Raw genomic sequence first — 114,689 nt, forward strand, 5'->3', positions numbered from 1 at the left:
AATTTATTACCTAAGCCAATAACTTGATTTTTATTCTGATAATTCCACACAAGTTGAACGCCAACACCATTCGCTTTAGTCGAGTTTGGCTCAAGATTCTTTAAAACCTGAGTGTTATTGCCTTCTTGTTGGTAATCAAAGGTTAAACTAATAAGGTTCTTTTCTTCATAACCTGTTTGGTTTTCACCACCATTACAGAGAATATTTAGTTCAAAAGATTGCTCTCCTTGAGTAGAACCAATTCCTTTAAAGCCTGATTTCATCACAGTTGGAAGTTGTACCGCTTTATTAATATCACCTCTCCATTCACAAGAAGAAGAAGCAATCGTAATAGCGTTACCGTAAACAGTACTGGTTAAGAAAGGGCGATCATTCCTGTTTCCAGCATAATAAGTACTATAAACACCAGGCACTAATGTTCCTGAGCCTGTATTTTCTGCTGTCTTCACAATTTCAACAACGAAATAGCCCTCGGCAAGGCTAATACGAGTACTTGGTACAGATCGGGTATAAGGATAATATCCTGAGAAATTCGTTGCGTTAAAAGCTTCTCGATAAAGACGAATTCCAATACCTGGGATATTGGTTGAATAGATATTATCGCCCAGTGGACTAATTGCATAATTTTGTAGTAACCGTGCGACCATCATATCGCTACTATTACAAGTATATGTTGTTCTAGAATCAGGACGAATTTCAAAAAGAGATTTAACTAAGACTTTACCAACGGGGTCACTTGGTCGAACTACAACTCGACCAACTTGCATGGAGACGTCAATTGTTCTGAAACCCGCGCTAGTTGAACAAGCAGCTTGAGCTGCTGTATTGATACCAAAACCTACAGCAACCAAGGCACTGCTTAATAGTAATTTTTTCATTTGCATACGGCCTCAGACATGATCATGCTTTGCTGATCTTTAGAAATTTGTGCGCTAACATCATAACTAAAGTGGCACTGTTCATTGGCTTCTTCGCCCCATTTTACATACAAATCACCTTTTGGCTCTTGGGTACGTAAATACACCATGCTGCCTTGGGCAACAATACCAACAGATTCATCTTTAGCATTAAAAACTTGCGAAGCAAACGGTAAGCTTTCACCTGTTGCTGTTTTGGTATTGATGTAGATGGCATAGCCCTTCTTGGTCGAGAAATCAACTTTTGCAATCGCACCCGCAAATGGGGCAATACGCTGGCTGGTTTCTTCCAATTCAACATTGGTTGACATTTCTTGCGGATCAAGTGTGATGTCATTCAAACGGTAAGGCGTGACATAAGGAATCACGGCATAACCAGCCTTATTTACACTGAGTCCAACGGTATTGTTGACTTTGGCACCTGCAGCATCTGGTGCATAGACCAGCACCATGGTTTGCCCTTGTTCCGGACCAAACAGGATGCCTTTTTCATGGGCAACGATACTGCCACTCACACTGAGCATCGCCTGTTGATAAGCATCAGCGATGCTATATGAGCCACCTACGGTCGCAAAGTTAGTGCGATAACGGCTATTCACGTTAAAGCTCGGGTTTTGTCTATCTTGATGAGATACAGAAGCACCATAGTTAAAACGATCACCGACCATTCCGCTCATACCCACAGTACGGCTGTTTTCAGACGCGGTCGCATTGACGTTGACAGAGCTCTTTCTGAAATTGATCGGGAAAGAAAGGGTCATCAAATATTCAGTATCACGGGTTTGATTTCTTGAACCATATTCAATCTCACGATTGGTCGCAGAAAGACCATAGGTCAAACCATGATAATTATTGCTGTAACCGATTTGATATTGGCGACTGGTCTCATTACGGTTCCAGTAATCATTCCAGGAACCGACCATATAAACATTACCCCAGCCCTCAGGCAGGCCTTGGTTCAGGGTAATCTGGAATTCACTACGTTGTTTACCTACCGCAAAGGTATTCACACCTTTATCTTCAAGGTCACGAATGAGCAGGGCATCACGTAATTTATAATAGTTTTCCGTCGAATAACGATAGGCTGCCAAGGTTAAGTTGGTATTGGTCGGTGAAATCAGTTTGCTATAACTGAGACGGAAACTTTGCCCAGATTGTGAACCTTGCTTGTCAAAGTCAGTATTGGACTGGGTCACGTCAAAAGAGACCGCACCAATAGGTGTTGCTACCGCGGCACCTAATAGTAAGGCACTGTAATCTTCAGCCAGTTGAAAGCCGGTATAGCCGGTCAAGTAGTTGTTAATACCACGTTGGTATTTACCTTGCGTCACCCACGGCGTTAAATCAATATCACGATCACGGAATTCACCGGCAGTGACGGAGTAGCGGCTGAGTCCGGGGCGTAGCATTTGCACAACAGACGCATAAGGAACCGCCAGCTTTTGTATTTCACCATTCGATTCAATAATCGAAACTTCAAGTTCACCACCAAAACCTGTCGGGTAGAGATCATTGATTTCAAAGCTACCTGGTGCAACCGTAGTCTGGTAAATCAACTGACCCTGTTGACGAACTTCTACTTTCGCGTTGGTTTTGGCATTACCACGAATACGGGGCGCATAGCCGAGCATACTATTCGGCAGCATGCGGTCATCGCTCGAAAAATCTAGTCCGCGATAACCGAATGAGTCAAATAACTCACCATTGGTAAAGCTATCACCTAAGGTTAAAACCCCACGATATCGAGGAAAGGCACGTTGTAAATAAGTGCTGGTAGATTCGTAGTTAGATTTCTTCTTATTCGTTGAGTCTAATTCACTTTGAGCGCCATCTTGCCATTGCCACTGACCGTTATGGCGAAGTTGCCATCCTGCAATGTTTGCACCCGCTGTAATTGCCATAAAGGCATTGGTAGTCTCTTTATTATCATTTAAACGGTTAAAGGTTTTGTAAGCACTACCGCTATACGATAAAAATCCGGCATTAACACCACGATCCCAGATACTTGGGTCTACATAGCCCTGGGCATTTTTTTGTAATGCAATTTGTGGAATCGAAATGTCGATACGCAGGCGTGAGGTATCGAAATCGTAATAGGCATTTTCAATCCATTCTTCGATTTTATAGCATGCATTTGGCACATTCGATTCAGTACGGTTGACCAGAACTTCTTGCTTTACACCATATTCAAGTAAAGAACCTGAAGTAAAACAGGTAAAAGCATTCTGGTTCTGTTCAGATGAACGAAACATCATTCTTCTTTTACCGAACCAGTTGCCATTGATGTAGACATCAACGTTATATTCACCCGGTAAAACAGGGTTGCCGTATTTAAAGCGGGAAATATCGACTTTTTGCGCATCACCGATTAAAAAAACAGAGTCGAATTCCGCTTCCATGGGTGCTGCTTGTTCTGTTGTCTGTTCTACTGCATAAACAGCCATAGGCAGCGTTACGGTGATTACCCCTGAAGTCAGGTAATAACAGATACGACGCTTCAAGAATTTAGCTGTTGCATTTTTCTTTGACATAATCGGTTCGCCTATTCAATGATAGGTACAAAATCATTTATACATTGGGAATAAATTTGTTTGTTATTGAAGCTTGATCTGGTGTTCGATACGACCGCCGTAATCATTAATGCTGACATAGCTCATCTTTTCAGTATTTCCCGTTTTTAACTGGACTTTGTCTTCTGAAAAAGGTGAGAGCATTAAACCTTTGGGTAATAGATCCACCGGCTTTCCTGCATTTTGCTGGTAGATCGCCGTCATGGTGACGTGAAACGGCGTTGGATTTTTTACAATCAGTGTTTGTCCGCTTTTAGTCCATTGCAATTTTTCACCTGCAAGATTGGCATCAGTTTTAATACTTGCCGGGCGATAGAAAAATTTAATGCGTGAACGAATCGCAAGCTGTAAAAAATTATCAGGAACAGCATCTTTGCTATTCGCTGTTGGTCGTGGTGGAATATCCAGAACATTTAGCCAAAAAACAGTTTCTTGTTTTTGATTTAACTGAGCTGCATTAGGTAATGCGGTAATACGAAGGGATTGACTCTTCGTTGGATCGACACGCGAAATCGGTGGGGTAATCATAAATGGAACTTTTGACTGGTCTGGTGTACTTTTAGCATCACCTTCATCAATCCATGCCTGAACAAGCGATGGTTTAGAACCATTGTTACTCACTTGCAAAGTTACTTCACGTGCATCAGATGGATAAATCACACGAGTGCCGTGCAAAATAATTTCTGCATGGGTGTGAGTTGCGATGACTGCCGATGATAGTGTTAAACCAAGCAAAAAATTGTAACCGTTCAGTGCCATTTAAATTTACTCTATGATTGCGTGAAATTTACAATTGCGAATTCCTAGAAGCCTAGAAACCCGCAAAGTCTATCAATAGATTATTGATAAATAATTGTATATTGAACTGAAGTGTTTACTTCACCAGCAGATGAAGCGCCAGTTGCATAATATTCAGCATAGTAGTTAAGGTCAGCAGTACCACCCTCTACCACGTCAACCCATTGTGAGTTCGTTTGAGCACCATTGCTGCCTGCAGCAAGCACTGGGATTACTTGGTTGTTGTTACCAAGTAATTGAACATCAACATTTTTAGCACCAGCAGCATTTTGGTTTAATAAACGACCAGTGTTGAAATCAACAGTCGCGCCTGGTTCGAAGTAAGTTGCAACTTTACCTTCTGAACAGTTACCTAAGTTGATTTGGAATGGAGTACGACCAGCTACATCACCTGCGTTAGCAAGAGTTTGTTTAGATACAGTTGGAAGCGTTACGGTAAAGTCTTTACCCGCTGGAGTTACGATGTCACAAGTTTTGTCTGTGACTAGACCATTAATTGTAATCGTTCCATCAGCAGCTTGAGCGTTAGCAATACCTACAACTGAAAGAGCAGCGATCAAAGCAAGTTTTTTCATAATAATTTCTCGAATACATCAGCTAAAAGTTTGAATTAAAATTACTTTTCAGTTGAATTTTTGCGCTGAACAAGTAATGCGCAAAATATATCGCAATTAATTTAAAAAGTGCAAATTACGTCACATTTTTGGTATTTTTTTAATCTAAAATTCCGATTTAAAATAAGTTTGTGATATATATTATATTTTTGTATTTTATAGAGTAAAAATTCAATTTTTTTAATCATTTTTTTTAATATTTCTAAAGATTGATTGATTTTTCCTTTAGAAAAAAAGAATAGATTGTTTACTTTTTGTGCGGAATCATGGGGCTGACTGAAAATGCTTTGCCGAGAAAAAATGTAAAACAAATGCTTTTTTGTAGTTTTTGATTAACAAATTTGAAGAAAAATGACAATCCATTAACAAAATATGCGTACTGCTTTTAAGAATTTTTTAAGGTTCAATCTTTAGTTTTTTAGTCATGATTAGATGAAAAAAACGTCAAGAGGAGCTTTCAATGAACATGCTTTATACCCATAAACCGAATTACTATTTCTTTGCACATAAATTGGTTTTATTTCTGGAAAGTCATCTGAAAAGCCATCCGTTGGAAAAACAAACCAGTTTTAATCTGCAAACCATCTATGATCTGTTTGGTCACGACCGTGCCTCAAGTACGACCAATCTGGAAGGGATTTTAAATATTGCCGATGAATATGTGCTTGAAACAGATGAAGGGCAGCAGTCATTGATCCGTTCGTATCACGTCCACTTAGATAATCACGTGTTGACTCTGGAGTTTAACCCGAAAGCAGTTGATAGTTTGAAATCAGGTCAGACGATTGTGAATCCAAAGGCTGCTTAAACCCAAGCTTAAAACGACCAAGCCTTATTGAAACATTTAGCGAGCATTGATATCGCTAAATGTCTTTGACTTAGCTGATTTAAAGCTGTCTATTCGCTATGATAGCGTCATGTATTCAATGATTAGATTGGCTTAATGAATAAGGATTTTAAATCAGAAACCTATACTGTCGATGACAATATGGCAGACACAATGACATGGCTGATGCAGCATCAGGAGGTTTTCGATTCATTACATTTTGATGTGCATACTCAGGAACTGTCAGTTTCACATGCAGCAGGCGTGGATATTATTCGAGTCGGCATGTATCTAACTGCCAAGTATGGCATTCTGGTGACATCTATCTGATTTTTCATCTAAAAAAAGCCTTGTCATTTGACAAGGCTTTTTCATTTATGCACTCATGGCATCGACCGAAAGTTCTGCAATGGTTGGTTTTGGCTTTTCTGCGGTTAAACCCAGTTTTGCAAACAGGATCTGATCTTTGCCTTCGCCAGCATTTGGTGTGGTTAATAATTTGTCGCCAGAGAAGAGCGAGTTTGCACCCGCCATAAATGCAAGTGCCTGATCAGAATCACTGAGTGATTCACGACCTGCTGAAAGGCGGATATAACTGTGTGGCATGATGATACGTGCAACCGCAATGGTACGGATCCATTCGGTAACATCTAGTTTTTCGACATCAGCAAGTGGTGTGCCTTCGATAGGAACCAGCATGTTGATTGGCACTGATTCAGGATGGACAGGCATGGTTGCCAGTTCATGTAATAGACCAATACGGTCATTACGGCTTTCGCCCAACCCAACAATACCACCACTACAAACTTTCATGCCTGCTTGACGAACGTGATCCAAAGTATCCAGACGATCATCAAAAGTACGCGTGCTAATAATATGAGAATAGTATTCGCGGGAAGTATCCAGGTTATGGTTGTAATAATCCAGACCTGCATCTTTTAAACGCTCGGCTTGTGACTGGTTCAACATACCTAAGGTCATGCAGGTTTCAAGGCCTAATGCTTTTACTTCACGTACCATTTCAAGCACATAAGGCATGTCACGTTCATGCGGATTACGCCATGCAGCGCCCATACAGAAACGTGAAGAGCCTGATTCTTTGGCAGACTGTGCTTCACGAATGACTTTATCAACCGCAATACGTTTTTCAGCTTCTAATTTTGAATCGTAATGCGCCGATTGCGAACAGTATTTGCAATCTTCAGGACATTTACCCGTTTTAATGGAAAGAAGGGTGCTGACCTGAATCGAGTTGGCCTGGAAATGTTGACGATGTACACTTTGCGCTTCAAAAACTAAGTCTAGAAAAGGTTGATCATATAGAGCTTGGATTTCATCACGAGTCCAGTCATTACGTAAGGTCATTGTTATATCCATGATGATTGATGACAAACATTGAGACTAATCATACAGAAATCGTGCCAAAGCCAAAGGGCAAAAAACATCATTTTTCTATTTGGGGCATATCTGCCTGTTGCAATTGCTGTTGAATTGCCCAGTCAATATGCACATTGACAATCTCGTCGTGCCACGTTTTTGCATCTTGCAAGGCCGTGACAATTTCAGCTGAGTATGGAGCATTTCCAAGGCCGATTGCAATATTACGTTTAAAGGATTGATAGCCGGTACGGCGGATCGGGCTGCCTTCGGTATTGGCAAGAAAAGTGGCTTCATCCCAGCGCCAGATCTCCAGCAGGCTGATATTATCCAGACCATGCCTTGGATCAAAATCCGGAATGGAGGCAGTTTTGGCAAAGCTGTTCCATGGGCAAATCAGTTGACAGTCATCACAACCGAAAATACGGTTACCAATACCAGAGCGTAATTCTTCAGGAATGATGCCTTTATATTCAATGGTTAAATAAGCGATACATTTTCGTGCATCCAGCATGTAGGGCTCAACAATGGCTTGGGTCGGACAAATGTCGATACAGGCGGTACATGAGCCACAATGTGCAGTTGCAGGTTGGTCGAAAGGCAGTTCCAGTGACGTAAACAGTTCGCCTAAAACAAAGAAAGAGCCTGATTTTTTATGAATGAGTAGGGTATGTTTCCCGGTCCAGCCCATGCCTGCACTTTCAGCCAGCGATTTTTCAAAGATCGGAGCAGAGTCAGCAAAGGGGCGCGATTCAAAATCCCCGACTTTTTCCCGGATACGCGTGGCTAAAGTCTTTAGCCGTCCACGCATGACTTTGTGATAATCACGGCCCCGTGCATAACGCGCGATAATGGCTGAATTTGGTTCAAAAGGTACATAACGGGGCTTCGGTGAAGCCACAAGATAGTTCATGCGCACACAAATAATGCTTTTTGTACCAGGCACAAGTAAGGTTGGATCTGCACGTTTTTCCAGATTTTCTTCTAAATAGTGCATGTCTGCATGGTATCCGCGTTCTAAATATTCTTTAAAACGCGGCATTTGATCTTGAGCATCTGGTTTGGCAATGACACAATCAGAAAAACCCAAATCCAAAGCTTGTTGTTTAATCCAAGCCTTCAGTGCTTGTGGATCGAGCTGCTGTAGTTCAATCTTTTGAGATTGTGTCGGAGATGAAGAGGTTGAAGCCATAAACCAAGAATGAGGGAGAGAACATGCAAGCTGTAGTTTACCATAGCCAGAGTATCCAAGCATGGGAACAGCGTTGGTTTGCTCAGCAAAATTCATCCTTGGGGCTAATGCAGCAAGCCGCCTGGGCAATCTCACAGCAGTTAATTCCGCAATTTAAGTCAAAGAAAATTCAAAAGATCGCAGTCTGGTGCGGACAAGGCAATAATGCTGGAGACGGCTACTATATGGCTGCCTATCTGAAGCAGCAGGGAATAAAAGTGACCGTGTTTGCGACAAAACTCGGACAATCAGCGGATTTAAAACAAGCCGCAGATTATGCGCAGTCTTATCAAGTCGATATTCAAACCATCGATTATGTATTGTCAGAAACAGAAGTCCATCAAGAAATTCCAGGTTTTGATTGTCATATTGATGCCTTATTTGGCATTGGCTTGAATCGGGAACTCGACCAATATTGGCAAAAGATTATCCAGCTCTTTAATGCCCAGACAGGGTTAAAAATCTCGATTGATATTCCGAGTGGTTTGCAGGCCAACACAGGTCAGGCTTTACCTGTTGCGATACAGGCAGATCAAACTTTTACAATTTTGGGGTACAAGGCTGGCCTATTCACAGGTCAAGGCAAGCAATATGTCGGAGAATTACAACTTGTTAACCTGATTCCACCAGATACGCAATTAAAAGCGCTGGCTTATCTGTCTCCCGAAACAGTGATCTTGCCCAAGCGGCAAGCCTTTGGACATAAAGGCAGTTATGGCCATGTATTGGTGGTAGGCGGTCATGCCGATATGGGCGGTGCAGTTATCATGTCGGCTGAAGCCGCTTTTCATGCTGGAGCTGGCAAAGTCAGTGTGGTCTGTCATGCCAAACACCATCAGGCTATTCTGGCACGTTCACCTAATATTATGGTTAGAGACATCAATAGCTTAGATCAAGAACAGATTGAGCAATTACTTGAACATGTCGATGCGGTAGGTTTGGGTATGGGTTTAGGAAGAGATCAATGGGCTGAACAAATTTATCAGCAATGGTTTGTGCGACTGAATCAAAATTCTCATTTAGACGTGGTACTTGATGCCGACGCGCTCTGGTTTTTGGCAAAAGATCCACAACAGTTAAATAATCATGTGTATGCCACCCCGCACCCCGGTGAGGCGGCGACCTTGTTAGGTTGTAGCGCCAAGGAAATTGAACAGGACCGCATTGGTGCCATTCAGCAGTTGCAGCAAAAGTACGCTGGTCAATGGGTACTTAAAGGCGCGGGCAGTCTCATTTTAGAGAAAGAATTAGTCATTTGTACCCAAGGCAATGCGGGCATGGGTACAGGTGGAATGGGCGATGTACTGGCAGGCATGATTGCCAGTTTAAAAGCGCAGTTCCATCAGCAGATTGCTTTGTATGAAATTGTGAGCTTACATGCACAGGCAGGTGATCTGTTGGCTGAAAAGGGTATGCGCGGATTACAGGCACATGAAATGGGAAAAATGATTTATCAGGTGGTCAATCAAAATGACTAACGGCGTCTGCTGCTGACACGGCTGCGGCCACGAGCCATGCCACCTAATGCATTGAGCACAGCCATTTTACTCATACTGCCCGAAGCATGGGCATGGCAAATGGCGGCAGCTAGGGCATCGGCAGCATCAGACTGTGGTTTGATGCTCAGGTTCAATAAACGCATCACCATCATCTGGACCTGTTCTTTATCTGCTGCGCCGTAACCGACCACAGACTGTTTAATTTGTCGTGCGGTATATTCAGCCACCTGTAAATCCAGATTAACTAGAGCGGCAATTGCAGCACCACGTGCCTGACCGAGTTTCAATGCCGAATCAGGATTCTGCGCCATAAAGACTTGCTCTACCGCAGCTTCAGTTGGGCCATGAAATTTAACAATCCGTTCAACCCCGGCAAAGATACGTTTTAAACGTTCTGGCATTTCTTGGGTTTCGGTACGAATGGTGCCTGCATCGACAAAACGTAGTTTATTGCCATCTTTTTCGATAATTCCGTAACCTGTTAAGCGTGAGCCGGGATCAATACCAATAATTAATGACATGTTGAACTATAACAATAAAAGATTGTTGATATTGTTACATAGCAGGCTTTTCGATGCATATTATTTTTGTAGGATTTTGAATTATAACAAAATAGCAGATTTATTAAGCAAATTCGGTTTGTTCGGTTAATTATCCTGCAATTCGGTCTCATCTCAACAGTTCGATCGATATGGCTTAATCTGAGGTGATTTTGATCAATTTGTATTTAATTTGAGCGTTAGAGCGTAAATTATGTGATTTTTCTAAAAAAAATTTGCATTGTGGGGGAGATGGGCGTATAAAGCATCTCATTGATCGAAGATGTTGATCAATATGTTGTTGCGGGATGGAGCAGTCTGGTAGCTCGTCGGGCTCATAACCCGAAGGTCGTTGGTTCAAATCCAGCTCCCGCTACCACTTTTAAAGTTAATCGAATATTAGCTCTGTGATTATTGAGTTGTTGTTATCTGAAAGATTAGACAGCAATTAAGTTAGCTGAAATAACCCTAAAGAAAGCTAAAAATTATTAGATTCTAGAATTGTAGTTTGCCTCTCTCCATATATCTAGCGTTATAGTAAATCCAAATCGATCACTTGAGCTCAGGAATGAGTGATTTTGTGTTGAAAATTATTAATGAATGGCGTGTAGCCAAAGCCAGCAATGGCAATGAAATTTGTGTGCAAATTATCCCGATGAAACGTCAGCAAAATACGTTGGATGGTTTCAAATGGGTGGAAGTTGGAAAGAAAATCCAGCTAGAGTCAGGTCGGGAAATCGATTTTAATCTAGATGGCAAAAGCTTCTATACCGATGTTAATCAGCTTTATCGATTAACATAGATGATTTACGCACTTGAAGTATCTATTGGTTAAAGATAGATTGAGTTAAATCAATATTAATAATTTGATTTAACTCATAAATGAACAAAGTTTAAAGGTTTAAAAGTATGTCTGATACAGTTACTGGTACTGTTAAGTGGTTTAACGAAACTAAAGGTTTTGGTTTCATTCAAGCTGATTCTGGCCAAGATGTTTTTGCTCACTTCAGCGAAATCCAAAGCAATGGTTTCAAAGTATTAAACGAAGGCCAACGCGTTTCGTTTGTACTTGGTCAAGGTAAAAAAGGACCACAAGCAACAACAATTAAAGTTATCTAATAAGATTGCTTGAAAATGAAGCTCACTTTAGGTGGGCTTTTTTTACATCTGAACAAATTGTCGTTTGAGGCTTTACCCATAGCTGTGCTGAAGTGAATTGTAGGGCTAAAAGTTGAATTTTGCATAAGAAACCAGGCTTAAATTTAAATCTTGATGCAAAAAAATATCTTGAGCAGAAAAAACAAAAATATTTTTTATTTGGCTAAACCTCAGTTTTTAGATGCTAGATCGCTTAGCCTCTACAGGTAATTTTTTGATTTAGCAGTGAATGTTACTTGCAAATGATTTGGTTTATTAAAGTCCAACCTCATCTATTTAGGGGATAAAACTATCTATACTTCTCTCAATCTACTATCTCGTATGGCTTAAAGTTTGGTATGCTTGCAGTATCTGTCAAATAAAGATAGATTAAGTTAAATCATGATTAAAAATTTTGATTTAACTTATAAATGAACAAATTTTAAAAGGTTTAAAAGTATGTCTGATACAGTTACCGGTACTGTTAAGTGGTTTAACGAAACTAAAGGTTTTGGTTTCATTCAAGCTGATTCTGGTGAAGATGTTTTTGCACACTTCAGCGAAATCCAAAGCAAAGGTTTTAAAGTATTACAAGAAGGCCAACGCGTTTCTTTCGTACTTGGTCAAGGTAAGAAAGGACCACAAGCAACCCTTATCACTGTTATCTAATTTTTAGACCAGTAAAAAAAAGCTCACACACGTTGTGGGCTTTTTTTGTGAAAAAAAATAGTGTGGAGGAATGGTCTCAGCGTTTGATGATAGGCTGCTTGCTTCTATTTGCACGCTAAAATTCGATGAAATAATATGTTAAAAATTTATATCATTATTTTAAGGTATAATTTTTAAAGCAAAACAGGCTTATAATTATTTGAAATGTATTATAAAAGTTATAGGAATGGCGGTAGGGGAATCGCTGTGCCGATCAATAAGTCAGGCTATCTGGGTGCGATCAATAAATATTCATTGTGCCTAAAAAGTAAACTGGTGTATAGTAAATTACAACGAGAAGAATAACGCTGCTGATTCAGTAAATCTTGCATTTCATCATTTGAATAAACCTTTCGTTTTATCAGATCTAATCTCAGAGTTTATGATTCCAAGTTACGCGCTAGCAAGCACCCCAAAATTTATTAAATAGGTTAAATATATGTCGAATACTGTGACGGGTACAGTGAAATGGTTCAATGAAACCAAAGGTTTTGGCTTTATTCATGCTGATTCTGGACAGGATGTTTTTGCTCATTTCAGCGAAATCCAAAGTAGCGGTTTTAAAGTTTTACATGAAGGTCAACGTGTGACATTTACCATTACCGATGGTAAAAAAGGCCCGCAAGCAACAGGGATTACGGTTGTTCCTTAATACACTAAAAAAACCATACAAAAAAAGCTCACTTTCGTGGGCTTTTTTTGTAACCCTGTTTGTGCATTGCTCTAAATTAAATATTTAATTATTTTGAGTTAAGTGCCTATTTTTGTCATAAAACAACTTTTTTGTACAAAATTTGTGCTAGTCAGGACTACGACTTTTTGCTAATTTTATTGTGTTAATTTATTAGGCAAATTAACAAGTGCAGTACATTTAATGAGCGTTAGGGTTATGGAAAACTTGGAGTCATATGCTCAAGGGTTTGAGCAGGAAGTTCATGTACATTGTAAAAGATCTTTAGGCACGTTGTTGTTTAGCTTTATGGTTTTAATTGCAACCAGCCTATAGAAATGAAAAGCACCTTCGGGTGCTTTTTTAATGTTTTAAAATATGTCGCCATAGCGCTTTTCTAGAGAATAAACTATCAAAAATATTGAAAGATTCTGGTTTTATTAATCACTGTTTTGGCGGTAACCTTGTCTTATTGTGAAGTAAGAAAATTTATTTTTTGGGTGAATTTCAAATGTTTAACGGTATTAATAAACCAATCCATTTAGATGATGTGGTCTTTAAGGAAAGTAAAGCATCTCAAAATTCGAATGAGTGGAGCTGGGTCAATCCTAAGCATGGGGAATTTGAACATCCAGCCAATTATTATGAGAGTTCTTTAGACGACTGGCCTACCTTTGATGCACTCAATTCGGACCAAGTATGTGATGTTGTAGTGATTGGTGGGGGCTTACTGGGCGCTTCGGCAGCATTGCATTTGTCGGAACAGGGCGTGGATACGATTCTGGTGGAGAAAAACCGCATCGGTTCATCTGCATCTGGCCGAAATGGTGGGCAACTCACACCTGGTTTGGCCCGTTGGGAAGCTGAAGAAATGATCAAGCGTTTTAGCTATGAAGACGCGAAAAAGCTTTGGCATTTTACCTCTACCGAGGCAATGTCATTAATCGACCAGATCAGTGAAAAATATGATGTTGAGCTGGCACGTAAGCGTGGACATATTACCGCTGCGGTACATGAAGGGCATCTTATTGCTTTGACGCAAGGCGCAGACGCGAGAAAGTACTTAGGTGAAAACAACACCACGGTGATGGGCGAATATGAACTGAAACAATTGATCAAATCTGACCTGTATAAAGGTGGACTGGTCGATGATTTGGGTGGTCATATCCAGCCGCTGGCTTTAAACCGTGCTTTGATACATGGCTTTTGTAAAAATGGCGGTCAAGTGTTCGAACAGACCGAAGTATTGTCTATTTCTGAGCAGGCTGACGGGGTCTATGTCAAGACGAGCGGCGGTACCATCAAAGCGCGTAAAAGCGTTGTGATTGCCGTGCATCACAATGCTTTTAAATTACTACCTGAGAAAAAACAGACAGCGATTCCATTTCATACTTATATTGCGGTGACCGCACCTTTGGAGGTGCCGTTGACCGAGTTATTACCGCAGGATCATCCAGTCTATGATACGCAATTGCAGATTGACTATTATCGTGGTGTTTCGAAAAACCGTTTATTGTTTGGTGGGCAAGGAACCGGCACCAGCTGGAGCGTAGGGCGTATCAATCAGTATTTGCTGGGCCGAACTCATAAAGTATTTCCGCAGCTCAACCAGGTAGAGATGGACTTCTGCTGGAGTGGCGTCAGTGATCTGACCGTAAACGGGGCGACGGATAACCGTAAATTTGGAGAAAAATATCCAATTTATGCAGTGCACGGCTGGAGTGGTCATGGTGTGGCTCAAACCGTAAGGATCGGTAAGGCCATTGCGGATGATTTTTCTGGTTTAAATACCGATTATGCAATGCTCACCAAAATCCAGCATAGCGATATTTTATTTGGACGTTTGCTGGCACCGCTGGCGATTCCAATGTCAAAAGGTTGGTATGGTATGACAGGCATGTTGAATCCCGGGAAAATGGTTTCTTTCTAAATATCGATCTATCTTGTCCCTAAAAAGTGCCTCTTATCTAGAGGCACTTTGCATCTTGGTTTTGTAATGTTGAGCTATTGAACATGGCCGTATAAAAATCTATTAATGAATCTGGCTAGATTTTATGCTTTAGTAAAATGCGCTGGGTGTGCTAGGCTTGATAAAAAAAGAGATCAGCTCATGGATATCATACAAGTCAAAGATTTTCCGGCATTCACTGGCTATACTGAAGCGATTCTGGCGATGGATGCGTGGATTAATACGCGACCTTATTTTTATATCATCAAAGAGCACTATTTGGTCGATGAGGCGATTCGGTTGGAATATATTATTATCCAATAATCATAATTAGGATTTGAGAAAAAGGAGATTCTGTTTTGGGTCATGATGCAAGAATAGATTCATTCTGGGAGGACGTGAATATTGCGGATCAAAACAAAGTAACGTATTTGTTAGAAATGTTTGAGCGTGGTGTTCAGCAAAATGAGACTGATACACTTGAATTTGTAGTCGACGTGGCATTTAAAATAGAGAATCTGGAAATCAGAGCTTCGGCACTAAATCATTTATTATTGTTGGATGGACATGACCAGCATCAAATGATAACCAAAGAGCTGCAAGATCTTGCTCATCCATCAAGCGTCGCAATTATTGCCAGAATCCTTGAACAGGATTTTAAGCGTTTTGAATATACTGCTTCTGATGATAGTGTTATTGCAAAATGGTTTAGTCATGCTTTAGCTGATATTGGTACGCTAGATGCAATGGCTGTGTTAAAGCGCTATACACAAAGTCAAAATCAAGACATTGCGCAGGAAATGCAATATCGCTTAAGAAAAATAGCAAATAAACAGAATTTATAGGCAGATGAGTAGGCCGGAAGATTAAAGCCTTTAAAAGGCTTATAAATACTTTTAAAAAAAATTATGAACCGAATATAAGTTTGCATCTTGTTTCAAATCATTGACATAAAAAGTTAAGTTATTTTGTTATCTTTGCTTTTTCACTTTATCAGAATTCAAATTATGAAAAAGATCTTACTTTTAGGTGCAATTGTCGCTTCATTAGCAGCGTGTTCAGCAACTCCAAATAAAGATATGACGCCACCAAAAATTGGTATGCCTAACCCAGCAAGTAAATTCTGCGTAGACCAAGGTGGACAGCTGGAAATCCGCAATGAAGCCAATGGTCAGGTAGGTTATTGCAAATTACCAAATGGCCAGGTGGTTGAAGAGTGGGAACTGTTCCGCGCAAGCCAGCCAAAATGTATCGCTGACGAAGCAACTAAGTTAATCGGTCAGTCGGGCTTAACAGAAGCACAGATTAAACAAAAAACCAAATCTGAAATTGTTCGCAGTGTGGGTCCAAACCAGCCTGTTACCATGGATTACCGTGAAAATCGTGTGACCGTAACGATTGATCCTCAATCGAAGAAAATTACCCAAGCAACTTGTGGCTAATTTTTAAAGACGCTTTGGGCTCTCAATTAGATCAAATTTAATTGGGAGCTTTTTTATACAAGCTTTTTTACAAGACTTGATAAATTTGAAAATGTACCCATCATTAACTTTATTGGGTTTATTTTATTTGTTGTGTCAGGATTGATTCATCAATATTGCACAAGGTTTTAATTTTAGAGATTTGACATGAATCTACTTCTTATCGTGGTATTTGGCACAATTGCCGAGGTTTTAGTCTGGATTGGCGTGGGTGACCTCGTTGGAAGTATGTGGTATGTCTTTTTCTGGTTCATCATCGCATTCTTTATTGGTTTAAACCTGTTGCGTTCAAGTGCTTCAACGATCATGCCGCAATTACAGCAAATGCAGATGACAGGTCAGTTGGGTGGTGATCCTGCTGTCACCAAGAAACTGGCACTGGCGATGGCAGGTTTCTTACTGATGATTCCTGGTTTGATTTCTGATGTGTTGGCAGTATTAGTCTTGATTCCAGCAGTTCAAACCGCATTCCGCAATGCCTTGATGAAAACTATGGCCAAACGTCAGCAAGCCATGATGGATAAAATGATGGGCGGTATGGGTGGCATGAGCGGTGGTGCAGCAGGGCAAAATCCGTTTGCTGATCTGATGCGCCAGATGCAAGATATGCAAAACCAGCAACAAGGTGGTGGTCAGCATCGAGACTCAACCATTATTGATGGTGAAGCACGTGAAGTAAAACCGGATCAGAAGAAAATTGAATTTAAAGATGTGAATTAATTCATTTCATTTTTATAAAAAGCACACTTTATTTGGTGTGCTTTTTTTATGTTTGGTTTTTTGAGTTGGCTAGATCGGGTGATTCTGGTTTGGTAGACGTAGCTGTTTCTTTGGAATGCGGTTGATATTGGCTCGGGGGCAGGGTGGTCACCTCATTTTCTGACTGTTGGTACTTGCGACTACGATTGGCGCGTTCGCGAAATCCACCTTTATTGATCAATTGGGCCATGCGTTACTCCACACTGCGTAAAATCTTATTTTATCAAATTACATGAAAGATCAAAATAAAATGAACAGCTTAATCATTGAGTCAAACTTAAGATTCTAACCAAATTGTCATAAAAATTTGTTAATTTGAATGTGTAGGTCAGAAAACGTGATTGAATTATGGTTTTTTTTCTCATAGGATAAAAGTGTGACATATGAGTATTTGTTGTAAAAAGAAAATAAAAAAATAAAGAGGAGGTATGAATGATGTTATATCAATATCATTGTGCATGTTGTGACAAGGTCGTTGCATCAACAGATAAAGAGTGCCCTTATTGTGGTTCTCAGCATATTCGCAGCCCGTATGGCATGTGGATGTTTTGTGTTGCTGCCTGTCTGGCAGTGGTGGTTGTGATTAAACTTGCACATTTATATAGTCAGCATCATCAAGAAGATCAGCCAGTGCAAAGCAATTCGCTACTGGAGATGTTCAAACAGGACAATACCAATTCGAATAAATAATTTCTGGGGCAATAAAAAAGCTCGCCATGGCGAGCTTTTTTACAGTAAAGGAATTACAGTCCAGCAGCATCCTTAAGGATGTCAACTTTATCGGTTTTTTCCCAGGTAAATGCAGAATCAGAACCTTCACGGCCAAAATGACCATAAGCCGCTGTTTGCTTATACATAGGTTGAATCAGATTCAACATACGGGTAATGCCGTATGGACGTAAGTCAAAATGTTCACGTACAAGTTGAACAATCAGCTCATCCGATACTTTGCCGGTATTAAAAGTATTGATTGAAATCGAAGTCGGTTCAGCTACACCGATTGCATAGCTCACCTGAATTTCACATTTATCTGCCAAACCAGCTGCAACAATATTTTTTGCTACATAACGGCCCGCATAAGCCGCTGAACGGTCAACTTTTGATGGGTCTTTACCAGAGAAAGCACCACCACCATGACGCGCCATACCGCCATACGTATCTACAATAATTTTACGACCTGTTAAGCCACAGTCACCTACAGGACCGCCAATGACGAACATACCTGTCGGGTTGATATGGAACTTCGTGCCGGCATGGAACATTTCAGCAGGAATGATCGGTTTAACAATTTCTTCAATCACAGCTTCTTTTAACTGGATTTGAGAAATTTCAGGATCATGTTGCGTTGATAATACAACTGCATCTAAACGAACCGGTTTGCCATTTTCATAAGCAAAGGTCACCTGGCTTTTCGCATCTGGGCGTAACCACGGTAATGCACCTGAACGGCGTAATTCTGCTTGACGCTCCATTAAACGGTGCGCATAAGAGATTGGGGCAGGCATCAGCACGTCAGTTTCACGGCTTGCATAACCGAACATCAAACCTTGGTCACCTGCGCCTTGATCTTCTGGCTTCTGGCGATCAACACCTTGTGCAATCTCAGGAGACTGTTTACCGATCATGTTGATCACGGCACAAGTTGAACCATCGAAACCTAAATCAGAATGGTGATAACCGATTCCATTGACGGTTTGACGTACAATCGCTTCAAAGTCCACATTTGCTGTCGTTGTGATTTCACCAGCAAGAACAACCGCACCTGTTTTTACTAATGTTTCACAAGCGACACGCGCATACGGGTCTTCTCTTAGGATTGCATCTAAAATTGCATCGCTAATTTGGTCAGCCATTTTATCTGGATGACCTTCGCTTACAGATTCTGAAGTAAAAACAGCATACTCGCGCATGAACGTCCTATCATTGGTATTTTCAAAAAGACAGAGTATGTTACATCGACTTGGCGCATAGGACTAGCACAAGCTGACTAAAAAGCGTGAATTTATTTCATTTTCATGATGTTTTTATTGATATGTGTATCAGGGAAATTGATATTTATAGTTTTTGATATGAATAAATCTGTAATTTACTGTTTAAATTTTTTACAAGGAAGCACAGGCGCCGCCTATCGTATGAACATTTACACATTTAATGTTAAATGATTGCGTGAAAAACAAGAAATATCGTGTATTGGACTTTACCCCTTGGCGTTTTTTTAAGACAATAGTCTCAGTTTTTGAAAGATGATTTCTCATCTTCTCTCATCTTATTTGATTTAATCGGATTCTGACTTATGACAACCCCTTTAAATGAACGTCGTATTGCAAACGCAATTCGTGTCTTGGCAATGGATGCTGTGCAACAAGCAAACTCAGGGCATCCAGGTGCACCAATGGGGATGGCAGATATCGCTGACGTTGTTTGGCGTGAATTTTTAAATCATAACCCGACCAACCCGCAATGGGCGAACCGCGACCGTTTTGTATTGTCGAATGGTCATGGCTCAATGTTGCAATATGCCTTATTGCATTTGACTGGTTATGATTTATCTATTGAAGATTTAAAACAGTTCCGTCAATTACATTCTAAAACACCAGGTCACCCTGAATATGGTTATGCACCTGGTATTGAAACTACAACTGGTCCATTGGGTCAGGGGATTGCCAATGCAGTCGGTTTTGCATTAGCTGAAAAAACGTTGGCTGCACAGTTCAACAAAGATGGCTTAAACGTTGTTGATCACTTCACTTACTGCTTCCTTGGCGATGGCTGCTTGATGGAAGGTATTTCTCACGAAGTATGTTCACTTGCAGGCACATTAGGTCTGGGTAAGCTAATCGCATACTACGATGACAATGGTATCTCGATCGATGGTGAAGTTGAAGGCTGGTTCAGCGATGATACTGAACAACGTTTCAAAGCTTATGGTTGGCAAGTGCTTCGTGTAGATGGTCATGACGCTGATGCAATTCGTCAAGCGACTGTAGAAGCGAAAGCTGAAAGCAATAAACCAACCATCATTATCTGTAAAACAGTGATTGGTTTGGGTTCACCAAATAAACAAGGTAAAGAAGACTGTCACGGTGCACCACTCGGTAAAGATGAAATCGTTTTAACCCGTGAAGCATTAGGCTGGAAAGAAGATTCATTTGTTATTCCTGAAGATGTTTATGCAGCTTGGGATGCAAAAGCAAAAGGTCAAACCTCTGAAGCAGCTTGGAATGAATTGTTTGCTCAATACCAAGCAAAATATCCAACTGAAGCAGCAGAATTATTACGCCGTATCAATGGTGATTTACCTGCTGAATTTGCAGCACAAGCAGATGCTTTCATTGCTGAAACCAATGCCAAAGCTGAAACTATTGCGACACGTAAAGCAAGCCAAAATACTTTACAAGCGTTCGGTCCATTACTTCCTGAATTATTAGGTGGTTCTGCTGACTTGGCAGGTTCTAACCTGACACTTTGGAAAGGTTGCCAAGGCGTACAAGAAAATCCTGCGGGCAACTACGTGTATTACGGCGTTCGTGAATTCGGTATGACTGCAATCGCGAACGGTGTAGCTTTACATGGCGGTTTCGTTCCTTACGTTGCAACATTCTTGATGTTTATGGAATATGCGCGTAATGCAGTACGTATGTCTGCATTGATGAAGCAACGTGTGATTCATGTGTATACGCATGACTCAATTGGTTTGGGTGAAGATGGTCCTACACATCAGCCAATCGAACAAATTGCATCATTACGCGGTACACCAAACTTAAATACTTGGCGTCCATGTGATACGGTTGAAGCAGCTGTTTCTTGGAAATCTGCACTTCAACGTAAAGAAGGCCCATCTGCGTTAATTTTCTCTCGTCAAAACTTGCCGTTCCAAGCGCGTAATGAAGCTCAAATTCAAAACGTGGCAAAAGGTGGTTATGTACTTGCTGAAGAGAAAGGTGAGTTGAAAGCAATCATTATTGCAACAGGTTCTGAAGTTTCATTGGCAATGGAAGCATATGCACAACTTGAAGGTGTGCGTGTCGTGTCTATGCCATGTGCCGAAGAGTTTATGAAGCAAGATGCTGCATATCGTGAAGCGGTATTGCCTTCGCATATCCGTGCACGTGTAGCGGTTGAAGCGGCTCATGTAGACTACTGGTGGAAGTTTGTTGGTTTAGACGGCAAAGTGATCGGTATGACCACTTACGGCGAATCTGCGCCAGCAAAAGACTTGTTCCAGTTCTTCGGTATTACCACTGAAGCGGTTGTTGCTGCGGTTAAAGAATTGACTGCTTAATTGAATTAAGTTGTATAAAAAAGCGTCCTGATTCAGGGCGCTTTTTTACATTTGTGAATTGAGTTTCTTAAAACAATAGTGATAGAAAGTTAAAGAAATTATGAAATACTCTTTGGTTTTATAGGGGAATAAAAATTATTATGAATTACATGCACCCATATTTATTTTCAATAATTTGTAGAATCGCAGCTAACCAGACTTATTATTTTGAGTGTGATGAATGGCGTTTAAAACTTAGAGAAGCTTTATTTGAACAAAGTACAATGGCTGATCTCGATATAGGTTTTGATACAGAAATTCTTTGCACAGAAGATCCAAAACAGAATCTATGCAAATATCAATTGTTTAAATATACAGACAGTTTAATTCAGAGTTTGAACAACGTTGAAAATTTATCTACTTGGCGGGTCTTTGGCGTCAATTGTATTGATACGTATGAAACACATTTTTTGAAGATGGCAAGCTTGGATATAGTTCATAATTTTGAAAAACCAGAGTTTTTTCCGCAGTATAAGATAAAAATTATAGAACTGATTAACATGCTTTTAACCAATAAATATGGTTATGAGTTAAGAAGTATCGATGAAAAATATATTAAATTGGACCAGAAACAGGGGCTTTTCTACTGTCCAGATGACAAAAGTGAAGTGAATTGGTATGACTTAATTTATATGATTATAAGCCCACAAGCAAAACAGATCATTCCTCAGCATATGTTGGAAGAATTTGATTGTCAGGAACTAAATTATCAGTTCAAGATTAATTTTTTGTAAAATATGGTCTTTAACATAAAGACCATATTTATATCTCTTACGCAATATTTAATTCACTCTGAATCGAGATATTTGACGTTAACAATTTATGAATCGGGCAGCTTTCCGCAACTTTTAATAAACGCTTATGCTGATCTTCGGTAAATTCACCTTTTAAGATAATTTTACGTTCAATATTGTTGTGTCCTGATTCAGGTTCGCCGTTCGGATTTAAGGCTAAATCGACCTGAACATGCTCAAGCTTGATGCCTTTGTGATTAGCATACATTTCTAAGGTAATGGTAGTACAGGCACCTAAAGCTGACAGTAAAAGCTGAACTGGGTTGGGTGCAGTATCTTGACCGCCTTTATCGGCTGGCTCATCTGCATACCAACTATGACCAGAAGAATCTATCAATGTAACGCGATAAGGTGTTGAAGTACTGAGTGCTTGAGCTGTATGTGTCATATTCTACCTTGTTGTTTATCTTTAAGAATTTAAATCTATATATGAACTGATCTTGTTACTTCTCAGATCAATTGTCGAGTAGCGAATAGTCTTATGATAGGCGTTTTACATAATAACTGTAACGCTTTTATTGTTGCATGGATGAAACATATCGTTTTATAAAGACTAGTGAATAAAAATACTTGATCTATACACTAATGGCTATATCAAACAAGGATACCAAAAATGCAATTTAAAACATTAAGCCTCGGTTTAGCAGTTGCTTTAGCTAGTTCTGTAACGTTGGCTGCGCCAGTCGACTATAAAATTGACCCAACGCATACTGCGACAGTATTCAGCTGGAATCACTTTGGTTTCTCTACACCAAGTGCAAACTTCACTGATATTCAGGGTACAATTAAAGTTGATAATGCAAAACCTGCAAACTCATCAGTTGAAGTAACGATTCCTTTAAGCAGTGTCAATACGAATGTGCCTGCTTTGGACAAAGAGTTCCAGGAAGAAGCATGGTTTAATGCTGCAAAATATCCAAACATTACTTTCAAAAGTACTAAGGTAGAAACCAAAGACAAGAAACACTTTAAAATTACAGGTGATTTAACGGTTAAAGGTGTAACTAAACCTGTGGTATTAAATGCTGTACTGAATAAACAAGGCGAGCATCCAATGGCAAAAGTACCTGCAATTGGCTTTAATGCAACCACTAGCTTTAACCGTTCTGCATTTGGTATCGGTAACTACGTCCCGAATGTAGGGGATAAGATCACAGTAAATATTACAACTGAAGCAACTGCTGCAAAGTAATATCGAAGTTTAGCAAAAAAGCCTGAATGACCAGCTCATTCAGGCTTTTTTATTTGCTTATTATTCATGTGCTATATTATTAGTATTCTAATATTTGTTTGTTATCAGAATACTAATTTTTTGTAGTATTACGTGACCTTTAACTATGTTTTATCTTTGAACGACGTTTGGATTGGTAAATATAACGAATCGAGTCGACCACTTCACCCACGAAAATACATTCTTCGTCTAAGGGAATAATATTTGGTTTAAATTCCGGATTAAGCGCCTGTAAGTATCTCGAATTATCAGTCTCGATCACCAGTTTCTTGAAGGTGGCATCTTCATGTTTTCTCACCACAATCATGTCACCTGACTGCATATCACTATACTGGACGGTTGGATCAACCAGAATGTAATCGCCCTCATGAAATACAGGATAATTACTTAGACCTTGAACTTTAAGATAAAAACACTGATCACAATCATCGGGTAGCGGTAACCATTCTTCAACCTGAGCCATATCAACAGCTTGCACATTGGTAAAAATACCTGCTTGTACCCATGACAAAACAGGCGCCATCTTGGCCTGAACCGGAGAAATATTAATTGCATGTTCGGGCTGGGATGGATCTAGTTCGGCTTGTCCTTGACCAGTTTGCAGCCAGTAAGCATCAACACCTAAGTATTTGGCGATAGAGGGAAGATGCGAGGATGAATTCACTAATCCTGTTTCCAGTTGGCTTAAAGCGGACTGGGTTATTCCGACAGCGGCAACCACATCTTTTTGAGACTTCTTTGCTCTTTTTCTAGCTTCTTTGAGCCTATCTTTTAGCATTTCAATCGACCTGAATATTATTAAATTCAGAATATTAGCAAACTAATGTGAAGTCAAATTAGTATTCTTATTGATTTTATATTAGTTTACTAATATTATGGTCATATTACTTAAATTTCAATGTGAGAGGTGGCGTATGGGCAAAGCAATAACTCCAAACATGCATATCAAACAAAACTTAAATGCTGAAATTGAAGCCTGGTTGGCAAAAGGCAATGCAATCACCCAGATTCAAACTAAATTTCAGCCACGAAGAGTGGAATACAGTAAAAAACTAAAAGCGATGCGACTGGAAGATGAGCAGAAACAGCTCAAAAAACAAAAGCGTATCGACAATCAGGCTACGGAACAACAGATTACGATGCTCAGCAACTGGCTCAATCAACACAAGGGTAGAGCCAAGGCCTTGGTTGAAGTGCTCGGCTGTGCGCATAGCTATATTTCTCAAATCAAGAGCTTTACCCGGCCATGTAGCAAGAGCCGATTTGAAGAGATCAAACAGGCCATGCACTGTGTGGAGCAAACAGAAAAATATCATTAATTCAAAGATGAAAAGAGAAAGCAAGGTAGCGTCAGGTCGTAAATAAAGTCATGACATGCACAAGCAAGCATGAACATGATGATTCAAGTTGGCAAAGGATCTATTACTTGAGGGACAACATAGATCAAGCCAGAAAAATAAATAATGAGATGAGGTGAAAATATGAATGCGATGGTAACTAAATTTGAAAAATTTGAGTGGTTAACACATGGTTTAACGGTAAGTTCTCCAGGTTTTGATCCTTACGTGCGTGGCACAGGCGAGCGTTTAAGCTATCAGGATCGTTTAGGTGCGATTGCTGCAATGGATACGCAGTTGGCCAAGTCCGTGACCGCATTGATTGTGTTTGAAAATAAGTCAGCTACAGATTATGACTATATCCGTCAGCATTTGGCAGATATTTTTATTAAACAGGCTGAACGAGATAAAAAGCGTGAACCAGAACGGATCGCCATGTATCACTTGGCCTGGTTGGTATCTAGAATAGTGTTGGATTTCGTTTTAAATCCGGAACTGGAAGAAAATTACACAGCGAAAGGACGTTTGGCCTATGCTGGAATCCATCGCCATCAACTTAATGTAGAGAGCTATCGAAAGACTTGGAAAACTTATGAAAATCTGATGGTTAAAGCATTAGAGTCAGCTATTGAAGAAGCAGAAATCGTGATTGAACAATATCGTAAAAACACTTACAAAAATATGCATAACTAAGGATTCCATTATTTCGGAAAGCACGCTATAGTTTTACTATACTGGTCGTATTAAAGATTAAATATGACAAAGCTTGAAGCTCATCAATAGATGGGCTTTTTTGTTGCCTAATGAAAACTCGGTTCCGTCATGGAGACCGAGTTTTTTTATGTCTAAAACCTGGAATTGGTTTGAAATTTATAAAGAATTTGAGGTATTTGAAAATGAAGAGTACAAATAATATTAGCTATTTAAACCAAGATTTAATGCGTTTTTCTCCCGCTGCTATTGTCCCGTCTTGTATGCAGATCACACCAGATGCGGCGGGTGTGGCCCTGATGGAATCCAGCCCGTATCTAGGTGCCTTAACAGTAGTCGAAGATATACAGGAACCCGCTCTTAGTTATGATGATTATCAGCTCATCCAGTCGCGAAATATGCTTGCTGTGTCTGAAGCTAGATTTATACCAGATATTGCGATCATTCGACCTGTCAGCATGCAGGGTCTTATTGCACCGCTACAGGGCAATCGTGATTACAAAATCAGCATCGGTGAACAGGCTGAGACTTTAATCCTTTTTAAACACGGACAAGATCATGTCACGATTAGTATAGAAGGCAAAAGAGTGTCAATGTTCAGTAGTACTGATTTGCCCATCACCCTAAATGATTTTAATAAAATCGAGAATCTGGTGATTCGGGTAACAGTAAACGCTGTACAGTTGTTAAAAATCAATGATAAGACTGTCCATACACAGGCCTATCAATTAGATATGGATTTCGAATATGTGCAACTGGAGGCAACTGAATTGCCTTATGATCTGTCCAATGTCTTTATCCAGTTTGGATGGGCCGAGCAACTGACCAAGGCACCGTTCTTATCGGCCTATTTTCAGGTATGTCAGGGTAGTTTTTCCTTGAGTAACTCAAATGCATCTCAGCATGCCTTTATGCTTGCTGGACTTGCCTATCCACCAGAAAGAAAGCTGATTGCTGATCAGGTGAAACAGGGATTTGTCATTTACAGTTTATTTGTGGATGAGAAGTTCACGGTGATATTAGGGGATTATGGCAGTATGGATAATGTCACTTTTACGCAAGATGAGCCTTGTTTAAATCCAGTTGTCACTTTTGAAATCACAGGCAAGCATTCGATGAATGTCTATATTGATGGAAAACTGATGGGGAGCTGGGTTTCAAGTCATGGATTAGAGTTACCAGAATTTTATCAAGTTATTGCATTGGATGGGCTGACTCAACTGGATTTTGACTTAAGAGCAGCCTATGCAGCAGTTGGAAAAGAGATCTATGCTGTAAATACAAATAATGCAAAAAACTATGACACAGTGCATAAATACAAGCTTTCGCCTAAGCGAATGAGAACAGGTCATTATTTACCTTTTTCTCATTCGCAGTATTTGCCGCTTTATCCATTGTGACTTTTTTAATGAGTCGGCCTCCCACACGGGAGGTTTTTTTATAGATAAAACATGTGCTGTGATAGGAAGTGAATAACAAGAGTGATGGCTGCAATAAGAATAAGTCGGCCGCTTTATAAAATTACCTTATTTAAATAATGCCCTGTATCGCTCAGGGCTTTTCTTTTTGGAGGAGGAAAATGGTAGACCTCGTTTCAGCGGGTGCAGACATTGCAGCCGCAATAAAATCTTATGGTGTGTTTTTTATTATCTTGATGGCACTCACTTTCATGCTTTTGGCCTGGATTGTTGTTGTGATGACACGGTTGCCAAAATCTAGGCGTGAGTGGGTGGTTTCATTAATTTCTACTTCGGTCGGAAGCATTGCGGGTGGCGGTTTTGTGATTCAGCATTTTGATTTGCAAGACTGGAGTAAGAATATGTTTGGCGCATTTGCCCTCGGCGGCTTGTATTTCCTTTGTGGCTTACCTGTGTGGGCACTCATTCGCTGGACTTTTAACTACATCAACGCAAGAGAAGATTCAACGATTCTAGATGTTGCAAGAGAAGTAAAAGACTTTAAAGACAAATTTTAAATAATAACTTCAATTCAATGCCGCCTTCGGGCGGTTTTTTATTATAAAGAGGAAAAGAACATGACAATTACACAAGATGGTTTTGATATTTTGCGCAAAAATTTTGGCAAGTTGGCACAATCTCAGGTCGATGGCATTAACTTTCTTGTCTCGGTGCTGGCTGAAGATACGGCCATTATAACTACACAGGCGGCTTATATCTTGGCAACGGCCTGGCATGAAACAGCAAAAACCATGCAGCCAGTGATCGAGTACGGCTCTGAAAAATATTTAAAGTCTAAGCAATATTATCCCTATATTGGTTATGGCTATGTGCAACTGACATGGTTGTCCAACTATAAACGCATGGGCGATTACTTAAAAATTGATTTAGTCAAAAATCCAAAATTGGCTTTACAGGCTGATATCGCGGCCCGTGTCATGATTGTCGGTATGAAAAAGGGCATGTTCACAGGTAAAAGACTTTCTGATTACATCAATCAGCATAAAAAGAATTATGTGGGCGCACGCTATATTGTCAATGGAACAGATAAAGCTGAACTGATTGCGAGCTATGCCGAAATCTTTGAACAGGCTTTAGAAGCTTCTGAAGAGGTTGTTTGTCATTAAGCGTATATTCAATCTATTCCCTTTGGAATTCTATACTCACAAATATAAGCGCTCAGCGTTAACTGAAGCTGAGCGCATAAGACTATGCAGTCGCATTAATTAAATGCATCTGTATAGACCACGTTACCTGATGGGACATGTTCAGTAAATGGCAAAATTTGGAAATACGCTGCGGGCACACCTTGTAATACAAGTCTTGCATCTGCTTTAAAACCAAATTTACCGTAATAGTCAGGATCGCCGAGTAAAACACAGCCAACAGCATCTAAATCCTTGAGAGCTTCAAGGCCTGCATGCATCAGTTTTGCGCCAACGCCTTGACCTTGATATTCAGGTAAAACTGAAATTGGCCCTAAGCCATACCAGCCTTTAGTGCCATCTGAGATTTTCACAGGGGAAAATGCAATATGTCCAATTAGTTTATTATTACTGATCGCAACCAAAGATAAACTCAATTGGCCTGAATTACGTAAAGTATTCACAATAAATTGCTCTGTATGACTCGAATGCTCTGCATCGGCGAAAGCCGCTTGCGTTAAGTCAAAAATAGCTTGAATATCGTATAGTTTTTCATCACGAATCTGTATGTTCATCTTTATTTACTCTTGTGTTTCCTGATTTAGGATGGACCGAATCTGCTTGAGAGTGGGGTTGGCTTGAGTGTATTTTTCACCGTAACTAAGATTAAATGCATAATCGAAATTAACAGGGTTAATACCTTGATTATGTTGCAGAATGGTCTCTAACTTATCCAGAGCTTTAACCAATCTGGCTTCAGTTGTTTCTGCATCTTCATATTCTTGCCAAAGTGATCGAATCAACATTTGAGGTTGATCATCTAAACATTCGGTTAATTGATAAAGATCCTGTTTCTCCTGCTGATTCTTCGCTGGAAATTGATCTTTCATAATGGCTGGAATATCACCATGAAGAGCTTCACCTAAGTCATGAATCAGGCACATTTTTAGTATTTTCTCGAGATTAATGTCTTCGAATTGATCTGCAAAAATCATCGCCATTAAGCATAAACGCCAACTATGTTCAGCAGTACTTTCTTGGCGACCATTGGAAGTATGTGAAAATCGCAGCACATTTTTTAGTTTTTCCGCTTCTCGTAAAAAAGCTAAGCGGTTTTGAATTACGTCTAGTTCCATTTTCTTTCTCAAAATAAACCATATGTAATTTGGACAAACCCGATCTAAGATTAGATTGATAGATATCATCAAAGTACAACCAAGGATTTATCCAAACCTATGGTTGTGTTAACGATTGTCTAACTGTGGGCGTACTGATCTAAGCCCATGTAAATTAATTTGATAGGGCTGTCCATTAATGGATTTAATCAGTTTTTTCTTTCTTAGCTTGTTAAAAACGGCAAGGTCGCAATCGGACAGCAAGAAACCTTCTCGGCTATAGCACTCTACAGCGATGATTTGACCTGAGTCATTACGAAGTTTTACGATTTTTCCGCCTTTTGCTAAGACGTGCAGTGTCCGTTGTTCGGACTTAGATAAGTTCATGTTGTTATCCAGATAGAAATAATCAGAGGCAAAGTTAGGCTTAACGCCCAAAAAATCGCGCAGATAACCAATTTCAATGTGCTATTGAAATTTAGTTACCAGATTACTGCTATCTCCAACATAAAATCCTCGATATGGATGCGATACGATGTGTATCGCTGAAAATACTAAAGCAAGATAAATTAAAAAGCAATAATTGTGTGAGAAACACTATTTGAAGTGCAGGCAAAGCTTATCTTTTCGGGCGCTTTTCTTTGAGCTGTAAGTAAGCTGGAACCGATTTTTTAGCTTGATGGCGCAACAGTATTTTAATATACAGCACAATCGCGAAGCAGGCTGTCGCAACCGTCAGCATCAGGCCATTCATATAACTCATGACCGAGCTGACATAACCGATCGTGGCTAAACGGCGTTGCATGCGTTCGACCTGAGTACTGGATTCAACACCGGTAATCGCCCAGGTACATAAGTGTTCGCAGTTGTTAATGATGAGATGGTAGTGATTTTCATGCATGCGTGAGCGCATACGCCGTACTACGGTTCTGGCCTTGTAGCGCGGGGAGTGATAGTCCCTGATATAAATAGGCTTTCCTCGCGCAAAACGCTGGATAGAGGTCATTTCAATCGGATGCTTTTTAAAGATATGGGCAAAACCGGAATAATGAATGACTCGGCCACGTCCTGCATAAATGCCGTGGTGACTATAACCAAAGTGTTTTACGATCAGATGGGCGCCAATTGGAAAGCGCGGATGTCTTTGCTGCATGTTGATACAAGGTTATTGTATTTACACGCTTATTTTAGTGAAAAAATGTGAATCAATCGAGCTTATTTATACACTCAATCCGATGATTATGTGTGGAGTTTGTATCCGTCATTCAGCATGATTTGCTGTTGTGAGAAAATAGCCAGATCTCATCTTAAATATATCGCATAATGAAAATCTGGTTACTGTTCGCCTTTACATTTTTAGCTGTTCCATCTGCATATGCGATGCAGCAGCAAGCTATTCAATTTAATCAGAACAGCTACGATGTCATTAAAGTCGACCACCTGGATCAACTGGAATTATTTTTAAAAAATCCTGAAAGCAATCGCTACTATCAAAAGTTTGCAACTTTACAAAAAGCATTGCCGCCTTGTGCCCAACTCAATTTTGCCATGAATGCGGGAATGTATCATGCTGACTTTCAGCCCGTCGGATTATATGTCGAACAGGGCAAAGAGCTGCGCCAGTTAAATCAGACCCAAGGATTTGGTAATTTCTTTATGCAACCGAATGGAGTTGTGGCGTGGAATGATCGCCGTGCCGTTATCAAAACCACGGCCGATTATGCACATTCAGGTTTTCAGGCACAGTTTGCGACCCAGTCAGGGCCGATGCTGGTCTATCAGGGTAGAATTAATGATCAATTTTTACCTGACTCAACTTCATTTAAAATCAGAAATGGGGTGGGCGTAAAAAATAATGAGCTGTATTTTGTGATTTCACAACAACGGGTAAGTTTTTACCAGTTTGCGCAGTTTTTTAAGCAACAGTTGAAAATAGATCATGCGTTATATCTGGATGGATCGATTTCAAGTATGTATTCAATACAAAACAAACGCCATGATAAGCGATTTAATCTGGGACCGATGGTGGCAGAAGTGAATCGGGAAAAGTGTAAATCTTGATGACACCCTCATCTCCTGATTTTAAGGAGATGAGGGGCTTATTTTTATTGAATCGGTGGTTTGATCATCGCAAGTAACTCTTTGCGGCTATAACCCCGAGAAATCAGTACTTTCTTAATGCCTTTAATGACATCCTCATCTGTTGCTTTGACTAAAGCATCGAGTAGCTGTTCATTGGTTTTGCAAGAACAATCGTTTTCCACGCAAGAAGTCTGGTTCTTGTGTTCGTTATATTGTTCGTCTGCATTGAACAATTTTTGCCAAAAACTCATAGAGCCTTCATTAACAACCTAACATAGCTCGAAATATAGCCACTTTAAAATAAAATACAAGTCAGCTTAAGTGATAAAAGCAGCAGTTGAACTTCAATTTTTTCGATGAGTCTGCTCATCTCAAACGAAATTATGACGGTATCATGACTTGACCTTTGAAAAATATCACTTTTTTATTCATATACTTTGAGCAAAAATAAAGGGTTATTGAAACCCTTTATAATTTATTGTTACGTTGAAATAATTTGTTTAAATCTTCTCAAGTAAAACACCCGACTCAACATGATGGGTAAAAGGGAACTGATCGAACATAGCGAACTGCACAATGCGATGGGTTTGAGTCAGTGTGTTGAGATTGTCATGCAGGGTGTCCGGATTACATGAGATATAGAGAATACGCTTGAATCCCTGTAGCAGTTTCAGCGTCTCATCATCAATGCCTGCACGTGGCGGATCGACGAAAACTGTATCGAAGTCATAGCTTTGAATATCAATTTCAGCTTCTTGCAGGCGTCTAAACTCACGTTCGCCCTGATAGGCTTGGGTAAACTCTTCCGCAGATAAACGCGCTACCTGAATATTCTCAATTTGGTTTTGCTCAATATTCCATTGCGCCGCATAAACCGAAGATTTAGCCAGCTCAGTGGCAAGTACACGATTGAATTTTAAAGACAACGGTAGGGTAAAGTTACCATTACCACAATACAATTCTAAAAGATCTTGTTGAGATCCTTGTGCAGCATCACATGCCCATTCCAGCATATGCTGGCACACTTGTGCATTCGGCTGGGTAAAACTGCTTTCAATTTGTTTGTATTTAAAAGTACGACCATGAACATTGAGCTGCTCAACCACATAGTCAACGCCAATAATCACTTTTTGACCGCGGCTACGCCCCATGATCTTGATATTCAGTTTTTCTGCTAACGTTTTTGCTGCCGTTTCCCATTCTGCGTCCAGTTTACGGTGATAAATCAGCGTAACCAGCATTTCTCCGCTTAATGTTGCAAGAAAATCCGCTTCAAAAATACGTTGCGATAAAACAGGGACTGCTTTTAATTCTTCTAACAGACGAGGCATCAAGTCATTGATGCTTTGGTCGGCAATCGGAAACTCATCCACACGAACAACTTCTTTTTGCTTTCCATCTTCAGCACGTTCAAACATGGCATAGAACAGATCATCTTCGGTATGCCAGAGACGGAATTCGGCACGCATACGGAAATGTTGTTCGGGTGATTGAAACACTTCTAAAGCTGGTGGATTGAACGGGGCAAATTGTGCAGTGATTCGTTCAACTTTCTCTTGAAGTTGCTGCTGGTAAGAGATGGTCATAAACAAAAAAACTATAGGTGAAATCTAAACAGGAATGGTATCAAAAAAAGTGCTACAAGGTGCAGGGAAATTATCAAATTTGCTTATTTGTAAGCTGGATGGGGATTCAGCACATTCTGTATAAATAGTGCTTTAATCTGACGATACTGCTCTGGTGAAGTACCTGAACAACTTTGTTTGAGTTGGTTGTATTGCTGAACCAGCTCTGGGTGACGTCGTAGTTGATCCCGAAAAGTAAGAAAATTTTGAAATTCCGAGCCCGTCACAACGATTTGCAAGGCGACATCATGCGCTTGTGATTGCAACATACATAGCTCATGAGTACGTAATGTATCCAGCTTTTCTTTAAAATTAAGTTGTTGCAATTCTTTAATGGCATCTAAAAACTGTTGAGCGGGGACTTCAATATAAATATCGAGATCACCCTTTGAGATTGCATTGGGGATCGCGGATGAACCAATATGTTCAACAATGGCAAAAGGGATAAGCTGCTTGATCTTCGTTTTATAATCTTCAAAAAGCTGGGCACAGTGAGGCTGATATTCAGTAGCGGGGAAAAACTGCATTTTCAGGTTCTCATTTTTATAATTGCAATAAAGATCAACTAAAACATAATAAAAAACCCGAACCATGTAAACATGATTCGGGTCAGTGAGAGACTTAATATTTCTCGAAAAGACGAATATTAGTCTTCAGATAAAGTCATCAAGCTTGCGTTACCGCCAGCTGCTGCAGTATTCACGCTGATGGCACGTTCAATCACAAGACGTTCTAAAGGAATCTGCTCATTGGTTTGCAGCTGGGTAATGCCAACAATCGCACCTGAACGGGCAGCAACTTTAGTTTGCAAATCTTGCAACTGTTCAACAGAACCATGATGAAGCACGGCATCAAAGGCATCTTTTTCAACGCTTGAAATCACAGTGATTGCATCCAAGACATCTTTTGGTAAAGACGCTTTGTGTTTTACCAAGAATGCATTGTCTTTCAATACCGCCGCTGTACTACTAACAGCGAAAATCGCAAGCAATTGTTGAAGCTGGCTAGCATCATCATTGGCAATCGAAAGCACACGATGACGAGGCAGGATAATGTACTGGTTACTTTCGCCAGTCGGACCTTGCAACTCGTAGAATTTACCTACGCCAAACGCTGGAATTGTCGGTACTGCTTGAGCCATGTGTTGTTTTGCCCAAGCCAGCAAGCTTTGGTAAGCCACATTGGATACCGCATCAAACTGAGAGATTTCAGCTTTTACCGCAAATGGGGTCGCCAATACTTTCTCTGAACAATGTTCCATCAAACGGTACATATAAAGTGGACCACCCGCTTTCGGACCAGTACCAGACAAGCCTTCACCACCAAACGGCTGTACACCTACCACTGCACCGACGATGTTACGATTGATGTATAAGTTACCCACTTCAGCACGTTGAATCACCGTATTAATGGTTTCATCGATACGGGTATGTAGACCCATGGTCAAACCGTAACCTTTGGCGTTGATACGATCGATCAACTGCTCAAGTTCACCGTACTTATAAGTGATGATATGCAATACCGGACCAAATACTTCACGCTCAAGGTCATCAAGGTTTGGTAATTCGATTGCTGTTGGCGGAACGAAAGTACCTTGTGCAAGTGCCTGTTGGCTTGCAGCATCGTTGAACATCAATTGATGAACAGGGTAACCCTTAGATTTCATCTTTTGAATGTGCGTATCGATGGTTTGTTTCGCTTCAGTATCGATCACAGGACCAATGTCGGTTTTTAAGATCGCAGGGTTGCCGACGATCAACTGTTGCATTGCACCTTTCAACATTTTGATGACGGTTGCAGCGCTGTCTTCCTGTACACATAAGATACGAAGTGCAGAACAACGTTGACCGGCACTGTCGAATGCAGAACTGACAACATCGAGAACCACTTGTTCAGTCAGTGCAGAAGAGTCTACGATCATCGCATTTTGACCACCGGTTTCCGCGATTAACGGAATAGGTTGACCATTTGGAGATAAACGTTTTGCTACCGTCTTTTGCAAGATTTTTGCAACTTCAGTCGAACCTGTGAACATGATGCCTTGGATGCGGTCATCCTGGCTCAATTGCGCACCGACTGTTTCACCACGGCCTGGAACAAGCTGTACAGCGCCGTGTGGCACGCCAGCTTCCCAAAGCATTTGCACCGCTTGTGCTGCAATGAGTGGTGTTTGTTCTGCCGGTTTGGCAATAACACAGTTACCGCTTACCAATGCCGCTGCAATCTGACCCGAGAAAATTGCAAGAGGGAAGTTCCATGGGCTGATACACAATACGGTACCTAATGGCTTCACCTGTGCATTTGCAGGCAGGTTTTCAATTTGAGTTGCGTAGTAACGTAGGAAATCGACCGCTTCACGAACTTCTGCAATCGCATTGGCATAGGTTTTACCACTTTCGCGGCACAGTAAAACCATCAACTCTTGAATACGGGCTTCCATCAAGTCAGCAGCACGTTTTAAGCAAGCAGCACGCTCAACTTTATCAGTTGCTGCCCAGCTTTGTTCTGCTTGTGCTGCAGCTTCTAAGGCCAGTTGTACATCAGCGCTGGTTGCTTCATTAACATAACCGACAACTTCACTGTTTTGTGCAGGGTTTGTAATTGCAAGCGCATTACTTTCATCATGGACTGCTGATTCAAAACCAAGTAAAGGGGCACTTTTCCAAATCTGGTTACGTAGCTTCTGTGCGGTCGCATCCAGGTCTGCTAATGGTTGATCGTTATTGAGATCAAAGCCATTTGAGTTTGGACGTAATGGATAAAGATCATGCGGAAGTGGAATCGCTGGGTGTTTTAAACCAAGCTGGCCTTCGTCTTTCGCTGAAGTTTGAATATCTTTGATTGGAGATTGAATTAAATCTTCAACTTTTAAAGTTTTATCCGCAATACGGTTGACGAATGAGGTGTTGGCACCATTTTCAAGTAAACGACGGACCAAGTAAGCCAACAAAGTTTCATGGTTACCCACAGGTGCGTAAACACGACATGGCACACCAAGTTTATTGTCTTCTTTAGAACCAACCACTTGTTCGTACAATGGCTCACCCATACCGTGCAAGCATTGGAACTCGTATTGACCTGGATAATATTTGCTTGGATCAGCCAAGTTGTAAATCGTTGCAAGCGATTGCGCATTATGTGTTGCAAACTGCGGATACACTTGATCTGGTGCAGCAAGTAATTTTTTCGCACACGCAATGTAAGACAAGTCAGTGTGAACTTTACGGGTAAACACAGGGTAGTCGGTCATGCCATCGATTTGCGCTTTCTTGATTTCGCTATCCCAATACGCACCTTTCACCAAACGGATCATCAGGCGTTTGTTACTGCGTTTTGCAAGATCAACGATGTAATCAACCACATAGAAACAACGCTTTTGGTAGGCCTGAATCACGAAACCAATACCTTTCCAGTTGGCAAGTTTCGGTTCGAAACATAGGCGTTCAAGCAATTCAAGCGAGATTTCCAAGCGCTCAGATTCTTCAGCATCGATGTTTAAACCGATATCGTATTGTTTTGCCAAGCACGCCAGTTCAAAAACTTTGTTGTAAAGTTCATGATGAACACGGTCAATTTGCGCACGTTGGTAACGCGGGTGCAATGCAGAAAGCTTGATTGAAATACCGGGGCCGTCATAGACACCACGACCGTTCGATGCTTTACCAATGGCATGAATGGCTTGGGTGTAGTCGTTGTAATAACGCTCAGCATCATGTTCAGTTAGGGCAGCTTCACCCAACATGTCGTATGAGTAGCGGAAACCCTTGTGCTCAAATGGTTTCGCATGTTCAAGCGCTTCGCCAATAGTTTCGCCGGTAACGAATTGCTCGCCCATCATACGCATGGCAACGTCAACGGCTTTACGGATGATACCGCGACCACTGCGTGCCAAAAGGCCAGTTAAGACACTTGATAAACTGGTTTGCTTCGGCGTTTCCATCAACTTACCAGTTAACATCAAACCCCAGGCAGCGGCATTGACGAACATCAGGTTACTTTGACCAACGTGTTCTTTCCAGTTGCCTTGGTTGATTTTGTCACGGATCAATAAATCACGCGTTGCAGTATCTGGAATACGAAGCAAAGCTTCTGCCAAACACATCAGTGCTACACCTTCTTGTGAAGAAAGTGAAAATTCTTGAAGTAAACCTTGAACGATACCAGCTTTGCCCGCTGAACTTTTACGCTCACGCAAATTGTGCGCTAAGCTAAATGCGAGCTCATAAATTTTATGGTCTAGTTCAGGGGAAATGTTGGCTGCTTCAGCAAGTACAGCGACTGCTTCAGGCTCTGCACGGCGCCATGCCGTATTGATGCGTTGCTCAAACTCACTTTTTTCTTTAAATTCGGTGATATAACCGTCTGCGTGAGCTGTGTCCATTTGTGCGGGAGTATCCAATGTATTCATGCTAAATTCCAATAACAATCTCTAAAACATATTGAGCAGAGAGGTTTAGATAATTTATGATTACAGAATAAATCCCGAGTAACTCACTATAATTTGCTTATTTTTTAGAGGAAAATTCAGTTGAATGGCCCTATTTATACATTAGATCGAACGGATCTGAAAATTCTGGATATTCTTCAAACAGATGGAAGGATTTCCAATAGTAAATTGGCGGAACTCGTGAACCTGTCACCGACTGCGGTGATGGCGCGCGTGCAGAAATTGACGAAGGATGAGTTTATCTTGGGGTATGAGGCGAAACTGAATCCGAATAAGCTCAATGCCAATTTTCTGGTCTTTGTGGAAGTTCTGCTGGATAAGACCACACCGCATGTACTGGATGATTTTATTGACGCAGTCACGCAGTATCCTGAAATCGTGGAATGTCATATGGTCAGTGGCGGTTTTGATTTTCTGATTAAATTGCGTAGTGAGGGAATGGAGGAGTTCCGTCGCATTGCAGGACAGATTTTATGGCAGTTGCCAGGAGTGAAGGAAACCCGTAGTTATCCTGTGATGCAGGTGGTGAAAGACAGCTCGAAAATAAAAATTAAATCACGGACAAAATTTTAAATAAAAAAAAGGGGCTCGAAAGCCCCTTAAATTTTTCAGCAAAATTATTTCATTTCGCGTGCATAAATTTCATCAGCTTGTTCGAAGCGGCTGGTTACAGCAGCATTTGGCGCTTTACCAAGCAAGCTCACCACCACAATACTGATCAAGGCGAAAACGAAGCCCGGAATAATTTCGTAGATGCCTGTAGCACCGAAGAAGTTCTTCCAAAGAATAACGGTTACAGCACCCACAACCATACCTGCCAATGCGCCGTTCAGGGTCATACGCTTCCAGAACAATGAAAGAATAATCAATGGACCGAATGCTGCGCCAAAACCAGCCCAGGCGTAAGCAACGAGACCAAGTACTTTACTGTCTGGGTTCTGAGCAAGCACCAGTGCAAGCATTGCAACTGCAAGTACCATGGCACGACCAATCCACACCAGTTCTTTTTGTGACGCGTTTTTACGGATAAAGCCTTTGTACAAATCTTCAGTTAAGGCACTCGAACAGACCAGTAACTGACAGCTCAAGGTACTCATGACTGCCGATAAAATTGCAGCAAGAATGACGCCTACAACCCAAGGGTTGAATAAGATCTTGGTCAATTCCATGAACACAGTTTCAGGGTTAGCAGTTACTGCTGCCGCAAATTCAGGATGCATCTGGAAGTATGCAATACCGATAAAGCCTGAACCGACTGCACCCGCTAAGCATAAAACCATCCAGGTCATACCAATACGGCGAGCCGCTGGAATTGATTTCACAGAATCAGCAGCCATGAAGCGAACCAGAATGTGTGGTTGACCAAAATAGCCTAAGCCCCATGCAGCTGCAGAAAGAATCGCAACAACACTTAAATTTGTCGCAAAATCAAAGGCATGTGGGCGAACACTTTCAACAACAGCGGTAAACTCTTCCATGCCGATACCTAAAGACATGTAGGTCACAATTGGCAGGAGTAATAATGCGAAAATCATTAAGCCAGCCTGGAAGGTATCGGTCCAGCTGATTGCTAGGAAGCCACCGATACAAACATAGCCGATGGTTGCAAATGCACCGATCCATAATGCTGTGCTATACGGCAATTGGAATAATGTTTCAAACAAACGTGCACCAGCGACCATGCCAGAAGCACAATAAATTGCGAAAAATACCAGAATAATCAATGCAGAAGTGACGCGTAAGATTTTCTTCTGGTCATCAAAACGACCAGTAAAATAATCAGGTAAGGTGAGGGCATTGTTTTGTACTTCGGTATGGACACGTAAACGCCCAGCGACCAAATACCAGTTCAGCCATGCACCGATAATCAAACCGATCGCAATCCACGATTCAGATAAACCCGTTAAGTAAATAGCGCCAGGTAGGCCCATGAGTAACCAACCGCTCATGTCTGATGCACCCGCAGATAATGCGGTTACAAAACTGCCTAAACTTCGGCCTCCAAGAATATAATCATCAAGATTTTTAGTAGAAAAATAGGCGTATAAACCGATGCCAAGCATGGCCAGGATATACACCACGAATACAACAACTGTGGGATTCGAAAAATTCATAATGGATGCCTGTCCTTACATATCCATAATTTGCAATCACAACTGAATAGCTAAAAAAATGAATGACTATTCTTGGGATTGATAAGGTCACAGATTCAAGCACAAATGATTTTTAAAATACTGTTATGTTTGTGTATTTTATTTGTATATTTTATGTAATTTAAAATAACTCTATGAATATTAATTTTTTTATTGAAAAAAGCGCGGTTTTTTTCAGCAAAAATGATCGGGTTGATGAGTGAAATTTACGCACAATGTTTTCAAAAGTTACAATTTATAAAAAGTACAAATGTAGATTAAATTGAAGCAGTCAAAAACTAGGCAAAAATATTGACACATGATGTTACAAAGGTAGCCCGACAGAGAAATTTGACATTAAAAAAATATAATGTTGAGTGCTTTTCTACATAAAAAGTAGCAGAAATTTTGATTATTTATTTATCGAATTTTCAAGATGACGGCTTGGCGAGAAAAGAAAAAATGATTCAGCCAATTGGCCGTAAAGATGCTTCAAGGATTAAGCTGTGACTTGATCACATGTGTGTCGTCAAATTCAGATTTTAGACGCAAGTATGAGCGCTGCAAGGTACCACCACGTGCATTCATTTTAAAAAAAAGCCCGGTCAAATCAGCCGGGCTTTTTCTCAAGATCTATTCGATTATAAACCTGATTCGTATTCACTATTTGAAAGCAGTTTTTCTACATCTGCGATATTGTCCGGTTTGATCTTGTAAATCCAGCCTTTGCCATAAGGTTCATCATTGACAAAATCAGGATCATCTTCAAGATCGCTATTCACTTCAACCACTGTACCTGAAACAGGTGCATGAATATCTGATGCAGTTTTGACTGATTCGACAATACCGGCCTGTTCAGTTGCCGTGACATGACTGCCCACTGCTGGGGTTTCCACGTAGACCAAATCACCCAACTCATCTTGTGCATGGTCGGTAATACCAGTCACAACGAGGTCACCCTCGATTCTTACCCATTCATGCGTACGTGCATATTTCAATTCTGCTGGATGATTCATGACAACTCCTTAACAATCTGTCGTATCATTTTTATTTGGTTTATACATGCTTTTCAATAAAAACAAAAGCTTTCGCCGTTGAACTTATTATAAGTATGGATCTTTGCGCCAGTTACTTGGGCTACGGCCACTCCAGCGCTTAAAGGCACGACTGAAGTTTGCCACGTCAGAATAGCCAAGCTCATCTGCAATCTGTTCCAGACTATAATCGGTGCGGGAAAGCAGGGAGGTCGCATGACGATAACGTACTTCATCCACTAAAGTGGAAAAAGAGGTGCCTTCTGCTGCTAACTGACGCTTCAAGGTACGGTCGGACATATGCAGGCGTTCAGCCACACTTTCGATACTGAGATAATGCTGTTCTGAATTGGTCAGAATATCCCGCACCCGCATCGCTAAACGCCGACGTTCGCCAAGTGCTGACAATTCTGTTTCACACTGGTTAATAGCAATCTGGCTGGCAATCGGATCGGCATTGACCATTTTCAGGCCCAGATATTTTTTATCAAAGCTTGAGATTAAATGCGGCTGATTAAAACGAATGCTGCTGCTGAGTTTGTCCCGATATTTTTCAAAGCCTGCTGGTTCAGGGAAATCCAGATCCACTTCACCACTTAAATCTTCTATTCCGGTTAGCGCTCTGGCCATGGTCATGATGCCAATGGTCAGACCTAGAATAATTTCGGTGCGCAACGGTTCGACTTCGATATCACACTGCAGTTGTAAAGTAGCTTTAGGGCCGAAGGTCGAAAAATATAGCTGTAGAAAGGGTAGACGTAATTGAATAAAGCGGCTGGCCAGTGCAATGGCATCGGTAATGTCATGCGCCGTCATAATGGCATAACCGATAAAGCCATGAATGGAAATCCGCATTTGTGTACCGAGATGAAAACCCAGTGTACTTTCACCAGTCAGGCGCAAAGAATGCTTCACCAGTTCATTGGCAATCGGTGTTGGAATTCGATAGTTCGGATCAGCCAGCTGTTCACTCGTTAAATGAAATGGAGCAAATAAAGTTTCATCGCTATATCCCCAACGAGAAACTACATCCAATAGCAATAAGCCATAGACGCCTGGTATTCCTTGATCTTGACGAGTTGTGCTTGTTTTCATGGGCTTTCCGTGGCGCTCATCAATTTTGCCAATATCTTTTAAACATTAAAGTCTTAAACATCTTTACATGAAATAAAATAATCAATCATAAAAATTGTTGGACAAAACAGTCACTGAATGTCCAAGTCTTAAGCTGCTTTTCTAAACACCATAATTTTGGTTGTCGATATTAATAGCACATCACCATGCTGGTTCAAAGCTTGGGTTACGTAGCTGACGATACCGCGATCTGGTTTGGTTTTAGACGGAACGATTGCGGTAATTTCAACTTCAACGTGAATTTTATCTCCTGCACGTGTCGGTCTTGGCCAGCGTAAACTCGATTCTGTTCCCAGTAAGCCGCCAGCAACCGGAAAACATTCCGTCCAAAGTCGCATGGTCACGGCTGAAGTGTGCCAGCCGCTTGCTGCTAATCCTTGAAAAATAGGATGTTGCGCAGCAGCCTGCTCATCGGTATGAAAGGGTTGTGGGTCGTATTGATTGGCAAACTGCTTAACTTCTTCTAATGTCATTTCATATTCACGGCTGATGAAACGATCGCCAATATTAAGGTCTTCTAAATACAACATTATTCTGTGTCCTGCGTTACCCGTTGTTCAACCAAAAAACTGCCTGTCTGGCGTTTCCATAGTTGAGCATATAAACCATTCTGAGCAATCAGCTCCTCATGTGTGCCTTGTTCTGCGATTCTGCCCTGATCCAGCACAATGAGACGATCCATTTGAGCAATAGTAGATAAACGGTGGGCAATTGCAATGACCGTTTTGCCAACCATCAAGTCATTTAAACTGCTTTGAATTGCGGCTTCGACTTCGGAATCAAGGGCACTAGTGGCTTCATCCAATATTAAAATCGGTGCATCTTTTAGGAAAACCCGTGAAATGGCAATACGTTGACGTTGTCCGCCCGACAGTTTCACGCCACGTTCACCCACATAAGCATCAAACCCAACACGACCTTTCATATCTGTTAGCTGCGGAATAAACTCTTCCGCTTTGGCTTTTCTGACCGCCTGTTGAATTTCAGCTTCAGTTGCACTCGGGCGACCGTATTTAATATTTTCAGCGACGGTACGATGTAGCAGCGAGGTATCTTGCGTTACCAGGGCAATATTGGCACGTAAACTATCTTGGGTCACATCATGAATATTTTGACCGTCAATCAAAATACGACCCTGGTTGATGTTATAGAAATGCAGCAACAGTTGAATTAGTGTCGATTTCCCCGCACCGGAACGACCGACAATCCCAATTTTCTCACCCGGTTTGATGGTCAGGTTAAAATGATCAATGACATTCTTCTGGTTATAAGCAAAGCTGACATCTTCAAAACGAATCTCGCCGTGCTGTACCTGTAACTCAGTGGCATTTTCCTTGTCCTGAATCTGGATCGGTTTGCCCAGAGTTTTCATCCCGTCCTGAATGGTACCGACATTTTCAAACAGCATGGTAATGTGCCACATGATGAATTCGGCCAGACTGTCCAACTTCAATACCATCGCTGTGGTTGCAGCAATCACCCCGATTGCTGCCTGACCTTGTGTCCAAAGCCAGACCGAGGTTCCAATCACACTAATAAACAGGAATGCGCTGAGTACACGAATACTGATCTGGTATTTCACCCCCAAACGCATTTGCTTATACACCGTCACCATAAATTCCTGCATCGACTCTTTGGCATATTGGCTTTCACGACCCGCATGAGCGAAGAGCTTTACTGTCTGGATATTGGTATAGGCGTCGGTAACTCGACCGGTCATGACGGAACGCGCGTCGGCCTGTTGCTGGGAGATTTTGCCAAGTCGTGGAATAAAGTAGCTGGCAATGCCAATAAATAAGGCTAACCATAAAATCAGCGGCACAATCAACACTGGCGAAATTGCACCCATGACCAGACTAATAGTCACAAAATAGACCAGTACATAAACCAGCATATCCCCGAGAATCATCCAGAATTCGCGTACCGCCAGTGCAGTCTGCATGACTTTGGCAGAAAGACGTCCAGCGAAATCGGTATGGAAGAAGTCCAGGCTTTGTTGCAGTAATAAATTATGAAAACGCCAACGCATACGCATTGGAAAATTACTGAATAATACTTGGTGTTTAATAATCGATTGCAGGCTGACAAAGAAAATATTGGCAAACAGAATACTGATCAGAATGGTTAAGTTCTGTTGATTGGTTTGTAAAAAGGTGCTGGGTTGACTTTTAGTGAGCCAGTCTACCAATTTACCAATATAGGAAAAGAATAAAGCTTCAAAACATGCTGCTGCGGCAGTACATGCAATCAGTAAAAATAGAAAAGGGCGAATGCCTTGAGTCGATTGCCAAACGAAAGCAAAAAAGGTCGTAGGTAATGGTTTGTTTAAGTCTTTGGTGGGGTATGGATCGACTAGCTTTTCAAACCATCGCAGCATTTCGGTTTCCTCTAATATCAAGTACTAATTCAGCTTGTTCTGTAGCATAGCAGAAAATCAGCAATAGAGAGGAGAAAAGCTCAGGTGCAAGGATGGGGGCTTATTGTGATGTATCGGTTGTATAAAAGCAGGTATCTTGATCGAAATGCTAGGCGTATACTGATGAAGTGTACTGACAATTATATAGGATCAAAAATGCTGATTAAATTTGCAGTTCGATTCATGGGTGTATTGTTGAGTGTATTGGCTTTGGTGGCCATGGTTATCCATTTCTTCTTTTCAAGTCATTTAACAACCGATTTATGGATCATTATGGTCCCGGTGATCTTGGGCATTCCGATGCTTACTTCGGTCGTAATTGCCAACGATGAAGAGTTAAGCCTGCACTAGTCATACCAATTTAATACTATAAAAGTCCATCAAAAGGTGGGCTTTTACTGTTTTGTATGCGATAACAGGTGTTCCAATAATAAAGGAGTCTAAAGTGGTTATTTCCCAAATCATGACACGTTTAGATCAAGAATATGATTTATTCCTTCAGTCTCAAAGTTATCAGGCGCACAAGAATAGTGAGATAGCGCTTAAAGCCTTGTTCTTTAGCGAAGCGCTAAAAACGCTCAAATATCCACACAGCGATGTGGTTCCTTTAGGCGGCGGGAGCTATAAATTTATTAATTTTAATCATTTTGAGTTGAATGTAAATTTATTCGATACCCCGCAATTTAACAATAAAACAGGCTTTATTCACTGGCTTTCAGACATCTTGCACAAAAATATTTATGGGCACTGATTATTTTTTTATAGAGTGACCCGGCTTAATATAAAGCGCTCATCTTCATTGCTGATTTTGAGCGCTTTATTTTATCTTGATGAAGAGAGAAGTAGTTTTTATAGTTTTAGATTTATCAATTAAAAATTTAGAATTAAATGCTTTTTATCTCCGAATATTTGCTGAAAATGCTGAAAGAATTTGTACATAATGAACTTGAATATTTCCAATTGTTAATATTTACTAATATATAGGCTTAATATTTTAAAAATACTAATATTTACAGATTATAAAATTACCTTAGAAGCTAAGAAAACAAATGATTCATGAAGTTCTATCAATAATTTTCGCTAGTTAAAACTCTATTTTTATATATTTTGTGATTTTTATCACTACAATTATGTTCATTTTATTTATAAATATATATTTAATTTTTTTTGAGAGTATTTTTAATTTTTCTATATTTATGAGTAACTAAAATTTACTTTTTGATAAAAATATTATCGTGCTATATTTAAAAAGCATATTGCCAGATCGGATAATATGAATTTCAGGATGAAAATAAAATGAAAAAAACAGTAAAAATAATTGTAATAGCAACAAGTCTATTAGCTTTTACCAATATGGGCCATGCGCAGGAATTTAAACGTTATTCTGTTTCTGCAGGGTGGTTACATGTGATGCCTCAGGGTAAAGCGAATCGTTTTAATATTAATACTAATGTTAAAAATGGAACGGTGGCAGATGTCGGTATGATTTCTGGAGATACAATCCTCAAAAATGTAGATACCGCAAAATATGCTGAGTTAGAGAAAACAGACCCTAATAGTTTTGATTTGACTATCTACAATAGTATTATCAAAACAAAATATTTAGATGAAATCATAAAGATGAATCTAGATGGAAGTGAAACACCTGAGGAGAGGGATGCAATTTTAAAAACTATAACGGGAGATGCGCAAATTTCAGGAATTGAAAATTGGCAATCAGATGCTGGTCTTGAAGCCGATGATATTGATACCCTGGGGTTGATGTTTGATTATTATGTGAATGATAATGTTTCATTGAAACTGATTGGCGGTATACCCCCTAAAGTAAAGTTAAAAGGTAAAGGAACGGTATATGCACCTTTTGAAGCAATTGGCCACCCATTACCAAATATCCCAGGTACCCCCGACTATGATCCGAACGCGCCGGATATAAATGTCTATCTAAAAAATGGATTATTGATTACGGATTTAAATAAATATGATAAGGCAGCCACAGCTACGGCATGGACGCCGGCAATTCAGGCAACTTATCATTTTGGAAAAACCGGGGTGAATAAATTTAGACCCTACATTGGTGCAGGTTTACTGTATGCGCATTATAGTAATATTAAAATCAATAATGGTGTTAAGAATGACCTGATTGCTGCTGGACATATGATTCAAAATATTCATGATGGTCAAGCAGGTGCGGCATTGGAAGGACGTCCTTCTAGCGGGAAAATGATTGTTAAAGTTGATGCGGATGATGCAATTGCACCAATTGTTTCACTAGGGTTTAACTACGACCTGAATGAGTCTTGGTTCGCTACTGGTTCATTGTCCTATGCCAAACTGAATAATCAGGCAACCATTAAAGTAATCAACCAAAATGCCAATAGCCAACTTATTCATGCAACCACTAAAATCGATATTGATCCACTTATTACTTATCTAGGTGTGGGTTATCGCTTCTAATTTTATGATTTAAGTTTACATGTCCTTAAGTCTGTTAAGTTTAAGGACATGACTTTTAATAGTCTTTTTTAATACGGTTACCGAATAAAACATGGCTTACTTTTTATAACCGAATCCCTATGTTTTGCAGCACTTTATCTGGTTAGCTTATTTACTAAGCATTTTTGAAGATTTAGCTAAGGAGAATAAGATGGACTCTATCCAGTTTTCAGATTGCGCCAAAGCTTGTCTGGTTTGTTCATTGGCCTGTACTACTTGTGCATCCGCATGTTTACAAGAAGAAAAAGTCGAGATGATGCGGGAGTGCATTACCCGATGCCTGGAATGTTCGGATATCTGTATGTTATGTGCCAAAGCTGAGCAACGAGAATCAATCTTTCTGGCGGATATGTGCCAGATCTGTGCAAAAATATGTGACTGGTGCGCTGAAGAGTGTATCAAACACTCTTCTGAACATTGTCAACAGTGTGCCGAAACCTGCCATCAATGTGGCATAGAATGTAGAAGAATGGCTGCTTAAGCTGTTCTCTGCCTAGCTTGAGATAAGCAGCTTATTTGAGTTGCATATAACAATACCGGACTACAAGGATGGGTATCAATATGGAGACGTTATTGCAAAGCTTATCGATAGATAAGCTTTTTTTATGCATCAAAAATTCAAGTTACATAAACTCCATGTAAGTGCTGGGTTTTTGATCAAAGATTACCGATGCAAACAGCCAAAAATAACAGGATTACTTAACATGAAAACTTAATTATTAAATGAGAGCATTATCAAATGACGAATAACTTTGAAAAAAAATTTAAAAAATCTCCTAGCTTAACTGTTACAACTTCGAGCATTGATCGGTTTAGCCCAAAGTTTTGGCGAGTTGATGGCCCGCAAACCATGTCTTTTGCTATTACCAATTTTGCTAACGGTTTTGAAGCTTTTTTCCGTTCCCGCACCAGCACTGATCTGGTGGGGATTAGTTGGGATTCTTATGATGCAAAAGATCATCAGTTTCTTGCCTATGAGACCAAATATGATTACAGCGGTACGATTTGGGATTTTGATATTGAATTGTCGGCCAGTATGCCAACGTTAAATAACCCCACTTTAACCCCGACATTGACTGTGCAATATCATGAAAATGGAGTAGATAAGGTCGCCTATATCGTGCTGTTTAATTATGCCGATCAGCCTGCTTCACGATCAGCCCATATTCATATTAATTGGGATAGCGTCAAGGCGGGCTTCTCTGCAATAGATCCATTTCCTGTCAGTAACATTCAGCGTATTTCTTTCTCTGGATTTACCCTCAGTTACAATGGACATTCAACCCTGCCATTAGCACAGGCAGAAGAGGGGTATATTCGGATAACCAACTCCGTAACTACCGGCCCGAATGCCAAGCTGGCTTTAAATCGGGTCTCAGTACCTGCGCATGAGTATGGTCTATGTACCAGTTATGATGATCATTATGATCTCAACCCACAGCGACTGGTCGATAATATGGCGGCTTTGGGGTATCACGGTCTGATCAATCACTATTGTGGCATGTCGAAATATCCTGAAATGTCATGGAATGCTGATATCAACAAATGGCAGATTCCTGATCCGTTAGTCAGCAATGCCAATGTCGTTAATCCATGTACTCGAAAATGGCACGAACATTTTGCCCAGGCACTCCATTGTGCCGATATGCAGCCTATCTTTGGGGTGAGCTTTGAAATGTATTCCTTGGGTGCCAATGAATACTGGGCTCAGCGGGACTGGAATAATAATCTGGGTCGAACAGGCTATGAGCCACCAAGTTACTTCTTTAGTCCATGTGATCAAAATGCGCAGGCTTATTTACATAAAGCCTTTATTGAGTTTGCAGATACCCTGGTTGCCGGTGGGTGTGAAGTGAATATGCAGATTGGCGAACCGTGGTGGTGGTATAACCAGGGTACAGATCTGCCATGTGTCTATGATTACCCAACCAAACTGGCTTTTAATGCGGATACCGGTTTATATGCGCCAGATCTGGGTACCATTTATGAAGCGATGAACAAAACTGGGACGCCGTATGATCAGTTTAAAAGCTGGTTAAGAAACAAATTAGGACAAACCTGTCAGGATATTCGGTCGGTGGTTAAGACAAAATACCCACAGGCAAAAGTATCTCCGCTGATTTTCTTCCCGACCATTCGCACCCCAATTGAAACTCTGGTGACGGATATCAATTATCCACGTGAACATTATGCCTATCCAAATTTTGATTACCTGATGACGGAAGCTTATGACTGGATTTTAGAAGCGCGTTTGGGATTGGCACATCAGGCTGTGTCAGAGATTCCGACTCAGGATTTGAACTATCCGGAAGATAAGGTTGCGTATCTGGCTGGGTTTGTACCTGATTCATCTATTGCGCATTTATATGGATTTGACGCAAGTAAACCTTACCAAACACCGATCTGGCAGCGTATCTTTGGTGATATGCAAAATAATCAACCTTTGGGACTGATGAAACAGTTCATCTGGGCCTATCCTCAGGTTATGGCCGATTCAGTCACCATTGATATTGCACAGGCTCCAAACGGTTTCTTTGTAGGGCAGAGTTTATATTCCCCAATTAGTGACGATACGCCGTATCCACCTGAAATTTATTTATAAAATTAATCTCATAACGAAAAAGGCTTTGAGCTGCAAAGCCTTTTTTTGAGATAGATGACTGACTAATATAAATAGAATGGAGCCATCAAAAGCCGAAGACTAAACTTTACGAAATAGACAAGAAACTGAAAACGAAATTGTCACTTATTCAAATGAAAACTGATATACACTCACTTGTATTACTTTCCAGAATTTAAAAGATCCTTATGAAAAACAAGATTCTATTCTTTGGTTTGATTACAATCCTTTTTACAGGTTGTAATAAGCAGCCTGAAGTAAAGAGTGAAAAGGCTCAGGAAAGCTTCGAGAGCGTAGACAATAAAATTTCCGAGTACATGGATATTCTGGATAATCCTGACACACCTAAACAACAGCAGACCCAAGTGCTTTGTGAGGACTATCCGAAGTTATATGAATCGAAATATATTCCAGCCTTGTTAAAGGTGGCGCCAAAAGATTACACCAAAGAAAAATTGATGAATGATTTGAAGATTTCGACAGATTACTATGCTGAAAAGCTGGATATCATCTGTAAATAAACAATAACGAACTGCAATAAAAAAGCTCCAATATGGAGCTTTTTCTCTCTATATAATTTGATATATTCATCACATAATGTTAATCATTAGGCCTATTCAGGGGACAATATGAGCGAGACCCAACCCCAACTGAGAGAAAGCACAACCAATACGTTTGTTGCCTGGGTTGTTATGGTATTAGGATGTATTGCGGGCATTGCTTTTATTATACTTTTTGGGCAAATCGAAGTCAGAAATGAGAATCTGGATATTGTTCAAGTCTGGTCTGGAAAAATTATTGCTGTTGGGCTCGGCATTATTATGAATGGATTATTGTTTGGTTATTTGCTGCTTAAGGTGAGTAGTATTTTGCAATATTATGAGCAAAGAAAAATAACAAATCTTGCAGACTAAATGCGATCCGTATACAAACAATAGAAATTTATCATAATTTACACATGCTATATCTACCTCTAAACATTGGGGAGATTTTTATGTGGACAATAATAATTACGCTGGTCATTGGTTTATTGATCATATTATTTGCCAGAAAATTTCAAAATAATGAAAGTTTATCTACCTCTGCTCCAGAAGATGCCTCTTTTGTTGATAATGTCTTATATACGTTCGAGATTGTGAGTGAATCTTCTTATCAGACTAATTTAAAAACAATTGTAGAAAACACAGATCTTGCATCCAAATTGATTGAAGTCGCGGCGAGAGTTCTGTCTGAACCTTCCAATCCATCTGATCAGCATGCCATAAGGGTGGAAGTTCAAGGTTTAACGGTCGGTTATCTCAATAGTCAGGATGCAAAGCAATTGGCTGGACATAATATTGATAAAAAAGTGTCAGCAGCAATCACGTCTCGAAAACAAACTAATCCTGATCAAGTAAATTACACGGTAAAACTTGCTTTAAAACAGTTAGATGATTTGCGTTAAGCTGTACTTATCAATCAAGCTGCATACAGAATTTCTTGATATGCGCCAAAATATGTCGTTTAGTTCAATTTTAACACTTGAAAAAGTGGAAATAGAACATATTATATTTTTTTCTTATTCTGATATCACAGGCGGAATACAGTGAACGAAGAAATTTTGTTACCTGCATCACGAGCTACTGCAATTTCAAATGCCAATGTTAAAAAATTAACTGTAGATAAAATTCTCTCCAAGATTTCAAGTACCATTAAATTAAGAGCCAATGACGGCGATCGCGATGCCTTACAACAATTTTCTAAGCATGAAGTCAGTAGTGAGGACGCAGACATCGTAGTCTCTGAGTTAAAAGCCGCAGGTTACCGCGTGTTTTTGAATCCTAATTTTACCAATACCAATATTCAGTTTCAGCTAGAGTGGGACTGAATACGAAGATCAAAAAAGCCCTAAATTTTTAGGGCTTTTTTTATGTGATTTATAAAATATTGTTGGTTATATAATGTGAAAAAGGAGCCAGAGCTAATTGAGAAGATAAGATTCTTTTATCCTAAAATGTTAATAAAATATGATTATAATGTTGAAAAATAGGCCATAGAGCAGAACAATGAGCTTAAAAGGGGTGATGCTTGTAATTTTGGGGATCATATTATTATGTATGGGCTACCTGTATCTGGATTATAGACAAACAGGAGGCTATCAGCGCAATAGTGACGGTTATTATGGTTATACTTTTCCAGCGGACAATGGCTTAAAAAAGGTAGAAGATTGTAAGCTGGCAAATACCGAATACCCCCGTGAAGCACCTGTGTCTAAATAATGGATGGAAGGGTGTAAGCGATATTTTGAGATTCATTAAAAGTAGTTTATGACTTTTTGTTTATATATCAGTGGATTATAGGAATATAAGAAGATTAGGCTGTAATTTTTTAAAAATAGACCGAAATTTAATAATCTCTAGAATATGTATGACTTGAAATTTTTGAGAATAAAAATTAAATTTGATATGGTTTTTTGTATAATTCTAGTTTCTTAGATTATTTAGTTGTATGACAATAGAAAAGTGATTTTTAAAATGAAAAATTTAGTTGGCGTGTTTTTTTCTAGCGTCCTTATACTTTGTTTAAGTACTCAAACATCAGCAAATATTTATATTCCTATTCCTATTTCTCTTTTTAAGAAGGCAAATAAATCCCAATTCGTTAAAGCGCAAGCCTTGAAGACAGAAGAGTTTAATGTATCAACAATACAACTATTAGAAGAAGGTTTTGTACCAATTAAATCGCAGAAATTTAATGGGAGAGATAGCTCAAAAGGATATGATTACATTGTTAATGAACTCGAAAAAAGAGCAGACTCTCTTGGAGCCCAGATTGTATTGTTTAGCAATAATCAATCAACAGAATCAATGGGATACTATAGTTTTTTGACGTCAGCTCCTCATAATCCTCAGAATCAAGGAGAAAACAATGGCAATGGATTTGGTAGTGTTAATACATCCAATAATATTAATGGAGCCTTAACGCAATCAGCTCCTGTCTATCAACCGCAAAAAGAATATACGGTCAGTTATTTTTATAGATTTGAATCTGTTACAGGAGTTTATCCAATTGATTTATCTGATTCGGACAAATCTCGAACTGGTTATTTGGAAGGTGTAAAGGCTAAAGTGATATCCAAAAAATCTCCTGCTTTTGGGGAAATATTAGAAGACGATATTATTTTAAAAATGAATGATATTGTAGTGAGAGACGTAAGTCATTTTGTGGATATATCTAATTATTTAAAGAAGGAGACTGTGAAGTTTGAAATTTTGCGGAAAGGCCAAAAAATGACTAAAGAAATATCTATCACTTAAGATTTCCTCAATCACGGAAGACATTGTCGAACTTACCTAATTTAAGTTTGTAGAGTATCAAAAAATAAAAAAGCACCTGAAGGTGCTTTTTTAATATTTTATTTAAACTTTGTTTTCATGCTCTGGTGTAAGTAGTTGAAAATCATGACCTGATGGTGCTTGATAAATTCTCAGACCAAACTCCGGAATAATCGCAATCAGATGATCGAAAATATCTGACTGGATGGCTTCATAAGCGGCCCAAGCAATGGTATTGGTAAATGCATAGATCTCTAGTGGCAGACCTTCACTTGTTGGCTGCATTTGACGTACCAGAATGGTCTGGTTCTGTGCAATGCCTTGATGCTGACGTAAATAAAATTCAACATAAGCACGGAATGTACCGAGGTTGGTTAAGCGACGCTGGTTGTAACGCGACTGGTTACTTAAGTGATTATTGAACTCTTCAATTTCAGATTTCTTGGCATCCAGATATTGATCCAGTAATAGAAAATCTTTTAGCTTTTGCTGCTCTTCATCACTCATGAAGTGAACGCTACTTTGATCGAGGAAAAGAGAGCGTTTAATACGACGGCAGCCGGACTCACTCATACCACGCCAGTTTCTAAAGGTATCCGTCACTAGTTTATTGGTGGGGATGGTGGTAAAGGTCTTGTCAAAGTTCTGTACGGTCACCGTATGTAATGACATATCAATGACATCGCCATCCGCATTTAACGATGGCATTTCAATCCAGTCTCCGATACGTACCATGTCATAAGAAGCAATCTGTACGCTAGCAACTAACGAAAGGATAGTGTTCTGGAATACCAGCATCAGCACTGCTGCCATGGCACCAAAACCGGCAAGCAGGGTAAACACATCTTTCTTCAGGAAAGTTCCCAAGATCATCAAGCCGCACACCACAAACAGGATCAGCTTAACCAGCTGTAGATAACCTTTGATGGGCTTGTTTCTTGATTTTGGATTGCGCTGATAAATCAGGTTAAAGATATTTAAAGCTTCACTGACCGTAAGGGCAAGTGTAAGGAAAATGAATGCTTGCGCCCCCATTTGTACCAGACTTACGATTTTTGCAGGCAGATGAGGAATCGTACTGATACCATTCATGATAACGATGGCAGGAACAATATTTGCAAAACGGCGAGTAACACTGTGTTGTGCAAATATAGATTGATTTGGAGACTTAAATTTTGTAATCAGATGGCGAATGCCACGAACAATAATTCTTTTCGCAATAAAGTTCGCAAGCGCTGCAAATAAAATTAAAACAGCTAAGGATAATATCATCTCAAGCCAGGGATAATGACTTAACTCAACCCGAATATCACGGATAAAACCTAAATAATCCAAACGAATACACCTTACATTTCTTTTAAGACAGAATTGTAAGGTGTATTTGATATTTATAATAATTTGATCACAGTTTATATACGTTCTGTAAGGCGTTTTTACATAACGCCGTGGTGTTTTACCACATCAAGTCATCAGGAATCACATAAGCTGCGTATGGATCTTCCTCATCGGTGGCCTGATCATTGTTTTCGCTATTGTTATTCACCAGGATAAAACCTGACATCTTTTGATCAATCTTGTCCGCCAGCGCTTTAGGCAGATAAGCATAACTGTCCTGATCTTTGGCAATCACCAGTGAGCCTGAAACAAGTGCGTTATAAACCTGTTGTGAAAGATAGACTTTCTTGATTTTGCCTTCATCAATAAATTGATAGGTGACATCGCCGCTAATGTCTTTCACTTTATGCTGTTTAATCATCTGGATAATCGAAGCTTTTAGGGCTTTCTCTTCCAGAATCTTTTGCTTTTCCAGATTCAGCGCCTGATCTTTGGCTAATTTTTCTTGTTTGGCACGATCAATCTCCGCCTTCAGAGTCGCATCATCATTTTGTCCGGTCCGTTGCCCGTGTTGAGCCTGTTTGGTCAGTTTCTTCGCTTTTTTATTATCCACCAAACCAGCTTTTAATAATTGGGCCTGCAATGCATTTTTAACCATAATTCAATCCAGATGTGAGTTTGATGAAGAACGAAAATAAAAAATCCAGTATGTCATACTCATCCCCAGACTTAAGCCGGCAGGGATGAGAAAACTATTTAATTTTAAATAAGGATAAAGTGCACTCGCAATGAGTCCACCCAATAAAAAACCGATAAAGATAAGCAGATGTAGAAAAATCCGGCGTTTTTCTACATGTAAGCCACGGGCTTTGTATCCTAAAGCCAGCCCAATATCGGTGAGAACGCCTGAAAGGTGCGTTGTCCGAATAATCGCACCTTTGTAATGACTGACCATGGCATTCTGCACGCCCATGGCTACACACGCCCAGAGCAGGCCATAACGGGGGAAGTAAGGCAGCAACAACCAGGTCAGAAATAGAAAGATAGCCACTAGGCTGAGAGGAAGGCCGTAACGACGACCAAAGGCCAGATTGCCATTCCCCAGAATCAGGCCACTATAGAATGACCCTGTGATAAAGCAGAGAATGACCAGACTGAGATAGATAAAATGTTCAGGCTGCCAGTCCAGCAAACTCATGGCCAGAATGCTGACATTGCCTGTCATGTGTGAAACAGATTGATGCAACACGGTAAATAAGCCTAAAACGTTTACCATTCCTGCATTCAGTGCAAGAAAAAAAGCACCAAGTTGAATCCAGTTGGGTAAACGTTGAAGTGGCATATATACCTATGGGTTTTGACGGTCTCTAAAATCTACAGCAGCGGTAAAGAGGACATCGGTTGATGAGTTTAGCGCTGTTTCTGTTGAATCCTGCAATACACTGATAATCATACCAATCGCAACGATTTGCATTGCAACTTCAGATGATATACCAAACAGGCTACATGCAACAGGGATCAGGAGTAAAGACCCGCCAGCAACGCCTGAAGCGCCACAAGCAGAGACTGCTGCCACTACGGATAAAATAATCATGGTGCTTAGGTCAACAGGGATACCCAAAGTATGCACGGCCGCAAGGGTAAGTACCGTAATGGTCACGGCAGCACCTGCCATGTTAATGGTTGCACCAAGTGGGATAGATACACTTGCTGTTGCCTCGTTTACACCCAAACGTTGTGCCAGATCCAGATTCACAGGAATATTGGCTGCAGAGCTACGGGTAAAGAATGCGGTGATGCCACTCTCTTTGAGACAGGTAAATACCAGCGGATAGGGATTGGCTTTCATGGTAATCGCAACCAGGATCGGGTTGATCACCAGCGCGACAAACAACATGGTCCCAATTAATACGAACAAGAGATGTGCATAGCTTTGTAATGTCGCCAAGCCTGCATCTGCGAAGGTCACCGCAACCAGACCAAAAATGCCGATTGGGGCAAATCCAATCACGGTATGAATGATCTTATTCACCGCATCGGCAACATCAGTCAATACCTGTTTGGTTGCATCCGAACTATGACGTAAAGCTAGGCCTAAGCCGATTGCCCATGCCAGAATACCGATAAAGTTGGCTTCACCAATGGCTTGAACAGGGTTGGCAATAAAACTTAAAAGTAAATTCTTTAAAATTTCTGCCAGGCTACCAGGCGCCTGAAGTCCACTTTCAGCGGGTAAGTGTAAAAACAGCTGGCTTGGGAACATGATACTTGCAGCTACCGCACTAAATGCAGCCAACAGCATTCCCACCAGATACAACACCAGAACAGGTCTGATATTAGAGTGCTGTCCGATCTGGAAATTTGCAATCGAAGAAAGGACTAAGACAAAAACTAAAATCGGTGCAACAGACTTTAATGCTTTAATGAATAATTCACCCAATAAACTTAAATAGGGTGTAAAGTTAGGAAAGAGCAGAGCTACTCCGATCCCTAGAAAAATAGCGATAATAATTTTGCTAACTAAACTCAAGCGAGACAATACATTAAACATATAAAGGCCTTATAAACCTATGCACGGTTTAAGGTTAAACAAGCGCGGTATTCTATACCTAAGAACCGTGAATAATAAAATTTTTTTTGCAATTCAATTACTTTAAAAATATTGAAAAAATTAAGACAATGTTTTTAAAAAAAAATTAGGAAAACATGACACATCCTTTTGTATAAAAAATAATCCGGTAAAATTGTCTATTCTACAAGCATATCAGGCGAAAGTGTTTGTATTGCTTGATAATGTGATAGAAAAATCTGGCCTGTGAGTTGCGTGGTCAGTTCAGATTTAACCAGCCGGTCCATCACAAAACTTTTCACTTCTGACAAATGCAATTGAATATTTAACTGTGCCAATTCACGGTTAAGATCTTCCAGCATTTCTAAAGCACTCAGGTCAATATTGCTAATACTTGAGCAATTGATCACCACATGTTGGAGTTCTGCATTTTGACTGACTTCTGTAATCACATGACCTTTTAACACATGCGCGTTTAAAAATGTCAGATTTTCATCTACACGAAAAGCCACCACGGTTGGGGTCGTAATGACATCATAGCGTGACACATTTCTGAAATGCTGGGTCCCTTCAATCAGACCAATCACTGCAATATGCGGTCGGCTAATTTTACACAGTAATAGAACAAAGGTTAAAATAATACCAATAATCAATCCTGTCGAGATATCAATACAGGTGACGCCAAAAAATGTTGCCCACATGGCGAGACCATCGGCTTTTGAATATTTCCAGGTTTCAATAAAGGGGCTCAGGCGAACCAGCTTCCAGATGGAAACAAAAATGGTTGCAGCCAGCACAGCTAAAGGTAAATTTTGGAAAAACCCCGTAAAATATAAGCTCACAGCGATCATGAACAATGAAGAAAGTACACCCGCAATTGGGGTCTTTGCACCTGCATCGGCATTGACCACAGTACGGGATAAGCTACCCGATACCGCAAAACCTGAATTTACACCAGCAACAATATTTGCCAGACCTAAAGCAATCAGTTCCTGATTACTATTTAAATCATCGCGTTTTTGCAAAGCGGTGGCTTGAGCAATGGCCAGTGATTCAACAAAACTAATCATGGCAATCATAAAAGCGCTGGGTAACAGTTGCTGGACTAAACTGAGGTTCCATGTTGGAAACTGTAAGCCAGGTAAACCTGTCGGAATGATCCCTACGGTTTGAATGCCCAGATTATTTTCACTCCAAAGGCTGAGTAAGACAATGGAGCAGACGACCAGAAGCAGAGGCAGGACTTTGTTGAGGAATTCCGAGCGGATAAATTTGGGAAGCAAAAAAAGTAACAATACCGAGAGCAGGCCAAAGCTCATTCCTGAAACTGTGATCCGGTGAAAATTTTGAGATAAGCTCAGGATAAATTCTGGAATATTTGTGGCTTGTAGCGGAATATCGAGCAGAAACTTGAGCTGTCCCAATGCAATTAACAGCGCCGATGCAATGATAAAACTCTGAATCACCGGATGACTAATTAACTGGATTAGGAATCCGAAACGTAATAGCCCCAGAATCATCGAAATGATACCCACCAAAAGCGCCAGTAGGCAGGCAGCTTCAATATAAGCGGTAGAGCCTACGGGAAATAGTGGATTTAATGCAGCAAAGACCATCATGGAAATAATGGCAACGGGCCCTATGGACAGCGTTGTACTGGTTCCGGTAAAGGCATAAACAATCATGGGCAATATACTGGCGTATATCCCCATAACTGGTGGCAACCCAGCCAGCATAGCATAGGCCATACCTTGGGGTACCAGCATTGCCAGCACAATAAGCGCGGCAATTAAGTCCGACTTAAAGCTTGAAAACTGATATTCACTTAGCCATTTTCGTGCAGGAAAAAGTCTGGAAACATTTTGGTTGAACAATTTCATGCATCATAGTCTAAATCATAAATTCATATATATTATGCAGAAAAAATGCTAAAGAAACTGATGCTGATTGTAATTTCCTCAAAAATTATGCTTGAGGGCAATAATGTTCATACAAGGTATTTAAAATTGCTTTTAATTTCGGATCGAGAATGGAGTAAAAAATTTGTTTACCATCACGGCGGGTAGACACTGCATTGCTTTTCCGTAGCATCATTAGCTGTTGAGACAGGGTAGGTTGGAAGATTTGCGTAATCTCCTCAATCTGTGAAACATTCAGCTCTTGTTTAGCTAAATGACACAAAATAATTAACCGATCGGTATTGGCGAGAGATTTAAGTACATTGACGATTGTACCTGCTGATTCTCTCATTGCGTCGATTTCAAAATCCTTTTGCATACTTACACTCGTTACGTTACAGCCGTGGCTAGTATAAAGTCAGCATAGGAGAAAATTGTAGTAAAACTGCATAATTGCAATGGTTTTTAATGAAAATACATATAAGTAAAATTGATAAACCAATTCAAAATGTGGTGCTTTTCTTGATTCTTGGGAATAGTGTGCTTTAGTTATTTTTATGATGATTAAATGTGTTTTTTGTCGCATTTTGAGAATCAGGCCAGTTTTTTAGGCCAAGTTATTCTTTAGTTAAACTGTAAAATAAAATTAAGTGCTTAATATATTTAACAAATATAAAAATATTGAAAAAAAGATTGTGCTTTAATAGAAAGTATATATAATAGAAAACAAGACAGAACGATCTGTCTGCATAAGAAGGATTGGGAGTGCGAAAGTACAACCGCCAGAGGGTAATAATACTTATTATTCTTTTTACACTCAGACGCAAGCGTGAGCCACAATAATAATTATAAATCACGCTTTATTTTTTTCAATTCTTTATTCAGATTCTGCTTAAATTTAATGAATGATTATCCCCTTATCCATAAAGGGATAACCAGGCTTATGCAAATTCTTTTTCAAAATTGATCAGATGCTCAACACGTTTCCAGTATTCATTCATCTCAACGGAATGTCTGTTGACATGGGCTTGAATCGTCATCCCATCCAGGATGCTGACAATCAGCGTGGCGAGATGGGTCGGATTGTGAATTTCAAGATTGGTCAACAAGTTTTGCACCAGTGCAGTTAACCAGATCTTATATTGGGTTGCAGGTTGCAAGGTCGATGGATAGATTTTGATGACTTCTTCTAAAGCTTTCTGGAACATGCATCCATTGAAGTCTTCACTATTAAACCATGCAGCATACCATTGAAAAATCGCCTTAAGCTGGCTTAGGTGATCTGACTGGTCACACTCCGCCAAAGTTGCATTCAAAGAGGCCTGAAGGTTGATATTACGTTGTATCAGACACTCTTCAATCAGCTTTTCCTTTGATGGAAAGTATTTATAAAAAGTCATCTTTGCAACGCCAGATTCACTGATAATACGATCGACGCCAATCGAGTTGTAACTGTGCGAATTAAAAAGTCTTAATGCAGTGTTAATAATATCTTCTTTTTTTGACATATAACGCCTCAAGTTAGCCCATCATCAAGAGCACCAAGTTGCATTTCATCATGCAATTTTCGCTGGGATTCTACATGGTATTTAAAAAATATCATAGGGAAAAATAATAATATTTATTTAATTGATCCTTCAGGCTTTCTTTTCAAGGGCAGTATAAAAATTAAAGATATGAATATTTAAGAAATAATCTGGAATTATTTTATTTAGGCGAAGTTTTAAATAAAATCAGAGAAGGTAATGAATGGGTGATAATTCATCTAATTGTTTTTACAAGATATGTGCTGTGATGCAAATAATCTTTATCGTTTGGAAAATAATGATATGAGTTTAATTGTTGTTTGCTATGGCTTATTTAATTCTCACAGAGGTTTTTTTGAAAATTGATTCTAAATCCGAATTTCTAATAAAACTGTAATATTTAAAAGTCAGTTATTTTAGTTAAAATAAATAACTGACTTTGATCGTATAATTTTCTTTTTTACGATTTGTTAGCAGACGTTGGTAGACCAGCGATCAACTTGACAAAATTTTGATAGAGCATTGATGGCTGGTTTGGCGCATAAACTGAACGCTGAATATTTCCTTTGTCGGTTTCGATTGAAAGCTCGACCTGTTGAGCTTTGCTGAGTTCATATAGAAACGAGCTTGGAACAATAAAACTATTTGAAGAGCGTCTTGGAATCAGGCGATTAATATTTTTCTGCTGGGTTGGGCTAGTCGCCGGATATGAAAATGCTTTGCCATCAAGCAGGAAGGTAATCGCTTTAATATCATAATAGTCATAACTGCTATTGAGCACCGTTTCAACTCTTAATTGTTGTTTCTGTTGCTGATCCCATTCCACAAAGACGTTGGGGCAAAGTTCGTTTGCTTTACAGTTTAAAGAGCCTGCTGTGGCGAAATTACCTGTTGATAGTGTAGTAGGGTCGGGCAAGGTCGAGCATCCGCTCATCACAAGACAAAGGCTCATTAAACTTAAAGTTTTTTTCATGTTTTTAACTCTCTAGGGTTCAGTGTTAATGGTGTAGTTGTGGGCCAAGAAATTCAAATGGTTTTGATATTTTAAATTGATTGGTGGCATCACCAGCAAAGGTATTTTGTTGATCTTTTCCAAGATCAAGTTTACGCGTTAAACCATCTTTAAAGTTGATTTTCTTTAAATCTACCCAGAATACATTGGGGGAAACCGCAGATTCAAAGAAGTAAAGTTGCTGTTTATGATCCGCAACCGTTCTCCAGCGGGTAGAAGAAATATTCGGTTCTTCTGCGGTATTTAGTCCATAAGGCACGGAGGCATTACGGATGACACTAAACACCGAGGCAATGGCATCTTTAGGATTGTCATTTTTGGGAATGGCATTGATATAAAAAGAAGCTCGTGCGAAACGGTCAGCTGCGCGGTTAGTACCCGGTAGCATCACCGTTCCACCAATTTGCTGCCAGTAGCTGTTTAATGCAAGTTGCTGATCAAAGGTGGGTGAATTGGTCATAACCTGATATTTTTTATTATGATGAATCACTTGTTTGCCGCCAATGTACTCAATGATTGCACTGTCTCCGGTCTTATCTGAAATGGATAAATGCAAGGTGGCAAGACGCTGTTCACCCGGCACACTGTCGGTAATCAGGTCAAAAGGTTGTTTTTCTAATGCGCTGACAGCCTCGGCGACAGTCGCATAATTATCCAGTACATATTGCGCCCAGGCAGAAATGCTCAGCTGCGGTTTATTCGAGTGTTTGGTATCGGGATATTCAGATTCAACCAGCCATAAAACATTAGCGACCAATCCGGCTTCATTCATGCCGTCTGTAGTGGAAATATCATAGCCTGTGGCAATCACACTGCCATACTTGGCTTTCCATTTCAGCGATTTAGGGCCGGCATTGCTGTCTCTAACTACGCCGCTGGGTAAAATCCACAGGTTGGTACCGACATCTACTTTCCAGTCCATTGATCGGGCAGTAATAATATGATCATTATTTCCGAGATAAACCGCACGGGTACAGGCATGGCTAGTTTGCAAGATCAATGCAGTGGCAAGAAAAGAAAAACCTAATATTTTTTTAAACACAAGTGATACTCCTTGCAGTTATATAAGCATGGTTTCTATTCAATATTTTTTTGTAATGAATTAATTTGAGTCTATTTAAAAAACGACTTTATTCAAGCAGTAAAATGTAATCAATATAAAAAGTAGGGATTTATTTTTAGGGGCTTTCATTGGCGTCGCCCGAAAGAGAAAAGGCTTCTCTATCGGGCCAGAATGTTTAAGGGGATATGGATTAATTTGGCGGTAATAGCATTACAATGGCATTGTTAAGTAACAATGCGATGTCTTCCAGAATATCTGCTTCATTAAAACGTTCATCCAGTAATAGGCTTTCACCATCTGCAATTTGTTTTAAATAAGGCATGAACGCTGCCGAGATACAAACCGTATCACCATTGGCCCAAAACTCGAAAGAATCGCCCTGTTTCCGGTAAAGTAACCTTGAAGCAGGTTCCAAAATGATCTGGTAATCTGCACCAATCACTTCCGCCACATCATTCGCATCTACTTCTTCAGGTTCAGGAATATTGTTTGGATAGCTTGCTTCACTCATGTAGGCCATGATGGCGGCATCAAACTCAGGTGCTTGAGTGAGGTAGTCTAGGAGTTGGGTTTTTAAATAAGCAAACTCAGTGCTATTAATTTCACCTAGATGTGCTGTCTGTTGACGTGCGATATCTGCCAATGGATTCTTGAGCAGGGTGTTTTCTGCAAATTTATCGCTGACCTGATCAATCATTTCAGAAAGATTTGGCATACGGAAACCAAAGGAAAAGGTTAAGCAATCATCTTCAGCAACGCCGTAATGTGATAGACCGGGTGGGACATAAAGTAAGTCGCCCGGTGCGAGTACCTCATCAAAATGCACATCCATGTCAGCCAAAAGCTTTAACGGCTGGTCAGCAATGAACTGGGTTGATTCGTCACACATCTGACCAAGTTGCCAGCGACGGTGACCGTGACCCTGGATCAGGAACACATCATAAAAATCGAAGTGTTTTCCAACAGAACCGCCTTTGGGCGCATAAGACACCATGATGTCATCACGACGCCATTGCGGGATAAACGGAAATTTTTTCCATAACTCAGCAATATCGAAGGAGTAATGGTCAATGGCTTGAACCAATAAGGTCCATAGATTAGGCAATTTCTGGAAGTCACCTTTGGTGAGTGGTGAAGACTTGACATGCCATTCATTTGGATTCTTGTTTTTTTGACGAATCAGACGGGCCGTGACATGTTCTTCCAGCGCCAGCTCTTGTACGTCCGCTGGTTCTAATAGGCCAATAATTTCAGGCATGGCGTTACGAACCAGTAAAGGTTTTTTTTGCCAATATTCATTAAGAAACTGTTCTGCGGTAATGCCGCCGAGTACCGCTAAAGATTGAGACATGGGAAATGAAACCAACAACATTTAAATTGGTGTGTATTGTCCCTTGAGTTGAATGTTGGTGCAAGTCTTGTATGAAAGTGATGAAAACCACAGAAAAGATCAGATAAAGTACTTAATCTTGATCAATTGAACGCGTATTCGTTCACAGTCTTTCAAAAAAACAGTATGCTTAACAGGCGAAAAGGAGCATACATGTATCAAGTACTGGCAAGAAAATACCGTCCACGTAATTTCAATGAGTTAGTGGGGCAAAACCATGTTTCTCGTGCGTTAACCAGCGCATTGGAACGCGGTCGTTTGCATCATGCTTACTTGTTTACAGGAACGCGTGGCGTGGGGAAAACCACGATTGCCCGTATTTTGGCCAAATGCTTAAACTGTGAAACCGGTGTCACCTCAACGCCGTGTGAAGTATGCACCACTTGTAAGGCGGTGAATGAAGGCCGCTTTATCGACTTGATCGAAATCGATGCGGCGTCACGGACCAAAGTGGAAGATACCCGTGAGTTACTCGACAATGTTCCTTATGCGCCAACGCAAGGTCGTTTCAAGGTCTACCTGATCGATGAAGTGCACATGCTTTCAACGCATTCGTTTAATGCCTTGTTAAAGACCTTGGAAGAACCGCCTGAGCATGTCAAATTCCTGTTTGCAACTACAGATCCACAAAAATTACCGATTACCGTGATTTCGCGTTGTCTGCAATTTACTCTGCGCCCGTTAGCTGTCGATGAAATCACCGAACATTTAACCGCGATTCTGAATAAAGAACAGATAGATGCGGATCAGGATGCGATTTGGCAAATTGCCGAGTCTGCACAAGGTTCTTTACGTGATGCCTTGTCATTAACAGATCAGGCAATTGCCTATGGTCAAGGCGCCGTACATCACCAAGATGTCAAAGACATGTTGGGCCTAATTGACCGAACCATTATTTACGACCTGATTCTGGCGATTCATCAAAATCAGCAAGCGCGTGTCAGTCAGCTACTTCTACAATTTAGACAGCAAGCCCTCGATGTGTCTCTGGTACTGGATCAACTGGTTTCAACCTTACATGAACTGGCTTTGTTGCAATACTTGCCAGATCTTGCGCTGAAGTATAGTGAAGAAATCAATCAGAAAATTTTACAGCTTTCTAAGACAGTTTCTGCCCAAGACTTACAGCTTTATTATCAAATTGCATGCAAAGGGCGGGCAGAGTTACAGCTGGCGGTGACGCAAGAGCAAGGCTTTGAAATGACAGTGTTACGCTTATTGGCATTTAGACCGATGAGCTTAAATGAAGTCACTGTAAGTGCAATGCCCGTTACCCAGATTGCAGCAGAAGTTCAGCAACCAGTACAACATGTAAATACAGAAAATCAACTTGCGGTTCAGCAAGAAGCGATTAATGCTGAACCTGAACCTGAACCTGAACCTGAACCTGAACCTGAACCTGAACCTGAACCTGAACCTGAACCTGCTGCACAAAATCCAGATCGTAATTTGATGGTATTTGATGCAGAAGCGGGACAATTAATCGGTCTGGAAACTTCAGCACAGACAGAAATCGTTCAATCGAGTATTACCGATTCGGAAGAAGTTCTGATTTTCCCGGTTGAAGAAAATGTTGAAACTTCTGCTCCCGTAGATGAGCTGCAGCTTGAACCACAACCTGTAGTGGAAGCAGAGTCTTCAGTTGCTGTTATCAAGCAACAGGTTGTAGACACTGTGGTTGCAACAACCACAAGCGTAGTGACTGTTGCTCCAGCAATATCAGACGATTTAATGCCACAAGACATTCTCAAGCTGCGTGAGCAGACTTTGGAGGGCGAGTGGAATCTGGAAAAATGGGAATACTGGTTTAGAACCAGCCAGCTTTCACCTGCCGTACAGGAGTTGGCACAGCATGGTGTGATGCAAGGGCAAATTAACGGCACCTGTGTCCTTATGATTCCTCAGGAGTATGAAGGCATGCTGTCACAGTTACAGCATGGTCTGGAAGATGCCTTAAAAACGCAATGGCCACAAACCCATTTTAATGTGCAATACGGTGCAGTGGACTCAAATACGCCGTTGTTGATGCAGAATCAACGTAAGCAAAAAGCCTTTAATCGTGCTGTCGAGTTGTTACATCAAGAACCGACGATTAAAAGTCTGGTAGACACTTTTGATGCGGAATTGCACAATATTCAATTGAAGCCTTAAGTCTTAATAAAAAGGCAAAGCTTAATCGCTTTGCCTTTTTATATTAACTTTATTCACTAGGCAGCAAATATTGCTCGAGAACTTCCCGCATTTTCTCTGGAAGGGCGGTACTTTTTCGATTTTCACGATCAACGAAAACATGCACAAAATGCCCTTGAGCTGAAGCTTGCGGCTGACCTTGTTTAAAAATCGCCAGCTCATAGCGAAGTGATGAATTGCCGATTTTCCCGATTGCTACCCCGACTTCAATCATTTCCGGAAATGAGAGTTCCTGTAAAAAGCTACAAGCCGAATCTACCACCAGACCAATAATTTCACTGTTGTGAATATCAAATCCGGTTTTTTGAATCAGCAATGAATTGGCAGCGGTATCGAAATAACTATAGTAAGTGACATTATTGACGTGACCATAGATATCATTATCAGACCAACGGGTCTGGATCGGAAAAAAGAATTTAAATTGTTTTCGTGTTTTTAAAACGGGTTTGCTCATGCGTAGATCGCCTGATAAATCTGTAAAGCGTCTTGTTCGGTCATTTCTCTTGGATTGTTTTGCAAGAGGCGGGTTTGTAGCATGGCATCTTTCGCCAATTGGGCCAGTTTGGCCTCTGGAACATCCAGATCTTTTAATTTCAGAGTCAGGCCACTTTGATCCAGATGGTTTTGCATATGATCAATAAACAGGTCACATAAGCCATCGGTACATCCCGTACTGCGTGGATCTAACAGTTGCATGAGCTCGGCATAATGTTGTTTGGCTTTGGGCGCATTGAATTTTAACACTTCTACCAGTACCAACGCATTGGTATGCCCATGCGAAAGATGAAAATGTCCACCTAATGGATAAGCAAGCGCATGCACTGCGCCAACGGGTGCATTGGCAAAAGCCTGACCTGCCAGCATTGAACCTAGCAGCATATTCTGGCGTGCTTCCAGATCGGCACCATTCTTGAGAACTTTTGCCAGATTCTGATTCAGTAATTTGAGTGCATTCTTCGCCAGCATATCTGCATAAAAGTTTTTCTTAATATTCGAGGTATACGCTTCAATCGCATGCACCATGGCATCGATACCCGTTGCCGCCGTGATATGGGCAGGGAGTCCTTGTGTGAAAGTAGCATCTAAAATGGCAACATCGGCATAGAGAATCGGAGAAACCACGCCCATTTTGGTGGTGGCTCCTGTGGTGACAATCGAGATGGGAGTCACTTCTGAACCGGTACCTGCCGTGGTTGGAATCAAGATAAGAGGTAAGCGCGGCGCTTTTGCCTGGTTCACGCCATAGATTTCACTGAGCTGCTGTTGCTGCGCTGGATGTGCAAGCAAAGCGATAATCTTGGCCACATCCATGGAACTGCCACCGCCAAAACCTATGATCACATCGATCTTTTCCTGTTTGGCAAAATCCACGGCTTCCAGAACAATATGTTCAGGAGGATCGGCCTGAATATCTGAATAGATGAGATGTGCCAGATCAATTTCTTTTAAAATCTCAAGAATAGGTTGATGCAACTGATGCTGAATCATGCCGGCATCGGTCACAATCAGGGCATTATGATAGTTGTGTTGGGTTAAAATATTTTTAAGTTCTTGTATCGAACCTAGCCCCGCAATGATGTTGGGAACGGTTTGAAATTGAAACGGGTTCATACATACATCCTTATTTTTTCATCATACATACATCATTTTTTATAATGTGACTTTAGGTCATTGCTCCAATAAATTAACATAAGATGCGTTTCAACAGTGTAATTTTAAACGCTACCTGTCTTCCCGGATAAGGAATGTATTCTATAAATTTAGAGTTTTAAATAATTGAAAAATATTTATTTTTAAGATTTTTGTGACTGAGAAACTGGCTGGTTCGAATAAAGAGTAGTCTATTCGATAAATGAGAGCGATAAGCGCATCTTGTTCAGGATCTTGCTTGGTTGCGACATTGAGAGAGGTCTCAGCGCCTTTACATCAAGATGAGGCATTTTCAAGCTGAAGCAACTTACAACCGCAAGAGAGTGAGTCATGAATACGAGCAACCGATCGACCACCAAGCTGAGTTGTAGCGTCACCTGTAATAATAATAGATACACAACTGTGTTTGGGGCAGGTTGCCTCATCGCCAATACAGGCAATCGCTTGGCCGTTGATTGAAAAGTTTTGATTGCCTGTGATGACTTTACCGCCACCAGTTGTAGGACACCCTACAACGATATATCGCGTTGGCATAATAAACTTTACTCACAGTAGCAATTTTCCACGGCATATTATCAAATAAATATAGACAGTTCTGTCTATTGACCAGCCAGTCTAGAACATTCTGATGCCAGTAGGTTTGAGGTTGATGGACGGTAATCGGGTAAATAGCTGAGATTTAATCATTTAACTTTTTAAAAGAAGATAAATTTAAAAATTAATGTTAGGCAGTGGGCATTTTATGAAAGCAAAATATTTTAACTTAAATGACTTGTTTGTATATATGGGTATGCGTATATTTATATGAAAGTATGTGTTGAGCTTGAAAATGAATCAAACTGATTTTTTTAAATGTCTTTCAGATCAAACCCGCTTGGATATTTTGAGGTTAGTTGTCGCTAAAAATAGTATTTGTGTCTGTGAACTCACAGAACAACTTGAATTGAGTCAACCGAAAATTTCTCGACACTTAGCCCTATTAAGAAACCTTTCCATATTGCTAGACGAAAGAAAAGGGCAGTGGGTGTATTACAGCTTAAATCCGGATCTGCCTGAATGGGCAATGTCTGTTCTAAGCATTATTGCGAATCAGGAGGGTGAGAAAATGATGAATACAAACGTTAATTCGCCTCTTTTAATTCAATGTGAGTAAACATAATGAATTTTTTATTTCTATGTACCGGTAACAGTTGCAGAAGTATCCTTTCAGAAGTTTTATTTAACCACCACGCAGCTGATGGTTGGAAGGCATTTAGTGCGGGCAGTAAACCATCCGGACAAGTTCATCCTTTAACCATCGAAACGCTTGAGAATATGGGACTTTCAACACAGGGATTGTGGAGTAAAACCGTAGATGACTGTGAGCAATATCAAGCTGATGTGGTCATCACAGTTTGCGACGCAGCAGCACAGGAAGCTTGTCCGCTTTATTTGGGTGGGGCAATCAAAGCTCATTGGGGCTTGGTTGATCCTTCACATTTGGATTTACCGAAAGAACAAAAGCTAAAAGCATTCCAAATGACTGTGGATCATATAAATCGTCGTTTAGATGCTTTATTTAAACTGGATACAGTGAGCATGACACGTCCTGAATTCATTGCTGCATTCAATCGAATTTCTGATATTGAATGAGAATCTCATGGCTCAACCCAGATTATCATTTTTAGATCGTAACCTTACGCTATGGATTTTCATTGCCATGGCCTTAGGGATTGCGATAGGTGGGTTGTTCCCACAAGCTTCCGTTACTTTGGATCAAATGAGTGTGGATTCAGTCAATATCCCGATTGCAATAGGGTTAATTCTGATGATGTATCCACCTTTGGCCAAAGTGGACTATGCGGCTCTACCACAGGTCTTTAAAGATAAGAAAACATTGACACTCTCCTTGGTGCAAAACTGGGTGATTGCACCTGTTTTAATGTTTTTATTGGCTGTCCTTTTTTTGCATAGTTATCCTGAATATATGACCGGCTTAATTCTTATTGGATTGGCACGCTGTATCGCCATGGTTCTGGTATGGAACGGTTTGGCCTGTGGTGATCATCAATACGTCGCTGCCTTGGTGGCTTTTAATAGTATCTTCCAGATTTTATTCTTTAGTACATATGCTTGGTTGTTCTTGACGTTGTTATCACCTTATTTTGGTGTGGCAGGACAAGTGATCAATGTTGATTTCTGGACAGTCACCCATACGGTATTCGTGTATTTAGGAATTCCATTTTTCCTTGGCTTTATTACGCGATTGACTATGGTTCGAGCTAAGGGTTTAGATTGGTACCAAAATGTCTTTTTGCCTAAAATCAGTCCCCTGAGTTTGTTGGCTTTATTGTTTACGATTGTGGCGATGTTTAGCTTGAAAGGTGGGGAAGTTGTGAGTCTGCCTTTAGATGTAATTCATATTGCCATCCCGCTCACAATCTATTTTGTGATGATGTTCTTTATCAGCTTTTTTATGAGCAGATGGATGGGGAATGACTATGCTAAAACCACAGCAATTTCTTTTACGGCTGCAGGGAATAATTTTGAGTTGGCTTTGGCTGTCGCAATTGCAACCTTTGGCTTAGCTTCGCCTGTGGCATTCACCACGGTGATTGGCCCTTTAGTGGAAGTACCTGTGCTGATTGCATTGGTTAGCGTATCGCTCTGGTTAAGAAAAAAATATTTTAACGGGGATGAAATCATAAATTGATAACTTCAAATTAATTATTTAAACGCTCTTTTCAATCTTATAAGAGCGTTTTGATTTTAATTATTGATGTTCAACAATTCGCCCCATCTACATGGATTTTTATTTAATTTATCTGTATGCATCCATCACTTCTATTGGCTGCGAAGTAGCGGGTCTTTATCTATCTTTAGCTAATCTTAGGGTAGACGGGATCGTGATTGACAAGTGGATAAAATTTATAAGCTATTGGTCTTATAAAACGATATGAGGACATCTTTCTTGAGTTTTGGCATTACAAATTCAATTAAAATGCATGTCAAGAGTGAAGTTAAAAGCATCCAAAAAACTTCTAATGAATCAGTCAGTAGGAATAATAGCGAGTAATATGCAAACACACATAATAAACTGATGGCAATATGCTTAAAATATAGGGTAATAGAAACTGAATATAGAGCGGATGAAAATAACAGATTGAAGCTTTTATTCATTCCGATTTTATCAAACAAGATGATCAATACAGAAATAACGATTACCGAAACAGCAAAAATAAAAAAATTCTTGATGATATTCATCGTTTTGCCTCTATTGCTGAGCATAAGAAAATCCCTACCTTTAAGGGCCTCATCTCAAAGGTAGGGAGTGGGTCTACACCATTATTTAAAGTAAGCCTTTATATGGGTTTTTATCGTTTAAAATGATCATGGCTATTATTTTAAACTCAATAAAAATAATGGATTATCGAAATGCTGGTGTATGAGAAAATTATAGGGATTGGAAAATGGATCGGTATAAGCTTTGGCGGACATGTTTATGAGAAATATCGTACATTTGATTAAAAAATAACCATAATGTTTCAGCAAATATTCATTAATTCATAGTGAAATCAATTTTTTATTTTTAACTGATAAATTTCTAAAAAAAATCGATTAATATTTTTTAACAGAAGGCTGGTATATGTCATACAGAAAGCTGGAAAAAATAAAAATAGCATTAAAAAACAAAAGCCTGTATGGTGGTGATTAAGCTTTGTATACGTGGACATTAAACACTATAACTCCCTCATTTAAGTGAATTATTTGTCTATCTCCCTTTAATTTTTTAGATGTGAGCACGTCCCAGATGGAATTCGTTAGAGTTTTATATGCAAGTAAGGCGACAAATATCTATCCTGACCTGAAACAGGATTTATTAACAATTCTTGATACAGCAGTTGATTTTAATTCTCGTAATGATATTACGGGTGTTCTTTACTATGGTCATGGGTATTTTGTTCAATGCTTAGAGGGACGTAAAAGTAAAGTAGATGAACTTTTTTATCAGAAAATTTTAAAAGATAATCGCCATAAAAATTGCGAAATTTTGTTTTATCAAAAATGCGATTTCGGACTATTTAAGCACTGGAATATGAAATTTGCACCCATCAATAAAAGATTGAGTGATTTTTTCCTGGAACATCATAGAGACGATTTTAATCCATTTTTACTGACCACAGACTCAATATCTTCATTCATAACGCTTCTAGCTGCCGAATATGCAACCGAACCCTATGCCTTTGAGCTAAATGATTAAAAGTCAATTGATTCATAGCATGCAATAGGTAAGAAAAAAATATGAAAATTCAATTGTACTATGCAAGTTCACGACAAGGCCTGGCTGACGATTTGATTGATGATCTCAGTAATATCCTGACCAGGGCCAGAGACTTTAATGCAAAAAATCTGGTGTTTGGGGTACTGTATTATGCAAATAATGCATTTTTCCAATGTCTGGAAGGGGAAGACTTTATTGTTTTACCTCTGTTTGAAAGCATCAAAAGAGATCCAAGACATCAGGATATTGTTGAATTTGAAATCAAAAAAATTGGGAAGTACAGCTTTAAGAACTGGTCGATGAAGTATGTTCAAAAAAGCTCAAAGGTCGATATTTTCTTTCATGGTTTAGGCTGCGAAGAATTCATGCCTTCAGTGCTGAATGAGCAAAATGTGCAGGGCATGCTAGAAGCTCTTCTGCATGAAAATCAAAGTTATATTCGTAAAAGAGTAGGACTAAACCAGCGCGGTATTCATCCTTATCTTTGAAGTGATTTTTATTAAAAGCCGGGAAGTTTCCGATCAGATGGAGGGTTCAAGAATAACGGACCTTATCTGTCGGGTCGATTTCAATCACTTTGTAAAACTTGTTTTTATAATGAATGACTTTATTGAGATAAGCATTGTCCAGCTCTTCCCAGATATGGAAATTGAAAAATTCTGCCGTTTCAGCATAAATCCATAGCCAGGTTGAGACTTTGCTCTTTTTGGCAGCATCATAAACTGAATCTTGAACTTTCCGGAGTTTATGTAATTTTAATTCTTCGTCCTGAAGAACAATGGCTTTAATTTTCAAAAATAATACCTTTAACAATAGCTGAGCTGCTTAGTTTGTATTTTATACAATTCAAATGGCTGCTCACATTTCAGAATGTAAAGTTAATCTAATAAGAGTTAATGCTACACACTATTTTATGCTGCACATACTTTAATAGATCAGATCAAGATTCATCATTGCTAGTGTGTAGTCAGTCATTTGATGTTTTAACTCTAGATTCTGTTTGTTAACTCTACTGATCATGAATCCTGAGTGAGGGTGTTAAGGAAATTATCTATGACCTGATTGACCTGTTCGGCATGGGTCAGATTCGCTGCATGCCCAGCTTCCGGAATCACGGCCAGTTCTGAATTTAAGCGTAAAGCCATATCTTTAGCGCGGTTTAGCCCAATTGCGATATCGTTTTCTCCATGAATAACAATCGCGGGCAGCTTAAGCTTTGCTATATCTTCTGAAATATCTTCGCGATCTAGCAGCGCATTCAAGGCAGCGGCTAAATTATGCGGTTGCCAGCTTTTCCACTTTTCCTGCCATACAAATCTTTCAGGTGCATCTGCTCCGAGTATGACACGGGCGATAAAGTCAGCGATATCTTGCGTCAGGCCATGATCGATCCACTGCTCAAACAAAGGTTTGTAATTCATTAATTTTTCAGGGTCTTCTAACTGGGCCTGTGTATCTATCAACACCAGAGCACTTACCCGATCACGATGCTTTAAAGCACAGCGTAGTGATAGATAGCCACCCTGACTCATGCCAACAAGAATGGCTTTCTGTATATTTAATTTATCCAGAATAGCAACCAGATCATCTGCCGAATCATAGTAATTGAATGCTTCAATTGAATCACTGGCTGTTTGACCATGCGCTCTTTCATCCCAGGCTATACAACGATATTTATCTTTAAAGAATTCAATCTGCTGATTGAACATTTCATTGTCCATCAATAAACCGTGGGAAAATATCAGGGTGATCGGACCGCGACCTGAATCTGTATAGTATAACGATTGGCCATTGTGTATCAGCTTTGGCATGTTTAATTCTCTTGGTGGCTAGATCATATATAAATAAATGAAACTTATGCTTTGATTGTCTTTTTTGATTTTGACGAGTGGTAAAAGCCCTCTAATGAGGGCCTTTACTGGCTGTGCTGAGGTTGTATATTAATTTTAGATGTTAGTGGCCACCACCACAGCTAAAGCCACAACCACCGCCGCGAATCGTATCATGCTTCGGACTGAGATCAGTTGCCATTGCACCAGTAGAAATTGCCAGTAATGTAGTGAATGTAAGCAGTATCTTTTTCATGGGAAACCCTCAAGTTTAGATTTTTAAAGTAATAATCAGATTTATAAAAATGTATAAATCATGTGATATATATTGCAATTAAAATGAAATTGTATTGTTACATTTTATGGTAATTGATGATTGGGTTTGTATACAGACCTGTATGTATATTTAATGATTTGGTCAGGGCTTTACTTTAACTTTAATCTTATAAATGCAAGAGCAGGACGTTTTTAGTACTTATCTCAGATAGAAACCAATTGCCAAGCTCAATACGCCGGGCAGCATACATAAAAAGCTCATAGCTTTGGCTTCCTGGATATTTGTTATGTGCTTAGCAAATAGATGCGGTCCAAAGATCATTCCGGACAAAGCCAGAATAAATCCAATAATAATTAAAAATGCTGGCATCTCTGCTATATCCTTTTAGTTTTTTCTGATCAAAATAAGAACTCAAAGACCTACAAGAGATATTTTCTGAGTATAAAAGTGATTTCTTAAGCTTTCAGATGAGCATACCCGATCTTTAGAAATAAAATTGGTTGATCTGTCTGGTGATTAAGAATGGCTTATGCAGACTGGTTGATTGCGATTGTGTATTACTCATTCCGAAAAAGAACATATTCATACAGAATATTCAAAAGAGATCAACACTATTTCCTTTCAAATCAACGCAATTTTTGACAGAATAGCCTGAGATCAACGTGGTCAACTCATGCAGAATCACATTGAACAGGTTTGCCTTTATTTTGCAGGAATTTTACATGCAATATTTTAATCTCCTTATAGAACAGTATGTTGGAATGTATAACTAATGACAGCACAATATAAGGTGTTATGTGTCTGTTTAGGTAATATTTGCCGATCTCCCACTGCAGAGGCAATTCTCAGACATTATTGTCATGCCCATGGCTTGGACGTGGTGATCGATTCGGCAGGCACCAGTAATTATCATCCCAACAAGGCACCTGATGCACGCAGTCAGCAACATGCAATGCAACGTGGTTATGATCTGTCAGCATTGCGCGCAAGACAAATCCAGTTGAATGATTTTGTGGAGTTTGATCTGATTCTGGCAATGGATCATGAGAACTTTGATGATATTCAGGCACTCATGCAAAAAGCAACCCAGCAATTTGGTGCAGCGCAGATTCGGGCAAAAATTGCCTTGATGAGTGAACATGATCCTCAATTTGGCCAGCAGGCAGTTCCAGATCCTTATTATGGCGGTGCAGACGGTTTTGATCGGGTGCTGGATCAGTGTGAATCGAGCAGCCAAGCATGGGTTGATATTTTTAAAAAGCAATTAAAAGCAGGGTTATAGGATTTAATTTAACATGCAAGTACAACAGCAGGTTTCGCTTAAGCGTTTAAATACATTAAATCTTAATGCTATTGCTTCACATTATGTCCAGATCAATCAGGCAGATGACATCATTGCAGCGCTGGATTTTGCTGAGCAGCACGGGCTCAATGTGCTGGTACTGTCTGGCGGGAGTAATGTATTACTGCCACAGCATATACAGGCCCTGGTGGTTCATTTGAATATTCAGGGCATTGAAGTTGTTGCTCAGGATGCCGATACGGTTAGTGTTAAAGTGGGCGCAGGTCAGGTCTGGCACGACTTTGTTTTATATAGTACCGAGCAGCAGTGGTTCGGTTTACAAAATCTGGCTTTGATCCCGGGTCTGGTCGGTGCCTCGCCAGTCCAGAATATTGGTGCTTATGGAGTTGAAGCAGGAGAGTTTATTGACTCTGTTCAGGTTTACGATCGTCAACTGAAGCAGTTTGATTCGATTCCGGCTCAGGCATGCCAGTTTGCCTATCGTCATAGCATTTTCAAAGATGATCCTAACCGTTACATCATTGTGAGTGTTACTTTTAAATTACTGAAAAAAGCAGATCTCAGATTGAATTATGGGGATTTAAAACAGGCAGTAGGTGATCAACTCAGTGCAGAAAATTTGCAAAATCAGGTCATCCTGATTCGTCAAAGCAAATTACCCGATCCTAAAGAATTTCCAAATGTGGGCAGTTTTTTCAAAAACCCGATCTTGTCGCAAACCGAATTTGACAAAATTACTCAACAATTTCCAAACATACCGCATTATCCACAGCCGAACAGCAATGTTAAAGTGGCAGCAGGCTGGTTGATTGACCAAACAGGCTGGAAAGGTAAGCAATTAGGGCCAGTTGGCATGTTTCATAAACAGGCCTTGGTCCTGGTCAACTATGCCGACGCCGCACTCACTGACGTACAAAAAACCTATCAGGCTGTACAAAGTGATGTAAAACAAAAGTTTAGTATTCAGCTAGAGCCTGAACCTGTGTTATATAGTGAATGTGGTTTGATTCAAGCCCATCGTGGATGAGGAGATTTATGGCTAAAGTGCATTGGATGGTCAGTTTAGTACGGGTAATTACCATACTCTTCGTGCTATTGGGCTGTTTTGTACTTTTTTTATATTCGCCTTTTTATTCACAACTGGTGGTGAAAGGGCTGAACCGCTTTGTGCCTGTCGACGTGAATGAAGTCGCTGCACAAAGCCAAAAGCCGGCCGCTTTGAGTGAGCATGAGACTTTGGAACCGGGTTCGAATCTGTGGATTGCGCGCCAAGCCTACCTCAAGCTGATGGAAAAGTCTTTTCAGTCTGAACAATCTGAAGATTTAAGATTAATTCAGGCCCGTTATAAATTGCTTCAACAGCTGATTGCTGAAGAGCAGGAAAAAGAAAGTGCTGAAGAAAAGAAGCAGCCAGCTATTCCATTGATGGGGGAGCGAGCTGATCAGGATCAGGCCAGTTCAGCGGTGACCATCACTACACCATTAGACTTTTTACAGTGGAATACCCCGGACAATCAGGCGCTGATGGGTAAGTATATGGCTTTTCTTGAGACCTATCCTATTGAGTTACCCGTGAATGAAGAGGATAAGGATGAAACCAATAAAGATCTGGTTGAGCTGAAAAAGAATAAAGATGGTGTACCTGAACCACAAAATATGTCTCAGCCCAATGCCATTGTGGTGCTGGGTGGTGGTTTAACACTCGGCGCGAACGGTAAAGATATTGTGGTCAATAATTACACCCGTTTGCGTCTGGAGAAAACCCTTGAAGTCGAAAAGCAATATGCTCTACCAATTGTCTTGAGCGGCGTTGAAGCACCCTATATGCAGGCATGGCTCAAAGAGCGAGGTATAGAAGCCAAGCTACTTGAAAATAGAAGTATGAATACCTGTGAAAACACCAGATTCAGCTCGTTATTGCTGCAAAAGAAAGGCGGAGCGCCAACGGTGATTCTGATTACCGATGAATATCACATGCCGCGTACCCGCCGTTTATTTGCCTTAAGCGGTATTGAGACAGTTCCTGTGATTGCACCTATGCCAACCACCTTGACCGACTGGCGTCCGAGCGAACAAAACTATGACCATAGTCGCCGTGCGAACTATGAAATGCTGGCCACAATTCGTGATATGTTGATTGGTTCAAGTGATTGTCGAGAGATACCCTAATGTCCAATATTCCATTTTTAAATCCGACAATTCTAAAACAACTGGATTTACCTGTACCAAATCGGGAAACCACGCCGCAGGTGCTGGAACCCTTGGATTTATCCGTTATTGCCGAACCATCTAAACCCTTACAAGCCTATCGTAAACTCTATGGTTTAAACGTGCTGGATTGTGAGCATTGGCAGGGTTACGTGGAAATGCCATTGTTCCGTTTACATGTACAGGTGTTCCAGCCGAAGCAGCAAAAGATTCAGGGCACCGTTTGCCTGCTGCATGGTTATCTGGAACATAGTGGCATCTATCAGCCGATTATCAAGGAAATTCTGGATCAGGGCTTTAGCGTGCTGACCTATGATCTTCCTGGGCATGGGCTGAGCAATGGTTCACCGGCCAGTATTCAAAACTTTGATCATTATCAGCAAGTCTTGCATGCGGTTTATGATGCAGTGCGTGGTGCCAGACAATTGCCAAAGCCGTGGCTGGGAATCGGTCAAAGTACGGGTGGTGCCATCTGGATGCATCATTTACTGGAGTTTGCTGAACGGCGTGAAGACCCGATTGTTGATCGGGTGTTATTACTTTCTCCGTTAATCCGGCCTGCGAAAACGGCATGGTGGCATAACTCGGTCGGGCTGGGCATTATTCGCCGTATCAAGAGTCAGGTACCACGACATTTCCGTCGTAATAATCACAATCCCGAATTTCTGCGTTTTATCCGTTTAACCGATCCTTTGCAGCCTCGTATGATGGGTATGGACTGGATTCTGGCGATGTCGAAATGGATGCTGGAAATGGAGCAGCGACCTGCTTGCCGTATTCCGGTGTGGCTGGCGCAGGGTGCGCTCGATCAAACAGTGGATTGGCGTTATAACATTGAATACATCCGCCGTAAGTTTAGACTGCAGACCTTGCTGATGTTAGAAGAAGGCTCACATCAGCTGATCAATGAACGGGCAGATATTCGTGCCGCGCTCACAGGGCTGATTCCGGCATTTTTGCATGCCAAGCCTAACCATTATTATTATTGATTTCGCTTTTTTAGCCATTATTTAAGTGATAGAATCTCGAATATTATAAAAATATCAATGAATTAGATATTCGGGGAAATCATGAAAAAAGGTACATTAAGGGGTTTTTGTGTCTTGATTCTGCTCGGTGCGACCTTTCCGGCTGGTGCCCAAGAGCTGTATAAATGTGTAACCCGTCAGGGTACAGCCTATCAAAGTCGGCCATGTGCGATTCAGGCGAACCAGAAAACAGCGTGTACCGGTTCGGCGGCTGATGGCTTTAGCGGTGATTGCCGTCAGCTGCAACAACAACGGCAGCAAGCCATCATGCATGAGAAAAATGCTTATACGCAGGATCTGGCAAGCAACAAGACCAGAACAGTGACGTCGAGATCCGAATTTCAAAAAACCATACTTGAGTTCAGCCAATGTAAACAACGCATTCAGGCATTGCAGAGATTCGCCCGTTATACAGATCGACCAGCGCAATTACTGGAAAATAATCCTCAGCTGTATGCCGCAAGCGTGTGTACTGAAGATGGGGGAATTTATCTCAGTTGCCATGCCGCTACCAATACTTTGGTGACGCAGACCAGTTCCACCTGTTCAATTAAACGTTAATGACGTTTTGATCTTAAAGTAATTTATTTTCACATATTAAAATAACAAGGAAATGCGCAATGAGAGCAGCATTGATTTTAATTGGGGCAATTTTCGCCGTTTTCTTTTTGTTAAATCGTTGTTCACAGCACGAGTTAACATCAGGACAAGCTGCACAGAACAGTCCAGTTGAACAACGTCAGAACCTTCTGGATCAGATTGTTTTATTACAACCGCTTAAACAACATGCAATTAAAGATTACGAAACGATTCAGCAAACGGCCAATGCGACCCTTCAACCCGAAGAAATGCTAGCTACAGTTAGCAGCACCTTGTGGTGGAAGCTTCGAGAAATAGTTGAAAAGCAGGCAGATGATGAAGGGCAACGGTTATGGACACAAGCTTATTTACAGCAACTTTATGATGCCAAACGCAAGGGTGATTGCTTTCCTATCGCATTTCCGCTGTATGCTAAAACGACGATAGATCAACGAAGAAATTTACTCAGTATTGCTACGCAGCAACAGACTGCTACCGCACTGAATTATATTTTAACCCATCAAGGTTCACGTTCAGTGGTCGATCGTATGCAAGCACCGCCAGAATGGACTGAAATTGCAGAAAAGCTAAGACAGGATTATGCGGCTGATGCCGATCTGCTCAATGCCAGTGAGACTGCGCCAGACAAAAATAAACAGTGTGAAGTCGTGATACGAACGTTTGAATATATTTTGTCTTTACCTGTGGAAAAACAAGGTCCGGTAATTCGCTGGATGCTGGATCGTCATATTGCGGTGAGTGTATTTTAAATGCAAAGATTCGGTAAACATGCTCATCTCAATTTGCATATGAATTGGATTCGAATTTTATTAATAGTGAGTATCAGCGTCATTATCACAGCATGTGGTCAGGTGAAGCATGCGCCTAAAGCTGGAGAATATGGCGAAAAGCTGGTGAACTCGATTCTATTGACTCCGAGTGAGATTCAGACTTTAAACAAGGCAGTCGTTGATCTTCCAAAAGACACCTTTCAACGGCCGAATGTCGGAATCAGCTTTCAGGCTGATGCAGCCCAAAATCCTTATCGTTTTGTGCTGGTTGTGAAAGGTAGCACCCTGCAAGCCGGAGAAACCGTGTTGAAGTGGATCGGGGGTGTTCAAAGTGAAACTTCAAATGGCTATCATCCTGAAGTTTTTCAAAGCAATGATTCGCATCATTACGATGCAAATGAGCCGGTGTTGCTGGTGGTGAGCTCAGATCCATTTTCAGTAAGTGAGTCAAATAACGGAAGCAATTATGCGGTGCATGCTGAATTGAGGGAAGCCTCAAACCTGCAGTTCCAGTCTGTAGAAGTACAAATCTGGCAGGGTAAGGGCTCACAATACAACTGGACTGCTTATCTGAAATTTCTGCTGATCCTGATGCTGGCAATCTTTGGCATTTATCGCTTGATTAGCCGGTAATTGATTTTTATACAAGCCATAAAAAAGCCACTTTAAAGTGGCTTTTTTACATAAATTAGAAATGATTTGGGTCGGCAAGTTTCCACATCCGATAGTAGAAATTGTCTTCATCTTTCAAATCGCCCAGCAACAACTCATTTTCTTTCAGGAAGAAATGGATCTGTGCATAGTTTTTAATTTCACGATCATTCATACGTTGAGCTAAATGGTGTGCCTTGATTTCTGAAGGATGATTTAGGCCAGCAGCTGCAATCATTTCAGAAAGAGCATGCAGGGTATTTTTATGAAAGTTAAAAACACGTTCGGCTTTACTTGGTACATCCAGTGCTTTTTGACGGTCTTTATCTTGGGTGGCAACGCCAACTGGACATTGGTTGGTATGACAGCTTTGTGCCTGAATACAACCTACTGCAAACATGAAGCCACGTGCAGAATTGACCCAATCTGCGCCCAAGGCAAAAGTGCTGGCAATATCAAAGGCACTGATCATTTTACCACTGGCACCGATCTTGATCTGATCACGTAAACCGGCACCGACCAGGGTATTATGTACAAAACGCAAACCTTCTCTTAATGGTGTACCAATATAGTCGCTGAACTCGATTGGTGCGGCACCGGTACCGCCTTCTGAACCATCAACCACCACAAAATCAGGAACAATTTTAGTTTCCAGCATGGCTTTGACAATGCTCATAAATTGCCACGGCTGTCCGATACATAGCTTAAAGCCAACCGGTTTACCACCAGACAGTTCACGAAGCTGCTGGATAAAATGCATCATTTCAATCGGGGTGTTAAAGCTTGGATGTTTAGATGGTGAAATACAGTCATGCTCACGCGAAATACCACGGATCGCAGCAATTTCCTCAGTAATCTTATGCTTTGGCAAAATACCGCCATGACCCGGTTTTGCACCTTGAGACAGTTTCACCTCGATCATTTTGATCTTCGGGTTTTTCGCCTGCTCAGCAAACTTTTCCGGTGAAAACAGACCTTGTGGAGTACGGCAGCCGAAATAGCCGCTGGCAATTTGCCAGACAATGTCACCACCATTTTCTAAATGATAAGGACTTAAGCTGCCTTCGCCTGTGTCATGATAAAACTTACCCAGCGCGGCACCTTTATTGAGGGCACGAATGGCATTGGCACTTAAACTGCCAAAACTCATCGCAGAAATATTCATAATCGATGCGCTGTAGGGCTGGCTACATTGTGCATTACCAATCTGTACGCGGAAGGTCGCTGGATCAGAGGGAGGACAAGGTGCAATCGAGTGAACAATAAAACGGTAATTTGGATCATACACATCAATGATTGAACCAAAGGGTTTATCTGCATTCTCATTCTTGGCACGCTGATAGACCAGACTACGTTGCATGCGCGAAAAGGGTAATGCATCCTGATCGGACTCAATAAAGTACTGACGGATTTCCGGGCGGACATCTTCAAAAATAAAGCGGAAATGCCCAAGAATCGGATAGTTTCTTAAAATGGCATGTTTCTTTTGTAATAAATCATGCAGGCCGACCAGGCTGAGTAAACTGCTTACCAGCCAGAGTCCGTTTAACAAGGTGTCTGAAATGAAATAATAAATACTATGCGGGGTATAAATTGTTTTGAACCAGGTAATACTTAAAGCAATGAAAATACAAAGAAACCAAACAGAATGTCTTGAAAAGAAAGTGTTAAGTAATTTATGTCTTATCGCTTGTGCTGGACTAGCCATTGGCAGGAGATTCCTAAAAATAAAGCAACTGACAAACGATGCCAAGAACCTGCCTGAACCACAAGTAACGAATTGTTAGATATGAGAATTATTCTCTTATAAAATAAGTGCCATACCTCTGTATTTGAAGATAAAACGCAAGCTTTAGTAAAGCTGAGATGACTTATTTATGACAAAATATGAATCTGTAGCAAAGCAGCAATAAACAACACAATAAATGTAAGAATGATTACAAATGGAAAAACTGAATTTTAGATAATAAGCAAGAATACAAAAAAGTGGAGGACCCTCGAAATGCCACAATATTTGCGTATTGCTGAAAAAGTTTATAAGAACCTTAAAGACGAAAAAAAGTTTACGCAAGCTCCAGTCGAATATATCAATGATTTACTCAAACAAATCCGTAAAGAGCTGAAGGGTACCGATATGAAGCTTATTTACAATTTTATTGAGTTTAATTCCGGTTTTAAGAACCAGCTTATAGATGGTTACCTGAATATCGATGTCAGTCTGATTCCAAATTATAAATATCAGGATGAATATGTGCTCTGGCTGGCAGGATTTATTGAAAAAATTACCGTCGGTGGGAAAAAAAGGATTCCTCCTATCGTCGATAATATTCCGCCCGAATTTACCGTGACTAGTGATCTCAGGCAGATCGATGTGATGAGCACAGATAAAAACAGTGAGCAGATTATCTCCTATTTCAAGAGTGGAGATTTTCTAAATGGCTTCAATCAACACTAACTTGAGTGTTACGATCATGAAGGAGTATTGAATCCGTTCAATACTCCTTTCATACATAAAAATCAGTTCCAGATAAGAAATAAAGCAAGCTTGTAGAATTTTATATCTGGCTGATTTTTAGTGTAAATTTTTCACTATAGCCCAAAGAGACCAACAATGCCAAAACGTGAAAAAGTATTAACCATATTTGAAGCTTTAAGAGAAAGCCACGAAAAACAAAGAGAATTTTCTGAAAAGTTAGTGAAAACTTCGGGCGATAGCCCTGAAAGAAGAGAGCTTTTTGATTTATTAAAAAATGAACTATTTGCACATGCGGTTGCTGAAGACCGCTATCTGTATATTCCTTTAATGATGTCTGATGCAGGGCTAAATATTACCCGTCATGCTTTAGCCGAGCACCATGAAATGGATGAGTTGCTCGAACAGCTTACAGAGACCGAGTTTAGTAATCCGGGATGGCTGGCGATTGCCAAGAAATTATCTGAAGTGGTTCATCATCATCTTAAAGAGGAAGAACATAGTTTTTTCCAGCAAGCGGGTAAAATTTTAGCAGATGATCAAAAACTGGAGCTTGCAGAAAAATATCAGGCCGAATATATAAAATATTTAAATAAAGACAAAGATAGTCTGACCTAAATGTAAAAAGTTAATGTATTAAAACCCTCTTTATGAGGGTTTTTATTTCATTAAGTTTCTCGATCTATTTCAATATATTTCCTACTTTACTTTAAATCATCGTCATTAACTTAAAAAAAATTCTTATAACGGTTTTTAACAAAGAAGTTATTTAGTCTAAAACTGTAAAGCGTACATGAATTGAAACTTCTATTTAAGCATAAGGTTTCAAGTAAATTATTTTTTTAAGGAGAATAACCATGACAAATAATGACCAATATGATCGTGAGCGTATCAAGAACTCATCTGATGAAGTAAAAAAAGAATTAAATGCTGATCCAATTACCGGTGAACCGGGTTCGCATCCGGTTGGAACAGGTGTTGGGGCAGCAGGCGGTGCGGTAGCAGGTGCGGCAATCGGTAGTGCAGGTGGACCTGTGGGGACATTGGTAGGAGGTGCCGTAGGTGCCTTTGTTGGTGGTTTAACCGGTAATGCGGTGGGTGAGGCGATTGATCCGACTGTAGAAGATGCCTACTGGCGCGAAAATTACCTGAATCAGCCTTATTATAATGAGGCCAAAACCAAGTATCCTGATCTGGACTATGATCGTGATTATCGTGGCGCTTATCGTGTGGGCTATGAAAAACGTTATGGCTATGAGCCAGACGTGGCCTTTGAAGACGTTGAACCAGAGTTAAGAACACACTGGGATCAAGAAGGCAAAGCGGGCTCGCGCTTATCTTGGGATGAAGCACGCCATGCTTCACGAGATGCATGGAACCGGACGACAGATCTATCCAAATAATGGTTTAAAGTTGAAGTCTCCAAGCCCTGTTCTTTAAGAACAGGGTTTTTTTATGAAAAGTGCTATGCGTAGAAAAAGAAAACCGCCCGTACAGGCGGTAGCTGAAACTGGTCAGCAAATCATAGAAGTGTGAACGGTCAAGAGCCCACTTCTATTTTCTTGAATTAGTGGCTTTTATTAAATGCTTCCATAAATTCATCTGATTTAAAATATGAACTAATCAGCTCGCCACTTTTAGAGTATTCTGGCTGGACAGGTGCAGTTTTCTGAGGTGCTTTGGGCAAGCTGTATTTAAATTCTGGAGGAATCTCTTTACGAATAGGCGGGAGCTTTCTCTTTCCGTCGGTGGTAATTCTTTGGATAAAACCTGCTAACCACAAGATGAATTCACCTTCATTTTTTATAGCCGGAATAAGGCTCACATCCAGTTTAACCTTACATTCAGCATTGGGCCTGTTCAGACATTCTTCAAAGTCAATAAAGTTATAAAGTAATTTTAATTTAGACCCTTTGAGTTCTTTTCGAATCTCAATCATTAAATTATTTAAATTTTCTAATGGATCCTGCTGGAAGTCTTTATTTTCCTTTACTTGTCGATAAACTGTTTCAGCTATACGTAAATATTGTGGCATATCTTACTCTCCCGAAATCCAAGCTATGTAGAGATTATGAAGAGTTTTAGGTTTTTTATTGTGAGTGTTGTGCCTGTTCTTGTGAGTAATAGGAGCTTTATGCAACTAAATAGCAGTATTGGAAGAATAACTTAGGTTTGCTCAAGGTGCTGTTCTGTTTTTATCTGTTATCTAGCTTTTTATAATATATCCCAACAAGATCCAATATTATTTTTAAAAATATTAGACCTTGCGTTTATGCTTACTTAGCAATATTCATAAACAATTAATGCTGTAAACTTTTGGTCATTTTCACTGCCGTACGAATGACTCATAAACTTAATATTGACCTGATGATTATTCTGGGTAAGTTCATTTCTCAGCCAGTCATTGATGGTGTGTTCTAATGTTTGAATTGAACCCGCTTCAAAAGCTTTGATTTTAGCCATTATTATTCCTCCTTTCCCAAATACTTATGAAAGTATGAGCATATATGCATCGAAATTAATTTCTTTATATCATTTGTTTTGGTTTGAAAGTTGTTATACCTTTCTATTAACTTGTTTCGAGATATATATTGAATAATATCGAAACACATAGGTGCTAAATTTAAGATATATTTTTCAATAAGTTAAAGTGATATTTAATCGTTAGACGTATTTTTTATAATTACATAAGATTGCATTTCTTAAGAAAAGTAAAAAAAGTAACAGGGAAATTTACATGATTAATCTTCAGTATAGAGGTTGCTTAAATACATTAAGAGGTGCCACATGTTAAAAACGATTTTGACTTTAGGAACTGGTGTTGCTCTAGGTTGTTATTATAAGTCTCATAAAGATAAAAATAAATTATCTGATGAGAAAAAAGATGATGATCTGAGCATGGACGATAGCGTAAAAGGCAAGAAAGTGCTGAGCAAGTTCCTGAAATAATCTGAAAGGGAAGCTTGTGATCAAGCTTCCCTTATATTAAGCCTAAATTTTGCTAAATATAAAGTCGAGTATAAGTATAAGGAAATAAAAGATGAGTGCCAAAGATAATCAATTGATCGGTTCCAAGCCCCCTTATAACGCTGAATATGTCCTGGACAGCATGATGGATATCGATGAGTGGGAGCGAGATTCAGCTAAACATCACAAACATTTATCTGAGCGTCGAAAAAGCCGATTGCAGCAGGAACGTAAAAAGAAGTGTGTGTGGATGATGGATGAATAGAGCAGTTCTTTAAGATTCATCTGAGTTACTCAATTAACCAAGTGAGAGGTAATGAAAAATGAAGAATTTATACGTGAAAAGTCTAGCATTATGTTGTGTATTTGCCTTTGCTGGCTGTGATAAAAATCGGGATGCCGATGATCCAATGACCAAAGGTGAAACCACCACACCTCATTCTAAGGAGGCAGCACCTGTAAGCCCTAATAATGAAATGCATGATGATATGCAGCATTCATCAGCACCAGCAATGATGAACGATCAAGGTACATCAGGTGTGCAGACAGGTAATACGACTTCAAATTCAGGACAATCCCCAGCTTCATAAGTCAAAAGATCCGTTGGGAAAAATGACTAAAGTACCGAGCTCATACTTTAGTCATTTTTATTATTTATAGCGGATCAAAAAATAAATAATAGCCTAGACAGTTTTTATTGTGATTTTAATCACATTAAATTGTAGTACTGCATTTTAACTCACTTATCATGTAGTGTTTATGTATATGAAGCTTAAAGGCTATTTCATAACTTAAAACAATATTAACAATTGATTACTGTAAATACTGCAAAATTCCTAAATAGAATATAAAGGAATAATGTCATGCATCAATATTTAAAAATAGCAGAACAAATTTATGATCAGGTTCAAACAAAATATGAGTTCACTGATGATCATGTAGAAGATCTTAATAATTTAATGATTGAGTTAAGAAATGCTGCCAAAGATTCAGATTTTAAAATGCTTTATAATTATATTAATTTCGAAGACTTATTAATGAAATCCAAAGCATTATCGATTGATCTGGATGTGAGTATTTTGCCGAAAAGTAAAAATAAAGGTGAATACATACTATGGTTATCAGGCTTTGTAGAAAAACTGATCGTTTCTACCAAGAAGACTGAAACAAAACTAAAAAATAAGGTAGTGATGCCGAATTATTATTATGATGATTCAGGCAATATTGTGAGTAAAACTAAAAATAGTGGTGAAGAAATTATTTCATATTTTAAAGATAAAGAACCGATTTAATGAAATAAAATAATCTTTCGTATTTTGCCACGATTATTTTGAAACAGGAGTTTTTAAGATGTCGAAACAATATATGTTAAAAGAAGTTGATGCGAGTAGTGAAGCAGGAGATAAAATTATTGTGGAGCAGATTTATGAAAAGCTGCCCCCGATAGATGTAAATATAAATGATTTTTCCTGGTCACCTTTATTTAAAGTGGTCATTACCGATAAAGTGATCCCGCTGAATGATGACTTAACCTTTACCCATCCACGGACTGGAAAAGTTTTTCGTATTGGCAGCTGAAAAAATGTGCTGCGCCGTACGTAAACGAGGCGCCACATTGCAAGCCAGTGTGAAGACTCTTTGCTAGTTGATGTGAGGCGTATTTAAAGCCTCTGCCCAATCTTTTCCTTTGCAACGTGGGCATTGTTGCTGCAGATGATTTAAATGTTGGGTCATACCACAGTACATACACGAATAAAAAAGTGCCGGATTTAATTGATCTGTCTTTTTATAATGGTTTGGAAAGAGTGGCAATCCCCATTTTGTGTCGTCATTGGCATAGAACAGCAGACTTAAACAGCCATCAGTTTCAAGCAAAGCGACTTTGACTTGTCCGAGATGTTCAACACTTTGCTGGCGCATTTCTGCAAAAAATTCATCATGGGAATATTTTTCTTTTCTCATATCCTGTATCACCATCAAGCCATCTTCGACAATACAAAGTGGTTTTCCTTCCAGCAGGATTTCCACTTTCTTGCTTTTCATCATGGCCCATGTCACCAGACGATATAAAATAATGATGGTACACATGACCACGAAAGCTTGGGCAATCGGTGCATCATCAACAAACATCGGATCGCCGGCGGCACTGCCTAAACTCAGAATGATAGCGACCTCAAAGATTGAAAGTTGTCGGATGCCGCGTTTTCCGGACAGCTTTAAAAAGATCAGGATAAGCAGAAACATGACACAACAGCGAATGATGATTTCTACGACCAGTTCCCAAGTCGTATCGTGGATGAAAACACCGATAAGATCCATTATTGATTTACTCTTTCTTATAATTTGTAAGTGCTTATATTCTACGCAATAAAAATGAGCTTATGTTTTAAATAAGCTCATTTTTTTATAGGAGAGCAGGGACTACATTTTATCCCAGGCATCTTTGATGGCTTGTTTGGCCTGTTCCCATTTTAATCTTGATTCGGCTTTCAGCTCTTCCCAAGATTCTTTAAGATTGCCTTCTACATCTTCGAACTGGGTATTACGATCATGTTCAGATCGTGCGCGGCTGCCTAACTCATATGCTTTGGAAAAGTCCCGGTCGTAATCGAGGTCTGGTGTATCCAGTGAAGCTTCCTGATAATAAGGACGGGTCACATAGCTTTCACGCCAATGATCATTTGGATCGATACTTACACGTGAACCTTGATTATTTTGATTAGTAATATTCTGATTTGTCATTATCGTTCTCCAGCAAATTTTCCAATGTATATAAAATTTAGGAGAATATTAATTTATTCTCCTAAATATTTACGGATCTTAAAATAATCAAAGCTTATTTCTGCTGATTATTTTGGTTTGATCCTTGGTTGTTAGAATCTTTTTGATTAGATCCTTGTTGCTGACGGTTGTCATTTTGCTGCTGTTGCTGCTGACGGTTGTCATTATTTTGGTTTTGCTGATTTTGCTGATTTTGCTGATTTTGCTGATTTTGCTGGTTTTGTTGCTGCTGCTGTTGGTTATTGCGCTCTTGATTGCTTTGATTATTTGTATTACTCATGATCGTACACCTCATTTGGTTATTGATTTTATCTGAGTAAATCAGATGGTTTAATTAAAACATATTTTTATCGGAAGAATAGGGCAAGCCTGTTTCACTTTATTTAAATGTAATATACAAATTTTCATTAAATAATGCTTTTTTAAGAGCTTAATGCTTCTAATCAAGTTTTGATGAAAACAGTATTAATATAAGTTGATATCAAAGTAACATAAAGCAACATAAAATGGGGTTTCTCCTTTTTTATATATCTTTTTTCTTGATAATTTTAACAAGATTCGTGCATATATCTTTGAGTAATCTTTCCAGCTTTTTTTCAGGGCTGCCTTTATATAGGTTTCTGAAATTATAGTTTTTCTTTTTATAGTTTATGCAGTAAAAGAATGTTCCGACTGGCTTTTGCTTGTTTTCAGATCCTCCTGGCTTAAGCAAGCCGGTACAGGAAATATAAATATCAGATTTAAAGATATGTTTGCCTTTATTAATCATTTCTTCAGTAATTTCCCTTGATTCGGCGCTATATTTTTTAATCATCGCAGGAGAAATTTTAAGTACTTTTTCTTTTACTTTGAGATCATAGCAAACTAGACTTCCGGTCAGAATATCTCCAGAAAATGGGCTCAAAGAAAACTGGTAAGATAAATAACCAGCAGAGGCACTTTCCAGAAAGAAGATAGAAAGTTTTTTTTGCGCGAGTAATTCGCAAGATTTCTTAAACATGGCTCTCTCGAATAAAAATCATTCATTAAATTATTAATTATTTTGAAATCTATTTTATGGATAAATAATTCAAAATATTAAAATGTAAAAACATGCTTCTTCTATATGGTTGATATGAAATGTTTTTAAATTTTACGTGTTTCAATATTAACCTGTTTTAACAAAATGTTGGTAGGAATAAAGGATGAGCAAAGTAAGGTGATTTTATAGTTTCGATTCGGAGAATGGAAATGTCTGTTGTCGTAAAAAAAAGATTACTTGATTTGTTGCAGGACGATCATAAAAATTATTACGAGTTAGTTTCTTTCTTCCTCGATGGGGATATATCTAACTTTGAAAAAGAGAAAAAAGCCGTTAATTTTTTAAAACAAGAATTTGAGATGATGAAACCGAGCAAGATTTCTTTGCCCAATCAAATTGAAGAAATCCGTGCTTGGTATAACAATGAAAATCGAAAAGTATGTCATGACTATCAGGAATATTTGAGCCAGCGTAATGCGGGAGGCGAGCGAGAATATTTTAAAAATATCGGGCAGGCGTTTGAATTTCTACTTAAAGTTGCCCCAGTTAAAAAGGTAGACGGTTCCTGGCTATACAGTATTGTCAATTACTGGAATGATCCAGTCTTTCATGATCTGATTCTGATCTATCTGGAAGAGCTTGGCTTGGGGCAGGCAAAAGCCAATCATGTCTGCATTTATGACGATTTATTGCGTGTATTGGGACTGGATGATTTTGAGCTGTTTCTGGATGATGAATATTACCATCAATCTGCAGTTCAACTTGCACTCGGTTATGCTCCGCCAGAGTATATTCCTGAAATCATTGGCTTTAATCTCGGCTATGAGCAGTTGCCTTTACATCTTCTCATCACCAACTATGAACTTAAAGAATTAGGAATTGAAGCCAAGTATTTCAATTTACATATTACCATTGATAATCTAGACAATGGTCATGCACACAAATCCCTGAAAGTCTTTGAAAATGTTTATAAAAAATATAAAGATAAAGATGTTTTCATGCAGAAGGTAAAACGTGGTTATGCACTCAATCAGCAAGGTATATCCTCCCCGCAAATTATTAAAAACCTGAATCTAGAAAACTTTGTTTATAAAATCTTGAAGCGTAAGGCACTCATCGGACAACTGGTGCATAACGAAAAACAGTTTATTGGGTGTAAATCCATTAATCAGTGGTTGGCCAACCCTCAAGAAATTGGCAGCTTCATCAATCAACTGGTTGAAAAGCGGTGGATTAAATTTAATTGTGATCCGGAAGAAAGTGTGTTCTGGCGCATGATCAGCCATGAAGACGGAAAAATGTATGGGGTGTTTACCCCGGCCGAAAGACAGATTATTCACGACTGGATTGCAGGCGAACAATACGCAACCCATGTATTGCCGTATAAGAATAGCCTAAGTAAAGAACAACCCTTACATGACTATTTATTTAGTTATATCTCGGATGGCGAACTGGAACATTTACAAAACAGAGTCAGCCAGACAGACAATTTTGCACTCAAGCTTTGTAAATTGACGCCTTTTCTCGCCCCCGAATCCCATCACAAAAGCATCGGTTTATGGAGTACGCAGAAATATGCAGAACTTTTATTTCCTTATTTAACCGCTTCGCTGCGTTAAGTGAGGAAACATGAGCAAAACATCTCATCATTTTTATATAGCCAACAATAAACAGGGTAGCCCAATGAGTGACGATCTTAAAGACAATAATAGCCAAAGTGCTTTAGCTGGGAATACACCAGACAAAATGAATCAAACTGACAAGACCAGACAGCTTGACCAGGTCAGAAGTGATGCGACCAATGAAGCGCTCACCACCAATCAAGGGGTCAAGATTTCAGATAACCAGAACAGTTTGAAAGCGGGCGTACGCGGTTCGACATTACTTGAAGACTTTATTTTACGTGAGAAAATTACCCACTTTGACCATGAGCGCATTCCAGAACGGATTGTACATGCACGTGGTGTAGGTGCGCATGGCTATTTTCAGGCCTATGAAGGCAATGAACGTTTTACCAAAGCCGGCTTCCTGACTGATCCAAGCATACAGACGCCTATTTTTGTGCGTTTTTCTACCGTGCAGGGACCTCGTGGTTCAGCTGATACGGTACGTGATATTCGCGGTTTCGCCATCAAGTTCTATACCCAAGAAGGTAACTTTGATCTGGTGGGGAATAATGCCCCGGTATTTTTTGTTCAGGACGGGATTAAATTTCCAGATTTTGTTCATGCGGTTAAACCCGAACCACATAGAGAAATTCCGACTGGCGCCACTGCCCATGACACCTTCTGGGATTTTGTCTCACTGGTGCCTGAATCTGCGCATGCAGTCATGTGGGCCATGTCAGACCGTGCGATCCCGCGCAATTTACGCTCGATTCAGGGCTTTGGTGTGCATACCTTCCGTCTGATTGATGCACATGAAAAAGCACGCTTTGTGAAATTTCACTGGACGCCTAAACAAGGTTTAAGCGCACTGGTCTGGGATGAAGCACAAAAACTGGCCGGTAAAGACCCGGATTTCCATCGACGGGATCTGTATGAAGCCATTGAGCAGGGCCTGTATCCTGAATGGGAACTGGGAGTGCAGATTGTCGAAGAGGAAGATGAAATGAGCTTCGATTTCGACCTGCTGGACCCAACCAAAATTATTCCAGAAGAGTTGGTCCCGATTACCCCGATTGGCAAGTTCGTATTGAACCGTAATGTCGACAACTTTTTTGCGGAGACCGAGCAGATCGCATTTTGCCCGGGTCATATCGTACCAGGGCTTGATTTTACCAATGATCCGTTGTTACAGGCGCGCTTATTCTCTTATACCGATACCCAGTTAAGTCGTTTGGGTGGACCGAATTTCCATCAGATCCCGATCAATAAGCCGGTCTGCCCATTCCATAATAACCAGCGTGATGGCATACACCAGCATCAAATTCATAAAGGTCAGGCCTCTTATCAACCTAATTCGATTGATAATAACTGGCCAATTGAGATTCCGCCTGCTGCGCAGAATGGAGGCTTTGAAAGTTATCAGGAGCGCATTGATGGACATAAAATTCGCCAGCGCAGTGAATCTTTCTCGGATCATTTCTCACAAGCCCGTTTGTACTATCAAAGCTTGGCACCGCATGAGCAAAAACATGTGGTAGATGCCTATACCTTTGAATTGAGCAAGGTCCAGCGCCCACACATCCGTGAGCGTGAAGTACAGGAAGTGCTGGCCAATATTGATACTGATCTTGCCAAGCAAGTCGGGCAAAATCTCGGGATTGAAGTGCCAGACTTAAAAGAAAACTTCAAGCATGCCAGCATTGAAAAATCTGAAAAACTGTCTATGCAGGCATTTATTCCAGAGGATATCAAGGGCCGTAAAATAGCGGTACTGATTCATGATAAAGTCCATGCCGAGAGCTTACGTAGCATTATCAACTGGTCAATTCAGGAAAATGCCATTGTGCATTTACTGACCCCAATGCTGGCACCTGTAAAAGGCTCACGTGATGAAGTGATTCCTTCAGACGGTATGCAGAAAGCCGAACCCTCGATTATCTATGATGCGGTGGTGATTGCCGATGGTGACAATCTGGATGCCGTTTTAGCCGATGGTGTGAGCAAACATTATTTGCTGGAAGCCTATAAACATTTAAAACCGGTTGTGTTGCTGGGTGACAAAGCTGAGTTACTGGATCAGTTGGGTTTAAAACCGGATGAAGGCACGCTATTACAGGATGATTTCCTACAGGTGGCCGACACGCTTAAACACTTACTGCGCCATCATCGTGTTTGGGACAGGGAAGCTGTGGCCGAAGCCATACCTGCCTAATACTAAAAAAGCTCCTATATGGAGCTTTTTTATATCCGTTTAAAATATTGCTCAGGCAGCAGAAAGTTTGACCAGCACTATGGCAATGCGCTCAATATGCTGATAGGCAGGTTGTTCCAGCTCTTCTCCGAACACATCCGGATCAATTTCTTCATAACTGTATTTAAAGTCTGGATAATGTTGCATCCAGTGATCGACGGCTTGTAAAAATTTATTGCCGTCTTGGCTGATTGCAATGCCTGTATATAAAAATAACGTGCCTTGAGGCGTAAGTCTTTTTATGCCTTCTGTGAGAATATTAAAGGATAGGTCCGTGCCATCCAGTGTATTGCCGCCGTGGCGGTATTGACGTTCATGCAGATCCATCAGATAAGGTGGATTGGCAAAAATCAAATCGAAATCACCTTCCAGAGCAGAGAACAAATTACTGTGGGTGGGGAAAATATTATCGGCACCTAAAAATTTTTTATTTATCTGGCTATAAAACAGGGCTTTGGGATTGATGTCGGCCGTGAAAATTTCTGTCGTTTCAGGAAATAAGCGGGCAACCGCAATAGCCACCGGAGATGCACCACAACACAGTTCTACACTGCGTTTTACCGTCTGGGGCTGGGTAAGCAAATATTGTTTAAGATGATAATAAAAGCGATAGGTGTCGGGACCAAAGAACACCGCATCGGTTTCAACGGTTGGAAAAGCGGAATGAATAAATAACTGATCATCCAGAGAGGCGACCCGAACAAGACTCAACCACTGCTGGTTTTCAATACGGATCAGGTGGGCATTTTTTAATATCAGAAACAGACGTTGATCAAGATCTTGTGGATAAAAGGGCAGATTCCAGCCAAAGATATCCTTTAAACTTCGAAGTTCATTGGGTAAATTTTGCTTACGCATAAAAATCCGTTCATGGCTGAGCGGAGTAATTACAGTAAAACGGTAATGTTTTTGTTTTAGAAAATTAAGTAAATACAGTAAAGCCCTCTGCTGTGCAAGTTCCATATTCACGTGCTGATCCATGTTTTAGCCTCTTGTTTTTATTAAAAAACCTCCCGAAGGAGGTTTTTTGCTCACTTAGCCATTCACGATTTCACCACCATTGACATGGATGACCTGTCCGGTGATATAACTGGCATCATCAGACGCCAGAAACAAGTAGGCTGGCGCAACTTCACTCGGCTGGCCCATTCGTCCCATTGGCGTGTCCTGACCGAATTTTGCGACAGTTTCTGCATCGAAACTACTTGGAATCAGGGGCGTCCAGATCGGGCCAGGGGCAACACCATTGACTCGGATGCCTTTTTTCTGCTTCATCAGATTATTGGATAAACTACGGGTAAACGTGGTAATTGCGCCTTTGGTACTGGCATAGTCCATTAATTCATCATGTCCATGATAACTGGTAATACTGGTGGTATTAATAATACTGTCTCCTTCTTTTAAATGAGGCAGTACGGCTTTGGTTAAATGAAACATTGAAAATATATTGGTTTTAAATGTTTTTTCCAGCTGTTCGGTACTAATATCGCCAAGATCTTTTTGTTGATACTGTACACCGGCATTATTAATCAAGATATTAATCTTTCCGAACACCTTAAGGGTTTCTGCGACACATTTTTCTGAACTTTTGGGATCGCTAATATCTTCCTTGAGCAGTAAACAGTGCTGACCTTCTTGCTCAACCAGTTGTTTTGTTTTTTCAGCATCTTGTTGTTCTTCAAGATAAATAATTGCGACATCTGCACCTTCACGGGCAAATAACACCGCGATGGAACGGCCTATACCGCTATCGCCACCACTAATCAGCACCACTTTATCTTTAAGTTTATGACTACCCTGATGGGTGGATTTAATGATTTCAGGTTCTGGATGCATAACTTGTTGCTCTCCAGGCTGGTGTTGTTGTTCTTGCGCCGGTGCAGCTGTTGGATATTGATTCGGGTTATTGCTCATCTCTAACGTCCTTTGCTTCGATTATTTTTCATCATCTTGGAAAAAGATGTTATTTTCGGTAAGGACAATGTTTTGATTAGTTGGAATTGTATTTTTTCCGTAGAAGGTGGTAAAAAAATATAAATTTTAACGATTATAAAATGACATTTAGACAATCGCTAAAATCTTAATATGGTTACTGGCAATAATATCTTCAACAAGTGTTCTGTTTTCAGTATCTTGAGTCCAGTTTTCAATGGGTGTGGTATCTGCCAGGTTGAGGATTGTTCGAATTATTTTTTCAGCTATTGCCAAAGTGCTATCACTGGATGCAGCTTGTTGAGCGTCTAACGCCTTGGAATACTCCTGTTCATTACTACAAATTTCAATATTTTTCATATTGTTGGTTATGTACAGGATACGCTGGAACGGCAAGGCAATATCTTTTTTTTCTACTTTGTAAAACCAGTCCGAGTCATAGGCAACCCAGTCATTATGATTAATGTCGAGATGAGCCATCAAAATTTCAGGACTGAGCAAACTTATAAAGCTTGATTGCAGTTTTATCACTGAATCTGTCTCTTGTTTTTTATTCATTTTAACTCTCCTAAATTTTTTCTCTGTCCAATTTTTAATGTCTTCAATTCAATTGTTTTTTTAAACATATGCTTTGTATTTTTTTATGTAAACTTTAACTATTTGGATGAGGGTTGTAAATGAATGTTTATTTGTTGACTTTATTAATGCTTTTATCTCTGTGTGATTTAAAGCGTAAAAATCAGCGGGTAATTTAAAAAAATATAATTTAAAAAAATCACAGATAACATGAAGATATGAATTTTAGAAAAATATAACTGAGAAACATTTAAAAGTATTGAAACATAGCGGGGTTAGAGCAAAAGTATTTTATCTCTTATGGTGAATATAGCCGCTATATAACGGCCTATATAATTTTAATAGAGGAAGAGATAATCATGGCTAATCAAGATTCTAGAAACGATGATCAAGATAATAACTCAGGTACCTCAAACCGTGGATTCGCGAGCATGGATCCAGATCGATTACGGGAAATCGCAAGTAAGGGCGGACGTGCCGCCCATGCAAGCGGAAATGCGCATGAATTTACCACAGAGGAAGCCCGGGAGGCGGGACGTATTGCCCATTCCCGCGGCAATGCTCACGAATTTACCTCTGATGAAGCACGTGAAGCAGGCTCATTAAGTCATAGAAATGGTCGTCGTTCTAGCAGTCGTGACGATGAGGACGACGATTATGATGATCGCGGTGGTCGCGGCCGAGGTCGTAGCCGCAATGACGATGACGACGATGATTATGATGATCGCGGCGGTAACCGTTCCGGTAGCCGTGGTCGCAGCCGTCGTGATGACGATGATGAAGATGATCGCGGTGGCAGCCGTTCCGGTGGTCGTGGCCGTAGCCGCAATGACGATGACGATGATTATGATGATCGTGGTAGTAACCGTTCCGGTGGCCGAGGCCGTAGCCGTCGTGATGACGATGATGAAGATGATCGTGGTGGCAACCGTTCTGGTGGTCGTGGTCGTAGCCGTCGTGACGACGACGATGAAGATGATCGTGGTGGCAGCCGCTCCGGTGGTCGTGGTCGCAGCCGTCGTGACGACGATGACGAAGATGATCGTGGTGGCAACCGTTCTGGTGGCCGAGGCCGCAGCCGTCGTGACGACGATGATGAAGATGATCGTGGTGGCAGCCGTTCCGGTGGCCGAGGCCGTAGCCGTCGTGATGACGATGACGAAGATGATCGTGGTAGTAACCGTTCCGGTGGCCGAGGCCGTAGCCGTCGTGATGACGATGATGAAGATGATCGTGGTCGCAGCCGTCGTGATGATGACGATGAAGATGATCGCGGTGGCAACCGTTCCGGTGGTCGTGGTCGCAACCGTCGTGACGACGATGATGAAGACGATCGTCGCGGTAACCGTTCAGGTGGTCGTGGCCGCAGCCGCAATGACGATGACGACGATGATTATGATGATCGTCGCGGCAACCGTTCCGGTGGCCGAGGTCGTAGCCGTCGTGATGACGATGATGAAGATGATCGTGGTGGCAACCGTTCTGGTGGTCGTGGTCGCAGCCGTCGTGATGACGATGAAGATGATCGTGGTGGTAGCCGTTCCGGTGGTCGAGGCCGCAGCCGTCGTGATGATGACGATGAAGATGATCGCGGTGGCAACCGTTCCGGTGGTCGAGGCCGTAGCCGTCGTGATGACGACGATGAAGATGATCGTCGTGGTGGCAGCCGTTCTGGTGGCCGAGGCCGCAGCCGTTATGATGACGACGATGAAGACGATGATCGTGGCAGCCGTGGGCGCGGCAATCAAAAACGCGATGAATACGGGCGCTTTACCAGCTAAATCCAGCGCTTTGATTGCATTCAACAATGGCCAGCGCTTTGATTGCATTCAACAATGGCCAGCGCTTTTTTAGCCTAAACCATTATTGAGTCACTCTTAAAGGATATTGAGTAAGTCTTTTACTCAATATCCTTTTTTAATGGGTATTTCATTTTTTGGCCGCTCAACAGCTTCTAGCAGCTCTGAAACATTCGATAGACCTCAAGACTCGCAGATCAATTGCATAATCGTGTGGCAGATAAGCGATCATGCTCAGCCTTTTAGATCAGTTCTATGTGTAGCTTTTTTCGGTAAGTTTATTCTCGTAAATCAGTGCCGGTTTTGGTTCTTGCCAAAGTTGTTGGTAAAGCGTGATGATCTGTTCAATCCTGGGTACAACAGGATTATTTAACGGTGAACCTGAAGCCAATGCTTGCTCAGCCATAGTCTGTACCACCTGATCAAAATCACTTTTACTGACGCCAAATTCAGCTAAGCTGGGTACCGCCAAATCTCGATTAATTTTAATGAGCGTATCAATAAGCTTTTGATTGGCGACCTCATCCGAGTCATCATAATCCGCACAGCCGATCGCTTTGGCACATTCTGCATAGCGCTCAGGTGCGGCTTGAACTGAAAATGCCGTGACGCTAGGTAACAACATGGCATTCGACAGACCATGAGGGACATGGAAAAAAGCACCAATCGGTCGGCTCATGCCATGCACTAATGCAACAGAGGCATTGGAAAAGGCAATGCCTGCCAACGTTGAGCCAAGCATCATCTTTTCACGCGCAGATTCATTGCCAGACTGGTGATACACTTTTTGCAAATTTGGTCCGATCAGTTTCATTGCAGCGATTGCTTGCGCATCACTATAGGGACTGGCTTTTTTACTCACATAGGCTTCCATGGCATGGGTCAGTGCATCAATTCCTGTATCTGCCGTGGTTCGCGCAGGCAGTGACATCGTCAGTTCATAGTCGATAATCGCTGCAACAGGTAAAAAGCCTAAACCCGCACAGAGCATCTTTTCGCTGGTCAGGTCATTGGTAATGATAGTGAAACGTGTACATTCAGAACCTGTTCCTGCTGTGGTCGGGATGGCAATAATCGGAAGGCCTATTTCATTGACTTGGCGGGGAAATTTATAATCAGCGATGACACCACCGTGTTTGCTTAAAATGCTGATCGCTTTTGCACTGTCTATCGGGCTGCCGCCACCAATCGCGATAATGGCATCATAAGCATGGTTTTTGACATGCTCAACACCTGCTTCAATCGAGCTCGAGGTGGGTTCGGGAATGGTTTCATCAAAGTAATCACTATCAATCTGTTCGGCGTTTAATATTGTTTGAATCTGTGCGATGTATCCTAGTGAAACCATCATCTTATCGGTAATGATCAGTGGTTTTTTTGCACCTAAACTTTTCAGAATCAGCGGAAGCTTGCTTCGTGCATTTTTGCCAATTTCCATAATTCTTGGCAGATTAATTTGATGAGACATTGTTATAAATCCTATTCTTGATTCTTGTATTTTTATATCGTGATACAACCTGTATCATTATTTATGTATATATTTTACCCGTACGCAAGTCAAACAAAAAAAGGCGTGGAGTTTTCAGAAACCAATCCTATGTACTCACGTCTATTTTTGACTTCGTGATTCAATTATTCATTATCTCGATCATTTAAAGCTGGAAAAATTCGTCTCCAACTGCCTTATAGCAAAGTAATTTATCTGAAAAAGAGTCATCAATGACCTCATCGCATACCCATCAAAAATGCTCAACAACATCGTGTAGAAATCTAAGCTGATGAAAAGGGAATGAAAAGGGAATGGAAAGGGAATGAAAAGGGAATGGAAAGGCATCTGATCCGTCATAGAACTGTCATCACCTCAGACTATGCTGGTTCTACAACAACAAGAAATAGTTGGTTAGAGCATAAAAATAATAATTTTGATGTTTTCTAACACAACATTCTGATGGCTTCTGAACCCACTTCGGTGGGTTTTTATTTCCGAAGGAGTAAGGTCTAAAGTATATGTTTGAGCTAGAAAATAAAGTGCGCTTGAGAAGGCAAAAAATGCGTAAAAGTGAGCAACTGTTTATCGCATATAAAAAGTTCCTGCAAGAAAAGAAGCGTCAGAATGATGAAAACAGTCGCCTGATTTTTATTGTCAATTATCTGGAAAAAATCAATTTTGCATTCTATGGTATGGATAGCAAACAACAGTTGATTACTGAACTGGAAAAATATTATAACGAAAATGAAATTCTGATCTAAGCCCATACATTATAGATAGAAACACCTACCTTTTCAGGCAAGAACATTATTCCAGCTCAAGTTGATAGTCATCTTTGGTGACTTTGATTTTTATCTTTTTATATCTTCTTTTATTTGGATTTAAAGCTGAATCGGTGACTTCTGTGGCGAAGTTTGAATTTCCCATAAGATGATAATAGGCCTTATAGCCAATTAAAATTTTTTGCGGTCGGGCCCCATGTTCATGACTATACGCATCCAGCAGTTGGGTCAGTTTTTCGAAGGTTGATATCTCGGTCATGGTTAATGCTCTGTTAAGGCCTCATTCACTATTTATTTAAACTAATCGAACTTTGTTAAGAATTTAAGACAGTCACTCACATTTGAAGCCGCTTGTTTTCTAAAGCATTTAAGAGGGTTGGGTCATAAAATTTTCATATTCCAGCACTATTGTTTCTAGCAAATATTTTGCATAGTGATCGAAGGATGAAAAAGCGTTTTTGGGGTGGAATAATTTTAGCGGGCTGTAGCATGCAGACCTTTGCTTTAAATATTTTAATTGTTAACGATGATGGTTTAACCAGTAATGTCAAAGCACTGTATGACGAGTTAAAGGCCAATGGTCATAGTGTGCTGGTCTCTGTGCCATGTTCACCGCAAAGTGGGCGTGGCGGGGCGATCGTGATGTATAGCGCCAGCGTAATTTCAGCAGACAATGATAAGCAGATTGCGGCTGAAAATGGCTGCCATAATGGAGCAGCAGCGATTGGCGCACCAGCCGCAGGCCCATTTAGCAAAGCCGGTTATAACAATGGCGACTGGAACTATGTGCATGGTACACCGGTTATGGCCACTGCGTATGGTCTGGATGTGGTTGCCAATAAGCGCTGGGGCAAAGCCCCTGATCTGGTCCTGTCGGGCCCCAATGAAGGGCAGAATGTTGGTCGGGTGGTGGTTCATTCCGGCACGATTGGTAATGTACAATTTTCGGCAGCCCGTGGCATTCCATCGATTGCCTTAAGTGCAGACTCCAATACGGTGGATGACAAGACCTTAAACAATGCCAATTCCGTGATTGTGGCAAAACAGACGGTCATATTATTGAAGGAGCTGCAAAATAAAGCTGGACAGGGTGCTTTATTACCGAAAGGCATTACATTGAATGTCAACTTTCCAAAGAACTTAAGCACCAGCACGCCGTTTGCGTTTTCGAAAATTGGCAGCTATGACCTGTACAACTTTAATTTTAAAGTCAGTAAAGATGATAAAGGTGCCAATCAATACGGTTTAGGTTTTGGCATAAATTCCAGTGCCCCGACAGCAGCTCAAGCAACAGATGAAAGTGCGGTGGTGCAAAGCAAGATAGCAGTGACTGCAATGCAAGTGGCCTATGACCATCGTCCTGCAGCGCAACAATGGCTCAAGATCCGTCTTAAAAACCTGTTTAAATAAGGGGAAGGCCAATGCAACGTTGTTTATGGATATTACTTCTTGGCTTAGCCTTGAGCGCTTGTCATGATGACAACCATGACCGGCAAGAACAGCCCATCGAGAAGCCTGAGCCAGTGCCTGCTTTAGCGGTGGGTACTTATTCGGTCAGTATCGAAACCGATCAGGAATTGCCGACAGTGGGTAAATACTATTCAGGTGCGGATGGCAGCAAGCTGGTGGTTTTGAATGATGCGCAAGATCGTGCTCAGATCGTAATGCATTATGATGTAGCAACTAACACATGGCATAGCAATCAAAGCGATAAAAATCTTAGGCTTGAGTTTGCCCACTATGAAAAAATTGCTGATCAAAAGCTAAGTGTGAATGAGCTGGTGGGACGCTATGCCTTATCTTTGGCTGATGGCAGTTCGATTCCAGTTGAAGTGAAAGCGCAAGGGCAAATGCTTTCACTCGATCAAAACTGTCGCTTTACAGCAAAAATCAGTGAAAGCTTATTGGCAAATATCGCGAGTTATCAACTCACTGAAAATAAATGTTCAGCCTTAAAGAATAATGAAAAAGGCTATATCGTGGTCGATCAGGATCTGGAACCGGCTGCTTTCAGATTGTTATCAGATCGCATCGGTGCTCAGGATCTTTGGCCTTTCCATCCTAAAATGCGAGCATACCGATAAATGTGTGTTATCGGTATGCCTTCATCTTCTATATTCCTTATTTCTAGACCTTCTTGATTTTTGTTCAAAATAATATTCTGCTTCTGAAGCGCTGATTTTCTGCTCTTGAGACCAATGTCTGATTTAGTTCATGGCATTTTTCTTTTTAAATTCTGTCTCCTGCAAGAATTAGCCCGAATGGAGCTTAAAACAGCTGATGTCAGATAAGAAAAAACCTATAAAATTACACATAACATAATTTAATTATGTATTGCATAAATTCAATCTTTCTTGTAGCATGAATTTATGGTTGAGGGCCTATGCAGAAAAAGTTCATACTTTACGATTGCATGGGCTTACTTATGGAAGGAAAGGTTTCAACACGGATGCTTTTGACATACTTATAAAAACACCGGTGACCTTTTCTAAACGTAATGCATCGTAGTACCAGTTTGTTGAGTCAGCTTAGATTAGCCAACACAAAACATGGGAATTTGCATTCACAACGGATGAATTAATCTAAATAAGGGAAACTAGATGGACATTTTAGATAACCCATTAGAACTATGTGGTTTTGCTTTTATTGAATTTGTTTCGACGGAAAATGGATTAGACCAGATCTTTGAAACAATCGGCTTTACCAAGGTGGCGAAGCATAAATCTAAAAAAGTTTATTTATGGCGCCAGGGTAATATCAATATCATTTTGAATTACCAGCCAGAATCCTATGCTTCATTCTTCTTTAAAGAACATGGTCCATCTGCATGTGCAATGGGCTTTAGAACCCGTGATGCAGCCAAGGCATTTAAAAATGCAATTGAACTGGGCGCAGAGCCGATGTACTCACAAGCGGGTCCAATGGAATTGAATATTCCTGCAATCAAGGGTATTGGTGGTATGCCAATCTTCCTGGTAGACCGTGATATTTATGAAAATGACTTTGTTTTCTTTGATGATGTCGAGCGTAATCCAAAAGGCGCAGGCTTAAATGAAATCGACCATTTAACCCATAACGTTTATAAAGGACGTATGGAATACTGGGCGAACTTCTATGAAAAAATCTTTAATTTCCAGGAAATCCGTTACTTCGATATTAAAGGTGAATATACCGGTTTAACCTCGAAAGCCTTGACTGCGCCTGATGGCATGATCCGTATTCCATTGAATGAAGATTCAGACAAGGGTAACGGTCAGATTGCCGAGTTCCTTGCGGACTTTAATGGTGAAGGCATCCAGCATATTGCCTTTATTACCGATGACCTGATTTCAACATGGGACAAGTTAAAAGGTTTAGGCATGGAGTTTATGACAGCACCGCCTGAAACCTATTATGAAATGTTGAAAGAGCGTTTACCGGATCATGGCGAGCCAACTGAAGAGCTGCAAAAACGCGGTATCTTGCTGGATGGCAACACCAAAGATGGTCAGAAAAAATTGTTATTACAGATTTTCTCGCAAAACATGCTGGGGCCTGTCTTCTTTGAATTTATTCAACGTAAAGATGATGATGGCTTTGGCGAAGGTAACTTCAAGGCACTGTTTGAATCAATCGAGCGTGATCAGATTCGCCGTGGTGTATTAGAAGCCAAATAAGCTAAAACTTGAAGAAACGAAAAAGCCAGAAAGTTCACTTTCTGGCTTTTTTTGCTGCCTAAAAATTAACGGGTTTGAATATATTGATTGATGGCAGCCACTTCACGTTTAAACAGTTCCAGTTTTTCACTACCTTCCTGCACCGAGAAGAACATTTCACTGTCCAGCGCCACGATACAGAACTCCATCGAGTGATGGGCATTAAAAATTGGTAAACCCACCGCATTGATCCCGACCAGCAGATCGCCTTGTGCGATCGCCATACCGTGTTGCAGTGTTGTTTGTTTGAGGGCAAGGAACTCATCCCAATTGCCCGGTTTGATCGGGTAATGGTTCTGTGCAGCTTTATCCCATTCAGCCAGCATAAGCGGCTTAATGATCGCCTCTGGCATATAAGACGCAAATACCCGTCCCGCAGCGGAGTTGATCAGAGGCATAACCGAACCCACTTTGGTGACAATTGAAATCGGGTGGTTTGACTCAATGGACTGCACCACGAGCGGGCCTCTAGGCGACCATTTACTGATCTGGATACCGCAACCAATCTTGTATTGTAATTCGTAAATCAGATGCTGTACCAGTTGTAATACATCGGTATGCTGAATACAGTTTAGACCCAGACGCCATGCCTGATCACCCAAGGCATACTGACCATCTTCAAGCTGTTTGGCATAATTCATGCGGATCAGGCTGACCAGATAACGGTGAACCTTGGCAGGGTGCATATCCAGTCTGCTAGACAATTCTTTTAATATAATCGGTTTGTTATGTTCCAAAAGGGCATTGAGTACGGCTAAACCGACCTCAAGTGATTGAACCCCACCAGATAACTTTTCTTCAATCATTCATTAACCCTTAATCTGCATACGTTCGCGATCCGTATTTCGTTTTACTGCAGTACATAATGCCTGAGCATAAGCTAAAATAGAAATCACCTTTTTAAATGATTTAAATAGGTGAATTGTATAAGCATACAATTGTTTTTAATCAGCTTACACGATATTTGTATGACAAGCATCGATCGGCTAGGAACAGCCGATACCTGACTTAAATTCAGGCAATAAAAATCGGCATTGAAGCGATAGATCCCCAATGCCGAGCGCTTGAACCTGAACTAGGCGCCTAATTCATCTTCATGCAGGAAGTGCGTATGATGTGGGGCACGTTTGGTTCGGCTCCATTCGTCCAGCATTTCCAGCTTCATTTCTTCGGTAATGCGTGCAATTTTTGCATCAGCATGGACATCATTGTAGGTCAGCTCCAGACGGTGACCATTAGGATCAAAGAAATAGATCGAGTGGAAAATACCATGGTTGGTGACACCGAGCACCTTGACCCCGTTTTCTTCCAGATGTGCTTTTGCTGTCATCAAGGCATCTAAGTCTTCAACTTCAAAGGCAATATGTTGCACCCATTGTGGTGTATTTTCATCACGTCCCATTTCAGGCTGGGTCGGGAGTTCGAAAAATGCCAGTACATTGCCTTGTCCGGCATCGAGAAAGAGATGCATATAAGGATCGAAGGCTTTGGTAGACGGCACATGGTCTTCTGCAAAGGCCAGAATGAAATCCATGTTGAGCATTTTTTTATACCATTCCACGGTTTCTTTGGCATCTTTACAGCGATAGGCCACATGGTGAATTTTTTTAATTGCAAAGCTCATGATAAAACTCCTTTTATCGCTATTCCCAATCTGGTTGTTGTTCTGGTGCAGCATGTAAAAATGCTGGAAGGGTTAGACAATGTTGATAAATCGATTCAATTTTTGGAAAAGCGCTTAACTCTATTTTGAAGCGCTTGGCGTTATAGACCTGAGGAATCAGGCAACAGTCAGCAAAAGTGGCTTGTGTGCCAAAACAGAATTGCCCATTGGAATGCTGCAACTGTTTTTCCAGACTTTTAAAGCCTTCAATAATCCAGTGCTGATACCATTGATTTTTTTGCTCATCGCTGACCGCAAGATCATTTTTGAGATATTTCAACACTCTCAGATTATCCAGCGGATGAATGTCACAGGCGATGACCTGAGCAAAGGCCCGTACTTGAGCGCGTTCAATCACATCTTTAGGCAACAGTGGCTTTTCCGGATACTGTTCTTCCAGATATTCCAAAATACTGAGTGACTGTGAAAGCGCATGATCCTGATCAATCAGTGTAGGAACAAGTTGGCTCGGATTCAGCGCAACATAATTTGCCTGTTGCTGTTCATTTTTGACTAAATGAACAGGCTGGATCTCATAGGCAATCTGTTTCAGGTTCAGCGCAATACGGACACGGTACGCGGCCGAGCTACGAAAATAGCTATACAGTTTCATAGCGCTCGTCCTTTTGTTCATTAAAGGCAAAGTGACGTGCGGGTAAAATGGTATTGGCAACTTCGCCAAAGCCCACGCGAATGCCATCTTTTTCACAATAACCTTTCATGACCACACGATCGCCGTCTTCAAGGAAACCACGTGTTTCACCGTTGGATAGCTGAAGTGGCTTGGTGGTATTCCAGGTCAACTCAAGCAAGCTGCCGTAAGAGTTTTCAGTTGGCCCTGAAATGGTACCAGAGCCCATTAAATCGCCAACCTGCACGTTACAGCCTGCAATGGTGTGGTGAGTGAGTTGTTGTGCCATCGACCAGTACATATATTTAAAGTTAGTCTGGCAAATCACTTCTGCTTGTTGTGCTTGAGGGGTTTGTACTTCAACACTTAGATGGATGTCATAGCTGTTGGCAACATTTTCCTGTAAGTAAGCAAGAGGTTGCGGTTGTTGTTCCGGGCCTTGAACTTTAAATGGGGCTAAGGCTTCAATGGTGACGATCCATGGTGAAATCGCGCTGGCAAAAGTCTTGGCATTGAACGGGCCCAGCGGAACATATTCCCATTGCTGGATATCACGTGCTGACCAGTCGTTTAAGAGCACCATTCCAAAAATATGATCCCATGCATTTTCAATCGCAATCGGTTCACCCAGTTCAGTCGCTTTACCCACCACAAACGCCGTTTCCAGCTCAAAGTCGAGCTTACGTGTTGCTGAAAAAACAGGACGTTCTTCATTCGGTAACTTGATCTGACCAGAAGGGCGGACAATATCTTTGCCACTGACGATTACAGAGCTGGCACGACCGTTATAGCCTACAGGTAGTTCACTCCAGTTAGGCAGCAAAGCATTCTTAGGGTCTCTAAACATGGTGCCCACATTGGTGGCATGTTCTTTAGATGAGTAGAAATCGGTGTAACCAGGCACATGTACAGGTAAATGTAGCGTAACGGCATCTTGTTTGAATAAGGCTTTCTGGCGTAAGTCTGCGTTATCGCGTAATGCCGGATTTTCAGCAGACAGTAAGCTTTGTAAGGTTTTACGAACGGCTTGCCAGTTTTGCTTACCAGTCTCGATAAATTTATTCAATGTGGTTTGATTAAAACAGTTCGGCACACTGCTGTGGAGTAGGCCATCTGCTTCCAAAGCTGCAAGATCGAGTACCCAGTCACCAATCGCAACACCAACACGCTGATTGCCTTGTGCTGTTTCGCTAAAGATACCGTACGGCAAATTATGAATTGTGAAATCTGATTGCGGATCAATCTCAAGAAAACAGGTTAATTGTTGTGCCATGCTGTACCTTCCTTGTTTCTCATTCTGTAAAAACGATTAAATTTTTTATCTTGCTCTGTTCAAGCTTTTGAAAAAACGATAGATATTTTTCGTTTTATCCATTCAGCAGCTTGGTCTCAAGCAAGAAATATTGACTTTATGATTTCTATCATACTGAAAATAATTAATTACGCAATACATAATTTAATTACATTATTCATAATATTTGTTATTTATTGAATTTTCTGTTTATATGCGCGGTTATCTGAAAAGTAAATCAATTATTTTTTGATTTGAGGTAGGCATTGGTGATTAATTTATGATATACGTAATTTTAGACAAAAAAATTACGCGACAAGGACGAGAATAATCATATGTCAAATCAGGAGCAAGGAAACCTGAAACATGGTCTGAGCAATCGGCACATCCAGCTTATTGCGCTAGGTGGTGCGATTGGTACAGGTCTGTTTCTTGGAATTTCCCAATCAATCAAGCTGGCGGGTCCCTCAGTCATATTGGGTTATGCGATTGCAGGACTGATTGCATTTCTTATGATGCGTCAGCTAGGTGAAATGGTGGTGCAAGAGCCAGTCAGTGGTTCATTCAGTCATTTTGCCTATAAATACTGGGGCTCATTTGCAGGCTTCATGTCGGGCTGGAACTATTGGGTACTCAATGTTCTGGTGTGTATGGCAGAGTTAAGTGCAATTGGCCTGTATATTCAGTATTGGTGGCCTGAAATCCCGACCTGGGTTTCGGCACTGGCTTTCTTTATTTTAATTAACGGTATCAACCTGTTACATGTCAAATTTTTTGGCGAAATGGAGTTCTGGTTTTCCATTGTCAAGATTCTGGCAATTCTGGCCATGATCGCCTTTGGTTCCTATTTGCTTGCAACCGGCACAGCAGGACCACAGGCCAGCATCAGTAACCTTTGGGCATTGGGTGGATTCTTCCCGTTTGGTGTTGAAGGTTTAGTGATGGCGATGGCAGTCATTATCTTTGCCTTTGGTGGCATCGAGTTGTTTGGTATTACTGCGGCTGAAGCGCGTGAACCGGATAAAACCCTACCCAAAGCCGTCAATCAGATTATTTACCGTATCCTGATTTTCTATATTGCGACACTTTTCATTCTGTTTGCATTATTTCCTTGGAACCAGATGGCACAAGGTGGAAGTCCATTCGTGATGGTATTTGCCTCACTGGATAGCCAGGGTGTAGCGACTTTACTTAACTTTGTGATTCTGACTGCAGCCGTATCAGTTTATAACGGGACCAGTTATTGCAGCAGCCGTATGCTATTAGGTCTGGCTCAACAAGGCAATGCACCGAAATTCCTCAAGCATATCAATAAGCGCGGGATTCCAACCAATGCCGTTTATCTTTCAGCTTTCGTGACGGTTTTGTGTGTATTGTTGAACTATGCATTCCCTGAAAAAGCATTTGGTCTATTGATGATGCTGGTGGTGGCTGCCATTGTGATTAACTGGGTGGTGATTTCGTGGACACATCTCAAGTTCCGTAAAACCATGCAGGCTCAAGGCGTTACAACCAAATTTCCAAGTATTGCCTATCCATTTAGTAATTATCTTTGCATGATCTTTATGCTGGGAATCTTGGTAGTGATGTCATTAACACCAGATATGCGTATTGCGGTGATGATGATTCCTGGCTGGATTCTGTGTTTAATGCTGGCGTATTATTTGAAGCAGCGTAAGTTGAAAAATGCGCAACCCAGTGTTGCCTTGAATACAGATGCATAAATTTTGAATAAATGATGTAAATAAAAGGGCTGAATTTTCAGCCCTTTTTGTTAAGAAAAATAAGGTTGAATTTAAATTATTTTTAGAAAATTCTCTTTGCAAATAACAGATCAGGTCCTATTGATGGATAAATGAGTGAGATTCTTTTTTAGAAAGGGCTTTTTTTATTCATGTATATCGTATACGATATTCAAAATGTAGAGTAAGCCAATTTATCTAATATCCGTTTTTAAATTGGAAGCACACGAATGCATAACCATGAATGGTTTTAATCTTGATGATAGAGGAATAATTATGAGCAATATTTTTACAGGATGTATCCCGGCGTTGATGACTCCATGTACACCTAATCGTGAGCCTGATTTTGATGCGCTTGTGAAAAAAGGGCGCGAACTGATTGAAGCTGGAATGAGTGCGGTTGTATATTGCGGCTCAATGGGGGACTGGCCGTTATTGACCGAAGCTCAGCGTCAAGAAGGTGTCGCTCGTCTGGTAGCTGCGGGTATCCCGACAATTGTGGGAACTGGTGCAGTGAATACTAAAGAAGCAGTCTCTCATGCGGCACATGCTGAAAAAGTGGGTGCGCACGGTTTGATGGTTATTCCTCGAGTGTTGTCACGTGGCGCTTCTCCAGCCGCACAAAAAGCCCATTTTTCTGCCATATTAAAAGCTGCACCAAATCTGGCTGCGGTCATTTATAACAGCCCATATTATGGCTTCGCTACTCGCGCTGACTTATTTTTTGAGTTACGCCGTGAATTCCCAAATTTAATCGGTTTCAAAGAGTTTGGTGGTGCGGCTGATATGCGCTATGCGGCGGAGTTTATTACTTCGCAAGATGAGTCTGTCACCTTGATGGCGGGTGTGGATACCCAAGTCTTTCATGGTTTTGTGAACTGTAATGCAACAGGGGCAATTACAGGGATTGGCAATGCATTACCGAAAGAAGTTTTACAGCTGGTGGATTTAAGCAAAAAAGCTGCAGCAGGTGATGCGAAAGCACGTCGCTTGGCTCAAGAGCTGTCTGGTGCTTTAGAAGTACTTTCATCATTCGATGAAGGAACAGATCTGGTTCTTTATTATAAGTACTTAATGGTACTGAATGGGGATAAAGAATACAGTTTGCATTTCAACGAGACAGATGCATTAAGTGAATCTCAGCGCAAGTATGTTGAAACGCAATATGCATTGTTCCGTACCTGGTATCGTAATTGGTCTGCTGAGATCTGAGTAAGCTCTGTTAATTTTAAAAAAAGGCTAGGAAATCTAGCCTTTTTTAGTTCTGATAAGCTGGTTTAGATCTCAGTCCTTTTTTTTAGTCAGCACGATCACGCATAGCAAAATCAAGACTAGTCCTAAATAGCTATTAAACGTCAAGCTTTCCCCGACTAAATAGACAGCCAATAAGGTGGCCACCGGAATTTCTACCAAAGCTAAAGTCATGGCTTGGCTGGCAGGAATACGTTTTAGTCCAAAGCTAAAAAATAAATAACCCAGAAACATGGGAACAAGGGGAATATAGAGTGCTACCCAGATATTCGTTGCATAGTCGAATAAGTGAGTTGCTGTAATGAACAGGGTTGGAAATAAGAGAACCGCTGAAATACCAAAAATAACGCCCATTGCAGCCCTTGAATCCACCCCTTCATGAATGAGGTTTTTCATGATCCAGGAGTAAGTCGCATAGCTGAGACTGGAAAGCAGCCCAAAAAATATACCTAGGATATGCTCAGAAGAAATAACCTGATCTTGAGGGCGATGGTCACTGGAAAAACAAAGAAAAACAATTCCAGTGAAACCGAGAACAAAGCTGATGAACCATTGCAGAGAGAGCTTACGTTTGTCGAAAAACCATTCCAGCAAAACTGAAAATAAAGGAGCGCAACCAATTGAAATGACAGTTCCGACCGATACACCCGCCAAAGAGACAGAGGAATAAAAAGCAAAGGGGCACAGGATTGAAACAATGACGGCGATGCAAATCTTGGTCTTGAAATTAACCAATTTTAGGTAATTTTTTTGAATTGCTTTAAAACTGAGACATGCGTGAATTAAGCCGCCGAAACATACTGAAAGGCTGGCGATGACGATTGGGCTGATCCCCTTAGCAAAAGAAGCTGCTGTGCCTGCGCTTCCCCATAAAAAAGCAGCAAATAATACAGATAGGAAACCAGTGTAATAATTGAGGCAAAAAGCTGGTTTGGTTGGCATATTCATAAAGATTGGCTCAAACGTGAAAGCTTTTACGCAGACATTGTTGTACAGGGTAAAATGGTTTACCGTGCATAATTAAAGACTGAGTTGAGTGCTAAGAGAGAAGTTGACGTTTTCCCGTCATAAGAAATTAGAGTATGCCTGTGTATTACGATTTTAACTTGAATAAAAACTTCATCTTGATGACGATTTCAGCATAGTGAATAGTCATTTTGTCAATAAAATTGTATAAGGTATACTTTAACCAATGGTTCATTTTTTAAAAATATCTGTTCATGTCGCAGGTCAAAATGATTAATAAAATTGATTTGATCAATGCTAAACTAGATTGAATAAATATGTTTATAAAAAGCTATGATTTCAATATATTGGATGAGTTCAAAGCTTTTCTTTTTTGTCATATCTTGAGGTAAAGAGAATATCCGTGACGCTACCATCTTTTAATGTATCGGATTTAGGTGCACTACCTTCAGTGTCTGAAGTGATTGTGAAATATATTAGAGAGGCAATTATTGCTGGACATATTGCTGAAGGTGAACCAATTCGTCAGGATGAAATTGCCAAGCTTTTTAATGTCAGTAAAATCCCGGTTCGTGAAGCTTTGAAGCAACTTGAGACAGAAGGTCTGGTTGAGTTCAAAAAGAATCGTGGTGCTATTGTTACCCGTATTTCTGAAGAGGAACTGGCACAGATTTTTGAGGTACGGGTGATGCTGGAAACAAAACTGATCCAGTTGGCTGTGCCGAACATGACCGAACAGACTTATCGGAAAGCAGAAGAAATTTGTAATGCTTTTATTGACACGATGGATATCGGAAGCTGGACCACACTAAACTGGCAATTGCATGCCTGTCTGTATGAACCAGCACAACGTCCCTATATGCTCAGTTTGATCCGTTCGATTTACGACAAGATTGAGCGTTATCTCAGGCTACAAATGAATGTCTCATCCGGTAAATCCAGAGCCAATGATGAACATAAAGAAATTGTGAAAGCCTGCAAAGCGAAAGATGTTGATTTGGCGGTCAGGTTGATTGAAGAGCATATTAATGGTGTGTGTCAGTCATTATATGAACATCTGCCACATTACAAGGCGAACAAAAAATAAGTGTAGTTGATATTTGTCCCTTATTGCTATGAGTTAAATTAGGTCCAATGACCTAATTTTTTTGTCTTTGATTTTTAAAAAAGTTCTCGTCTAAAACTATGCCGATTTCGTCATATTTTAAGTCGAAAATGATCAAGCCTGATATGTTCTGTTGAGTCATCCTAGAAAAAAATGAAAGGATATTCAGATGAAAACAGTAAAGGTTTTGGATTCACATACAGGTGGAGAACCGACCCGATTAGTGCTTGAGGGTTTTCCAGATCTGGGCTCAGGCGATATGGAAAGCCGCCGTAAGATCTTGTCACAACAATATGATCATTTCCGTACAGCGACCATGTTGGAACCACGGGGTAATGATGTTCTGGTTGGTGCTTTATTATGTAAACCTGTTAACCCTAAAGCCAGTGCTGGCGTGATTTTTTTTAATAACACAGGTTACTTGGGCATGTGTGGTCATGGAACCATTGGCTTGGTGGCTTCCTTAGCACACCTGGGACAAATACAAGTAGGCACCCACTTAATCGAAACGCCTGTAGGAGATGTTGAAGCGACCCTGCATGAGGATGGTTCGGTCAGTGTCCGCAACGTACCTGCATATCGTTACCAAAAAGCGGTTGAAGTTGAAATAGCACAGTATGGAAAAGTGACTGGCGATATCGCGTGGGGGGGAAATTGGTTCTTCCTGATCAATGATCATGGTCAAAGTGTTACAAGTGATCATCTAGATCAACTGACTGAATACGCATGGACTGTGAGACAAGCATTAAACGCGCAAGGGATCACAGGAAAGGATGGACAGGAAATCGACCATATCGAGTTATTCACAAGTGATACCGAGGCGGACAGTAAAAATTTTGTGTTGTGCCCTGGAAAAGCTTATGACCGTTCACCCTGTGGAACCGGAACCAGTGCAAAAATTGCGTGTTTGGCAGCCGATGGCAAACTCGAGCCAGGAACGTTATGGAAACAGGCCAGCATCATTGGAAGTCAGTTTGTTGCGTCTTATGAACAGGCTGGGGAATATGTAATTCCGACGATTCGGGGTGAAGCTTATATGAGTGCCGAAGCCATTTTGTTTATGGATGAAAAGGATCCATTTGCTTGGGGTATTCAGCTATGAGCACCGATGTAATTGTCATTGGTGCAGGTATTGTCGGAGCGGCCTGTGCTTATGAGTTGGCACGGCAAGGTCTAAGTGTCCTTGTTTTAGATGCGCGTTTAGGAGGTGCGACAGCCGCAGGCATGGGGCATTTGGTGATTATGGATGATTTGGAAGCCGAACTCCAACTCAGTCATTGGTCGGTTCAGTTGTGGCATGCATTGGGAAAGCAGCTTTCAGAAGAATGTGCCTATCGTCAGATTCCAACCTTGTGGCTTGCGAGCAGCGCTGAAGAAATGCAGGTTGCCGAAGAAAAATACCAACGACTTAGCGCACAAGGCGTCAGGTGCCAGCTCCGGTCTAGCGAAGAAATTCGCCAGCTTGAACCCCATTTAAAACAGGGTGTTTATGGTGGATTAGAAGTGTTGGATGATGGGATTCTATATGCACCCTGTGCTGCCGAATGGTTACTAAAACAATTTCCACAGCAGATTCAGTACCAACAAAGCAAAGTGACTGTCATTGAAGAAAATCGGGTTCAAGTGAGTGATGGAATCTGGTTGGAAGCAGAACATATTATTCTGGCAAATGGCATTCATGTGACAGATTTTTTCCCCGAGTTACCTATTGAGCCTAAAAAGGGGCATTTGGCTATTACCGATCGTTATCCTGAATTAAAGGTACAACATACACTGGTGGCCTTGGCCTATGCTGCCAGTACACAAGCCACCAGTGGTATCTCAGTTGCTTGTAATATCCAGCCTAGGCCGACAGGCCAGCTGTTTATTGGCTCATCGCGCCAGTTTAATACTGTCGATCCGACAGTCGAGCTAGAAGTTTTTACTCGTGTACTTAAAGAAGCGGTGGACTATTTTCCAGCATTGGCCGATCTCAATATTATTCGGGCATGGACGGGTTTTCGTGCAGCAACACCAGATGGCATTCCAGTCATTGGGCGGCATCCGGCTTTTCGGTCCGTTTATTTAGCCGTAGGTCATGAAGGACTCGGGGTGACCACGGCTACAGGTACGGCAAAGCTGATTGCTTCACATATCTGTAGATTGCCTTTCGGTATTGATCCTGAACCTTTTTTACCTGATCGTTTTATTGGAGCTGTATAAATGATCCAGCTTTTTATTAACGGCAATTGCTTGACTGTGATGGATGGAATGACCGTTGCTGCTGCTTTGGCGCAGGCAAAATCCTATAGCCGTGTGTCTGTTCGTGGGGAGCAACGTACTCCTTTTTGTGGCATGGGCGTTTGTCAGGAGTGCCGTGTCAAGATTAACGGGTTTAGAGTATTGGCTTGCCAAACATTGTGTCAGCAAGGCATGCAGGTGGAAACGCAATAATGAAAACAGAATATGATATTGTGACTGTCGGTGCCGGTCCCGCAGGCTTATCCGCTGCCATTGCAGCTGCTGAAAGCGGGGAGCGTATATTAATACTGGATAATAATCCTCAGGCCGGCGGTCAGATTTGGCGGGCAGGGCCGATTTTTCCAGATCCAGAACTGGCGCAACAAACATATAGGCAGATCCAAA

The 114,689-nt window shown here is 40.5% G+C and carries 126 protein-coding genes, 1 tRNA gene and 1 pseudogene (2 of these 128 running past the window's edge); 70 read left to right on the forward strand and 58 right to left on the reverse strand.

Annotation, left to right across the window (positions count from 1 at the left end; translation table 11 throughout):
* The 4 genes from MSG93_RS03125 to MSG93_RS03140 all read right to left on the reverse strand — a co-directional run.
* A protein-coding gene (locus MSG93_RS03125) for a fimbrial protein (RefSeq protein ID WP_324620548.1) crosses the window boundary here: on the reverse strand, positions 1-878 show its 5' portion. Its footprint begins 136 nt before the window's first position; 878 of the gene's 1,014 nt are visible here — the first part of the coding sequence; it begins with the start codon at positions 876-878; the stop codon falls past the left edge of the window.
* On the reverse strand, positions 875-3,448 hold the full coding sequence (locus tag MSG93_RS03130; RefSeq protein ID WP_420714291.1) for a fimbria/pilus outer membrane usher protein: 2,574 nt from the start codon (positions 3,446-3,448) through the stop codon (positions 875-877). The genes MSG93_RS03125 and MSG93_RS03130 overlap by 4 nt, the downstream gene beginning before the upstream one ends.
* Before the next feature lie 63 nt (positions 3,449-3,511).
* Positions 3,512-4,246 (reverse strand): molecular chaperone, encoded by a 735-nt coding sequence (locus tag MSG93_RS03135; protein WP_324620549.1) that lies wholly within the window; start codon positions 4,244-4,246, stop codon positions 3,512-3,514.
* 80 nt (positions 4,247-4,326) lie between these two features.
* Positions 4,327-4,860 carry a fimbrial protein gene (locus MSG93_RS03140; RefSeq protein WP_324620550.1) on the reverse strand — a complete coding sequence of 178 codons (534 nt, stop codon included), beginning with the start codon at positions 4,858-4,860 and terminating at the stop codon, positions 4,327-4,329.
* A 499-nt stretch (positions 4,861-5,359) separates the two neighbouring features.
* Here MSG93_RS03140 and MSG93_RS03145 point away from each other — a divergent pair, with 499 nt between their 5' ends.
* Together MSG93_RS03145 and MSG93_RS03150 are read left to right on the forward strand one after the other, a co-directional pair.
* Positions 5,360-5,707: a hypothetical protein gene (locus tag MSG93_RS03145; RefSeq protein ID WP_005229912.1), complete on the forward strand. Its 348-nt coding sequence runs from the start codon at positions 5,360-5,362 to the stop codon at positions 5,705-5,707.
* A gap of 135 nt (positions 5,708-5,842) precedes the next feature.
* Positions 5,843-6,055 carry a hypothetical protein gene (locus MSG93_RS03150; protein WP_324620551.1) on the forward strand — a complete coding sequence of 71 codons (213 nt, stop codon included), beginning with the start codon at positions 5,843-5,845 and terminating at the stop codon, positions 6,053-6,055.
* 45 nt (positions 6,056-6,100) lie between these two features.
* Here the strand turns inward: MSG93_RS03150 and bioB are convergent, their stop codons facing one another.
* Both bioB and queG read right to left on the reverse strand, forming a co-directional pair.
* Entirely contained in the window at positions 6,101-7,090 is a 990-nt protein-coding gene (gene bioB, locus MSG93_RS03155; protein ID WP_324620552.1) for a biotin synthase BioB, read from the reverse strand.
* A 79-nt stretch (positions 7,091-7,169) separates the two neighbouring features.
* On the reverse strand, positions 7,170-8,294 hold the full coding sequence (queG, locus tag MSG93_RS03160) for a tRNA epoxyqueuosine(34) reductase QueG (RefSeq protein WP_324620653.1): 1,125 nt from the start codon (positions 8,292-8,294) through the stop codon (positions 7,170-7,172).
* Positions 8,295-8,317: 23 nt separating this feature from the next.
* Between queG and MSG93_RS03165 the strand changes: the two genes are divergently transcribed.
* On the forward strand, positions 8,318-9,811 hold the full coding sequence (locus MSG93_RS03165) for an NAD(P)H-hydrate dehydratase (protein WP_324620553.1): 1,494 nt from the start codon (positions 8,318-8,320) through the stop codon (positions 9,809-9,811).
* Here MSG93_RS03165 and ruvC read toward each other — a convergent pair.
* Positions 9,808-10,353, reverse strand: a complete 546-nt coding sequence (ruvC, locus tag MSG93_RS03170) for a crossover junction endodeoxyribonuclease RuvC (protein WP_005229920.1) — start codon at positions 10,351-10,353, stop codon at positions 9,808-9,810. The genes MSG93_RS03165 and ruvC overlap by 4 nt on opposite strands.
* Before the next feature lie 320 nt (positions 10,354-10,673).
* On the opposite strand from ruvC, the gene MSG93_RS03175 reads away from it, so the two are divergent.
* The 10 genes from MSG93_RS03175 (at position 10,674) to MSG93_RS03220 (ending at position 17,035) form a co-directional block, all read left to right on the forward strand.
* Positions 10,674-10,750 (forward strand) — tRNA-Met (locus tag MSG93_RS03175).
* Positions 10,751-10,939: 189 nt separating this feature from the next.
* Positions 10,940-11,173, forward strand: a complete 234-nt coding sequence (locus MSG93_RS03180; protein ID WP_005229922.1) for a hypothetical protein — start codon at positions 10,940-10,942, stop codon at positions 11,171-11,173.
* Between the two features lie 107 nt (positions 11,174-11,280).
* Positions 11,281-11,490: a cold-shock protein gene (locus tag MSG93_RS03185; RefSeq protein WP_004661816.1), complete on the forward strand. Its 210-nt coding sequence runs from the start codon at positions 11,281-11,283 to the stop codon at positions 11,488-11,490.
* Positions 11,491-11,967: 477 nt separating this feature from the next.
* Positions 11,968-12,177: a cold-shock protein gene (locus MSG93_RS03190; protein ID WP_004771798.1), complete on the forward strand. Its 210-nt coding sequence runs from the start codon at positions 11,968-11,970 to the stop codon at positions 12,175-12,177.
* 478 nt (positions 12,178-12,655) lie between these two features.
* Positions 12,656-12,868 carry a cold-shock protein gene (locus MSG93_RS03195; protein ID WP_005229924.1) on the forward strand — a complete coding sequence of 71 codons (213 nt, stop codon included), beginning with the start codon at positions 12,656-12,658 and terminating at the stop codon, positions 12,866-12,868.
* A gap of 529 nt (positions 12,869-13,397) precedes the next feature.
* Complete coding sequence (locus MSG93_RS03200) at positions 13,398-14,816, forward strand: FAD-binding oxidoreductase (RefSeq protein ID WP_324620554.1); 1,419 nt, start codon at positions 13,398-13,400, stop codon at positions 14,814-14,816.
* Between the two features lie 180 nt (positions 14,817-14,996).
* Positions 14,997-15,158 carry a hypothetical protein gene (locus MSG93_RS03205; RefSeq protein ID WP_005229928.1) on the forward strand — a complete coding sequence of 54 codons (162 nt, stop codon included), beginning with the start codon at positions 14,997-14,999 and terminating at the stop codon, positions 15,156-15,158.
* Between the two features lie 35 nt (positions 15,159-15,193).
* Positions 15,194-15,679: a hypothetical protein gene (locus MSG93_RS03210; protein ID WP_324620555.1), complete on the forward strand. Its 486-nt coding sequence runs from the start codon at positions 15,194-15,196 to the stop codon at positions 15,677-15,679.
* A 162-nt stretch (positions 15,680-15,841) separates the two neighbouring features.
* The gene (locus MSG93_RS03215) at positions 15,842-16,276 is read left to right on the forward strand and encodes a DUF333 domain-containing protein (RefSeq protein ID WP_005285230.1); all 435 of its coding nucleotides are present in this window, start codon (positions 15,842-15,844) and stop codon (positions 16,274-16,276) included.
* A 186-nt stretch (positions 16,277-16,462) separates the two neighbouring features.
* The gene (locus MSG93_RS03220) at positions 16,463-17,035 is read left to right on the forward strand and encodes an FxsA family protein (protein WP_324620556.1); all 573 of its coding nucleotides are present in this window, start codon (positions 16,463-16,465) and stop codon (positions 17,033-17,035) included.
* Between the two features lie 46 nt (positions 17,036-17,081).
* Here the strand turns inward: MSG93_RS03220 and MSG93_RS03225 are convergent, their stop codons facing one another.
* Entirely contained in the window at positions 17,082-17,264 is a 183-nt protein-coding gene (locus MSG93_RS03225; RefSeq protein WP_312050087.1) for a hypothetical protein, read from the reverse strand.
* Positions 17,265-17,506: 242 nt separating this feature from the next.
* Here MSG93_RS03225 and MSG93_RS03230 point away from each other — a divergent pair, with 242 nt between their 5' ends.
* Positions 17,507-17,764 (forward strand): hypothetical protein, encoded by a 258-nt coding sequence (locus MSG93_RS03230; protein WP_005229937.1) that lies wholly within the window; start codon positions 17,507-17,509, stop codon positions 17,762-17,764.
* Between the two features lie 53 nt (positions 17,765-17,817).
* Here the strand turns inward: MSG93_RS03230 and metK are convergent, their stop codons facing one another.
* On the reverse strand, positions 17,818-18,984 hold the full coding sequence (metK, locus tag MSG93_RS03235; RefSeq protein ID WP_004771809.1) for a methionine adenosyltransferase: 1,167 nt from the start codon (positions 18,982-18,984) through the stop codon (positions 17,818-17,820).
* Positions 18,985-19,367: 383 nt separating this feature from the next.
* Between metK and tkt the strand changes: the two genes are divergently transcribed.
* Entirely contained in the window at positions 19,368-21,356 is a 1,989-nt protein-coding gene (gene tkt, locus MSG93_RS03240) for a transketolase (protein WP_324620557.1), read from the forward strand.
* 140 nt (positions 21,357-21,496) lie between these two features.
* Entirely contained in the window at positions 21,497-22,129 is a 633-nt protein-coding gene (locus tag MSG93_RS03245; RefSeq protein WP_324620558.1) for a hypothetical protein, read from the forward strand.
* A 37-nt stretch (positions 22,130-22,166) separates the two neighbouring features.
* On the opposite strand, the gene MSG93_RS03250 is transcribed toward MSG93_RS03245, so the two are convergent.
* Positions 22,167-22,577: an OsmC family protein gene (locus tag MSG93_RS03250; RefSeq protein WP_324620559.1), complete on the reverse strand. Its 411-nt coding sequence runs from the start codon at positions 22,575-22,577 to the stop codon at positions 22,167-22,169.
* Between the two features lie 225 nt (positions 22,578-22,802).
* On the opposite strand from MSG93_RS03250, the gene MSG93_RS03255 reads away from it, so the two are divergent.
* Positions 22,803-23,381 carry a YceI family protein gene (locus MSG93_RS03255; RefSeq protein ID WP_324620560.1) on the forward strand — a complete coding sequence of 193 codons (579 nt, stop codon included), beginning with the start codon at positions 22,803-22,805 and terminating at the stop codon, positions 23,379-23,381.
* A 139-nt stretch (positions 23,382-23,520) separates the two neighbouring features.
* Here the strand turns inward: MSG93_RS03255 and MSG93_RS03260 are convergent, their stop codons facing one another.
* On the reverse strand, positions 23,521-24,198 hold the full coding sequence (locus tag MSG93_RS03260; RefSeq protein WP_324620561.1) for an XRE family transcriptional regulator: 678 nt from the start codon (positions 24,196-24,198) through the stop codon (positions 23,521-23,523).
* 136 nt (positions 24,199-24,334) lie between these two features.
* Here MSG93_RS03260 and MSG93_RS03265 point away from each other — a divergent pair, with 136 nt between their 5' ends.
* The 5 genes from MSG93_RS03265 (at position 24,335) to MSG93_RS03285 (ending at position 28,052) form a co-directional block, all read left to right on the forward strand.
* Positions 24,335-24,739: a hypothetical protein gene (locus MSG93_RS03265; protein ID WP_324620562.1), complete on the forward strand. Its 405-nt coding sequence runs from the start codon at positions 24,335-24,337 to the stop codon at positions 24,737-24,739.
* A gap of 162 nt (positions 24,740-24,901) precedes the next feature.
* Positions 24,902-25,450 (forward strand): hypothetical protein, encoded by a 549-nt coding sequence (locus MSG93_RS03270; RefSeq protein ID WP_324620563.1) that lies wholly within the window; start codon positions 24,902-24,904, stop codon positions 25,448-25,450.
* Positions 25,451-25,653: 203 nt separating this feature from the next.
* The gene (locus tag MSG93_RS03275) at positions 25,654-26,868 is read left to right on the forward strand and encodes a hypothetical protein (RefSeq protein WP_032872201.1); all 1,215 of its coding nucleotides are present in this window, start codon (positions 25,654-25,656) and stop codon (positions 26,866-26,868) included.
* A gap of 179 nt (positions 26,869-27,047) precedes the next feature.
* Positions 27,048-27,443: a hypothetical protein gene (locus MSG93_RS03280; RefSeq protein ID WP_005229953.1), complete on the forward strand. Its 396-nt coding sequence runs from the start codon at positions 27,048-27,050 to the stop codon at positions 27,441-27,443.
* Between the two features lie 60 nt (positions 27,444-27,503).
* Entirely contained in the window at positions 27,504-28,052 is a 549-nt protein-coding gene (locus MSG93_RS03285) for a hypothetical protein (protein WP_005285275.1), read from the forward strand.
* Between the two features lie 95 nt (positions 28,053-28,147).
* Here MSG93_RS03285 and MSG93_RS03290 read toward each other — a convergent pair.
* The 3 genes and pseudogenes from MSG93_RS03290 to MSG93_RS03300 all read right to left on the reverse strand — a co-directional run bounded on the left by MSG93_RS03290 (position 28,148) and on the right by MSG93_RS03300 (position 30,338).
* Positions 28,148-29,206 (reverse strand): annotated as a pseudogene (locus tag MSG93_RS03290) (bifunctional HD family hydrolase/N-acetyltransferase).
* 108 nt (positions 29,207-29,314) lie between these two features.
* A complete protein-coding gene (locus MSG93_RS03295) occupies positions 29,315-29,572 on the reverse strand; it encodes a YjhX family toxin (RefSeq protein ID WP_005285282.1) in 258 nt (85 codons plus the stop codon).
* A 232-nt stretch (positions 29,573-29,804) separates the two neighbouring features.
* Positions 29,805-30,338, reverse strand: coding sequence for a lecithin retinol acyltransferase family protein (locus MSG93_RS03300; RefSeq protein ID WP_005285285.1), 534 nt, complete (start codon positions 30,336-30,338; stop codon positions 29,805-29,807).
* 170 nt (positions 30,339-30,508) lie between these two features.
* Between MSG93_RS03300 and MSG93_RS03305 the strand changes: the two genes are divergently transcribed.
* A complete protein-coding gene (locus tag MSG93_RS03305) occupies positions 30,509-31,246 on the forward strand; it encodes a phosphodiester glycosidase family protein (RefSeq protein WP_324620564.1) in 738 nt (245 codons plus the stop codon).
* 44 nt (positions 31,247-31,290) lie between these two features.
* Here the strand turns inward: MSG93_RS03305 and MSG93_RS03310 are convergent, their stop codons facing one another.
* From MSG93_RS03310 to putA, 4 genes are all read right to left on the reverse strand, one after another.
* Complete coding sequence (locus tag MSG93_RS03310) at positions 31,291-31,518, reverse strand: hypothetical protein (protein WP_004653128.1); 228 nt, start codon at positions 31,516-31,518, stop codon at positions 31,291-31,293.
* Positions 31,519-31,767: 249 nt separating this feature from the next.
* The gene (trmA, locus tag MSG93_RS03315; RefSeq protein WP_324620565.1) at positions 31,768-32,853 is read right to left on the reverse strand and encodes a tRNA (uridine(54)-C5)-methyltransferase TrmA; all 1,086 of its coding nucleotides are present in this window, start codon (positions 32,851-32,853) and stop codon (positions 31,768-31,770) included.
* Positions 32,854-32,936: 83 nt separating this feature from the next.
* Positions 32,937-33,419: a GrpB family protein gene (locus tag MSG93_RS03320; protein ID WP_324620566.1), complete on the reverse strand. Its 483-nt coding sequence runs from the start codon at positions 33,417-33,419 to the stop codon at positions 32,937-32,939.
* Between the two features lie 119 nt (positions 33,420-33,538).
* The gene (putA, locus tag MSG93_RS03325; protein WP_324620567.1) at positions 33,539-37,300 is read right to left on the reverse strand and encodes a trifunctional transcriptional regulator/proline dehydrogenase/L-glutamate gamma-semialdehyde dehydrogenase; all 3,762 of its coding nucleotides are present in this window, start codon (positions 37,298-37,300) and stop codon (positions 33,539-33,541) included.
* A 120-nt stretch (positions 37,301-37,420) separates the two neighbouring features.
* On the opposite strand from putA, the gene MSG93_RS03330 reads away from it, so the two are divergent.
* Positions 37,421-37,912 (forward strand): Lrp/AsnC ligand binding domain-containing protein, encoded by a 492-nt coding sequence (locus MSG93_RS03330; protein ID WP_324620568.1) that lies wholly within the window; start codon positions 37,421-37,423, stop codon positions 37,910-37,912.
* A 44-nt stretch (positions 37,913-37,956) separates the two neighbouring features.
* On the opposite strand, the gene putP is transcribed toward MSG93_RS03330, so the two are convergent.
* From putP to MSG93_RS03355, 5 genes are all read right to left on the reverse strand, one after another.
* The gene (putP, locus tag MSG93_RS03335) at positions 37,957-39,453 is read right to left on the reverse strand and encodes a sodium/proline symporter PutP (RefSeq protein ID WP_005285301.1); all 1,497 of its coding nucleotides are present in this window, start codon (positions 39,451-39,453) and stop codon (positions 37,957-37,959) included.
* Positions 39,454-40,112: 659 nt separating this feature from the next.
* A complete protein-coding gene (gene gcvH, locus MSG93_RS03340; protein ID WP_005229972.1) occupies positions 40,113-40,487 on the reverse strand; it encodes a glycine cleavage system protein GcvH in 375 nt (124 codons plus the stop codon).
* 87 nt (positions 40,488-40,574) lie between these two features.
* Positions 40,575-41,600 carry an AraC family transcriptional regulator gene (locus MSG93_RS03345; RefSeq protein ID WP_005229974.1) on the reverse strand — a complete coding sequence of 342 codons (1,026 nt, stop codon included), beginning with the start codon at positions 41,598-41,600 and terminating at the stop codon, positions 40,575-40,577.
* A gap of 128 nt (positions 41,601-41,728) precedes the next feature.
* Positions 41,729-42,169: a MaoC family dehydratase gene (locus tag MSG93_RS03350; protein ID WP_199950195.1), complete on the reverse strand. Its 441-nt coding sequence runs from the start codon at positions 42,167-42,169 to the stop codon at positions 41,729-41,731.
* Entirely contained in the window at positions 42,169-44,016 is a 1,848-nt protein-coding gene (locus MSG93_RS03355; protein ID WP_324620569.1) for an ABC transporter ATP-binding protein, read from the reverse strand. Before MSG93_RS03355 ends, MSG93_RS03350 begins: the two co-directional genes overlap by 1 nt.
* A 195-nt stretch (positions 44,017-44,211) precedes the next feature.
* Here MSG93_RS03355 and MSG93_RS03360 point away from each other — a divergent pair, with 195 nt between their 5' ends.
* The 11 genes from MSG93_RS03360 to MSG93_RS03410 all read left to right on the forward strand — a co-directional run bounded on the left by MSG93_RS03360 (position 44,212) and on the right by MSG93_RS03410 (position 52,464).
* The gene (locus MSG93_RS03360) at positions 44,212-44,406 is read left to right on the forward strand and encodes a hypothetical protein (RefSeq protein WP_324620570.1); all 195 of its coding nucleotides are present in this window, start codon (positions 44,212-44,214) and stop codon (positions 44,404-44,406) included.
* Positions 44,407-44,500: 94 nt separating this feature from the next.
* On the forward strand, positions 44,501-44,806 hold the full coding sequence (locus MSG93_RS03365) for a hypothetical protein (RefSeq protein ID WP_324620571.1): 306 nt from the start codon (positions 44,501-44,503) through the stop codon (positions 44,804-44,806).
* Positions 44,807-45,351: 545 nt separating this feature from the next.
* The gene (locus MSG93_RS03370; protein WP_324620572.1) at positions 45,352-46,509 is read left to right on the forward strand and encodes an OmpW/AlkL family protein; all 1,158 of its coding nucleotides are present in this window, start codon (positions 45,352-45,354) and stop codon (positions 46,507-46,509) included.
* 190 nt (positions 46,510-46,699) lie between these two features.
* On the forward strand, positions 46,700-47,029 hold the full coding sequence (locus MSG93_RS03375; protein ID WP_324620573.1) for a four-helix bundle copper-binding protein: 330 nt from the start codon (positions 46,700-46,702) through the stop codon (positions 47,027-47,029).
* Positions 47,030-47,287: 258 nt separating this feature from the next.
* Complete coding sequence (locus MSG93_RS03380; protein ID WP_324620574.1) at positions 47,288-49,150, forward strand: phage capsid protein; 1,863 nt, start codon at positions 47,288-47,290, stop codon at positions 49,148-49,150.
* A 206-nt stretch (positions 49,151-49,356) separates the two neighbouring features.
* A complete protein-coding gene (locus MSG93_RS03385; protein ID WP_005229988.1) occupies positions 49,357-49,689 on the forward strand; it encodes a hypothetical protein in 333 nt (110 codons plus the stop codon).
* Positions 49,690-49,797: 108 nt separating this feature from the next.
* On the forward strand, positions 49,798-50,082 hold the full coding sequence (locus tag MSG93_RS03390) for a hypothetical protein (protein ID WP_005285333.1): 285 nt from the start codon (positions 49,798-49,800) through the stop codon (positions 50,080-50,082).
* 80 nt (positions 50,083-50,162) lie between these two features.
* The gene (locus MSG93_RS03395; RefSeq protein WP_324620575.1) at positions 50,163-50,612 is read left to right on the forward strand and encodes a hypothetical protein; all 450 of its coding nucleotides are present in this window, start codon (positions 50,163-50,165) and stop codon (positions 50,610-50,612) included.
* A gap of 141 nt (positions 50,613-50,753) precedes the next feature.
* Entirely contained in the window at positions 50,754-51,035 is a 282-nt protein-coding gene (locus MSG93_RS03400; RefSeq protein WP_005229994.1) for a hypothetical protein, read from the forward strand.
* Positions 51,036-51,213: 178 nt separating this feature from the next.
* On the forward strand, positions 51,214-51,426 hold the full coding sequence (locus MSG93_RS03405) for a hypothetical protein (protein ID WP_324620576.1): 213 nt from the start codon (positions 51,214-51,216) through the stop codon (positions 51,424-51,426).
* 255 nt (positions 51,427-51,681) lie between these two features.
* Positions 51,682-52,464, forward strand: a complete 783-nt coding sequence (locus MSG93_RS03410; protein ID WP_324620577.1) for a PDZ domain-containing protein — start codon at positions 51,682-51,684, stop codon at positions 52,462-52,464.
* Positions 52,465-52,566: 102 nt separating this feature from the next.
* Here the strand turns inward: MSG93_RS03410 and MSG93_RS03415 are convergent, their stop codons facing one another.
* From MSG93_RS03415 to MSG93_RS03460, 10 genes are all read right to left on the reverse strand, one after another.
* Positions 52,567-53,817 carry a mechanosensitive ion channel family protein gene (locus MSG93_RS03415; protein WP_005285342.1) on the reverse strand — a complete coding sequence of 417 codons (1,251 nt, stop codon included), beginning with the start codon at positions 53,815-53,817 and terminating at the stop codon, positions 52,567-52,569.
* Positions 53,818-53,935: 118 nt separating this feature from the next.
* Entirely contained in the window at positions 53,936-54,475 is a 540-nt protein-coding gene (locus tag MSG93_RS03420) for a DUF2058 domain-containing protein (RefSeq protein ID WP_309352315.1), read from the reverse strand.
* Positions 54,476-54,478: 3 nt separating this feature from the next.
* On the reverse strand, positions 54,479-55,159 hold the full coding sequence (locus MSG93_RS03425) for a YoaK family protein (RefSeq protein WP_005230002.1): 681 nt from the start codon (positions 55,157-55,159) through the stop codon (positions 54,479-54,481).
* Positions 55,160-55,165: 6 nt separating this feature from the next.
* Positions 55,166-56,368, reverse strand: coding sequence for a serine/threonine transporter SstT (sstT, locus tag MSG93_RS03430; RefSeq protein ID WP_005230005.1), 1,203 nt, complete (start codon positions 56,366-56,368; stop codon positions 55,166-55,168).
* A gap of 197 nt (positions 56,369-56,565) precedes the next feature.
* Positions 56,566-58,266 (reverse strand): SulP family inorganic anion transporter, encoded by a 1,701-nt coding sequence (locus MSG93_RS03435; RefSeq protein WP_324620578.1) that lies wholly within the window; start codon positions 58,264-58,266, stop codon positions 56,566-56,568.
* An 85-nt stretch (positions 58,267-58,351) separates the two neighbouring features.
* Positions 58,352-58,663, reverse strand: a complete 312-nt coding sequence (locus tag MSG93_RS03440; RefSeq protein ID WP_005285354.1) for an ArsR/SmtB family transcription factor — start codon at positions 58,661-58,663, stop codon at positions 58,352-58,354.
* A 562-nt stretch (positions 58,664-59,225) separates the two neighbouring features.
* Positions 59,226-59,792 carry a TetR/AcrR family transcriptional regulator gene (locus MSG93_RS03445; RefSeq protein ID WP_005230011.1) on the reverse strand — a complete coding sequence of 189 codons (567 nt, stop codon included), beginning with the start codon at positions 59,790-59,792 and terminating at the stop codon, positions 59,226-59,228.
* 478 nt (positions 59,793-60,270) lie between these two features.
* On the reverse strand, positions 60,271-60,783 hold the full coding sequence (locus MSG93_RS03450; RefSeq protein ID WP_324620579.1) for a hypothetical protein: 513 nt from the start codon (positions 60,781-60,783) through the stop codon (positions 60,271-60,273).
* A gap of 25 nt (positions 60,784-60,808) precedes the next feature.
* Positions 60,809-61,864, reverse strand: a complete 1,056-nt coding sequence (locus tag MSG93_RS03455) for a linear amide C-N hydrolase (RefSeq protein ID WP_324620580.1) — start codon at positions 61,862-61,864, stop codon at positions 60,809-60,811.
* 211 nt (positions 61,865-62,075) lie between these two features.
* Positions 62,076-63,236, reverse strand: a complete 1,161-nt coding sequence (locus tag MSG93_RS03460) for a cupin domain-containing protein (protein ID WP_324620581.1) — start codon at positions 63,234-63,236, stop codon at positions 62,076-62,078.
* Between the two features lie 192 nt (positions 63,237-63,428).
* Between MSG93_RS03460 and dnaX the strand changes: the two genes are divergently transcribed.
* Positions 63,429-65,426 carry a DNA polymerase III subunit gamma/tau gene (gene dnaX / locus MSG93_RS03465; RefSeq protein WP_324620582.1) on the forward strand — a complete coding sequence of 666 codons (1,998 nt, stop codon included), beginning with the start codon at positions 63,429-63,431 and terminating at the stop codon, positions 65,424-65,426.
* Positions 65,427-65,475: 49 nt separating this feature from the next.
* On the opposite strand, the gene MSG93_RS03470 is transcribed toward dnaX, so the two are convergent.
* The 3 genes from MSG93_RS03470 to MSG93_RS03480 form a co-directional block, all read right to left on the reverse strand.
* Entirely contained in the window at positions 65,476-65,919 is a 444-nt protein-coding gene (locus tag MSG93_RS03470) for a thioesterase family protein (protein ID WP_324620583.1), read from the reverse strand.
* Positions 65,916-67,076 (reverse strand): iron-containing alcohol dehydrogenase, encoded by a 1,161-nt coding sequence (locus MSG93_RS03475; RefSeq protein WP_324620584.1) that lies wholly within the window; start codon positions 67,074-67,076, stop codon positions 65,916-65,918. The genes MSG93_RS03470 and MSG93_RS03475 overlap by 4 nt, the downstream gene beginning before the upstream one ends.
* Before the next feature lie 315 nt (positions 67,077-67,391).
* The gene (locus tag MSG93_RS03480) at positions 67,392-67,649 is read right to left on the reverse strand and encodes a PAAR domain-containing protein (RefSeq protein ID WP_032869004.1); all 258 of its coding nucleotides are present in this window, start codon (positions 67,647-67,649) and stop codon (positions 67,392-67,394) included.
* A 295-nt stretch (positions 67,650-67,944) separates the two neighbouring features.
* Between MSG93_RS03480 and MSG93_RS03485 the strand changes: the two genes are divergently transcribed.
* Genes MSG93_RS03485 through arsB form a run of 3 tightly spaced genes read left to right on the forward strand, consistent with a single transcriptional unit; the run spans position 67,945 to position 69,807 of the window.
* Positions 67,945-68,268: an ArsR/SmtB family transcription factor gene (locus MSG93_RS03485; protein WP_005230027.1), complete on the forward strand. Its 324-nt coding sequence runs from the start codon at positions 67,945-67,947 to the stop codon at positions 68,266-68,268.
* Positions 68,269-68,273: 5 nt separating this feature from the next.
* Positions 68,274-68,747: an arsenate reductase ArsC gene (locus MSG93_RS03490; RefSeq protein WP_324620585.1), complete on the forward strand. Its 474-nt coding sequence runs from the start codon at positions 68,274-68,276 to the stop codon at positions 68,745-68,747.
* 7 nt (positions 68,748-68,754) lie between these two features.
* Positions 68,755-69,807 (forward strand): ACR3 family arsenite efflux transporter, encoded by a 1,053-nt coding sequence (gene arsB / locus MSG93_RS03495; RefSeq protein WP_324620586.1) that lies wholly within the window; start codon positions 68,755-68,757, stop codon positions 69,805-69,807.
* 215 nt (positions 69,808-70,022) lie between these two features.
* On the opposite strand, the gene MSG93_RS03500 is transcribed toward arsB, so the two are convergent.
* Entirely contained in the window at positions 70,023-70,358 is a 336-nt protein-coding gene (locus MSG93_RS03500; protein ID WP_032873167.1) for a hypothetical protein, read from the reverse strand.
* 547 nt (positions 70,359-70,905) lie between these two features.
* Between MSG93_RS03500 and MSG93_RS03505 the strand changes: the two genes are divergently transcribed.
* Both MSG93_RS03505 and MSG93_RS03510 read left to right on the forward strand, forming a co-directional pair.
* Entirely contained in the window at positions 70,906-71,355 is a 450-nt protein-coding gene (locus MSG93_RS03505; RefSeq protein WP_324620587.1) for a BLUF domain-containing protein, read from the forward strand.
* A 41-nt stretch (positions 71,356-71,396) separates the two neighbouring features.
* Positions 71,397-71,864: a BLUF domain-containing protein gene (locus MSG93_RS03510; RefSeq protein ID WP_324620588.1), complete on the forward strand. Its 468-nt coding sequence runs from the start codon at positions 71,397-71,399 to the stop codon at positions 71,862-71,864.
* Positions 71,865-71,910: 46 nt separating this feature from the next.
* Here the strand turns inward: MSG93_RS03510 and MSG93_RS03515 are convergent, their stop codons facing one another.
* From MSG93_RS03515 to MSG93_RS03530, 4 genes are all read right to left on the reverse strand, one after another.
* Complete coding sequence (locus MSG93_RS03515; RefSeq protein WP_324620589.1) at positions 71,911-72,171, reverse strand: hypothetical protein; 261 nt, start codon at positions 72,169-72,171, stop codon at positions 71,911-71,913.
* 221 nt (positions 72,172-72,392) lie between these two features.
* The gene (locus MSG93_RS03520; RefSeq protein WP_324620590.1) at positions 72,393-73,187 is read right to left on the reverse strand and encodes an alpha/beta hydrolase; all 795 of its coding nucleotides are present in this window, start codon (positions 73,185-73,187) and stop codon (positions 72,393-72,395) included.
* A gap of 142 nt (positions 73,188-73,329) precedes the next feature.
* The gene (locus MSG93_RS03525) at positions 73,330-73,461 is read right to left on the reverse strand and encodes a hypothetical protein (protein WP_262475049.1); all 132 of its coding nucleotides are present in this window, start codon (positions 73,459-73,461) and stop codon (positions 73,330-73,332) included.
* Between the two features lie 219 nt (positions 73,462-73,680).
* The gene (locus tag MSG93_RS03530) at positions 73,681-73,851 is read right to left on the reverse strand and encodes a hypothetical protein (RefSeq protein ID WP_324620591.1); all 171 of its coding nucleotides are present in this window, start codon (positions 73,849-73,851) and stop codon (positions 73,681-73,683) included.
* 403 nt (positions 73,852-74,254) lie between these two features.
* Between MSG93_RS03530 and MSG93_RS03535 the strand changes: the two genes are divergently transcribed.
* The 7 genes from MSG93_RS03535 (at position 74,255) to MSG93_RS03565 (ending at position 80,024) form a co-directional block, all read left to right on the forward strand.
* Positions 74,255-74,764, forward strand: a complete 510-nt coding sequence (locus tag MSG93_RS03535) for a low molecular weight protein-tyrosine-phosphatase (RefSeq protein ID WP_324620592.1) — start codon at positions 74,255-74,257, stop codon at positions 74,762-74,764.
* Positions 74,765-74,777: 13 nt separating this feature from the next.
* Positions 74,778-75,812 (forward strand): UDP-N-acetylmuramate dehydrogenase, encoded by a 1,035-nt coding sequence (murB, locus tag MSG93_RS03540; protein WP_262475052.1) that lies wholly within the window; start codon positions 74,778-74,780, stop codon positions 75,810-75,812.
* Positions 75,813-75,820: 8 nt separating this feature from the next.
* Positions 75,821-76,954: a YdcF family protein gene (locus MSG93_RS03545; protein WP_005230053.1), complete on the forward strand. Its 1,134-nt coding sequence runs from the start codon at positions 75,821-75,823 to the stop codon at positions 76,952-76,954.
* Entirely contained in the window at positions 76,954-77,982 is a 1,029-nt protein-coding gene (locus tag MSG93_RS03550; protein ID WP_005230055.1) for an alpha/beta hydrolase, read from the forward strand. The genes MSG93_RS03545 and MSG93_RS03550 overlap by 1 nt, the downstream gene beginning before the upstream one ends.
* Positions 77,983-78,063: 81 nt before the next feature.
* On the forward strand, positions 78,064-78,582 hold the full coding sequence (locus tag MSG93_RS03555) for a DUF4124 domain-containing protein (protein ID WP_324620593.1): 519 nt from the start codon (positions 78,064-78,066) through the stop codon (positions 78,580-78,582).
* Between the two features lie 59 nt (positions 78,583-78,641).
* Positions 78,642-79,370: a hypothetical protein gene (locus MSG93_RS03560; protein ID WP_324620594.1), complete on the forward strand. Its 729-nt coding sequence runs from the start codon at positions 78,642-78,644 to the stop codon at positions 79,368-79,370.
* Positions 79,371-80,024, forward strand: a complete 654-nt coding sequence (locus MSG93_RS03565; protein WP_324620595.1) for a hypothetical protein — start codon at positions 79,371-79,373, stop codon at positions 80,022-80,024.
* A 55-nt stretch (positions 80,025-80,079) separates the two neighbouring features.
* Here MSG93_RS03565 and MSG93_RS03570 read toward each other — a convergent pair whose 3' ends face one another.
* Complete coding sequence (locus tag MSG93_RS03570) at positions 80,080-81,750, reverse strand: FMN-binding glutamate synthase family protein (RefSeq protein ID WP_005230063.1); 1,671 nt, start codon at positions 81,748-81,750, stop codon at positions 80,080-80,082.
* 294 nt (positions 81,751-82,044) lie between these two features.
* On the opposite strand from MSG93_RS03570, the gene MSG93_RS03575 reads away from it, so the two are divergent.
* The 3 genes from MSG93_RS03575 (at position 82,045) to MSG93_RS03585 (ending at position 83,918) form a co-directional block, all read left to right on the forward strand.
* On the forward strand, positions 82,045-82,497 hold the full coding sequence (locus MSG93_RS03575) for a hypothetical protein (protein WP_005230065.1): 453 nt from the start codon (positions 82,045-82,047) through the stop codon (positions 82,495-82,497).
* A 156-nt stretch (positions 82,498-82,653) separates the two neighbouring features.
* Positions 82,654-83,133 carry a hemerythrin domain-containing protein gene (locus tag MSG93_RS03580; RefSeq protein WP_005285413.1) on the forward strand — a complete coding sequence of 160 codons (480 nt, stop codon included), beginning with the start codon at positions 82,654-82,656 and terminating at the stop codon, positions 83,131-83,133.
* Positions 83,134-83,372: 239 nt separating this feature from the next.
* On the forward strand, positions 83,373-83,918 hold the full coding sequence (locus MSG93_RS03585; RefSeq protein ID WP_324620596.1) for a glycine zipper domain-containing protein: 546 nt from the start codon (positions 83,373-83,375) through the stop codon (positions 83,916-83,918).
* A gap of 164 nt (positions 83,919-84,082) precedes the next feature.
* On the opposite strand, the gene MSG93_RS03590 is transcribed toward MSG93_RS03585, so the two are convergent.
* Together MSG93_RS03590 and MSG93_RS03595 are read right to left on the reverse strand one after the other, a co-directional pair.
* Entirely contained in the window at positions 84,083-84,550 is a 468-nt protein-coding gene (locus MSG93_RS03590; RefSeq protein ID WP_324620597.1) for a hypothetical protein, read from the reverse strand.
* A 245-nt stretch (positions 84,551-84,795) separates the two neighbouring features.
* On the reverse strand, positions 84,796-84,978 hold the full coding sequence (locus MSG93_RS03595) for a hypothetical protein (protein WP_005230073.1): 183 nt from the start codon (positions 84,976-84,978) through the stop codon (positions 84,796-84,798).
* Positions 84,979-85,302: 324 nt separating this feature from the next.
* Between MSG93_RS03595 and MSG93_RS03600 the strand changes: the two genes are divergently transcribed.
* From MSG93_RS03600 to MSG93_RS03620, 5 genes are all read left to right on the forward strand, one after another.
* Positions 85,303-85,464: a hypothetical protein gene (locus MSG93_RS03600; RefSeq protein WP_005230075.1), complete on the forward strand. Its 162-nt coding sequence runs from the start codon at positions 85,303-85,305 to the stop codon at positions 85,462-85,464.
* A 91-nt stretch (positions 85,465-85,555) separates the two neighbouring features.
* On the forward strand, positions 85,556-85,747 hold the full coding sequence (locus MSG93_RS03605) for a hypothetical protein (protein WP_005285416.1): 192 nt from the start codon (positions 85,556-85,558) through the stop codon (positions 85,745-85,747).
* A gap of 58 nt (positions 85,748-85,805) precedes the next feature.
* A complete protein-coding gene (locus MSG93_RS03610) occupies positions 85,806-86,072 on the forward strand; it encodes a hypothetical protein (RefSeq protein WP_324620598.1) in 267 nt (88 codons plus the stop codon).
* Positions 86,073-86,345: 273 nt separating this feature from the next.
* Positions 86,346-86,774: a hypothetical protein gene (locus MSG93_RS03615; protein WP_009511636.1), complete on the forward strand. Its 429-nt coding sequence runs from the start codon at positions 86,346-86,348 to the stop codon at positions 86,772-86,774.
* A 58-nt stretch (positions 86,775-86,832) separates the two neighbouring features.
* Positions 86,833-87,060: a hypothetical protein gene (locus tag MSG93_RS03620; protein WP_005285420.1), complete on the forward strand. Its 228-nt coding sequence runs from the start codon at positions 86,833-86,835 to the stop codon at positions 87,058-87,060.
* A 63-nt stretch (positions 87,061-87,123) separates the two neighbouring features.
* On the opposite strand, the gene MSG93_RS03625 is transcribed toward MSG93_RS03620, so the two are convergent.
* The 4 genes from MSG93_RS03625 to MSG93_RS03640 all read right to left on the reverse strand — a co-directional run bounded on the left by MSG93_RS03625 (position 87,124) and on the right by MSG93_RS03640 (position 89,263).
* Complete coding sequence (locus MSG93_RS03625) at positions 87,124-87,801, reverse strand: DUF421 domain-containing protein (RefSeq protein ID WP_005230081.1); 678 nt, start codon at positions 87,799-87,801, stop codon at positions 87,124-87,126.
* A gap of 102 nt (positions 87,802-87,903) precedes the next feature.
* Positions 87,904-88,224, reverse strand: a complete 321-nt coding sequence (locus tag MSG93_RS03630; protein ID WP_032869022.1) for a hypothetical protein — start codon at positions 88,222-88,224, stop codon at positions 87,904-87,906.
* 94 nt (positions 88,225-88,318) lie between these two features.
* The gene (locus MSG93_RS03635; protein WP_199972734.1) at positions 88,319-88,543 is read right to left on the reverse strand and encodes a hypothetical protein; all 225 of its coding nucleotides are present in this window, start codon (positions 88,541-88,543) and stop codon (positions 88,319-88,321) included.
* Positions 88,544-88,786: 243 nt separating this feature from the next.
* Positions 88,787-89,263 carry a nicotinamide-nucleotide amidohydrolase family protein gene (locus MSG93_RS03640; protein WP_324620599.1) on the reverse strand — a complete coding sequence of 159 codons (477 nt, stop codon included), beginning with the start codon at positions 89,261-89,263 and terminating at the stop codon, positions 88,787-88,789.
* 230 nt (positions 89,264-89,493) lie between these two features.
* Here MSG93_RS03640 and MSG93_RS03645 point away from each other — a divergent pair, with 230 nt between their 5' ends.
* Positions 89,494-90,903: an iron-containing redox enzyme family protein gene (locus MSG93_RS03645; RefSeq protein ID WP_324620600.1), complete on the forward strand. Its 1,410-nt coding sequence runs from the start codon at positions 89,494-89,496 to the stop codon at positions 90,901-90,903.
* Between the two features lie 10 nt (positions 90,904-90,913).
* Positions 90,914-93,103 (forward strand): catalase HPII, encoded by a 2,190-nt coding sequence (gene katE, locus MSG93_RS03650; RefSeq protein ID WP_324620601.1) that lies wholly within the window; start codon positions 90,914-90,916, stop codon positions 93,101-93,103.
* A gap of 51 nt (positions 93,104-93,154) precedes the next feature.
* On the opposite strand, the gene MSG93_RS03655 is transcribed toward katE, so the two are convergent.
* The 3 genes from MSG93_RS03655 to MSG93_RS03665 all read right to left on the reverse strand — a co-directional run bounded on the left by MSG93_RS03655 (position 93,155) and on the right by MSG93_RS03665 (position 95,632).
* On the reverse strand, positions 93,155-94,123 hold the full coding sequence (locus tag MSG93_RS03655; RefSeq protein ID WP_324620602.1) for a methyltransferase: 969 nt from the start codon (positions 94,121-94,123) through the stop codon (positions 93,155-93,157).
* A gap of 54 nt (positions 94,124-94,177) precedes the next feature.
* Positions 94,178-95,056, reverse strand: a complete 879-nt coding sequence (locus tag MSG93_RS03660) for an SDR family oxidoreductase (protein ID WP_005285434.1) — start codon at positions 95,054-95,056, stop codon at positions 94,178-94,180.
* A gap of 147 nt (positions 95,057-95,203) precedes the next feature.
* The gene (locus MSG93_RS03665; protein WP_324620603.1) at positions 95,204-95,632 is read right to left on the reverse strand and encodes a hypothetical protein; all 429 of its coding nucleotides are present in this window, start codon (positions 95,630-95,632) and stop codon (positions 95,204-95,206) included.
* 377 nt (positions 95,633-96,009) lie between these two features.
* Between MSG93_RS03665 and MSG93_RS03670 the strand changes: the two genes are divergently transcribed.
* Entirely contained in the window at positions 96,010-97,431 is a 1,422-nt protein-coding gene (locus tag MSG93_RS03670; protein WP_324620604.1) for a KGG domain-containing protein, read from the forward strand.
* A 271-nt stretch (positions 97,432-97,702) separates the two neighbouring features.
* On the opposite strand, the gene MSG93_RS03675 is transcribed toward MSG93_RS03670, so the two are convergent.
* Positions 97,703-98,917, reverse strand: coding sequence for an iron-containing alcohol dehydrogenase (locus MSG93_RS03675; RefSeq protein ID WP_324620605.1), 1,215 nt, complete (start codon positions 98,915-98,917; stop codon positions 97,703-97,705).
* Between the two features lie 581 nt (positions 98,918-99,498).
* Here MSG93_RS03675 and MSG93_RS03680 point away from each other — a divergent pair.
* Positions 99,499-99,699, forward strand: coding sequence for a hypothetical protein (locus MSG93_RS03680; protein ID WP_324620606.1), 201 nt, complete (start codon positions 99,499-99,501; stop codon positions 99,697-99,699).
* A gap of 46 nt (positions 99,700-99,745) precedes the next feature.
* Here the strand turns inward: MSG93_RS03680 and MSG93_RS03685 are convergent, their stop codons facing one another.
* Positions 99,746-99,979 (reverse strand): hypothetical protein, encoded by a 234-nt coding sequence (locus tag MSG93_RS03685; protein WP_005285444.1) that lies wholly within the window; start codon positions 99,977-99,979, stop codon positions 99,746-99,748.
* Between the two features lie 185 nt (positions 99,980-100,164).
* Between MSG93_RS03685 and MSG93_RS03690 the strand changes: the two genes are divergently transcribed.
* The 3 genes from MSG93_RS03690 (at position 100,165) to hppD (ending at position 103,376) form a co-directional block, all read left to right on the forward strand.
* Complete coding sequence (locus tag MSG93_RS03690; RefSeq protein ID WP_324620607.1) at positions 100,165-101,130, forward strand: 5'/3'-nucleotidase SurE; 966 nt, start codon at positions 100,165-100,167, stop codon at positions 101,128-101,130.
* Between the two features lie 11 nt (positions 101,131-101,141).
* Positions 101,142-101,804: a hypothetical protein gene (locus MSG93_RS03695; protein WP_324620608.1), complete on the forward strand. Its 663-nt coding sequence runs from the start codon at positions 101,142-101,144 to the stop codon at positions 101,802-101,804.
* Positions 101,805-102,320: 516 nt separating this feature from the next.
* Positions 102,321-103,376, forward strand: coding sequence for a 4-hydroxyphenylpyruvate dioxygenase (hppD, locus tag MSG93_RS03700; protein WP_005230119.1), 1,056 nt, complete (start codon positions 102,321-102,323; stop codon positions 103,374-103,376).
* Between the two features lie 65 nt (positions 103,377-103,441).
* On the opposite strand, the gene MSG93_RS03705 is transcribed toward hppD, so the two are convergent.
* The 4 genes from MSG93_RS03705 to fahA all read right to left on the reverse strand — a co-directional run bounded on the left by MSG93_RS03705 (position 103,442) and on the right by fahA (position 106,982).
* Positions 103,442-104,221 carry an IclR family transcriptional regulator gene (locus MSG93_RS03705; RefSeq protein ID WP_324620609.1) on the reverse strand — a complete coding sequence of 260 codons (780 nt, stop codon included), beginning with the start codon at positions 104,219-104,221 and terminating at the stop codon, positions 103,442-103,444.
* A gap of 269 nt (positions 104,222-104,490) precedes the next feature.
* Positions 104,491-105,039: a VOC family protein gene (locus MSG93_RS03710; protein WP_005230124.1), complete on the reverse strand. Its 549-nt coding sequence runs from the start codon at positions 105,037-105,039 to the stop codon at positions 104,491-104,493.
* Between the two features lie 19 nt (positions 105,040-105,058).
* Positions 105,059-105,691, reverse strand: coding sequence for a maleylacetoacetate isomerase (gene maiA, locus MSG93_RS03715; RefSeq protein WP_324620610.1), 633 nt, complete (start codon positions 105,689-105,691; stop codon positions 105,059-105,061).
* Positions 105,678-106,982, reverse strand: a complete 1,305-nt coding sequence (gene fahA / locus MSG93_RS03720; RefSeq protein ID WP_324620611.1) for a fumarylacetoacetase — start codon at positions 106,980-106,982, stop codon at positions 105,678-105,680. The genes maiA and fahA overlap by 14 nt, the downstream gene beginning before the upstream one ends.
* Before the next feature lie 353 nt (positions 106,983-107,335).
* Between fahA and MSG93_RS03725 the strand changes: the two genes are divergently transcribed.
* Positions 107,336-108,724, forward strand: coding sequence for an amino acid permease (locus tag MSG93_RS03725; RefSeq protein ID WP_032872289.1), 1,389 nt, complete (start codon positions 107,336-107,338; stop codon positions 108,722-108,724).
* 294 nt (positions 108,725-109,018) lie between these two features.
* Positions 109,019-109,954, forward strand: a complete 936-nt coding sequence (locus MSG93_RS03730) for a dihydrodipicolinate synthase family protein (protein WP_202739700.1) — start codon at positions 109,019-109,021, stop codon at positions 109,952-109,954.
* A gap of 72 nt (positions 109,955-110,026) precedes the next feature.
* Here the strand turns inward: MSG93_RS03730 and MSG93_RS03735 are convergent, their stop codons facing one another.
* On the reverse strand, positions 110,027-110,941 hold the full coding sequence (locus tag MSG93_RS03735; protein WP_324620612.1) for a DMT family transporter: 915 nt from the start codon (positions 110,939-110,941) through the stop codon (positions 110,027-110,029).
* A 421-nt stretch (positions 110,942-111,362) separates the two neighbouring features.
* Here MSG93_RS03735 and MSG93_RS03740 point away from each other — a divergent pair, with 421 nt between their 5' ends.
* The 5 genes from MSG93_RS03740 to MSG93_RS03760 form a co-directional block, all read left to right on the forward strand.
* Positions 111,363-112,046: a GntR family transcriptional regulator gene (locus tag MSG93_RS03740; RefSeq protein WP_005285464.1), complete on the forward strand. Its 684-nt coding sequence runs from the start codon at positions 111,363-111,365 to the stop codon at positions 112,044-112,046.
* Positions 112,047-112,233: 187 nt separating this feature from the next.
* Positions 112,234-113,166: a 4-hydroxyproline epimerase gene (locus MSG93_RS03745; protein ID WP_324620613.1), complete on the forward strand. Its 933-nt coding sequence runs from the start codon at positions 112,234-112,236 to the stop codon at positions 113,164-113,166.
* Positions 113,163-114,266, forward strand: a complete 1,104-nt coding sequence (locus tag MSG93_RS03750) for an FAD-dependent oxidoreductase (RefSeq protein WP_324620614.1) — start codon at positions 113,163-113,165, stop codon at positions 114,264-114,266. Before MSG93_RS03745 ends, MSG93_RS03750 begins: the two co-directional genes overlap by 4 nt.
* A complete protein-coding gene (locus MSG93_RS03755; protein ID WP_005285471.1) occupies positions 114,267-114,497 on the forward strand; it encodes a 2Fe-2S iron-sulfur cluster-binding protein in 231 nt (76 codons plus the stop codon).
* A protein-coding gene (locus tag MSG93_RS03760; protein ID WP_324620615.1) for an FAD/NAD(P)-binding oxidoreductase crosses the window boundary here: on the forward strand, positions 114,497-114,689 show its 5' end (the start). Its footprint extends 1,070 nt past the window's final position; only the first 193 of its 1,263 coding nucleotides appear in the window; it begins with the start codon at positions 114,497-114,499; its stop codon lies off the right edge, out of view. Before MSG93_RS03755 ends, MSG93_RS03760 begins: the two co-directional genes overlap by 1 nt.

Source organism: Acinetobacter sp. IK40, from assembly GCF_035615075.1.
GTDB lineage: Bacteria > Pseudomonadota > Gammaproteobacteria > Pseudomonadales > Moraxellaceae > Acinetobacter > Acinetobacter courvalinii.

Coding starts and splice junctions, on each gene's coding strand:
- MSG93_RS03615 (WP_009511636.1), top strand. CDS start 86,346: ATGCATCAATATTTAAAAATAGCAGAACAAATTTATGATCAGGTTCAA.
- MSG93_RS03485 (WP_005230027.1), top strand. CDS start 67,945: ATGAATCAAACTGATTTTTTTAAATGTCTTTCAGATCAAACCCGCTTG.
- MSG93_RS03520 (WP_324620590.1), bottom strand. CDS start 73,187: ATGCCAAAGCTGATACACAATGGCCAATCGTTATACTATACAGATTCA.
- MSG93_RS03480 (WP_032869004.1), bottom strand. CDS start 67,649: ATGCCAACGCGATATATCGTTGTAGGGTGTCCTACAACTGGTGGCGGT.
- MSG93_RS03350 (WP_199950195.1), bottom strand. CDS start 42,169: ATGTTGTATTTAGAAGACCTTAATATTGGCGATCGTTTCATCAGCCGT.
- MSG93_RS03565 (WP_324620595.1), top strand. CDS start 79,371: ATGCAAAGATTCGGTAAACATGCTCATCTCAATTTGCATATGAATTGG.
- MSG93_RS03750 (WP_324620614.1), top strand. CDS start 113,163: ATGAGCACCGATGTAATTGTCATTGGTGCAGGTATTGTCGGAGCGGCC.
- MSG93_RS03675 (WP_324620605.1), bottom strand. CDS start 98,917: ATGTCTCATCAAATTAATCTGCCAAGAATTATGGAAATTGGCAAAAAT.
- MSG93_RS03680 (WP_324620606.1), top strand. CDS start 99,499: ATGCGTAAAAGTGAGCAACTGTTTATCGCATATAAAAAGTTCCTGCAA.
- MSG93_RS03305 (WP_324620564.1), top strand. CDS start 30,509: ATGAAAATCTGGTTACTGTTCGCCTTTACATTTTTAGCTGTTCCATCT.
- MSG93_RS03195 (WP_005229924.1), top strand. CDS start 12,656: ATGTCGAATACTGTGACGGGTACAGTGAAATGGTTCAATGAAACCAAA.
- metK (WP_004771809.1), bottom strand. CDS start 18,984: ATGCGCGAGTATGCTGTTTTTACTTCAGAATCTGTAAGCGAAGGTCAT.
- MSG93_RS03510 (WP_324620588.1), top strand. CDS start 71,397: ATGAAAATTCAATTGTACTATGCAAGTTCACGACAAGGCCTGGCTGAC.
- MSG93_RS03725 (WP_032872289.1), top strand. CDS start 107,336: ATGTCAAATCAGGAGCAAGGAAACCTGAAACATGGTCTGAGCAATCGG.
- MSG93_RS03285 (WP_005285275.1), top strand. CDS start 27,504: ATGACAATTACACAAGATGGTTTTGATATTTTGCGCAAAAATTTTGGC.
- MSG93_RS03730 (WP_202739700.1), top strand. CDS start 109,019: ATGAGCAATATTTTTACAGGATGTATCCCGGCGTTGATGACTCCATGT.
- MSG93_RS03630 (WP_032869022.1), bottom strand. CDS start 88,224: ATGACAAATCAGAATATTACTAATCAAAATAATCAAGGTTCACGTGTA.
- MSG93_RS03535 (WP_324620592.1), top strand. CDS start 74,255: ATGACAGCACAATATAAGGTGTTATGTGTCTGTTTAGGTAATATTTGC.
- MSG93_RS03545 (WP_005230053.1), top strand. CDS start 75,821: ATGGCTAAAGTGCATTGGATGGTCAGTTTAGTACGGGTAATTACCATA.
- sstT (WP_005230005.1), bottom strand. CDS start 56,368: ATGTTTAATGTATTGTCTCGCTTGAGTTTAGTTAGCAAAATTATTATC.
- MSG93_RS03255 (WP_324620560.1), top strand. CDS start 22,803: ATGCAATTTAAAACATTAAGCCTCGGTTTAGCAGTTGCTTTAGCTAGT.
- MSG93_RS03180 (WP_005229922.1), top strand. CDS start 10,940: ATGAGTGATTTTGTGTTGAAAATTATTAATGAATGGCGTGTAGCCAAA.
- MSG93_RS03145 (WP_005229912.1), top strand. CDS start 5,360: ATGAACATGCTTTATACCCATAAACCGAATTACTATTTCTTTGCACAT.
- MSG93_RS03470 (WP_324620583.1), bottom strand. CDS start 65,919: ATGAGCAAACCCGTTTTAAAAACACGAAAACAATTTAAATTCTTTTTT.
- putA (WP_324620567.1), bottom strand. CDS start 37,300: ATGAATACATTGGATACTCCCGCACAAATGGACACAGCTCACGCAGAC.
- MSG93_RS03220 (WP_324620556.1), top strand. CDS start 16,463: ATGAATCTACTTCTTATCGTGGTATTTGGCACAATTGCCGAGGTTTTA.
- bioB (WP_324620552.1), bottom strand. CDS start 7,090: ATGACCTTACGTAATGACTGGACTCGTGATGAAATCCAAGCTCTATAT.
- MSG93_RS03260 (WP_324620561.1), bottom strand. CDS start 24,198: ATGCTAAAAGATAGGCTCAAAGAAGCTAGAAAAAGAGCAAAGAAGTCT.
- MSG93_RS03605 (WP_005285416.1), top strand. CDS start 85,556: ATGAGTGCCAAAGATAATCAATTGATCGGTTCCAAGCCCCCTTATAAC.
- dnaX (WP_324620582.1), top strand. CDS start 63,429: ATGTATCAAGTACTGGCAAGAAAATACCGTCCACGTAATTTCAATGAG.
- MSG93_RS03690 (WP_324620607.1), top strand. CDS start 100,165: ATGAAAAAGCGTTTTTGGGGTGGAATAATTTTAGCGGGCTGTAGCATG.
- ruvC (WP_005229920.1), bottom strand. CDS start 10,353: ATGTCATTAATTATTGGTATTGATCCCGGCTCACGCTTAACAGGTTAC.
- MSG93_RS03360 (WP_324620570.1), top strand. CDS start 44,212: ATGCTGATTAAATTTGCAGTTCGATTCATGGGTGTATTGTTGAGTGTA.
- MSG93_RS03500 (WP_032873167.1), bottom strand. CDS start 70,358: ATGAATATCATCAAGAATTTTTTTATTTTTGCTGTTTCGGTAATCGTT.
- MSG93_RS03345 (WP_005229974.1), bottom strand. CDS start 41,600: ATGAAAACAAGCACAACTCGTCAAGATCAAGGAATACCAGGCGTCTAT.
- MSG93_RS03525 (WP_262475049.1), bottom strand. CDS start 73,461: ATGAAAAAGATACTGCTTACATTCACTACATTACTGGCAATTTCTACT.
- putP (WP_005285301.1), bottom strand. CDS start 39,453: ATGAATTTTTCGAATCCCACAGTTGTTGTATTCGTGGTGTATATCCTG.
- MSG93_RS03560 (WP_324620594.1), top strand. CDS start 78,642: ATGAGAGCAGCATTGATTTTAATTGGGGCAATTTTCGCCGTTTTCTTT.
- MSG93_RS03695 (WP_324620608.1), top strand. CDS start 101,142: ATGCAACGTTGTTTATGGATATTACTTCTTGGCTTAGCCTTGAGCGCT.
- MSG93_RS03580 (WP_005285413.1), top strand. CDS start 82,654: ATGCCAAAACGTGAAAAAGTATTAACCATATTTGAAGCTTTAAGAGAA.
- MSG93_RS03585 (WP_324620596.1), top strand. CDS start 83,373: ATGACAAATAATGACCAATATGATCGTGAGCGTATCAAGAACTCATCT.
- MSG93_RS03640 (WP_324620599.1), bottom strand. CDS start 89,263: ATGTTTAAGAAATCTTGCGAATTACTCGCGCAAAAAAAACTTTCTATC.
- MSG93_RS03475 (WP_324620584.1), bottom strand. CDS start 67,076: ATGAACCCGTTTCAATTTCAAACCGTTCCCAACATCATTGCGGGGCTA.
- MSG93_RS03710 (WP_005230124.1), bottom strand. CDS start 105,039: ATGAGCTTTGCAATTAAAAAAATTCACCATGTGGCCTATCGCTGTAAA.
- MSG93_RS03600 (WP_005230075.1), top strand. CDS start 85,303: ATGTTAAAAACGATTTTGACTTTAGGAACTGGTGTTGCTCTAGGTTGT.
- MSG93_RS03310 (WP_004653128.1), bottom strand. CDS start 31,518: ATGAGTTTTTGGCAAAAATTGTTCAATGCAGACGAACAATATAACGAA.
- MSG93_RS03380 (WP_324620574.1), top strand. CDS start 47,288: ATGACGAATAACTTTGAAAAAAAATTTAAAAAATCTCCTAGCTTAACT.
- MSG93_RS03590 (WP_324620597.1), bottom strand. CDS start 84,550: ATGCCACAATATTTACGTATAGCTGAAACAGTTTATCGACAAGTAAAG.
- MSG93_RS03405 (WP_324620576.1), top strand. CDS start 51,214: ATGAGCTTAAAAGGGGTGATGCTTGTAATTTTGGGGATCATATTATTA.
- fahA (WP_324620611.1), bottom strand. CDS start 106,982: ATGGCACAACAATTAACCTGTTTTCTTGAGATTGATCCGCAATCAGAT.
- MSG93_RS03230 (WP_005229937.1), top strand. CDS start 17,507: ATGATGTTATATCAATATCATTGTGCATGTTGTGACAAGGTCGTTGCA.
- MSG93_RS03490 (WP_324620585.1), top strand. CDS start 68,274: ATGAATTTTTTATTTCTATGTACCGGTAACAGTTGCAGAAGTATCCTT.
- MSG93_RS03370 (WP_324620572.1), top strand. CDS start 45,352: ATGAAAAAAACAGTAAAAATAATTGTAATAGCAACAAGTCTATTAGCT.
- MSG93_RS03660 (WP_005285434.1), bottom strand. CDS start 95,056: ATGAGCAATAACCCGAATCAATATCCAACAGCTGCACCGGCGCAAGAA.
- MSG93_RS03375 (WP_324620573.1), top strand. CDS start 46,700: ATGGACTCTATCCAGTTTTCAGATTGCGCCAAAGCTTGTCTGGTTTGT.
- MSG93_RS03610 (WP_324620598.1), top strand. CDS start 85,806: ATGAAGAATTTATACGTGAAAAGTCTAGCATTATGTTGTGTATTTGCC.
- MSG93_RS03205 (WP_005229928.1), top strand. CDS start 14,997: ATGGATATCATACAAGTCAAAGATTTTCCGGCATTCACTGGCTATACT.
- MSG93_RS03450 (WP_324620579.1), bottom strand. CDS start 60,783: ATGAAAAAAACTTTAAGTTTAATGAGCCTTTGTCTTGTGATGAGCGGA.
- murB (WP_262475052.1), top strand. CDS start 74,778: ATGCAAGTACAACAGCAGGTTTCGCTTAAGCGTTTAAATACATTAAAT.
- MSG93_RS03280 (WP_005229953.1), top strand. CDS start 27,048: ATGGTAGACCTCGTTTCAGCGGGTGCAGACATTGCAGCCGCAATAAAA.
- MSG93_RS03425 (WP_005230002.1), bottom strand. CDS start 55,159: ATGCCACTTCAACGTTTACCCAACTGGATTCAACTTGGTGCTTTTTTT.
- MSG93_RS03150 (WP_324620551.1), top strand. CDS start 5,843: ATGAATAAGGATTTTAAATCAGAAACCTATACTGTCGATGACAATATG.
- MSG93_RS03555 (WP_324620593.1), top strand. CDS start 78,064: ATGAAAAAAGGTACATTAAGGGGTTTTTGTGTCTTGATTCTGCTCGGT.
- MSG93_RS03745 (WP_324620613.1), top strand. CDS start 112,234: ATGAAAACAGTAAAGGTTTTGGATTCACATACAGGTGGAGAACCGACC.
- MSG93_RS03190 (WP_004771798.1), top strand. CDS start 11,968: ATGTCTGATACAGTTACCGGTACTGTTAAGTGGTTTAACGAAACTAAA.
- MSG93_RS03735 (WP_324620612.1), bottom strand. CDS start 110,941: ATGAATATGCCAACCAAACCAGCTTTTTGCCTCAATTATTACACTGGT.
- MSG93_RS03420 (WP_309352315.1), bottom strand. CDS start 54,475: ATGGTTAAAAATGCATTGCAGGCCCAATTATTAAAAGCTGGTTTGGTG.
- MSG93_RS03395 (WP_324620575.1), top strand. CDS start 50,163: ATGTGGACAATAATAATTACGCTGGTCATTGGTTTATTGATCATATTA.
- katE (WP_324620601.1), top strand. CDS start 90,914: ATGAGCAAAACATCTCATCATTTTTATATAGCCAACAATAAACAGGGT.
- MSG93_RS03460 (WP_324620581.1), bottom strand. CDS start 63,236: ATGTCTCAATCTTTAGCGGTACTCGGCGGCATTACCGCAGAACAGTTT.
- gcvH (WP_005229972.1), bottom strand. CDS start 40,487: ATGAATCATCCAGCAGAATTGAAATATGCACGTACGCATGAATGGGTA.
- MSG93_RS03755 (WP_005285471.1), top strand. CDS start 114,267: ATGATCCAGCTTTTTATTAACGGCAATTGCTTGACTGTGATGGATGGA.
- MSG93_RS03270 (WP_324620563.1), top strand. CDS start 24,902: ATGAATGCGATGGTAACTAAATTTGAAAAATTTGAGTGGTTAACACAT.
- queG (WP_324620653.1), bottom strand. CDS start 8,294: ATGGCTTCAACCTCTTCATCTCCGACACAATCTCAAAAGATTGAACTA.
- MSG93_RS03570 (WP_005230063.1), bottom strand. CDS start 81,750: ATGGCTAGTCCAGCACAAGCGATAAGACATAAATTACTTAACACTTTC.
- MSG93_RS03320 (WP_324620566.1), bottom strand. CDS start 33,419: ATGCAGTTTTTCCCCGCTACTGAATATCAGCCTCACTGTGCCCAGCTT.
- MSG93_RS03225 (WP_312050087.1), bottom strand. CDS start 17,264: ATGGCCCAATTGATCAATAAAGGTGGATTTCGCGAACGCGCCAATCGT.
- tkt (WP_324620557.1), top strand. CDS start 19,368: ATGACAACCCCTTTAAATGAACGTCGTATTGCAAACGCAATTCGTGTC.
- MSG93_RS03505 (WP_324620587.1), top strand. CDS start 70,906: ATGGAATTCGTTAGAGTTTTATATGCAAGTAAGGCGACAAATATCTAT.
- trmA (WP_324620565.1), bottom strand. CDS start 32,853: ATGACCATCTCTTACCAGCAGCAACTTCAAGAGAAAGTTGAACGAATC.
- MSG93_RS03440 (WP_005285354.1), bottom strand. CDS start 58,663: ATGCAAAAGGATTTTGAAATCGACGCAATGAGAGAATCAGCAGGTACA.
- hppD (WP_005230119.1), top strand. CDS start 102,321: ATGGACATTTTAGATAACCCATTAGAACTATGTGGTTTTGCTTTTATT.
- MSG93_RS03670 (WP_324620604.1), top strand. CDS start 96,010: ATGGCTAATCAAGATTCTAGAAACGATGATCAAGATAATAACTCAGGT.
- MSG93_RS03300 (WP_005285285.1), bottom strand. CDS start 30,338: ATGCAGCAAAGACATCCGCGCTTTCCAATTGGCGCCCATCTGATCGTA.
- MSG93_RS03655 (WP_324620602.1), bottom strand. CDS start 94,123: ATGGATCAGCACGTGAATATGGAACTTGCACAGCAGAGGGCTTTACTG.
- maiA (WP_324620610.1), bottom strand. CDS start 105,691: ATGAAACTGTATAGCTATTTTCGTAGCTCGGCCGCGTACCGTGTCCGT.
- MSG93_RS03705 (WP_324620609.1), bottom strand. CDS start 104,221: ATGATTGAAGAAAAGTTATCTGGTGGGGTTCAATCACTTGAGGTCGGT.
- MSG93_RS03620 (WP_005285420.1), top strand. CDS start 86,833: ATGTCGAAACAATATATGTTAAAAGAAGTTGATGCGAGTAGTGAAGCA.
- MSG93_RS03390 (WP_005285333.1), top strand. CDS start 49,798: ATGAGCGAGACCCAACCCCAACTGAGAGAAAGCACAACCAATACGTTT.
- MSG93_RS03130 (WP_420714291.1), bottom strand. CDS start 3,448: ATGTCAAAGAAAAATGCAACAGCTAAATTCTTGAAGCGTCGTATCTGT.
- arsB (WP_324620586.1), top strand. CDS start 68,755: ATGGCTCAACCCAGATTATCATTTTTAGATCGTAACCTTACGCTATGG.
- MSG93_RS03355 (WP_324620569.1), bottom strand. CDS start 44,016: ATGCTGCGATGGTTTGAAAAGCTAGTCGATCCATACCCCACCAAAGAC.
- MSG93_RS03165 (WP_324620553.1), top strand. CDS start 8,318: ATGCAAGCTGTAGTTTACCATAGCCAGAGTATCCAAGCATGGGAACAG.
- MSG93_RS03200 (WP_324620554.1), top strand. CDS start 13,398: ATGTTTAACGGTATTAATAAACCAATCCATTTAGATGATGTGGTCTTT.
- MSG93_RS03685 (WP_005285444.1), bottom strand. CDS start 99,979: ATGACCGAGATATCAACCTTCGAAAAACTGACCCAACTGCTGGATGCG.
- MSG93_RS03435 (WP_324620578.1), bottom strand. CDS start 58,266: ATGAAATTGTTCAACCAAAATGTTTCCAGACTTTTTCCTGCACGAAAA.
- MSG93_RS03385 (WP_005229988.1), top strand. CDS start 49,357: ATGAAAAACAAGATTCTATTCTTTGGTTTGATTACAATCCTTTTTACA.
- MSG93_RS03595 (WP_005230073.1), bottom strand. CDS start 84,978: ATGGCTAAAATCAAAGCTTTTGAAGCGGGTTCAATTCAAACATTAGAA.
- MSG93_RS03245 (WP_324620558.1), top strand. CDS start 21,497: ATGAATTACATGCACCCATATTTATTTTCAATAATTTGTAGAATCGCA.
- MSG93_RS03275 (WP_032872201.1), top strand. CDS start 25,654: ATGAAGAGTACAAATAATATTAGCTATTTAAACCAAGATTTAATGCGT.
- MSG93_RS03635 (WP_199972734.1), bottom strand. CDS start 88,543: ATGAGTAATACAAATAATCAAAGCAATCAAGAGCGCAATAACCAACAG.
- MSG93_RS03265 (WP_324620562.1), top strand. CDS start 24,335: ATGGGCAAAGCAATAACTCCAAACATGCATATCAAACAAAACTTAAAT.
- MSG93_RS03215 (WP_005285230.1), top strand. CDS start 15,842: ATGAAAAAGATCTTACTTTTAGGTGCAATTGTCGCTTCATTAGCAGCG.
- MSG93_RS03625 (WP_005230081.1), bottom strand. CDS start 87,801: ATGGATCTTATCGGTGTTTTCATCCACGATACGACTTGGGAACTGGTC.
- MSG93_RS03575 (WP_005230065.1), top strand. CDS start 82,045: ATGCCACAATATTTGCGTATTGCTGAAAAAGTTTATAAGAACCTTAAA.
- MSG93_RS03410 (WP_324620577.1), top strand. CDS start 51,682: ATGAAAAATTTAGTTGGCGTGTTTTTTTCTAGCGTCCTTATACTTTGT.
- MSG93_RS03445 (WP_005230011.1), bottom strand. CDS start 59,792: ATGTCAAAAAAAGAAGATATTATTAACACTGCATTAAGACTTTTTAAT.
- MSG93_RS03250 (WP_324620559.1), bottom strand. CDS start 22,577: ATGACACATACAGCTCAAGCACTCAGTACTTCAACACCTTATCGCGTT.
- MSG93_RS03140 (WP_324620550.1), bottom strand. CDS start 4,860: ATGAAAAAACTTGCTTTGATCGCTGCTCTTTCAGTTGTAGGTATTGCT.
- MSG93_RS03135 (WP_324620549.1), bottom strand. CDS start 4,246: ATGGCACTGAACGGTTACAATTTTTTGCTTGGTTTAACACTATCATCG.
- MSG93_RS03550 (WP_005230055.1), top strand. CDS start 76,954: ATGTCCAATATTCCATTTTTAAATCCGACAATTCTAAAACAACTGGAT.
- MSG93_RS03665 (WP_324620603.1), bottom strand. CDS start 95,632: ATGAATAAAAAACAAGAGACAGATTCAGTGATAAAACTGCAATCAAGC.
- MSG93_RS03530 (WP_324620591.1), bottom strand. CDS start 73,851: ATGCCAGCATTTTTAATTATTATTGGATTTATTCTGGCTTTGTCCGGA.
- MSG93_RS03295 (WP_005285282.1), bottom strand. CDS start 29,572: ATGAACTTATCTAAGTCCGAACAACGGACACTGCACGTCTTAGCAAAA.
- MSG93_RS03185 (WP_004661816.1), top strand. CDS start 11,281: ATGTCTGATACAGTTACTGGTACTGTTAAGTGGTTTAACGAAACTAAA.
- MSG93_RS03645 (WP_324620600.1), top strand. CDS start 89,494: ATGTCTGTTGTCGTAAAAAAAAGATTACTTGATTTGTTGCAGGACGAT.